General features: G+C 74.7%; 75 protein-coding genes and 1 pseudogene. 42 read left to right on the top strand and 34 right to left on the bottom strand.

The genetic code is table 11. The features are described 5' to 3' along the window. The first annotated feature begins 134 nt into the window (after positions 1-134). Positions 135-929 carry an enoyl-CoA hydratase/isomerase family protein gene (locus ACFPZN_RS29190; RefSeq protein ID WP_378285444.1) on the top strand — a complete coding sequence of 265 codons (795 nt, stop codon included), beginning with the start codon at positions 135-137 and terminating at the stop codon, positions 927-929. A 42-nt stretch (positions 930-971) separates the two neighbouring features. Here ACFPZN_RS29190 and ACFPZN_RS29185 read toward each other — a convergent pair whose 3' ends face one another. After that, on the bottom strand, positions 972-2876 hold the full coding sequence (locus ACFPZN_RS29185; protein WP_378285436.1) for a Xaa-Pro dipeptidyl-peptidase: 1905 nt from the start codon (positions 2874-2876) through the stop codon (positions 972-974). 267 nt (positions 2877-3143) lie between these two features. On the opposite strand from ACFPZN_RS29185, the gene ACFPZN_RS29180 reads away from it, so the two are divergent. Both ACFPZN_RS29180 and ACFPZN_RS29175 read left to right on the top strand, forming a co-directional pair. Beyond that, positions 3144-5264 carry an ABC transporter ATP-binding protein gene (locus ACFPZN_RS29180; RefSeq protein ID WP_378285443.1) on the top strand — a complete coding sequence of 707 codons (2121 nt, stop codon included), beginning with the start codon at positions 3144-3146 and terminating at the stop codon, positions 5262-5264. A 244-nt stretch (positions 5265-5508) separates the two neighbouring features. Beyond that, complete coding sequence (locus ACFPZN_RS29175) at positions 5509-5673, top strand: hypothetical protein (protein ID WP_378285435.1); 165 nt, start codon at positions 5509-5511, stop codon at positions 5671-5673. Here ACFPZN_RS29175 and ACFPZN_RS29170 read toward each other — a convergent pair. After that, complete coding sequence (locus tag ACFPZN_RS29170) at positions 5636-6778, bottom strand: sulfotransferase family protein (RefSeq protein WP_378285434.1); 1143 nt, start codon at positions 6776-6778, stop codon at positions 5636-5638. The two genes, ACFPZN_RS29175 and ACFPZN_RS29170, sit on opposite strands and share 38 nt — an antisense overlap. 117 nt (positions 6779-6895) lie before the next feature. Between ACFPZN_RS29170 and ACFPZN_RS29165 the strand changes: the two genes are divergently transcribed. The 4 genes from ACFPZN_RS29165 (at position 6896) to ACFPZN_RS29150 (ending at position 11060) form a co-directional block, all read left to right on the top strand. Further along, entirely contained in the window at positions 6896-7660 is a 765-nt protein-coding gene (locus tag ACFPZN_RS29165) for an SIR2 family NAD-dependent protein deacylase (RefSeq protein ID WP_378285433.1), read from the top strand. Between the two features lie 145 nt (positions 7661-7805). Continuing rightward, complete coding sequence (locus ACFPZN_RS29160) at positions 7806-9008, top strand: S66 peptidase family protein (protein WP_378285432.1); 1203 nt, start codon at positions 7806-7808, stop codon at positions 9006-9008. Then, complete coding sequence (locus ACFPZN_RS29155) at positions 9005-9895, top strand: hypothetical protein (protein WP_378285431.1); 891 nt, start codon at positions 9005-9007, stop codon at positions 9893-9895. The genes ACFPZN_RS29160 and ACFPZN_RS29155 overlap by 4 nt, the downstream gene beginning before the upstream one ends. Before the next feature lie 16 nt (positions 9896-9911). Continuing rightward, positions 9912-11060 (top strand): glycerate kinase, encoded by a 1149-nt coding sequence (locus ACFPZN_RS29150; RefSeq protein ID WP_378285430.1) that lies wholly within the window; start codon positions 9912-9914, stop codon positions 11058-11060. A 19-nt stretch (positions 11061-11079) separates the two neighbouring features. On the opposite strand, the gene yczE is transcribed toward ACFPZN_RS29150, so the two are convergent. Then, positions 11080-11751 carry a membrane protein YczE gene (yczE, locus tag ACFPZN_RS29145; protein WP_378285429.1) on the bottom strand — a complete coding sequence of 224 codons (672 nt, stop codon included), beginning with the start codon at positions 11749-11751 and terminating at the stop codon, positions 11080-11082. 94 nt (positions 11752-11845) lie between these two features. On the opposite strand from yczE, the gene yczR reads away from it, so the two are divergent. After that, on the top strand, positions 11846-13327 hold the full coding sequence (gene yczR / locus ACFPZN_RS29140; protein ID WP_378285428.1) for a MocR-like transcription factor YczR: 1482 nt from the start codon (positions 11846-11848) through the stop codon (positions 13325-13327). A 55-nt stretch (positions 13328-13382) separates the two neighbouring features. Here the strand turns inward: yczR and ACFPZN_RS29135 are convergent, their stop codons facing one another. The 8 genes from ACFPZN_RS29135 to ACFPZN_RS29100 all read right to left on the bottom strand — a co-directional run bounded on the left by ACFPZN_RS29135 (position 13383) and on the right by ACFPZN_RS29100 (position 21662). Then, a complete protein-coding gene (locus tag ACFPZN_RS29135) occupies positions 13383-13817 on the bottom strand; it encodes a CBS domain-containing protein (RefSeq protein WP_378285427.1) in 435 nt (144 codons plus the stop codon). A 134-nt stretch (positions 13818-13951) separates the two neighbouring features. Beyond that, entirely contained in the window at positions 13952-15736 is a 1785-nt protein-coding gene (locus ACFPZN_RS29130; protein ID WP_378285442.1) for an SDR family oxidoreductase, read from the bottom strand. A gap of 56 nt (positions 15737-15792) precedes the next feature. After that, entirely contained in the window at positions 15793-16638 is an 846-nt protein-coding gene (locus ACFPZN_RS29125) for a M24 family metallopeptidase (protein WP_378285426.1), read from the bottom strand. 76 nt (positions 16639-16714) lie between these two features. Next, the gene (locus ACFPZN_RS29120) at positions 16715-17653 is read right to left on the bottom strand and encodes a metal-dependent hydrolase (protein WP_378285425.1); all 939 of its coding nucleotides are present in this window, start codon (positions 17651-17653) and stop codon (positions 16715-16717) included. Between the two features lie 195 nt (positions 17654-17848). Next, a complete protein-coding gene (fdhD, locus tag ACFPZN_RS29115) occupies positions 17849-18679 on the bottom strand; it encodes a formate dehydrogenase accessory sulfurtransferase FdhD (protein WP_378285424.1) in 831 nt (276 codons plus the stop codon). 57 nt (positions 18680-18736) lie between these two features. Further along, positions 18737-19396: a trimeric intracellular cation channel family protein gene (locus tag ACFPZN_RS29110; protein WP_378285423.1), complete on the bottom strand. Its 660-nt coding sequence runs from the start codon at positions 19394-19396 to the stop codon at positions 18737-18739. Positions 19397-19456: 60 nt separating this feature from the next. Next, the gene (locus ACFPZN_RS29105; protein ID WP_378285422.1) at positions 19457-19639 is read right to left on the bottom strand and encodes a DUF3099 domain-containing protein; all 183 of its coding nucleotides are present in this window, start codon (positions 19637-19639) and stop codon (positions 19457-19459) included. Between the two features lie 151 nt (positions 19640-19790). Then, positions 19791-21662: an AMP-dependent synthetase/ligase gene (locus ACFPZN_RS29100; RefSeq protein ID WP_378285421.1), complete on the bottom strand. Its 1872-nt coding sequence runs from the start codon at positions 21660-21662 to the stop codon at positions 19791-19793. A 254-nt stretch (positions 21663-21916) separates the two neighbouring features. Between ACFPZN_RS29100 and selD the strand changes: the two genes are divergently transcribed. Next, positions 21917-22912 (top strand): selenide, water dikinase SelD, encoded by a 996-nt coding sequence (selD, locus tag ACFPZN_RS29095; RefSeq protein WP_378285441.1) that lies wholly within the window; start codon positions 21917-21919, stop codon positions 22910-22912. Between the two features lie 125 nt (positions 22913-23037). Continuing rightward, a complete protein-coding gene (locus tag ACFPZN_RS29090; RefSeq protein ID WP_378285420.1) occupies positions 23038-23313 on the top strand; it encodes a GlsB/YeaQ/YmgE family stress response membrane protein in 276 nt (91 codons plus the stop codon). Between the two features lie 10 nt (positions 23314-23323). Here the strand turns inward: ACFPZN_RS29090 and ACFPZN_RS29085 are convergent, their stop codons facing one another. Beyond that, positions 23324-25216 (bottom strand): propionyl-CoA synthetase, encoded by a 1893-nt coding sequence (locus tag ACFPZN_RS29085; protein ID WP_378285419.1) that lies wholly within the window; start codon positions 25214-25216, stop codon positions 23324-23326. A gap of 255 nt (positions 25217-25471) precedes the next feature. Continuing rightward, positions 25472-26902, bottom strand: a complete 1431-nt coding sequence (locus tag ACFPZN_RS29080; RefSeq protein WP_378285418.1) for an MFS transporter — start codon at positions 26900-26902, stop codon at positions 25472-25474. A gap of 137 nt (positions 26903-27039) precedes the next feature. Here ACFPZN_RS29080 and ACFPZN_RS29075 point away from each other — a divergent pair, with 137 nt between their 5' ends. The 4 genes from ACFPZN_RS29075 to ACFPZN_RS29060 all read left to right on the top strand — a co-directional run bounded on the left by ACFPZN_RS29075 (position 27040) and on the right by ACFPZN_RS29060 (position 31457). Then, positions 27040-27597, top strand: coding sequence for a MarR family winged helix-turn-helix transcriptional regulator (locus ACFPZN_RS29075; protein WP_378285417.1), 558 nt, complete (start codon positions 27040-27042; stop codon positions 27595-27597). Between the two features lie 11 nt (positions 27598-27608). Beyond that, positions 27609-29099 (top strand): selenocysteine-specific translation elongation factor, encoded by a 1491-nt coding sequence (gene selB / locus ACFPZN_RS29070; protein ID WP_378285416.1) that lies wholly within the window; start codon positions 27609-27611, stop codon positions 29097-29099. Positions 29100-29259: 160 nt separating this feature from the next. Next, the gene (locus ACFPZN_RS29065; RefSeq protein ID WP_378285440.1) at positions 29260-30411 is read left to right on the top strand and encodes an RtcB family protein; all 1152 of its coding nucleotides are present in this window, start codon (positions 29260-29262) and stop codon (positions 30409-30411) included. Continuing rightward, positions 30408-31457: a TfoX/Sxy family DNA transformation protein gene (locus ACFPZN_RS29060; protein WP_378285415.1), complete on the top strand. Its 1050-nt coding sequence runs from the start codon at positions 30408-30410 to the stop codon at positions 31455-31457. The genes ACFPZN_RS29065 and ACFPZN_RS29060 overlap by 4 nt, the downstream gene beginning before the upstream one ends. Positions 31458-31475: 18 nt before the next feature. Here ACFPZN_RS29060 and ACFPZN_RS29055 read toward each other — a convergent pair whose 3' ends face one another. Next, positions 31476-32285: an alpha/beta hydrolase gene (locus ACFPZN_RS29055; RefSeq protein WP_378285414.1), complete on the bottom strand. Its 810-nt coding sequence runs from the start codon at positions 32283-32285 to the stop codon at positions 31476-31478. A gap of 163 nt (positions 32286-32448) precedes the next feature. Here ACFPZN_RS29055 and moaA point away from each other — a divergent pair, with 163 nt between their 5' ends. Genes moaA through ACFPZN_RS29040 form a run of 3 tightly spaced genes read left to right on the top strand, consistent with a single transcriptional unit; the run spans position 32449 to position 34346 of the window. Continuing rightward, the gene (gene moaA, locus ACFPZN_RS29050; RefSeq protein ID WP_378285413.1) at positions 32449-33438 is read left to right on the top strand and encodes a GTP 3',8-cyclase MoaA; all 990 of its coding nucleotides are present in this window, start codon (positions 32449-32451) and stop codon (positions 33436-33438) included. 5 nt (positions 33439-33443) lie between these two features. Then, positions 33444-34064, top strand: a complete 621-nt coding sequence (mobA, locus tag ACFPZN_RS29045) for a molybdenum cofactor guanylyltransferase (protein ID WP_378285412.1) — start codon at positions 33444-33446, stop codon at positions 34062-34064. Positions 34065-34097: 33 nt separating this feature from the next. Further along, positions 34098-34346 carry a DUF6457 domain-containing protein gene (locus tag ACFPZN_RS29040; RefSeq protein WP_378285411.1) on the top strand — a complete coding sequence of 83 codons (249 nt, stop codon included), beginning with the start codon at positions 34098-34100 and terminating at the stop codon, positions 34344-34346. 16 nt (positions 34347-34362) lie between these two features. Here the strand turns inward: ACFPZN_RS29040 and ACFPZN_RS29035 are convergent, their stop codons facing one another. Beyond that, positions 34363-34608, bottom strand: coding sequence for a hypothetical protein (locus ACFPZN_RS29035; protein ID WP_378285410.1), 246 nt, complete (start codon positions 34606-34608; stop codon positions 34363-34365). A gap of 83 nt (positions 34609-34691) precedes the next feature. Between ACFPZN_RS29035 and ACFPZN_RS29030 the strand changes: the two genes are divergently transcribed. Continuing rightward, a complete protein-coding gene (locus tag ACFPZN_RS29030; RefSeq protein WP_378285409.1) occupies positions 34692-36170 on the top strand; it encodes an MFS transporter in 1479 nt (492 codons plus the stop codon). Here ACFPZN_RS29030 and ACFPZN_RS29025 read toward each other — a convergent pair. From ACFPZN_RS29025 to ACFPZN_RS29015, 3 genes are read right to left on the bottom strand one after another with little or no spacing between them, the layout of a single operon-like run. Then, the gene (locus ACFPZN_RS29025; protein ID WP_378285408.1) at positions 36115-37440 is read right to left on the bottom strand and encodes an FAD-dependent oxidoreductase; all 1326 of its coding nucleotides are present in this window, start codon (positions 37438-37440) and stop codon (positions 36115-36117) included. The genes ACFPZN_RS29030 and ACFPZN_RS29025 overlap by 56 nt on opposite strands. Continuing rightward, on the bottom strand, positions 37430-38254 hold the full coding sequence (locus ACFPZN_RS29020; protein ID WP_378285407.1) for a tryptophan 2,3-dioxygenase: 825 nt from the start codon (positions 38252-38254) through the stop codon (positions 37430-37432). The genes ACFPZN_RS29025 and ACFPZN_RS29020 overlap by 11 nt, the downstream gene beginning before the upstream one ends. A 58-nt stretch (positions 38255-38312) precedes the next feature. Then, entirely contained in the window at positions 38313-39128 is an 816-nt protein-coding gene (locus ACFPZN_RS29015; protein ID WP_378285406.1) for a thioesterase family protein, read from the bottom strand. A gap of 109 nt (positions 39129-39237) precedes the next feature. On the opposite strand from ACFPZN_RS29015, the gene ACFPZN_RS29010 reads away from it, so the two are divergent. Beyond that, entirely contained in the window at positions 39238-40344 is a 1107-nt protein-coding gene (locus tag ACFPZN_RS29010; protein ID WP_378285405.1) for an alpha/beta hydrolase, read from the top strand. 34 nt (positions 40345-40378) lie between these two features. Here the strand turns inward: ACFPZN_RS29010 and ACFPZN_RS29005 are convergent, their stop codons facing one another. Continuing rightward, entirely contained in the window at positions 40379-40906 is a 528-nt protein-coding gene (locus tag ACFPZN_RS29005; RefSeq protein ID WP_378285439.1) for a MarR family transcriptional regulator, read from the bottom strand. A 78-nt stretch (positions 40907-40984) separates the two neighbouring features. On the opposite strand from ACFPZN_RS29005, the gene icmF reads away from it, so the two are divergent. Beyond that, a complete protein-coding gene (gene icmF / locus ACFPZN_RS29000; protein ID WP_378285404.1) occupies positions 40985-44197 on the top strand; it encodes a fused isobutyryl-CoA mutase/GTPase IcmF in 3213 nt (1070 codons plus the stop codon). Next, positions 44197-45027 (top strand): helical backbone metal receptor, encoded by an 831-nt coding sequence (locus ACFPZN_RS28995; protein WP_378285438.1) that lies wholly within the window; start codon positions 44197-44199, stop codon positions 45025-45027. The genes icmF and ACFPZN_RS28995 overlap by 1 nt, the downstream gene beginning before the upstream one ends. A 42-nt stretch (positions 45028-45069) precedes the next feature. Here the strand turns inward: ACFPZN_RS28995 and fabG are convergent, their stop codons facing one another. The 5 genes from fabG to ACFPZN_RS28970 all read right to left on the bottom strand — a co-directional run bounded on the left by fabG (position 45070) and on the right by ACFPZN_RS28970 (position 51521). Next, entirely contained in the window at positions 45070-45825 is a 756-nt protein-coding gene (gene fabG / locus ACFPZN_RS28990; protein ID WP_378285403.1) for a 3-oxoacyl-ACP reductase FabG, read from the bottom strand. A 28-nt stretch (positions 45826-45853) separates the two neighbouring features. After that, the gene (locus ACFPZN_RS28985) at positions 45854-47005 is read right to left on the bottom strand and encodes an acyl-CoA dehydrogenase family protein (RefSeq protein WP_378285402.1); all 1152 of its coding nucleotides are present in this window, start codon (positions 47003-47005) and stop codon (positions 45854-45856) included. 139 nt (positions 47006-47144) lie between these two features. After that, entirely contained in the window at positions 47145-49109 is a 1965-nt protein-coding gene (locus ACFPZN_RS28980; protein ID WP_378285401.1) for a substrate-binding domain-containing protein, read from the bottom strand. 160 nt (positions 49110-49269) lie between these two features. Beyond that, complete coding sequence (locus ACFPZN_RS28975; RefSeq protein WP_378285400.1) at positions 49270-50649, bottom strand: protein kinase domain-containing protein; 1380 nt, start codon at positions 50647-50649, stop codon at positions 49270-49272. 542 nt (positions 50650-51191) lie between these two features. Beyond that, positions 51192-51521, bottom strand: a complete 330-nt coding sequence (locus ACFPZN_RS28970) for a DUF3099 domain-containing protein (RefSeq protein WP_378285399.1) — start codon at positions 51519-51521, stop codon at positions 51192-51194. 50 nt (positions 51522-51571) lie between these two features. Here ACFPZN_RS28970 and ACFPZN_RS28965 point away from each other — a divergent pair, with 50 nt between their 5' ends. After that, entirely contained in the window at positions 51572-51784 is a 213-nt protein-coding gene (locus ACFPZN_RS28965) for a dodecin (RefSeq protein WP_378285398.1), read from the top strand. Between the two features lie 141 nt (positions 51785-51925). On the opposite strand, the gene ACFPZN_RS28960 is transcribed toward ACFPZN_RS28965, so the two are convergent. Both ACFPZN_RS28960 and ACFPZN_RS28955 read right to left on the bottom strand, forming a co-directional pair. Then, the gene (locus ACFPZN_RS28960; RefSeq protein ID WP_378285437.1) at positions 51926-53308 is read right to left on the bottom strand and encodes a metallopeptidase TldD-related protein; all 1383 of its coding nucleotides are present in this window, start codon (positions 53306-53308) and stop codon (positions 51926-51928) included. 5 nt (positions 53309-53313) lie between these two features. Further along, on the bottom strand, positions 53314-54813 hold the full coding sequence (locus tag ACFPZN_RS28955) for a TldD/PmbA family protein (RefSeq protein WP_378285397.1): 1500 nt from the start codon (positions 54811-54813) through the stop codon (positions 53314-53316). 313 nt (positions 54814-55126) lie between these two features. Between ACFPZN_RS28955 and ACFPZN_RS28950 the strand changes: the two genes are divergently transcribed. Then, on the top strand, positions 55127-55831 hold the full coding sequence (locus ACFPZN_RS28950; protein ID WP_378285396.1) for a beta-ketoacyl-ACP reductase: 705 nt from the start codon (positions 55127-55129) through the stop codon (positions 55829-55831). Positions 55832-55922: 91 nt separating this feature from the next. Further along, positions 55923-56729 carry an enoyl-ACP reductase FabI gene (fabI, locus tag ACFPZN_RS28945; RefSeq protein WP_378285395.1) on the top strand — a complete coding sequence of 269 codons (807 nt, stop codon included), beginning with the start codon at positions 55923-55925 and terminating at the stop codon, positions 56727-56729. 123 nt (positions 56730-56852) lie between these two features. On the opposite strand, the gene ACFPZN_RS28940 is transcribed toward fabI, so the two are convergent. From ACFPZN_RS28940 to ACFPZN_RS28930, 3 genes are all read right to left on the bottom strand, one after another. Continuing rightward, complete coding sequence (locus ACFPZN_RS28940; protein ID WP_378285394.1) at positions 56853-57503, bottom strand: hypothetical protein; 651 nt, start codon at positions 57501-57503, stop codon at positions 56853-56855. A 150-nt stretch (positions 57504-57653) separates the two neighbouring features. Continuing rightward, on the bottom strand, positions 57654-59600 hold the full coding sequence (locus tag ACFPZN_RS28935; protein ID WP_378285393.1) for a helix-hairpin-helix domain-containing protein: 1947 nt from the start codon (positions 59598-59600) through the stop codon (positions 57654-57656). 52 nt (positions 59601-59652) lie between these two features. Then, on the bottom strand, positions 59653-60606 hold the full coding sequence (locus tag ACFPZN_RS28930) for an aldo/keto reductase (protein ID WP_378285392.1): 954 nt from the start codon (positions 60604-60606) through the stop codon (positions 59653-59655). 218 nt (positions 60607-60824) lie between these two features. Here ACFPZN_RS28930 and ACFPZN_RS28925 point away from each other — a divergent pair, with 218 nt between their 5' ends. Beyond that, positions 60825-61643: an undecaprenyl-diphosphate phosphatase gene (locus ACFPZN_RS28925; RefSeq protein WP_378285391.1), complete on the top strand. Its 819-nt coding sequence runs from the start codon at positions 60825-60827 to the stop codon at positions 61641-61643. A 58-nt stretch (positions 61644-61701) separates the two neighbouring features. Next, complete coding sequence (locus tag ACFPZN_RS28920) at positions 61702-62370, top strand: hypothetical protein (protein WP_378285390.1); 669 nt, start codon at positions 61702-61704, stop codon at positions 62368-62370. Between the two features lie 172 nt (positions 62371-62542). Here ACFPZN_RS28920 and corA read toward each other — a convergent pair whose 3' ends face one another. Next, positions 62543-63544, bottom strand: a complete 1002-nt coding sequence (corA, locus tag ACFPZN_RS28915; protein WP_378285389.1) for a magnesium/cobalt transporter CorA — start codon at positions 63542-63544, stop codon at positions 62543-62545. Positions 63545-63628: 84 nt separating this feature from the next. Here corA and ACFPZN_RS28910 point away from each other — a divergent pair, with 84 nt between their 5' ends. From ACFPZN_RS28910 to ACFPZN_RS28895, 4 genes are all read left to right on the top strand, one after another. Then, positions 63629-64357: a histidine phosphatase family protein gene (locus ACFPZN_RS28910; RefSeq protein ID WP_378285388.1), complete on the top strand. Its 729-nt coding sequence runs from the start codon at positions 63629-63631 to the stop codon at positions 64355-64357. Positions 64358-64367: 10 nt separating this feature from the next. Then, positions 64368-64919 (top strand): DUF3090 domain-containing protein, encoded by a 552-nt coding sequence (locus ACFPZN_RS28905; RefSeq protein ID WP_378285387.1) that lies wholly within the window; start codon positions 64368-64370, stop codon positions 64917-64919. Positions 64920-65040: 121 nt separating this feature from the next. Continuing rightward, positions 65041-65814: an SCO1664 family protein gene (locus ACFPZN_RS28900; protein WP_378285386.1), complete on the top strand. Its 774-nt coding sequence runs from the start codon at positions 65041-65043 to the stop codon at positions 65812-65814. Between the two features lie 65 nt (positions 65815-65879). After that, positions 65880-66674 (top strand): NRDE family protein, encoded by a 795-nt coding sequence (locus ACFPZN_RS28895; protein ID WP_378285385.1) that lies wholly within the window; start codon positions 65880-65882, stop codon positions 66672-66674. Positions 66675-66730: 56 nt separating this feature from the next. Here the strand turns inward: ACFPZN_RS28895 and ACFPZN_RS28890 are convergent, their stop codons facing one another. Then, positions 66731-68281: an AMP-binding protein gene (locus ACFPZN_RS28890; protein ID WP_378285384.1), complete on the bottom strand. Its 1551-nt coding sequence runs from the start codon at positions 68279-68281 to the stop codon at positions 66731-66733. Positions 68282-68443: 162 nt separating this feature from the next. On the opposite strand from ACFPZN_RS28890, the gene ACFPZN_RS28885 reads away from it, so the two are divergent. Genes ACFPZN_RS28885 through ACFPZN_RS28860 form a run of 6 tightly spaced genes read left to right on the top strand, consistent with a single transcriptional unit; the run spans position 68444 to position 75899 of the window. Next, the gene (locus ACFPZN_RS28885) at positions 68444-69946 is read left to right on the top strand and encodes an ABC transporter substrate-binding protein (RefSeq protein ID WP_378285383.1); all 1503 of its coding nucleotides are present in this window, start codon (positions 68444-68446) and stop codon (positions 69944-69946) included. 19 nt (positions 69947-69965) lie between these two features. Beyond that, complete coding sequence (locus ACFPZN_RS28880; RefSeq protein ID WP_378285382.1) at positions 69966-70910, top strand: ABC transporter permease; 945 nt, start codon at positions 69966-69968, stop codon at positions 70908-70910. After that, the gene (locus ACFPZN_RS28875) at positions 70907-72853 is read left to right on the top strand and encodes a dipeptide/oligopeptide/nickel ABC transporter permease/ATP-binding protein (protein WP_378285381.1); all 1947 of its coding nucleotides are present in this window, start codon (positions 70907-70909) and stop codon (positions 72851-72853) included. Before ACFPZN_RS28880 ends, ACFPZN_RS28875 begins: the two co-directional genes overlap by 4 nt. Continuing rightward, entirely contained in the window at positions 72850-73746 is an 897-nt protein-coding gene (locus ACFPZN_RS28870) for an ATP-binding cassette domain-containing protein (RefSeq protein WP_378285380.1), read from the top strand. The genes ACFPZN_RS28875 and ACFPZN_RS28870 overlap by 4 nt, the downstream gene beginning before the upstream one ends. Position 73747: 1 nt before the next feature. Further along, positions 73748-75325 carry a sulfatase family protein gene (locus ACFPZN_RS28865; protein ID WP_378285379.1) on the top strand — a complete coding sequence of 526 codons (1578 nt, stop codon included), beginning with the start codon at positions 73748-73750 and terminating at the stop codon, positions 75323-75325. Between the two features lie 16 nt (positions 75326-75341). Beyond that, positions 75342-75899 (top strand): TetR/AcrR family transcriptional regulator, encoded by a 558-nt coding sequence (locus tag ACFPZN_RS28860; RefSeq protein ID WP_378285378.1) that lies wholly within the window; start codon positions 75342-75344, stop codon positions 75897-75899. A gap of 38 nt (positions 75900-75937) precedes the next feature. Here the strand turns inward: ACFPZN_RS28860 and ACFPZN_RS28855 are convergent, their stop codons facing one another. Further along, entirely contained in the window at positions 75938-76558 is a 621-nt protein-coding gene (locus tag ACFPZN_RS28855) for a TetR/AcrR family transcriptional regulator (RefSeq protein ID WP_378285377.1), read from the bottom strand. A 192-nt stretch (positions 76559-76750) separates the two neighbouring features. Here ACFPZN_RS28855 and ACFPZN_RS28850 point away from each other — a divergent pair, with 192 nt between their 5' ends. The 6 genes from ACFPZN_RS28850 to mshC all read left to right on the top strand — a co-directional run bounded on the left by ACFPZN_RS28850 (position 76751) and on the right by mshC (position 83971). Next, positions 76751-78133 carry a 4-hydroxyphenylacetate 3-hydroxylase N-terminal domain-containing protein gene (locus ACFPZN_RS28850; RefSeq protein ID WP_378285376.1) on the top strand — a complete coding sequence of 461 codons (1383 nt, stop codon included), beginning with the start codon at positions 76751-76753 and terminating at the stop codon, positions 78131-78133. A gap of 6 nt (positions 78134-78139) precedes the next feature. Continuing rightward, the gene (locus ACFPZN_RS28845; RefSeq protein ID WP_378285375.1) at positions 78140-79402 is read left to right on the top strand and encodes an acyl-CoA dehydrogenase family protein; all 1263 of its coding nucleotides are present in this window, start codon (positions 78140-78142) and stop codon (positions 79400-79402) included. 20 nt (positions 79403-79422) lie between these two features. After that, positions 79423-80523, top strand: coding sequence for an acyl-CoA dehydrogenase family protein (locus tag ACFPZN_RS28840; protein WP_378285374.1), 1101 nt, complete (start codon positions 79423-79425; stop codon positions 80521-80523). Between the two features lie 163 nt (positions 80524-80686). Continuing rightward, positions 80687-81736: an ABC transporter permease gene (locus ACFPZN_RS28835; protein ID WP_378285373.1), complete on the top strand. Its 1050-nt coding sequence runs from the start codon at positions 80687-80689 to the stop codon at positions 81734-81736. A gap of 6 nt (positions 81737-81742) precedes the next feature. Next, positions 81743-82687, top strand: coding sequence for an ABC transporter permease (locus ACFPZN_RS28830; protein ID WP_378285372.1), 945 nt, complete (start codon positions 81743-81745; stop codon positions 82685-82687). Positions 82688-82741: 54 nt separating this feature from the next. Continuing rightward, positions 82742-83971 (top strand): cysteine--1-D-myo-inosityl 2-amino-2-deoxy-alpha-D-glucopyranoside ligase, encoded by a 1230-nt coding sequence (gene mshC / locus ACFPZN_RS28825; RefSeq protein WP_378285371.1) that lies wholly within the window; start codon positions 82742-82744, stop codon positions 83969-83971. Positions 83972-84024: 53 nt separating this feature from the next. Here mshC and ACFPZN_RS28820 read toward each other — a convergent pair whose 3' ends face one another. Together ACFPZN_RS28820 and ACFPZN_RS28815 are read right to left on the bottom strand one after the other, a co-directional pair. After that, on the bottom strand, positions 84025-84882 hold the full coding sequence (locus tag ACFPZN_RS28820) for an oxygenase MpaB family protein (protein WP_378285370.1): 858 nt from the start codon (positions 84880-84882) through the stop codon (positions 84025-84027). Positions 84883-84988: 106 nt separating this feature from the next. Further along, positions 84989-85596 (bottom strand): annotated as a pseudogene (locus ACFPZN_RS28815) (hypothetical protein); the annotation flags it as partial.

Raw genomic sequence — 85596 nt, 5'->3', positions numbered from 1 at the left:
AGGTGGCGCCCGCCGCGGTCGGGGTGCCGTACGGGTTCCACTTCCAGACCAGCCGGCTCCCGCAGCCGCTGGCCTACAGTCCGGGCGGGTCGGTCCTGGCGGTCGGGGGCGAGGACGGCGTCTCCGGCGAAGGCGTGCCCGGCCGGGGCACGGAGGCCGGGCCCGGCCTGGAGGAGGCGGGGCTCCGCCTCGACGTCGAAGGCCCGGTCGCCACGCTCACGCTGAACCGCCCGGAGCGCCGCAACGCGATGACGTTCGCGATGTGGCACGCGATGGCGGCGGTGGGCCGGAGCCTGCCCGAGGACGTCCGGGTGGTCGTGGTCCGCGGCGCGGGGCCGTCCTTCTCGGCCGGGATCGACCTGGGCATGTTCGCCCCCGGCGGCGAGGGGGAGCGGCGCTTCTCCGGCGGCGCCGACCCGGCCGAGGCCGACCGGTTCATCGCCGGGCTGCAGGAGGGCTTCACCTGGCTGCGCCGTCCCGGCGTCGTGTCGGTCGCGGCGGTGCACGGCCACGCGATCGGCGCCGGGTTCCAGCTGGCGCTGTCCTGCGACATCAGGGTGATCGCCGACGACACGTCGTTCTGCATGAAGGAGCCGGCGCTCGGGCTGGTGCCCGACCTGACCGGCACCAAGCCGCTGGTGGAGATCGTGGGCGTGCCGCGCGCCCTGGAGCTGTGCCTGACCGCCCGCACCGTCGGGGCCGAGGAGGCCGCCCGGCTCGGCCTGGCCGAGATCGTGACGCCCCGCGACGGCCTGGACGCCGCCGTGCGGGGCCTGGTCGACTCCCTGCTGGCGGTGAACGCCGGGGCCGCCGCGGCCACCAAGCGGCTGCTGTGGCAGGCCCCGGAGCGCACGCTGGAGGAGCAGGCGGCGGCCGAACGCCATGAGCAGATCGGCCGCCTCCGCGAGCTCTTCGCCTCCCGGCCCTGAGGCCGACGGATCCCCGTCAGCGGGGCCCGTCGGCCGGGGCCGTCAGCCGAGGGCCTCGCGGCCGCCGGGGGCGAGCGGCAGCCACACCTTGCTGGCGCCCGGCCGGAGGGCGAGCTCCGTCCCGGCCGGGTGGCGGAGCGTGTAGTCGTGGTCGGTGGACAGGACGATCACGCCGAGCCGGTGGCCGGGCTTGACCACGTAGTCGGTGGGCTCGAAGTCCCAGCGGAAGTCGTAGGTCTGCCCGGCCCGGATCGGCTCGGTGCGGGCGGGGCTGTGCCGGTTGCGGGCGTCCAGCCACCCCCGCGTGATGATCTTGAAGGGGGCGGTCTCGGTCCGGTGCCCCAGCCGGGTCGTGCAGCCGTCGTCGCCGGGCACGCCCTGGCCGTAGCAGACCCGCTCACCGGTGTCGTAGCGGGCCCCGGTCGGCCGGGTGTCGGTGCCGTAGTCGACCAGCAGCGCCGTCAGGTACGGCGAGCGGCCGTCCAGGGACGCCCTGACGTCGGCCTTCGGGATGCCGTTGATCCGGACGGGCGCCTTGAGCGGCGGGGTGAGGTAGGCCAGCCGGTTGGGGTCGGCCTGGTCCTGGTTCACCAGGAGCTGCTCGGCGGTACGGGTCCGCCCGGCGTCCACCAGCGACTGCGCGGCGCCGGGGCGCGGGAGGGGCGACAGGGAACCCGGCTGGGCGGCGCCCGCGCCGGCGTTCAGGCTGAGCGGCACGCTGCGGGTGCCGGGGACGGGCCAGTCGCGCGCGGTCTCCCACTGGCCGGGGGCGCGTTCGATGTCGACGCGCGGTTCCCGGGTGACGCCGTTGTCGATGTCGTACAGCCACCGGTCGAACCAGTGGTGCGTCTGCCGCAGCCACTCCTCCAGCCGCCAGCGGAAGGGGGTGGCGTGGTCGGCCTGGTGCAGCCACAGCTTGCGCGGCACGCCCGACTGCTTGAGGGCGTTCCACCACTGCACGGAGTTCTTGACCTTGACGTTCCAGTCGTTGAGGCCGTGCACGACCATGACGGCGGCGCGGACCTTGCGGGCGTCGCCGACGTAGTCGCGCTCGGCCCACACCCTGCTGTAGTCGCCGGTCTCCCGGTCCTGGGTGGCGGTCAGCTCGTCGATCACCGTCCGGCAGACCTCGGGGTCCTTCCGGGTGAGGACGACCTTGGCCAGGATGTCCAGGTCCTCGCCCTGGAAGCCGCCGGGCGCGACGACGCCGCCGTTGGCGCGGTAGTAGTCGTACCAGCTGGAGATGGCGGCGATCGGCACGATCGCCTTCAGCCCCTCGACGCCGCTGGCCGCCGCCATGTTGGGCAGGGTGCCGTTGTAGGACTGCCCGATCATGCCGACGTTCCCGGTGGACCAGCCGGCCGTGACCGGGGTGCCGTCGGGCGCCCAGCCGCGGGCCCGGCCGTTCAGCCAGTCGACGGCGGCCTTGGTGCCGGCCTGCTCGGCGCGGTCGCCGGAGGTCGGGCAGCCGGTGGAGCCGCCGGTGCCGATGCTGTCGAGGTTGGCGACGGCGTAGCCGCGCGGCAGGAAGTAGTTGTCGTAGTAGCCGGGGAAGATCTCGGCGAGATTCCGCTTCGGCGCCGCGCTCTTGCGGGTCTGGGCGCCGTCGACGTCCACGGGGTAGAGCGGGATGTCGTGGGTGCCGGCCCAGTACGGGCTGGGCTCCAGGATGGTCGGCACCTTGAGGCCCCGGTCGGTCTCCTTCGGCCGCATGACGCGCAGCTGGACCCGGTCGCGGACGCCGTCCCGGTCGCTGTCGACGGTGGTCTCGATGCTGACGGTCTGGGTGACCGCCTCGGCGCGGGAGAAGACCGGCTGGGTCTGGCCGTTCTCGACCTTGATCCGCGGCGGCGCGGGGGCCGCCCCGGCGGGCGGCGCGGCGGTGGCGAGCAGCGCGGCGACGAGGGTGATCACGCCGGCGCCGCCTCGTGTGAGACGTCGTGTCACGGGGGCTCCAGGGGGTGATGAGCCTGACGATGTCGATCACTTGTAACCCGCCGGACCGCGGGCGTCCAGCCGGTGGCCCGATATCGACCTTCTTGAGCCGAACGCGTGACCCGGGCGTTACGCCGTGAGCGGAGCGGGGAAGCCCCGGCGGTCGCGGGGCGTTCTGGTCGGCGGACACTGAGATGCTTACTTGATTACGTGCCCCCGGCCGGGGCGCGCGTGTCGATGTGGGCGGTGCCGCAGAGATCTCGGAGGCTGCAAGTGGGGATGCCGGGAATGCCGGGCAACGGCTGGCAGGTGATGGCCTCGTTCCGCCGCGACGGGTCGGTCACGCAGCAGCGGCTGAAGCCCGGGACCGTCAAGCGGATCGCGGGCTACGCCCGCCCGTACGTGCGCGAGCTGGTGCTGTTCCTGGCGCTGAACTCGCTCGGCGCGCTGATCGTGGTCGCCAACCCGCTGCTGCTCAAGGCGATCATCGACCGCGGCATCGTGCCCCAGCGGCACGACCTGGTGGTCTGGCTGGCCGTGGCGGTGGCCGGGCTGGCGCTGCTGGAGGCCGTGCTCGGGCTGGCCCAGCGCTGGTACTCGGCGCGCGTCGGCGAGGGACTGATCTACGACCTGCGCACCCAGGTGTTCGGGCACGTGCAGCGGCAGCCGGTCGCCTTCTTCATGCGGGCGCAGACGGGCTCGCTGGTCAGCCGGCTCAACAACGACGTGATCGGCGCCCAGCGCGCCCTCACCACCACCCTGTCCTCGGTGGTCTCCAACGTGATCAGCCTGGTGCTGGTGCTGATCACGATGATGATCCTGTCCTGGCAGGTCACGCTGATCGCCCTGCTGCTCCTGCCGGTGTTCATCTTCCCGGCCAAGTGGGTCGGCAAGCGGCTGTCGGGCATCAGCCGCGAGCAGATGAAGCTGGACGCGGAGATGAGCTCGCTGATGACCGAGCGCTTCAACGTGGCCGGGGCGATGCTCGCCAAGCTGTACGGCCGCCCCGCCGAGGAGGAGGAGAACTTCTCCCAGCGCGCCGCCCGGGTGCGCGACATCGGCGTGGTCGCCGCGATGTACGGCCGGGTGTTCTTCACCGCGCTCACCCTCGTCGCCGCGCTCGCCACGGCCATGGTGTACGGCGTCGGCGGCTTCCTGGTCGTGGACGGGAACTTCCAGCTCGGCACCCTGGTGGCGCTGGCCACCCTGCTGACCCGGATGTACGGCCCGCTGACCGCGCTGTCCAACGTCCACGTCGACGTGATGACCGCGCTGGTGAGCTTCGACCGGGTGTTCGAGGTCCTCGACCTGAAGCCGCTGATCGCCGACAAGAAGGACGCCCGCGTCCTGGGCGGCCGCGACGGCGCCGCCTCGCCCGGCGGCGACCTGGACGCCCTGGACGGCCGGGGCCGCGCGGACGGCCCGGAGAGCCCGGCGAGCCCGGACGGGCGGTCCGCCTCCGGGACGGGTGGGGCTCCCCACGTCCTCGACGTCGGCGGCGGCGTCGACCTGGGCAAGGGCCACGCGCGCGCGGCCGGGCCCGGGCAGGTGCCGGCGGAGGCCCCCTCGGTGGAGTTCGACGACGTCCAGTTCGCCTACCCCTCCGCCGAGGAGGTGTCGCTGGCCTCGCTGGAGTCGATCGCCCGCACCGACACCGCGCCCGGCCGCGAGGTGCTGCACGGGGTGTCGTTCACGGCCGCGCCGGGGCAGCTGGTCGCGCTGGTCGGGCCGTCCGGCGCGGGCAAGTCGACCATCACCCACCTGGTCTCCCGCCTGTACGACGTGTCGGACGGCGCGGTCCGGATCGGCGGGCAGGACGTCCGCGACGTCACGCTGGAGTCGCTGCGGGCGCAGGTCGGCGTGGTCAGCCAGGACGCCCACCTGTTCCACGACTCGATCCGCGTCAACATGCGCTACGCCCGTCCCGACGCGACCGACGAGGAGATCCTGGCCGCGCTGGAGGCCGCGCAGGTCGGCGAGCTGATCGCGGACATGTCCGAGGGGCTCGACACGGTCGTGGGGGACCGCGGCTACCGGTTGTCGGGCGGCGAGAAGCAGCGGCTGGCGATCGCCCGGCTGCTGCTGAAGGCCCCGTCGGTGGTGGTCCTGGACGAGGCCACCGCGCATCTGGACTCCGAGTCCGAGGCGGCCGTGCAGCGGGCGCTGCGCACCGCGCTGGCGGGCCGCACCTCGCTGGTGATCGCGCACCGGCTGTCGACGATCCGGGAGGCCGACCAGATCCTGGTGATCTCCGGCGGCCGGGTGGCAGAGCGCGGCCGGCACGAGGAACTGCTGCTGGAGGGCGGCCTGTACGCCGAGCTCTACCGGACCCAGTTCGCCCGCCAGGCGGGCGACGGGGACGGCGGCGGGCGGGCCGCGTCCCTGCTTTCCCAGGAGTAACCCCCGGTTTCCGGGGAATCACCCGTGTCCGCGCTTCGGATGCGGTTTCCTTGTCTTTCTTTCGCCGCGCCGGGACGGCAACCCGGCGGCCATCCGCGCGCGTCAGAGTTCAGCACAGAGTGTCAGCGCGGCGCCGGCGTCCGCACGGAGCGTCCCGGCGCGGCGGTCGCCGGTGCGCGCCGCCGTCACCCGCGCGCGGTGGACGACAGGCGGGATCGACATGGAGATGAAGAGGAGCGGCAAAGTGCGTCTGACGATCGGCCCGGTGCCCAGCGCGGCACAGGTGGCCAAGAACGGTCCGGCCCGTTACACGGTCATGCTGGTGGGGCTGGGCGCGGCGGGGGTGGCCATCGGGTGGCTCGGCCCGCGGCTCACGGCCGCTCCGTCCGGGCTGCTGCGCCGGCGCTGAGCGGGTAGCCCAGGCGGCTCAGCTCGGTACCGGCGATCCGTTCGACCTGGGCGAGCTGGCGCGGCGTGAGACGCTCGCGCCAGCCCCCGGCGCCGGCCGGGTCGCGGTCGCCCTTGCGGCCCTCGCCCTTGCGCAGGTCCGCCTTGCGCAGGTCCGTCTTGCGCGGGTCGGCCTTGCGGAGGTCGGGGCGCAGGAAGTCGCCGAGGCGCGCCTCGGGCCTGCGCAGCTCGGCCCGGCGCGGTTCGGCCCGGCGCGGTTCGGCCCGGCGCGGTTCGCCGCCGCGGGCCCCGGCCTCGCGGGCCAGGTTGGTCAGGGCGAGCTTGGAGATCTGCGAGCCCAGGTACTCCGACACCTCGTCGGAGACCTGGCCCGGCCGCCGCACCAGGTCCTCGTACCGGACGGTCAGCAGCTGCTCCTCGGGCGTCTGGGCCCGCAGCCTGGCGCTGAGCCGCACCGAGCCGCGCCAGCGCAGCGCGCACTTGACCGCGGCGGCCGCGCGGGGCCAGCGGGCGCGCTCCATGACCTCCTCCACGCCCAGGAACGGGTTGGGGAACACCTCGTCGAGGTTGGTCAGGCCGGGCTTGAACCAGGCCATGCAGCGCTCGTCGTCGAGCATGTCGGCGACCACGTCCCGGCCGTCGCGGATCACCTGGACCAGCTGGGCGTCGGGGAAGGCGTCCAGCAGCACGTCCGCGCTGTAGATCAGGTCGGGGGAGGCGTCGGCGAAGCGGTCGACGCCGCGCGGCTCCGCGCACGGGCCGGACTCGGGGTCGCCGCCCTCCGGCAGCGGGCGCAGCCCGGCCGCCTCCCAGCATTCGGCCGGGCACTCGGCGCAGCCGCGCCCGGAGATCTGCCAGGCCTCGGCGTAGGCATCGCGCAGGACCCGGGCGGCGCCGCGGCCGCGGTCGGAGGCGATCGACGGCCGCCGCGCGAACGCGTAGGTCACCCGGAGCACGCCGGGCCGCCCGACCGTCAGATGGAAGCCGGCGGAGCGCTTCACGGCGCGGGCCAGCAGATCGGCACCGGAGTGCGGCGAGCCCAGCACGAACACCGGGCGCCGGACCTTGGTCCCGTTGATCACCAGGATGTGCGGCGTTGCCTTCATACCACCGCCCAGTCTCTCACTTCGGCGCGGGCCCGGGTTCCGGGCGTCTCCTGTCCTCCCCGTAGCCTGCCAGGATAATCAGTCCAGAATGGGGCGTTCCGGTCCTAGCCTGTGACCATGAGCGCAACCACCCTGGCCGGCTGGCTGCCGGAGTCGGGCATGATCACCGTACTCACCGGAGCCGGAATCAGCACCGACAGCGGGATACCCGACTTCCGCGGGCCCCAGGGCGTCTGGACCAAGGACCCCACCGCCGAGGCCATGTCCACGATCGGCACGTACCTGGCCGACCCCGAGGTCAGGCGGCGCGCCTGGCGGTCCCGCCGCGACCACGCCGCCTGGGACGCCGAGCCCAACGCCGCGCACGCCGCGCTGGTCGACCTGGAGCGCGCCGGCCGGCTGCGCGCCCTGATCACCCAGAACATCGACGGGCTGCACCAGCGCGCCGGATCGGGCGAGTCGGCGGTGATCGAGATCCACGGCACCATGCGCGAGGCCGAGTGCCTGTCCTGCGGGCTGCGCACCCCGATGCCCGAGGTGCTGGCCCGGGTGGACGCGGGCGAGGAGGACCCGCCCTGCCCCGACTGCGGCGGCATCCAGAAGTCGGCGACGATCTCGTTCGGGCAGGCGCTGAAGGAGGACGTGCTGGACGCGGCGCTGCGGGCCGCCCGCTCCTGCGGGCTGTTCCTGGCCGTGGGCACCTCGCTGACCGTCCAGCCGGCGGCGGGGCTGTGCCTGGAGGCGGTGGAGACCGGCGCCCGGCTGGTGATCGTCAACGCCGAGCCCACGCCCTACGACGAGCTGGCCGACGCGGTGCTGCGCAGGCCGATCGGCGAGACGCTGCCGCGGCTGGTCGCCCTCGCCCTCGGCTCCGCGCCGTGACGGTCCGTGCCGCGACGGCGACCGGAGGCCGCCCCGGCGTGGGGAGGGCCACGCTTTGTCGCCGGGTCGTGACCGGCGCCCTCTTCCCCTCGGGGCTCAATCCTGACAAGCTCTATCCGTTGCGGAGCGAGGAGGGATCGGGTTGGTGAGCGGGGTCGCCCGCGCGGGGGCAGAGGACGACCGCCGGAGCGTGTCCGACCGGCCACTTGACCGTACCTCCGATCGCCTGTCCGGATCGGACGGCGACGGGGAGCGCGATCCGGGCCTCGATCCCGGCGACGAACCGGGCCGGGCGCCCGCCTCCGGGCCCCGGCGCTTCGCCCGGCTCCGCCCGGGTGACCGAGTGGTCGTGATCGCTCCCAGCGGACCCGTGGACCCCGATCGGCTCGAGGCCGGCCGCGCGGTGCTGTCCGGGCTCGGCCTGGAGGTGACGGTGGCCCCGCACGCGCTCGACCGCACCGGCCTGGCCGGACCGGCGCGCGAGGGCTGGCAGCGGCTGGCCGGCGGCGACGCCGACCGGGCCGCCGACCTGCGGGCCGCCTGGTGCGACCCCGGCGTGCGCGCCGTGCTGTGCGCCCGCGGCGGCTACGGCGCGACCCGCCTCCTGGGCCTGCTGGACTGGGACGCGATGGCGGCGGCGGGCCGAGGGACCGCTCCAAAGATCCTGCACGGCTCCAGCGACGTCACCGCGCTGCACGTGGCCTTCGGGGCGCGGCTGGGCGTCACCACCTCCTTTGGGCCGATGCCCGCGGGCGAGGTGTTCGCGGGCGGCCGCGGCGAGGACCGCGACCGCTCCCTGGAGCACTTCCGGAAGGTCCTGTTCGCCCCGGACGCCGGCGACGCCCCCCAGACCTCCGGCGGTGCCGCGCACGGCGCCGAAGAGGGGCCCAGGCGCCCCGCGGCGGGCCGGGGGAGCGGCGAGGTGACCGGCACCCGCGCCCTGCGGCCCGGACGCGCCGAGGGCCTCCTCACGGGCGGCACCCTGTCGCTGCTCACCGCGCTCCTGGGCACCCCCGACCACCCGCCGCCCGCCGCCGGCCGGATCGTCTTCCTGGAGGACGTCTCCGAGGCCCCCTACCGCATCGACCGGATGCTCACCCAGCTGCTGCGGTCGGGCTGGCTGGACGGCGCGGCCGGGATCGCGCTGGGCACCTGGACCGGCTGCGGCGACCCCGCCGAGGTCGAGGCCGTCCTGGCCGGGCGGCTGGCGCCGCTCGGCGTGCCGATCCTGGCCGGGCTCCCCGCGGGGCACGGGCCGTGCCAGCTGACCCTGGAGCTGGGCGCCCCCCACCGGCTCGACACCGGCGCGCTGACCCTGGCCGCCGCGCCTCAGGGAGGTGTGCGATGAGCGGGCGGCACGCCCGTCCCGACCCCTCGGACGACGGCACCCTGGACTCCCTCCTGGTGCTGGTCGCCGAGAGCCTGGGCTACGCGTCCCGGCGGGTCCCCGGGGACGTCATGCTGCTGGAGGGCGCCAACCGCCTGCACGTCAGCATGCGCAACCTGCGCCAGCTGGCCCGGCTGGTGCCCCGCGACGACTGGCCGGCGCTGGTCTCCGACCACGTCACCACGATCGTGACCGCGATCGAGGAGCCCCTCGACCTCAGCGACTTCGACCTGGCCCAGCACCTGCTGCGCACCCGCATCTACCCGGCCGAGGCCGACAACGGCGTGCTCGCCGCACGGCCGTTCGCGCCCGGGCTGATCGAGGTGGTGGTCGTCGACACGCCCACCACCGTCCGCACCGTCACCACCGACGAGATGGAGGGCTGGCCGGTCTCGGGCGACGCGCTGTTCATGCTGGGCCGCGCCAACGTCCGCGCCGACGGGCCGCTGCAGCTGGAGGAGCAGGACGTGGGCGGCGTCCGGGTGGCGGCCCTGCACGGCTGGACGTTCTACGCCGTCACCCATCTGGCCTGGCTGGAGGAGTACCTGCCGATCGGCCCGTACGGCGCGCTGGTGATCGCCCCCAACCGCAGCCTCATCGTCGCCCACCCCATCCAGCCCGCCGAGGGCGGCCCCCGCGCCCGCTACCGCGCGGCCGTCGCCGCGGCCAAGGAGCTGCAGAGCCAGGCCCACACCGCCTACGAGGAGGGGCCCGGGTCGCTGAGCCCGCACCTGTACTGGTGGCGGGCGGGCGAGATGACCCTGCTGGAGACCAGGTACGAGGACGACGCGCTGGTGCTGCCCGCCGACTTCGCCTCGGTCCTCACCACGCTGACCGCCGAGCCGTGACCGGATGGAGCCTTCGTTGAACCGGGAGTCCCGTCCGCCGCGGATCGTCGTGGCGCCCGACTCGTTCAAGGGCAGCCTCGGCGCCGTCGAGGTGTGCGCCGCCGTGGAGGCGGGCGTGCGCCGCGCCTACCCCGACGCCGACGTGACGTCCGTGCCGATGGCCGACGGCGGCGAGGGCACCCTGGACTGCTTCCTCAGCGTCCTGGGCGGCCAGGAGCTGGTGCTGACCGCCCAAGATCCGCTGGGCCGCCCGGTCCGGGCCCGCTACGCCCTGTCCGCGCACGGCGACGCGGCGGTGGTGGAGCTGGCCTCGGCGTCCGGGCTGCCGCTGCTCGCCGACTCGGGCCTGGACGCGCTGCGCGCCGACACCGCCGGGACCGGCGAGCTGATCGCCGACGCGGTCGGGCACGGCGCCCGGGAGATCCTGGTCTGCATCGGCGGCAGCGCCAGCACCGACGGCGGCACCGGACTGCTGCGCGCCCTCGGGGTGCGCTTCCTGGACTCGGCCGGCAAGGAGCTGCCGCCGGGCGGCGGAGCCCTCGCCCGGCTCGCCGCGATCGACGACAGCGGCCTGTCCAAGGAGGTCCGGGAGACCCGGTTCCGGGTGGCCTGCGACGTGACCAACCCGTTCGTCGGGCCGCGCGGCGCGGCCGAGGTCTTCGGCCCGCAGAAGGGCGCCACGCCCGAGCAGGTCGCCGCGCTGGACGCCGCGCTGACCCGGCTCGCCGACGTCCTCGCCGAGCACACCGGCGTCCGGGTGCACGACCTGCCCGGCGCGGGCGCGGCCGGGGGCACCTGCGGCGGGCTGGTGGCGCTGCTCGGGGCCGAGCCCGCCCGCGGCGCCGACCTGGTGGCCGACACCGTGGGCCTGCCCGCCGCGCTGGACGGCGCCGACCTGGTGATCACCGGTGAGGGCCGGGTGGACGGCCAGAGCGCCGGCGGCAAGGCGGTCTCCGTGGTGGCCGCGCTGTCCCGCGAGCGGGGCGTGCCGGCGGTGGCGCTGGCCGGGAGCGTCGCCGGGCCCTTCGACGAACTGCACGCGCTCGGCCTCACCGCCGCCTTCAGCCTGGCCGACGGGGCCCGCACCCTGGACGAGCTGACCGGCTCCGCCGACCGGCTGCTGGCCGACCTGGCCGAGCAGGTCGTCCGGCTCCGCCTGGCCTGACCGGCGGAGCGGCCGGCCGTCAGGGGCGGGCGGCCTCCGGCTCGGGACGGGGCTCGGATCGGGGGCCGGGCCCGGGTTCGGCGTCCGGCTCGCCCGCGGGCGCCGCCTTCGGGTCCTTGATCTCCAGCATCGGCAGGAACACGTGCGACAGCGGGCCGATCGCGACCGCGTACAGCAGCGTCCCGATCCCGACCGTGCCGCCCAGCAGCCAGCCGGCGGCCAGGACGGTCAGCTCGATGGCGGTGCGGACGACCCGGACCGAGCGCCCGCGCGCGGCCAGCCCGGTCATCAGGCCGTCCCGCGGTCCCGGGCCCAGCCCGGCGCCGATGTAGCAGCCGGTGGCGACGCCGCCCGCCAGGATCCCGGCGGCCAGGTACGCCCAGCGCGCGGCCGCCGCCCCCGGGTCGGGGAGCAGCCACAGGAACAGGTCGGCGAACAGGCCGACCAGCACGACGTTGCTGATCGTGCCCAGGCCGGGGCGCTGCCGCAGCGGGATCCAGAACAGCATCACCAGCGCGCCCACGATGATGATCCACGCGCCGATGGACAGCCCGAACCGCCGGGACAGGCCCTGGTGGAACACGTCCCACGGGTCGTTGCCCAGCGTGGAGGCCACCTGCAGCGCGATGCCGAGCCCGTACAGGGCCAATCCCGCGTACAGCTGCACCAGCCTGCGTGCCATCAGGGCCATTTTCGCGAACCCTCCCAAGATCCACCGATGATGATGGCCAGTCTCGCCGCCGGTGGCCTGGTGATTGAAGGGCCAATGTGGAAAAGTGGCCTTTATGGGGACGCGTTACGTGGGCGGGTCGCAGCTGGCCCGGATGCTGGGGGACGTGCCGCAGGAGCGGCCGTACTACGCCGCGCTGGCCCGGGCGGTGCGCGCGCTGGTGCTGGACGGGCGGCTGGCGCTGCGCACCCGCCTGCCCGCCGAGCGCGACCTGGCCGCGGCCCTCGGGGTCAGCCGCACGACGGTGACGGCGGCCTACGACCGGCTGCGCGAGGAAGGGTACGTCGAGAGCCGGCAGGGCGCGGGCAGCTGGACGGCGCTGCCGCCCACCACCATGTCCGCGCTCGCCCCCCGCCCGGCGCCGGTGCGGACCGGCGCGGCGGACGGGCGGTTCGGGATGGCGCACGCGCCCGCCGACGTGCCCGGCTTCATCGACCTGGGCTGCGCGACCCCGGGCGCGCCGGCGATCTTCGAGGAGGCCGTCGCCGCCGCGGTCGCCGAACTGCCGCGCTACAGCTCCGGCCCCGGGTACGAGCCCGCCGGGCTGGCCGGCCTGCGCGAGGTCATCGCGGCCCGCTACGCCGAGCACGGCGTCCCGACCCGGCCCGACCAGATCGTGGTCACCACCGGCGCGCAGCACGCGTTCACCCTCCTCACCCAGACCATGGTCGAGGCGGGCGCGCCGGTCATGGTCGAGCGTCCCACCTACCCGCACGCGCTGGGCGCGCTGCGCAGGCTCGGCGCCCGGCTGGTGCCGGTCGGGGTGAACGAGGGCTGGGACGTGGAGCTCATCGCCGGGAGCATGCGGCAGGCGGCGGTGGGCCTGGCCTACACCGTCCCCGACTTCCACAACCCCACCGGCCTGCTGATGGGGGCGGAGGACCGGGCCGCGCTCGTCGGCGCGGCGCGCCGCGCCGACACGCTGCTGGTCGCCGACGAGACCTTCGCCGAGGTGGCGCTGGACCCGGCCGCGCCCCGGACGCCGCCGATGGCCGCGTTCGACACCGGCGGGCGGGTGGTCAGCATCGGCTCGGCGTCCAAGCTGATGTGGGGCGGGCTGCGGGTCGGGTGGATCCGGACGACGGCGCCGCTGGCCCGCCGGCTGACCGTGGCGCGGGAGCCGATGGACCTCGCCGGCCCGGTCATCGACCAGCTGATCGTGCGGGAACTGCTGCTGCGGGTGGAGGAGGTCCGCGCGGAACGGGCGGCCGGCCTGGCGCTCCGCCGGGACGCGCTGGCCGCGGCGCTGCGCGACCGGCTGCCCGGCTGGGAGTTCGGGCTGCCCGAGGGCGGCATGTCGCTGTGGGCACGGATGGACGCCCCGGTGGCGACGGCGCTCGCCGAGGCGGCCGAGCGGCTGGGCGTGCGGGTGGTGCCCGGGCCGGTGTTCGGCGCCGACGGCGTCCTGGAGGACCGCGTGCGGCTGCCCTACGTCCTGCCTCCGGACACGCTGCGGGAGGCCGTCGACCGCCTGGCGGTGGCCTACCGGGAGGTCCGGTCGGCCCCGCCGGCGCGCCCGCTGCCCGCCTACGTCTGACCCCGGCCCCCTCGGCGGGGGCCGGGGTCAGCGCCGAGGGCGGCGTACGCGCCGGTCAGGGGGCGCGCTGGATGTAGTCGACCAGGTACTCGCGCTCGCTCTCCAGCTCGTCGATCGCGCTCTTGACCACGTCGCCGATGCTGACGATCCCGGCCAGCCGCCCGTCCTCCACCACGGGCAGGTGCCGGATCCGGTGCTCGGTCATGGTGCGGCGCAGATCGTCCACGTCGGCGCCCGGTTCGCAGGTCCGCACCTGCGCGGTCATGATCGTCGAGACCGGGCGGCCGAGCAGGTCGGCGCCGTGCTCGTGCAGCCGGCGGACCACGTCCCGCTCGGAGGCGATGCCGGCGATGGTGGCGCCGTCGGGGGAGACGACGACGGCGCCGATGTTGTGCTCGGCCAGGGCGGCCAGCAGGTCTCGTACGGTGGCGTCGGGACGCACGGTGGCCACCGTCGTCCCCTTTCTGCGTAGAAGGTCGCGGATCCGCATGTGCTCACGCTCCGGTGCCGGTTCGGACGCCAGCCCGGGTGGGGACCGCGGTGGGCCGTGCGCCGGGCTCCTGTTGCCAAAATGGCACGTTCGGCCGGGCGGGAAAACCCCTTCGCGGTAAACGACCTCGCCGATCAGCCGAGGTCGAGCCGCGCGAACAGCCGCATCAGCCCCGGTGACAGCCGCGCGCCGGCCCGTCCGAGCCAGGCCTCGGCGGTGACCGGGACGACCGCCCGGTCGTCGCGCACCGCGGCGACGATCCGCTCCGCGACGCCCTCGGGGCCGAAGCCGCGCAGCGCGTACGCGCGGGCCGCCCGCCGCCGGCTCGCGGCCTGCTCCTCCTCGCCGAGGCCCACGAACGCCGACGTGCGGGTGATGTCGGTGTCGACCACCCCCGGGCAGATCGCGCTGACGCCGATGCCCTTGCCCGCCAGCTCCGCCCGCAGGCACTCCGACAGCATCAGCACCGCCGCCTTGGTGGTGGCGTAGGCGGGCAGGGTGCGCGAGGGCGTGTACGCGGCGGCCGAGGCGGTGTTGACGATGTGGCCCCCCTGCCCCCGCTCGGCCATCTGCGCGGCGAACAGCCGGGAGCCGTGGATGACGCCCCACAGGTTGACGTCCAGGACGCGCTTCCAGTCCTCCACCGAGTGGTCGAGGAAGGACCCGGCCATGCCGATCCCGGCGTTGTTGACCACCACCTCGGGGACGCCGTGCTCGTGCAGGACGGACTTGGCGAAGTCCTCCATCGCCTCGCCGTCGGCCACGTCGATCCGGTACGCGTGCCCGGCCGGGCCGACCAGCGCGGCCAGTTCGGCGGTGCGCTGGGCGGTGGCCGGGTCCAGGTCGGCGGCGACGACCTCGGCGCCGCGCTCGGCGAACGCCAGCGCGGTGGCCCGGCCGATGCCGCTGCCCGCGCCGGTGACGACCACCAGGGCGCCCTCGAACGGCCGCCGGCCCCGGCGGACCCGGGCGCGGCGCAGCGCGCGCTCCTCGGCGGCGGTGAGCGGCCCGCCGGCGACCCCGGTGATGTGCTCGGTGATCCAGGCGGCGACGGCGCGGGGGCGGGAGCGCGGTACCCAGTGCCCGGCGGCGACGGTCCGCAGCGACAGGTTCGGGACGCGCTCGCCCAGCCCGCGCACCAGGTGCGGGGAGACGAACAGGTCCCGCGTCGGCACGATCACCTGCGTCGGCACGTCGGTGCGGCGGTCGCGGGGGCGGCGCAGCCGGCCCGGCATGTTGGCCCGGTAGAGGCCGACGCCGGCCGCGCCGTCGCGCGGCAGCGTGCGGGCCGGATGCCCGGGACGGGGCGCGATCCCCTCGCCGATCTCCAGCGCGCGGGCGAACGCCCGGGTCATGCCCGTCCGCCACAGCGCCTCGGGCAGCAGCGGGGTCTGGAAGAAGTAGATGTACCAGGACCGCAGGCCCTGCCCGGCGGCCTGCCGGACGCTGCGCGGCGTGGGCCTGGTCAGGTTGCGGCGGGTCAGGTGGCCCACGTGGTCCAGGCAGGGGCCGGAGATCGAGGTGAAGGAGGCGAACCGGTCCGGCATCGTGCAGACCGCCTCCCAGCCCTGGATGGAGCCCCAGTCGTGGCCGACCAGGTGGACCGGAGCCGGCCCGCGGGCGGTCGCCTCCAGGACCGCCCGCAGGTCGGCCATCAGGTGCTCGAAGGCGTAGTGCCGGCGGCCGAACGGGCGGGACGACGCCCCGGCGCCGCGCACGTCGTACCGGACCACGTGGAAGCGCCCGGCGAGTTCGGCGGCCACCTCGTCCCAGACGGCGTGGGTGTCGGGGTAGCCGTGCAGCAGCAGCACGGTCGGCCGGGACGGGTCGCCCTGCTCGTAGACCGCGAGATCGACCCCGTCGCCGCGGACCCGCCGCCGGGTGACCCCGGTCCCGCCCGTGCCCGGCTCTCCGCCCATGCCCATGCCCTCTTCCTCGCTCGTGCCCTGTCCTGCGCCCATGCCCCGCCGCCCGCTCACGCCTCCGCCGTCCCGGCGGCCCACCGGTGGACGTGCGGGAGGTCGTCGTCGAGCCAGTACGCGTCGTCCTCGGTGACCACGAGGATCTCCTCGAACTTCACGCCCACGCCGCGGAAGCCGATGTGCGGCTCCACCGCCCACAGGCCCGGCGTCGGAGGGTGCCGGGACCGGGCGGACCCGTTCCACAGCGGGGAGCGCCCCTCCAGCCGCTCCCTGACCAGCTCGCGGCCGATGGTCTGCAGGAAGCGCACCCCGAAGGGGAACGCCACGCGCCTGGGCAGGGGACCGCCGAGGACGCCGACCTGGTGGCCGATGACGCGGCCGGGGTACTCGCGGTGCCGGTTCCGGTACCCCTGGCGCTCGATGAGGGCGTCCACCTCGGCGTAGATGTCGGCGAAGGCGCGCCGTTCCCGGACCAGCCGGAGGATGAGGGAGCGGTAGCCGGCCAGGTCGGCGTCGAGCCGCTCCCAGATCCGGTTGGTGCCCAGGACGCCCGCGTATCCGATGTCGGCGGAGTAGCCGTCCTTCACCGGCGCCATGTCGAGAATGTACGGCATGCCCTCCCGGAGGCGGGCGCCGCTCGGCAGGAACTGCGTCGGGACCCGGAAGCCGCGGAAGGCGCTCCGGTCGCCGAACCAGGCGAACGGGGTGTGCAGCCAGTCGTCCACGCCGCGCTCGCGCAGCCAGCGCCGCATGCGGCGGCACACCTCGCGCTCGGTGACGCCGGGTTCCAGCGTGCCGGCGATCTCGGCGGCGCACCGGTAGCTGAGCCGCTGGACCTCCCGGAACCGCTCGAGCTCCGCGGGGTCGTGGGGGCGGGCGAGCGCGACTTTATTGGACACGCTGTTAATTAATCGCCCGCATCCCTTCCGGTCAAGTCGCCCCTCCCGTGAATCTCGCCACGCCGGTGCGGGACGGTCAGTACGGGTCGTAGCCGGCGGCGCGCGCGGCGGGGGAGCGCATCAGGTAGTCCAGCGCCTGCGGCGTGGAGCAGATCTTGGACGGGTGGTGCCCGGGCCGCAGGTACACCGGGGCCTCGCCCAGCAGCAGCCGGAAGACGCCCGGGACGTGGCCCCTGCGGACCGAGCGCCGGTACGCCCGCAGGAAGCGCGGCAGCGTCACCCTGCCCTTGACCAGCGGGTCCTGCCTGAGCAGGAACAGCGAGCCGCCGATCAGGGCCCAGTACAGGAAGAACAGCGAGACCACCCAGGCCGCGACGCGCATCAGGTAGCCGCCGCCCATCGCCTTGTAGACGTCGAAGACGACCGAGCGGTGCTCCACCTCCTCGGCGCCGTGCCAGCGCAGCAGGTCCAGCATGGTCGGGTCGACCCCGGCCTCGTCCAGCCGGCGGTTGTCCATGATCCACTGGCCGAGCACGGCGGTGTAGTGCTCGATCGAGGCGACGGCCGCCAGCTCGAACCGCAGCCGCCGCCGCCACCGGCGCGGCGAGCGTTCCTTCAGCGCGGCCATCCGCGCGGGCCGCTCGGTGTTGCCCTGCCCGGCCGGTCCGGTGATCCTGGTGACGTCGATCCCGCCGGCCTCCAGGAGCCGGTCCAGCACGCCCTGGTGGGAGCGGGCGTGCACCATCTCCTGGCCGATGAACCCCTTGATCTCCGCCAGCAGGCGCTCGTCCCGGATGTGCGGGCGGGCGTCCTTGACGCACTGGATGAACCACTTCTCGCCCTCGGGCAGGACGATGTGGAAGCTGTTGATGATGTGGGTGGCGACCGGGTCGCCGGGCACCCAGTGCAGCGGCGTCTTCGACCAGTCGAACGCCACCCGGCGGGTCCTGATGGGCGGGTGCCGTTCGTCGAGCCCGGGCGCCGCGGTCGTGCCCGGCGCCGATGGCGTGGCCATGCCCTCTCCTCGCGTTGTCGTCGGGGTCCACTGCGCTTGGGGAAGCAGTGAACCCGCGTGGGAGAGGGTTTTCTTGAGATCCGGGCGATAAGTTACCGGCTGGTTTTCGTCACTGTGTGAGTGCCCGGCGCCACGACCTGGCACGCCGTGCGCGCCGCGGCCGGACGCGCGGGACGGGCCGGATCACGGGCCGGATCACGGGCCGGAGGTGCCGGAGGTGTCGATGCGGTGCGCGCCGGTGTAGACGTTCATGGTCTCGCCGCGCAGGAAGCCGACCAGCGTCATGCCCGCGTCCTCGGCCAGCTCCACCGCCAGCGACGAGGGCGCCGACACCGCGGCCAGCACCGGGATGCCCGCCTGCATCGCCTTCTGCGTCAGCTCGAACGACGCGCGCCCGCTCACCATCAGCACCCGGCCGGTCAGCGGCAGCAGCCCCTTGTTGAGCGCCCAGCCCACCACCTTGTCGACGGCGTTGTGCCGCCCCACGTCCTCGCGCAGCACCAGCAGCTCGCCGTTCCCGTCGAACAGGCCCGCCGCGTGCAGCCCGCCGGTGCGGTCGAAGACCCGCTGGGCCTCGCGCAGCCGGTCGGGCAGCGCGGCGAGCGTGCCGGGGGTCAGTACGAGGCCGTCGGCGGCGACGTCGTAGGGCCGCCGCACCCGCAGGGCCTCGATGCTGGACTTGCCGCACACCCCGCAGGCGCTGGTGGTGGTGAACGCCCGCGTCATCGACTCGCCGGGCGGTTCGACCCCCTCGGCCAGCACCACGTCGAGGGTGTTCTGCTCGGTGGTGTCGGCGCAGTAGCGCATCGCGAGCAGGTCGTCGGCGCGCCCGATGACGCCCTCGGCCGTCAGGAACCCGGCGACCAGGTCGAAGTCGTCGCCCGGCGTGCGCATCGTGATCGTCAGCGGCCGCCCGGCGACCCGGATCTCCAGCGGCTCCTCGACCGCCAGCGTGTCGGGCCTGCGCCCCCGCACGCCCGCCGTGCTCAACCGCAGGACCGGCCTGCGTACGGTGATCCGCCCCATACCGTGACGGTACCTCCGAACGGCCCGCCGCGCGAAGGACCGTCCCGCCGGGTCCCGCTAGTCCCGCAGGTCCCGGGGGTCGGGCGGCGGCGGGCCGGTGACGCCGCGGGGGAGCGGGGCCCGCCAGCGGTACCGCATCGCCAGCACCCGCAGCACGAAGGCGAGCACGGCGGCGCCGGCGATCACGCCCGCCCCGTGCAGCCCGGCCGCGGTGGCGACCGCGACCACGGCCGCGCCCAGCATCGCCGGCACCGCGTACAGCTCCCGGTCGTACAGCACGGCCGGGATCTGGCCGCTCATCATGTCCCGCAGGATTCCGCCGCCGATCGCGGTGATCACGCCGAGCAGCGCCGCGTGCAGCGGCGACAGCCCGTACTCCAGCGCCTTGAGCGTGCCGGTCGCGCAGAACAGGCCCAGCCCGGCCGCGTCGAACAGCAGCACCGCCGGCATGATCCGGGCCACCTGGGGATGCCAGAAGAACACCAGCGCCGCGGCGGCCGGCGGGACCAGCACGTACCCCAGGCTGGTGAACGCCGCGGGCGGGACGGCACCGATGACCAGGTCGCGCACGATCCCGCCGCCCAGCGCGGTCATCTCCGCCAGCACCACCACGCCGACCACGTCCAGGCGCTGCCGCACCGCCGCCAGCGCGCCCGACACCGCGAACACGAAGATGCCCGCCAGGTCCAGCAGCCCGGCGATGTCCGTACCCGTCATGGGACGGCACTCTGGCAGGTCCGCGCGGGCGCGCGGGCGCGGCGCGCGGTGGCGGGGCTCTCAGTCGCGGCGGTCGACGCCCCAGTTCGCGACCACGGCGGCGAACGGCGGGATGACCATCGCCACCACCGACATCGCGATCGCCAGCGGCGGCGAGAACAGCCGCACCACCGCCCAGGCCAGCACGAACAGCGTCAGGCACGTGCCCATCATGATCCCGTACGCCAGCTTCCGGCGTCGCATGCCTCCAGGCTACGCCGCCGGCGCGGTCCGTGCGGTCCGCGCGGCGCCCGATCGCACGCCTCCGGGGGGTGGGCCGGGCCCACCCGCCGGAGGCGCCGCCGCCGTCCGGGGGCGGCCTGATTCCGGACGGCGCCGTCGTGGGAGGCGGGCGCTACGCCTCGTAGAGCGAGTCGATGGCGTCGGTGTACTTGGTGTGCACGATCCGCCGCTTGAGCTTGAGCGTCGGGGTGAGCTCCTCGCTCTCGGCGGTCCACTCGGCGGGCAGCAGCCGCCACTTCTTGATCTGCTGGACGCGGGCCAGGCGGGCGTTGGCGTCCTCGACGGCCTGCGTGACCTCCTCCAGGACCAGCGGGTGCGCGGCCAGGGCGGCCAGGTCGGTCGTGTCGATCCCGTGCGCGGCGGCCCAGACCGGGGCCACCTCCCCGTCCAGGGTGATCAGCGCGACCACGTAGGGGCGGCGGTCGCCGTAGGCCAGCGCCTGGCCGACCAGCGGGTGCTCCTTGAGGTGGTTCTCGATGAGGGACGGCGCGATGTTCTCGCCCCCGGCGGTGATGATCAGCTCCTTCTTGCGGTCCACCACGCGCAGGAAGCCGTCCTGGTCGAGCACGCCGACATCGCCGGTGCGGACCCAGCCGTCCGGGTCGATCAGGCCGGCGGTGGCCTCCGGCCGGTTGAGGTAGCCGGGCGTGCAGGTGGCGCCGCGGACCAGGATCTCGCCGTCCTCGGCCAGCCGCAGCTCCACGCCGTGGAGGGCGCGCCCGACCGTGCCGAGCTTGAACGAGTCGGCCAGGTTGGCGGTGATCGCGCCGGTGGTCTCGGTCATCCCGTACGCGTCGAAGATCTTCAGGCCCAGCCCGGCGAAGAACCGCGCGACCTCCTCGGGCAGCGGCGCGGCGGCGCTGGAGGCCTGCCCCACGCGGTCCAGGCCGAGCAGCGCCCGCATCGGGGTGAGCACGGCGGCGTCGGCCCGCTCGAACGCCTCGGCGGCGCCGGGATCGGCGGTGTTGCCGTACTCCTGGCCGGCGACGTACCGGCGCCCGGCCTCCAGGGCCTGCTCGACCGCGGCCTTCTTCGCCTGGTCCTGCTCGCCGGCCAGCACCGCCTGGATGCCCGCCATGATCTTCTCCCAGACCCGGGGCACCCCGAAGAACGAGTGCGGCCGCACCTCGCGCAGGACGGTCGTCAGCTGCGCGGGGTCGGGGCAGAAGTGCACGTGCGAGGCCAGCCTGATCGGCAGGTAGTAGCTGAGCACGCGGTCGGCGATGTGCGCGAAGGGCAGGTAGGAGATTCCGGCGGGGTGCTCGGGTAGGACCGAGCTGTCCTCGACCAGCGCGGCCTCGTGCAGCACCATCGAGTGGGTGATCCGCACGCCCTTGGGGTCGCCGGTGGTCCCGGAGGTGTAGAGCAGGGTGACGTCGTCGGAGGGGGCGATCGCCCGCCACCGCCGGTCGATCTCGGCGGCGTGGCCGGCGTCGGCCAGCCGCTCGCGGCCGAGCTCGGTGAAGGCGTCCCAGGTGAGGAAGCGGCCGTCGGGGTCGTCGTCCCCGGACGGGCACGCGGCGGGGTCGAGCACGATGATCCTGCGCAGGTCCGGGAGCCGGTCCAGCGCGGGCAGCCAGCGGTCGAGCTGGTCGCGGCCGTCCAGCACGGCGTAGCGGGCGGCGCAGTCGCCGGCGACGAAGGCGATCTGGTCGGCGGCGAGCGTCGCGTACACCGTGGTGGGGGTGCCGCCCGCGTGCACGGCGCCCAGGTCGGCGAGCACGTGCTCGGAGCGGTTGGGCATCATCAGCGCCACGACCTCGCCGGGGCGCAGCCCGAGCGCGGCGAACCCGGCGGCCGTCTCCAGCGCCCGCCGGCGCAGGTCGGCCCAGGTCAGGGTGCGCCATTCGCCGTCGACCCGGTCGGAGTAGGCGGGGCGGCCGCCGTGCCGTTCGGCGGTGCCGGCCAGTTCCGCGGGGACGGTCCGGCCCGCCAGTCTCCGTTCCAGCTCGGCCCGCCGCCGCTGGATCTCCGCCTGCTCCATTCGCGCCCCTCGTCGTCAACGTCCTGCCTGGGAGTGCCCGCACGCGGATGTAAGTGCGTACTTGCACGGCCGTATCGCACCATGCCGGACGGTGCCGCGGCAAGGTCCCGAAGCGGATTCGGCCGGGATTCGGCCCGGAGCGGACCGCGCGGCGGGCGGATGTGGCCGTTCGGTGATGCGACGCGTACGGTCCGTTTCTTGATCGTTTGGGGTGGCTCTGGGATAGATTTCCCAAGGTGAACCCCTTGCCCGCTTTGCCCGCCAACGTGCGGCTGACCCAGTACGCCCACGGCGGCGGCAGCGCCTGCAAGCTCCCGCCGGGCGAGCTCGAACGCGTGGTCGCCGGGCTCACCGGAACCCCGGACGGCGCCGGCGGCGGGCTGCTCCTCGGCGCCGAGGACGGCGACGACGCCGCGGTGCTGCGGATCGAGGGCGGCCGCGCCGTCGTCTCCACCGTCGACTTCTCCACCCCCGTCGTGGACGACGCCTACGACTGGGGCCGGATCGCCGCGGCCCACGCCCTCTCCGACGTCTACGCCGTCGGCGGCGAGCCCCTGCTCGCCCTCAACCTGCTCGGCTGGCCGCGCGACGCGCTCCCCGCCGAACTGGCCCGCGAGGTGCTGCGCGGCGGCCGGGACGCGGCCGCCGAGGCCGGCTGCCCCATCGCCGGCGGGCACAGCATCGACGACCCCGAACCCAAGTACGGCCTGGCCGTCACCGGGACCGCCGACCCCGGCCGGCTGCTGCGCCTGGACGGCGCCCGCCCCGGGCTCCCGCTCTCGCTGACCAAGCCGCTCGGGCTCGGCGTCCTCAACGCCCGCCACAAGGCCACCGGGGAGGTGTTCGCGCAGGCGGTCGCCACGATGACGGAACTGAACGCGGCGGCGTCACGGCAGGCCCTGGAGGCCGGGGCCCGCTGCGCCACCGACGTCACCGGCTTCGGCCTGCTCGGCCACCTCTACAAGCTGGCCCGGGCCGGCGGCGTCACCGCGGTCGTCGACTCCGCCGCCGTCCCGTACCTGGACGGCGCGCGCCGCGCCGTCCGCGAGGGGTTCGTGCCGGGCGGCACCCGGCGCAACCTGTCCTGGGTCGCCCCGCACAGCGACTTCGGCCGCATCGCCGAGGAGGAGCGGCTGCTGCTCGCCGACGCGCAGACCTCCGGCGGGCTGCTGGTGGCCGGGGAGGTCCCCGGAGCCCCCGTCATCGGCGAGCTGGTCCCGCGCGGGCGCCGCGTCCTCGTCGTCCGCTGACGCCGAATTTGGGGTGTTTTTCCAGTTCGCGTTATAGATCCGCACCCTGGGTATCCCGTCGGTGACGGGTCCGCGGCACCGGCCGCCGATCCCATCACCCGCACTCCAAGACCCAAGGAGCGGACATGACCATCGGGGGGATCTTCACCGCCATCATCTTCGGCGCGATCATCGGGGCGGTGGGACGGCTCATCGTCCCGGGCAAGCAGAACATGTCGATCTGGCTGACCATCCTGGTGGGGATCGTGGCCGCCTTCATCGGCACGTGGCTCGCCAACCTGTTCGGCCTGCAGACCAGAGGCTGGAACTTCTGGGAGACCATCTTCCAGATCGCCGCGGCGGTGATCGGCGTCTACCTGGTGTCCGCGTTCTGGCCCAAGAGGACCGGCACCCGCCAGTAGCGCCCCGCCCCTACGGCGACGCCGTCGGCGAGCGCAGGATCGGCCGCAGCTCCTCCAGCACGGCCGGGTCCTCGATCGTCGACGGCACCGGCACGTCGGCGCCGTCGGCGATGCCCCGCATCGCGCCCCGCAGGATCTTGCCCGACCGGGTCTTCGGCAGCCCGGGCACCACCGAGATCGACTTCAGCGCCGCGACCGGCCCGATCTGCTCGCGCACCATCGCCACCAGCTCGTCCCGCAGCGCGTCCGGATCCGCGCCGGCGCCGCTCTTGAGCACCACGAACCCGCGCGGCACCTGCCCCTTGAGCGGATCGGCGACCCCGATCACCGCGCACTCGGCCACCGCCGGATGCGCCGCGATCACCTCCTCCATCGTCCCGGTCGACAGGCGGTGCCCGGCCACGTTGATGACGTCGTCGGTCCGGCCCATCACCCACACGTAGCCGTCCTCGTCGACGTGGCCGCCGTCCCCGGTGAGGTAGTGGCCCGGATGGCGGCTCAGGTAGGACTCCACGAATCGCTCGTCGTCCTGCCACAGCGTGGACAGCGCGCCCGGCGGCAGCGGCAGCCGCACCACGATGTCCCCGTCGGTCCCCGGACTCGCCGCGGCGCCGTCCGGCGCGAGCACCCGCACGTCGTAGCCCGGCACCGGCACCGTCGGCGAACCCGCCTTGACCGGCATCGGCTCCAGGCCGCGCGGATTCGCCACGATGGGCCAGCCCGTCTCGGTCTGCCACCAGTGGTCGATGACCGGCCGGTCCAGCACCCGCGACGCCCACCGGTAGGTGTCGGGGTCGAGCCGCTCACCGGCCAGGAACAGCGTGTCCAGCGCCGACAGGTCGTGGTCCGCCAGGAGCGCCCCGTCCGGGTCCTCCTTCTTGATCGCGCGAATCGCGGTGGGGGCGGCGAACAGCGCCTTCACCCGGTGCTGCGCCGCCACCCGCCAGAACGCCCCCGCGTCCGGCGTCCCCACCGGCTTGCCCTCGTACAGGACGGTCGTGCAGCCGGTGAGCAGCGGCGCGTACACGATGTAGGAGTGGCCGACGACCCACCCGACGTCGGACGCCGCCCAGAACACGTCCCCGGGACCCACCCCGTACACGTTCTCCATCGACCAGCGCAGCGCCACCGCGTGCCCGCCGTTGTCGCGGACCACGCCCTTGGGGCGCCCCGTGGTCCCCGAGGTGTAGAGGATGTACAGCGGATCGGTCGCCGCCACCGGGACGCACTCGGCCGGCGTCGCGTCCGCCACGGCCTCGTCCCACTCGACGTCGCGCGGCCGGACCAGGTCGGCGTGCAGCTGCGGCCGCTGCCGGATCACGCACCGGTCCACCTTGTGCGAGGCCAGCTCCAGCGCCTGGTCCAGCAGCGGCTTGTACGGCACCACCCGCGACCCCTCGATGCCGCACGACGCCGACACCACGGCCTTGGGCCGCGCGTCGTCGATCCGCACCGCCAGCTCCTTGGCCGCGAACCCGCCGAACACCACCGAGTGCACCGCCCCCAGCCGGGCGCACGCCAGCATCGCCACCACCGCCTCGGGGATCATCGGCAGGTAGATGACCACACGGTCGCCCCGGTCCACGCCCAGCCTCCGCAACGCCCCCGCGAACCGCGCCACCAGCTCGGTCAGCTCGCGGAACGTGTACGTCCGGACGGTGCGGGTGACCGGACTGTCGTAGATCAGCGCCGCCTGCTCGCCGCGCCCTTCCTCCACATGACGGTCCAGGGCGTTGTCGCAGGTGTTCAGCTCACCGCCGGTGAACCAGCGGTAGAACGGCGGCGCGCCGTCGTCCAGCACCCGGTCCGGCGGCACCATCCACCGCACGTCCCGCGCGGCGAGCCCCCAGAAACGCGTCGGGTCGGCGATGCTGCGTTCGTACGCGGCGGCGTAGGCGCCCATGTCAGACCTCCGGAACGGCGGTTCGCTGGCCCCAATACCCATTTCGGGGCGCCTCCCTATAGGGCACGCCGATGACACCAGAAGTCAAGTGAGGAAGGCCAACCCCACCAAGCGGCAAGGCCCGAACCCCCAGGGGGCGAGGGGGGCGAAGCCCCCCAGGAACCTGGGGGGCTAGGGGAGGCGAAGCCCCCCAGCGGGGGGTGCGGGGGGGCGGAGCCCCCTGCGTGGGGGTCTGAGGGGTCGCCCCCCAGATGATTACGCGTGGCGGTGGCGTACGCCGTTGGCGAGGGCCACGCCGGCGGCCAGGAGGGCGCCGACGGCGCCGATCCAGAAGCACATGACGTACGCGCCCAGGGTGGGCATTCCGGTGCCCGCGATGGTGAAGGCGGCGAGGACGGCGGCGGTGGCGGCGCCCGCGATGCTGCCGCCGGTGGTGCGGACGAGCGCGTTGATGCCGCTGGCGATGCCGCTCTGGTCCATGGGGACGTGCCGGACGGCGAGGGTGCCCAGGGCGGCGTAGGCGATGCCGAACCCGGCGCCCTGGACGGCGCTGAACACGAGCATGTCGTGGGGGTGGGCGTTGGAGAGCGCGATCCACACGTAGCTCAGCGCGGCGACGAGCGAGCCGATGGCGAGGGTGAAGGCGGGGCCGATGCGGGCGGAGACGCGGCCTGCGAGTGTCGAGGCGACGAGCATGGTGACGGTGCTGGGGAGCATGTAGAGGCCCACGTCCATGACGGAGCCGCTCAGGCCGTATCCGAGGCGTTCCCTGGGGGCCTGGATGAAGCCGGCGATGAGGGTGAACATCGCGTACATGGCGAAGCCCAGCAGCAGCGAGGCGAGGTTGGCCGACAGGGACTGGCTGCCGATCAGGAGGTTCAGCCGCACCAGCGGTTCGCGCACCCGCAGTTCGACGACGACCCAGATCGCGGAGAGCGCGACGGCGGCGCCGAAGAGGGCGAGCACGCCGGGGGAGGCCCAGCCCCAGCGGTTGCCCTGGCTGATGGCCATGAGCAGGCACACCAGGCAGGCGGCGAGCAGCAGCGTGCCGGGGACGTCGGGGCGGCCGCCCGCGCGCTCGCCGACCTCGGGAGCGCTCCAGGCGATGAGGACGAGTCCGGCGACGGCCAGCCCGGCGCTGATCCAGAAGACCGGGCGGTGGCTGGAGGTGAGGTCGGCGATCACCCCGGTCACGATCATGCCGATGGTGCCGCCGACGCCCATGGTGGCGCTGATGACGCCGATCGCGGTGGTGACGCGTTCGGCGGGGAAGGCGTCCCGGACCGAGCCGATGGCCAGCGGGATCATGGCGACCGAGACGCCCTGCAGCGCGCGGCCCGCGATCAGGACGGCGAGGGTGTTCGAGAGCGCGCAGACCACCGAGCCGGCGAACAGCGTCCCGAGGCACAGCAGGATCATCCGCTTCTTGCCGTACATGTCGCCGAACCGCGTGAGCAGCGGGGTGGCGACCGCGCCGGCCAGCAGCGAGGCGGTGAACACCCAGGTCACCGCGGTCATCGAGACGTCGAACCGGGTCATCAGGCTGGGCAGCAGCGGGATCACCATCGACTGCTGGACCGCGACGACCAGGCCCGCGGTCGCCAGCGCCATCAGGATCAGCGCGCCGGGCTCGGGGCGGACGGACGGTTCGAGCCGTCCGGGCGCCTGGGTGATAGCGCCGGACACGTGACCTCCAGGGCCGCGGACATGCGGCGGTCGGGGGGATGGGGAGGGACTGCGGACCGGGCCTGCAACGTTCCCGATCTTGATAGTCCAGGATTGTACTTACTTAAGTTAAGTAACTGCACGGGTAGGGTGCCGTCATGCCGCCCACCCCGCCGCCGCGCGCCGCCGACGTGCCCGAACCGCCCGCCGGCATCGTGGAGATCGAGCGGGCGCTCACCCGCGTCTCCCACCTGCTGACCCGCGCGAGCCTGCACGACCGGGCGGTCGCGGAGGCGGGCGTCCCCGTCGACCGGGCCGCGGTCCCGCTGCTGCGGGTGCTGGCGGAGGCGGGCGAGCCGCTGCGGCCGGGCGAGCTGGCCGCGCGGCTGGCGGTGGAGGCGCCGCACGTGACCCGGCTCGTGCATCGCCTGGAGAAGGCCGGCTACGTGGAGCGGGTGCCCGATCCCTGCGACGGCCGGGCGCACCGGGTGCGGCTGCGCGAGGCCGGCCGGGACGCCGTCGACTGCATCTGCGCGGTCGGCCGCCGCTGGATGGCCGAGGCGCTGGCCGGCTGGTCGCCGGAGGACCGCCGGAGCCTGGCGGGGCTGGTGGGGCGGATGGCCGACGACATCGCCGGCGTCCAGCCGCGCGCGACGAGACGCGGATCTCACTCTGTGGGCGGGATCGGCTTTCGCGAGCGGGCCCGCCGTCCCTAGGCTTGCTCAGCGTGGAGCCCGCACGCCGCGGGGAGGCCGTCACCGGCCGTCCTGGAAGGGAACTGATGCAGGTCGTCGCCACCGCCGGGCATGGGGACCACGGCAAGTCCGCGCTGGTCCGCGCGCTCACCGGCACCGATCCCGACCGGCCGGCCGGGGAGCGCCGCCGCGGGCTCACCCTCGACCTCGGGTTCGCCTGGACCGCGCTGCCCTCGGGGGAGCGGCTGGCGTTCGTGGACGTCCCCGGCCACGAGAAGTTCGTGACCACCATGCTCGCCGGGGTCGGGTCCGTGCCCGCGGTGCTGCTGGCGGTCGCCGCGGACGAGGGCTGGATGCCGCAGACCGGGGAGCACCTGGCGGCGATCGACGCGCTCGGCGTGCGGCACGGCGTGCTCGCGGTGACCCGTTCGGATCTGGCCGATCCGACGCTGGCGCTGCGCCAGGCCCGGGAGCGGGTCGCCGGGACGAGCCTGGGCGGCGTCGAGGCCGTCGCGGTCAGCGCCACCACCGGGCGGGGGCTGGACGAGCTCACCGCCGCGCTGGACCGCCTCGCCGCCCGCCTGCCCGTCCCGGACGAGACCGCGCCGGTCCGGCTGTGGGTGGACCGCGCGTTCACCGGGGCGGGCAACGGCACCGTGGTCACCGGGACGCTGGCCGCCGGCACCGTGGCGGTCGGCGACGAGCTGCTGCTCACGCCCTCGGGGGAGCGGGTGCGGGTGGGCGGCGTCGAGGCGGCCGGGGAGCCGCTCGACCGGGTCAGCGGCGTCGCCCGTGTCGCGCTCGTCCTGCGCGGCGTGCCCCGGGGCCGGCACGGCCGCGGGACGGCGCTGGTCAGCCCCGGCCGCTGGTCCCACACCACCTCGGTCGACGTGCGCACCCGGTTCGGTGAGGCGTCCGGGCGGCTGGCCCGGCAGATGATCCTGCACATCGGGTCGGCGGCCGTGCCCGTCGGCCTGCGACCGCTGGGGCCCGACACGGCCCGGCTCACCCTCAACGTGCGGCTGCCCCTGCACATCGGCGACAGCGCCCTGCTGCGCGACCCCGCGCGGCGCGCGGTGGCGGGGGTGAGCGTCCTGGACGTCCGGCCGCCCACCCTGGTGCGGCGCGGCGCGGCGGCCGCCCGGGCCCGGGAGCTGGCGTCCTGGCCCGACCGCCCGGACGGCGCGCAGGTGCTGCGCCGGCACGGCGTGCTGCACCGCTCGGACCTGGCGGTCATGGGCTGCGCGGCGCCGCCGTCGGCGCTGGCGATCGACGAGGAGTGGCTCGCCGACCCCGGGCACTGGGACGGCCTGCACCGCCGCCTGGCCGACGAGCTCACCGAGCACGGCCGGGCCAATCCGCTGGCGCCGGGGCTGCCGCTGGAGTCGGCGCGGCTGCGCCTGGGCCTGCCGAACCGCCGCCTGGTCACCGCCCTCGCGCGCCCGCCGCTGCGGCTGAGGGACGGGCGCGTGTACGCCCCGGCGGAAGAATCCGGAGAAACCGGAGAAATCGGAGAGGACTGAGTACGGCAATTCCTCCCGCAGAAAATGGATTGAACCGGATCGCCCCTATCTGGCGTCATAGATCCCGTCAGAGATCACGGTTCGGAACACATGTCCATTGGATGGAGAGGAGCAGGTGGTGCCGTACCAGACGCTCAAGGGCGGCCGCGTTCCCATCCGGATGTGGACCGACCCGGCCACCGTCGAGGACGCCGCGCTGGACCAGCTGCGCAACGTCTCGAGCCTGCCGTGGGTGGAGGGGCTCGCGGTGATGCCCGACGTGCACTACGGCAAGGGCGCCACCGTCGGCTCGGTGATCGCGATGCGCGACGCGGTGTCCCCGGCCGCGGTCGGCGTCGACATCGGCTGCGGGATGACCGCGGTCAGGTCATCCCTCACCGTCGAGGACATGCCCGACGACCTGGGGCTGCTGCGCTCCCGCCTGGAGCGGGCGATCCCGGTCGGCCACCACTCCCACAAGCAGCCGGTCGACCCCGACGCGCTGCCCGGCCTCAAGGAACGCGGCTGGTACGCGTTCTGGAAGCGGTTCGACGAGCTGCACCCGGCGGTGCGCGGACGGTTCGGCCGGGCCCGCGGCCAGCTCGGCACGCTCGGCGGCGGCAACCACTTCATCGAGCTGTGCGCCGACGACGACGGCGCGATCTGGGTGGTGCTGCACTCCGGGTCGCGCAACATCGGCAAGGAACTGGCCGAGCACCACGTCGAGGCGGCCCGCAGGCTGCCGCACAACCAGGACCTGCCGGACAAGGACCTGGCGGTCTTCCTGGCCGGCACCGCCAAGATGGACGAATACCGCCGCGACCTCTTCTGGGCGCAGGAGTACGCGCGGCGCAACCGCGCCGTCATGCTCGCGCTCGCGCAGGAGGTGGTGACGAAGTACTTCGGCGCCAAGCGCTGCGCGTGGGGCGAGCTGATCTCCTGCCACCACAACTACGTGGCCGAGGAGGTCTACGACGGGGTCGAGCTCCTGGTGACCCGCAAGGGCGCGATCCGGGCCGGCGCGGGCGACCTGGGCATCATCCCGGGGTCGATGGCGACCGGCACCTACATCGTGCGCGGCCTGGGCAACGAGTCCGCCTTCAACTCCGCCTCCCACGGGGCGGGGCGGAGGATGAGCCGCAACAAGGCGCGCAAGTCGTTCACGCTGGAGGACCTCGCCGAGCAGACCAGGGGCGTGGAGTGCCGCAAGGACGGCGGGGTGCTCGACGAGATCCCCGGCGCGTACAAGGACCTGGAGACGGTCATCGAGGCGCAGTCGGACCTGGTCGAGGTCGTGGCGCACCTCCGGCAGCTGGTGTGCGTGAAGGGATGACGCGCACCGGTGCGAGGCAGCGGCCCGCCAACGCGCGGGCCGCCGCCGACGGCATGAAGCTGCACCGGCGCACGGTGCGGCTGGCCGGCCGCGCGCACACGGTCATCGGGCTGCGCCCGGGCACCCGCGCGCGGTTCAGCACCAACCTGTTCCACGGCACCTGGCACCTGCTGTCGGACCGGCACGGCGCGCGGACGCTGGCCCGGCTCCTGTGGGGGCTGGCCTACCAGTCGCGGCCGGGGACGCTGCTGGTGATCGACCGGCCGTTCCTCGCGCCGACGCCGTTCGAGGCGGACCCGGCCGACCCGATCGTGATCGTCCCGGACTGGCACACCCCGTTCGGGCCGCCGCAGGCCCGCGCGCTGTCCAGGGCGCTGCCGCTGCGCGGCGCCCCGGACGGCACGGTGCGCTGGCGCACCCACGGCCTGGACTCCGCGCTCACCGACCCCCGCGCCTGGTTCCGGGAGACCTTCCCGTACCGGCACGAGGACCGGGGGCGGGTCGAGCGCGTCAAGGGCCTGATCGTGCTGCGGCCCCGCGGCGTCGACGAGATGCGCGGCTGGGCCGTTCACGCCGGGTGGCTCGATCCGGGCGGCCGGTTCGGGACGGACTACGTCTACCTGGGCCCCTGGGACCACGGGCACAGCGGCGAGATCCAGGTCTTCCGCGACTTCCGCCGGGACGTCGGCGTGGCCCGGCGGGCGCGGGCGCGCGTGCTCGCCGATCCCGCCGCGCCGGAGGCGGACGACGCGCTGCGCACGCGGATCTGGGACCGCTGCGGCGCGATCAAGCGGGGCAGGGACCTGCTGATCAGGAACTGCCGCAACCTCGGCCCGCGGGCGGCGGAGCGCCTCGCCATGATCGACGTGCACACCCTGGACGATCTGGACCGGCTGGGCGCGGCCGAGGCCTACCGGAGGCTGGCCGACCTGGAGGCCCCCGGGCCGTCCCGGACGATGCTGTGGGCGATGGAGGGCGCCCTCACCGACACCCACTGGCGGCGCATCCCTCCCGACCGGAAGGCCGAGCTCCTCCGCGACCTGTGACGCCTGGGGGCGGCGGTTTCAGCGCAGGACCCGGTCGATGAAGGCGGTCACGTCGCCCAGCACCTCGTCGCGGTTGGTCTCGTTGAAGACCTCGTGCCGGGCGTCCGGGTAGATCCGCTCGGTGAGGTCGTCGCCGCGGACGGCCTCGATGCCGGTGCGCGTGCCCTCCAGCGGGACGAGCCGGTCGTCGGAGCCGTGCACCCAGAGCGTGGGCAGCGCGCCCAGCGGGCCGTGCGCGTTGATCCGGTCGATGCAGTCCTGGAGCGCCTGGACGGTCGTCCGCTTGAACGGCCCGTGCCACACCAGCGGGTCGGCGGTGTAGGCCCTCCCGACGTCCGGGTCGCGCGACAGCGTGGCGGTGTCGATCGGCGCGTCGGGGATCTCCTCCAGCGCCAGCAGCTCGCTCAGGGCGTCCCAGCGGCCCAGGACCGGGCCCGACAGCACCAGCGCGGCCAGCCCCGCGCCGTGCAGCTGGGCGTACCGGGCGGCGATCAGTCCGCCCATGGAATGGCCGATCAGGACCACCGGCAGCCCGGGATGGTCGGAGCGGGCCGACTCCACCACGGTGTGCAGGTCGGCGACGACGTCCTCGACGTCCTCGATCAGGACGCGCTCGCCCGCCGACCTGCCGTGGCCCATGTGGTCGGGCCCGCAGACGGTCGCGCCGTGCCGCACGAGCGCCTCGGCGACGTGCGGGTAGCGGCCCAGGTGCTCGCCGTACCCGTGCGCCAGGACGGCGATGTAGCGCGGATCCGGACGCGCCCAGATCCGGGCGCTGACCGCGCCGCGCGATCCGGCGAACTCCCACTCGCGTACCGTCGTCGTCACGCGCACCTCCTGGGGGCCGGGGCCTCCGCCCCGATGATCGATCCGGCCGATACCGTCTCCTGTGACGCGACGGAACGTCAACCGCGCGAATAGGGTGGAGGTTCCGGGGGAAAGGCCGCCGGGCGTGGACCGCCCGGCCCCGACGACGAGGAGAGGGGCACCCGTGCTGGTCGACACCTTCGGCCGTACCGCGACCGACCTGCGGGTCTCCCTGACGGACCGCTGCAACCTGCGCTGCGCGTACTGCATGCCCCCCGAGGGGCTGGAGTGGCTGCCCAAGCCGGAGCTGCTCACCGACGACGAGGTGGTGCGGCTGGTCCGGCTGGGCGTGGAGCAGCTGGGCATCACCGAGGTCCGCTACACCGGGGGCGAGCCGCTGCTGCGCCGCGGCATCGCCGACATCGTGCGCCGCACCGCGGAGCTGGCCCCGCGGCCGCAGATCTCCCTGACCACCAACGGCATCGGCCTGGAACGGCTGGCGGGTCCGCTGGCCGAGGCCGGGCTGGACCGCGTCAACGTGTCGCTGGACACCCTCGACCAGGAGGTGTTCAAGCGGCTGGCGCACCGCGACCGGCTGGCGGACGTCCTGGCCGGACTGGCCGCCGCCCGCGACGCGGGGCTGCTGCCGGTCAAGGTCAACACCGTGCTGATGCGCGGCGTCAACGACCACGAGGCGGTGCCGCTGCTGCGCTACTGCCTCGACCGGGGCTACCACCTGCGGTTCATCGAGCAGATGCCGCTGGACGCCCAGCACGGCTGGACCCGCAAGGACATGATCACCGCGGACGAGATCCTGGCGCGGCTGGGCGAGGCGTTCGCGCTGGAGCCGGAGGGCGCCGCCGAGCGGGGCAGCGCGCCCGCCGAGACGTTCACGGTGGACGGCGGCCCGGCCCGGGTGGGGGTGATCGGGTCGGTGACCCGCCCGTTCTGCGGGGCCTGCGACCGGGTCCGGCTGACGGCCGACGGGCAGGTGCGCAACTGCCTGTTCGCCACCGAGGAGTCCAACCTGCGCGACGCCGCCCGCGCCGGGGCGTCCGACGACGAGCTGGCCGACCGCTGGCGCAAGGCGGTCTGGGCCAAGCGCCCGGGGCACGGCATCGACGACCCCGCGTTCCTGCAGCCGGCCCGCCCGATGTCGGCGATCGGCGGCTGAGCCGCGTGGCCCCGCCCGGAGGAGGCCCCGCCGACCGCTCCTTCGACGCGGTCGTGCTGGCCGGCGGGCGGGCGCGGCGGCTGGGCGGCTCCGACAAGCCGGGCACCCCGGTCGGCGGGCGGCCGCTGATCGGCTGGGTCGCCGGCGCCGCCGCCGGTGCCGGGCGCCTGGTCGTCGTGGGCCCGCCGCGGCCGGGGCTGCCGGACGCCGTCGTCGTCCGGGAGGACCCGCCCGGCTCCGGGCCGGTCCCCGCGCTGCGCGCCGGGCTGCCCGAGGTGCGCGCCCCGTGGACGGTGCTGCTGGCCGCCGACCTGCCGTTCCTGCGCGCGTCGCACGTCGCCGCGCTGCTGGACGCCGCGGCCGGTGCCGGTGCTGGGGGCGGGGGTGCCGGGGCCGTGCTGGTCGACCAGGACGGGCGGGAGCAGTGGCTGGCCGGCTGCTGGCCGACCGGCCCGCTGCGCGCCGCGCTGGCCGCCTACGAGGGCGGTTCGCTGCGCGGGCTGCTCGGACCGCTGCGCCCGGTCCCGGTGGCCCTGGCGGCGGGGGAGCGCCCGCCCTGGTACGACTGCGACACCCCGGACGCCCTGGTCCACGCCGAGCGGCTGGCCGCCCCGTACGATCCGTGAAGATCGGACGCCCGCGACCGAGGGGAGTGCCTGGTGCTGGAGGAATGGATGGAGGCGGTCTGCCTGGAGCTGGGCCTGGAACGCCGGGACGTCGACCGCGACCTGGTGCTCGACCTGGCCCGGGACGTCGCGCACGGGGTGGCCCGTCCCGGCGCCCCGCTGACCGCGTACCTGCTGGGCCTGGCGGTGGGGCGGGGCACGCCCGCGCGTGACGCCGCCGCCCGCATCACCGAGATGGCCGAGGGCTGGAAGGACGGCCGCAAGGACGAGGCCCCGGCCTGACCCGGGACCCGCGCTCTCAGGGGGAGCCGGGGGCGTCGCGTTCGGCGACCGGCACCACGTCGCGCAGGAAGTCGCGGCGGTCCAGGAACGCCGACAGGCTCGCGCGGTGCTCGTCGCAGGCCAGCCAGATCTTCCGCCGCTCCGGGGTGTGGATCTTGGGGTTGTTCCAGCGGAGCGCCCAGACGGCGTCGGCCCGGCACCCCTTGGCCGAGCACTGGAGTTCTTCGGTGATCTCGCCGGTGTCCTCGCGCTGTTCCCTCACCCTGCACAGCCTGGCACAGTGCGGCGGCCCGCGCGGCGGGCCGGGCGGGTTTCGGGGTCGCCGCGGCGGACATGATCCGTTCCGTGCCTACCCAGGTCACCGGCGGCTCCGGGAGCGCGTCCGGGGACCGGCACCGCTGGCAGGCGCTGTCGGTGTGCCTGGTCGCCGCGTTCATGACGCTGCTGGACATCAGCATCGTCAACGTCGCGCTGCCCTCGATCCGGGCGGGCCTGAACGCCTCCGAGGGGGCGCTGCAGTGGACGCTGTCGGGGTACGCGCTCGCCTTCGGGCTGGTGCTCGTCCCGGCCGGGCGGCTGGGGGACGCGCGCAGCCGCCGCGCGGTGTTCATGATCGGCCTGGGCCTGTTCACCTTCTCCTCCGCGCTGGCCGGGATGGCGCAGGCGATGTGGTGGCTGGTCGCCGCCCGCCTGCTGCAGGGCGTCGCGGGCGGCGTGCTCAACCCGCAGGTGGCCGGGTTCATCCAGCAGCTGTTCCGGGGCGCCGAGCGCGGCCGGGCGTTCGGGGCGCTGGGCGCGACCATCGGGATCGCCACCGCGGTCGGCCCGCTGCTGGGCGGCACGCTGATCGCGCTGGCCGGTCCCCAGGAGGGCTGGCGCTGGATCTTCTACGTCAACATCCCGGTGGGCCTGGTCGCGCTGCCGCTGGCCCTGCGGCTGCTGCCGCCGCCGATGCGCGGCGAGCGGCGCGGCCTCGACCCGTTCGGCGTGGTGCTGCTCGGCGCCGGGGTAGTGGCGATCATGCTGCCGTTCCTGCAGGAGCGGCAGTGGCCGGGCGCCGCCAAGTGGCTGCTGATCCCGCTGGGCGCCCTGGTGCTGGCGGGGTTCGTGGTCTGGGAGCGGCGGCACCGGTCCCCGCTGGCCGACCTGGGCCTGTTCCGGCGGCGCTCGTACGCGCTGGGCGCGGCGATCGCGCTGCTGTACTTCGCCGGGTTCACCGCGATCTTCTTCATCTACACCCTCTACCTGCAGAACGGCCTGGGCTACAGCGCGCTGGGCGCCGGGCTGGCGATCACGCCGTTCGCGGTCGGGTCCGCGGTGGCCGCCGCGATCGGCGGGCGGCTGGTGTCGCGGTTCGGGCGGCCGCTGGTCGCCTTCGGCCTGGTCCTGGTGGCGATCGGCCTGGTGTCCACCTGGATCGGGGTGGAGGTGCACCCCGGCTCCGGGGTCGCCTGGGTCACCGCGCTGCCGCTGCTGCTGGCGGGGGTGGGCAGCGGGCTGGTGATCGCGCCCAACCAGACCATCACGCTGTCGGAGGTGCCGTTCACCGAGGGCGGCAGCGCGGCCGGGGTGCTGCAGACCGGGCAGCGGGTCGGCACCGCCGCCGGGATCGCGGCCGTCGGCGCGGTGTTCTTCGCCACCGTGGCGGGCGCCGGCGGCGGCTGGGCGGCGGCCTTCCGGAACGGCCTGGTGGTGATCCTGGGGTTCGTGCTGGCGGCGCTGGCCACGGCGCTGGCCGACCTGGCCGCGGGACGGCGCGCCCGCCGGATCAGGGCCGGCGGCGGCGAGACAGCGCGCGCGCCGTCAGCCCGGCCGCCAGCGTGAGGCCCGCCGCGGCCCCGGCCGCCGCGCCCAGGGCGAGGTTCTGCCGGCGGAGCCGCGCGGGGATCCGCGCGTAGGGCACGGTGGTGAACGACACCAGTTCGTACCGGGAGACGTACCGCCCGGCGAGCCGCCGCTCCAGGGCGTGCTGGGCGGCCTGCTTCACGCGGAACACCGGCGAGGCCACCCGGTCGCGCATCTCCACGAAGTTGTCCAGGGCCATCTCGGCGATCGCGTCGGTGTTGGGCTTGCGCCGCTCCTGGTAGAGGGCCAGGGCGCGGTCCCACCGGCCGCCGGTCTCGGTCAGGCACCGGTCGATCTCGATGCAGTCCTCGAAGGCGCAGTTGGCGCCCTGGCCGAAGAACGGCACGATCGCGTGCGCGGCGTCGCCGAGCAGCGCCACCAGCGTGCCGCCCTCGTCCCGCACCCACGGCAGGCAGCGGACGGTGACCAGCGACCCGACCGGGTTGCGCGCGAAGTCCTCGGTGAGGCCGGGCATCAGCCCGGCCACGTCGGGATAGTGGGCGCGGAAGTGGGCGAGCACCTGCTCCGGGGTGCCGAGCGCGGTGAAGTCGCCCTTCGGCCAGAACAGCGTGCAGGTGAACGAGCGGTCCAGGTTCGGCAGCGCGATCATCATCGAGGTGCCGCGCGGCCAGATGTGCAGGGCGTCGGGGTCGAGGGCGAAGTCCCCGTCGCGCGGCGGGACGGTCAGCTCCTTGTAGCCGTGCTCCAGGAAGTCCTGGTCGCAGGCGATCCCGTCGAGCGAGCCGCGGACCGCGCTGTAGGCGCCGTCCCCGGCCAGGACGACGTCGGCGGGGTCGCCGGGCAGGCCGTCCACCAGCAGCCGGCCGTCCGCCACCCCGGTCACCCGCCGGGAGAAGCGCAGCCGCACGCCCGGCGTGGACTCGGCGGCGTCCAGCAGCGCCCGGTTGAGCTCGGCCCGGCTGATCGAGTTGATCGCGCGGCGGCCGTCGGCGCTGTACGGCTGGAAGTTGGGCGCGGCGTGCCGGCCGCGGGCGGCGGGGTGGACCATCCGCCCGTGCATGGGGAGGGCGCGTTCGAGGGCCTGCTTGCGCAGGCCGACCTGCTCCAGCGCCGCCAGCCCGCGCGCCGAGACCGCCAGGTTGATGGAGCGGCCGCGCTCGGCCCCGGCGATCCGGGGGTCGGGGCGCCGCTCGTAGACGGTGACCTCCAGGCCGCGGCGGCCCAGCAGCGTGGCCAGCAGGCACCCGGCCAGCCCGGCCCCGACGATAGCGACCCGCTCATCGGTCATGGCCGGCCGTCTCCTCGATCTGCGACCGGACCTCCCACAGGTCCGGGAAGGCGGGGGTGAACAGCGTCGAGCGCAGGTAGTCGGCGCCGGCCGAGCCGCCGGTGCCGAGCTTGGCGCCGATCGTGCGCTCCACCATCTTGACGTGCCGGTAGCGCCACTCCTGCACGCCCTCGTCGACGTCGACCAGGCCCTCGCAGACCTCGGCGGCGGGGCCGTTCTCGTCGGCGTACACCGCCAGCAGCGCCCGCTGCACCTCGGGATCGGGCGTCCACGGGCCGGCGGGGTCGCGGTCGAGGGCGGCGCGGGGGACGGCGTAGCCGTGGTCGTCCAGGTAGCGCAGCAGCGAGTCGAACAGCGACCGGCGCGCCACCGCGGCGCGCAGCCGCGGGTCGGCGCGCAGGTCGGAGGCGGGGAAGGAGCGGCGGCCCAGCACCGCCTCGATCTCGCGGAACTGCGCGGACTGGAAGCCGCTGGAGGTGCCCAGCGCGTCGCGGAAGGAGGCGAACTGGCGCGGGGTCATCGTCTCCAGGACGTCCAGCTGGCCCACCACCGTCTTGAGGATCTTGGCGATCCGGCGGGCGGTGTGCAGCGAGGCGGCGCTGCGGCCCTCCTCCAGCCGGCGCTGCAGCAGCTCGGCCTCGTGCAGGATCTGCTTGAACCACAGCTCGTACACCTGATGGATGATCACGAACAGCAGTTCGTCGTGCGCCCCGGTCCGGGGCTCCTGGCAGTCCAGCAACCGGTCCAGCCGCAGGTAGCCCCCGTAGGTGAGGGGGTCCTGCGGAGGCTGCGGATCGCTGTCCGGCATCGTCATCGACGCTCCCGCGGGGCCGCCGCCGGCACCACGCCGTGCCGGTCGATCTTCGGCGAGACTATCCCGCGGGGAGTCCGTCCACCAGAAGGGTCTGCAGCGCCCGGCCGAAACCCCCGGAGGAATCGGAGAGGACGGCCTCGGCCAGCGCGCTGCCGAGCGGATCGGTGTTGATCCGGGCGCGCATCAGGATCCACTCCCCGGCGGGGTCGCGGTGCAGCGCGACGGTGAGGTCGGTGTTGATGATCAGCCATTTGGCGAAGTCGATCTGGCTGCCCAGTCCGGAGGCGCTGTCGGCCAGCGTCAGCGTGCGCACCAGCGGGGAGTCGGCCTCCCCGGCGACCAGCGGGATCCGGGCGCGGGCCCAGGCCGCGGCCGGGCCGGGCCGGGCGAACGAGCCCTCGGTCGGCCGCCACTCCATCGCCGACAGGTAGCCGTCCATGTACGCGCCGGCCCAGCCTCCGAGGGGACGGGACGCGGCGGGCAGCGGGGGCGGGGCGGGGGTGTGGTCGGTCCGCTCGAGTCGTCCGGGGGCGGCGGCGATCCGCCAGGCGGTGGCGCGGACGATCGGGCGGTCGCCGGCGCGCAGCTCGCCCTCCAGGAGCGCGACCCGGCGGCCGGGCCGCACGGTGCGCACGGCGACCTGGAGCGGCGCCACCGGGACCGGGCCGAGGATCTCCGCGGTGACCCGGGCGATCCGGGTGCCGGGGGCCGGCTCGTGCCGCTCGAACGCCCGCCCCAGCAGGGCCGAGACGGGCCCGGCGTGCTGGAAGTCCGGCGACCAGGGGCCGGCGGTGGCGGGGGTGCTGGCGAAGCGGTCGTCGCCGAGCGGCTCGTAGAAGGCCGCCGCGGGCAAGGCCGGCCCGTCTGCGCTCATTTGGTGTGTCTCCCCTCGGTTCGGGCGGGACCAGGCTACGGCACCCGCGCTACCCTTCCCGAACCGCGTTCGGTGCAGCCGTCCGCCGCGGGAGAAGGGGAGGGCGACGATGACCGGGATCGCCAGGGAGTTCGTCGGGCTGCCGTCGCCGCTGGTCGGCAGGGCGGGCGCGGGCGGCCATCCGTGCCAGGGGATCTACCACCGGCCGGCCGCCGGGCCGCCGCCGCGGACCGCGTTCGTCGCCGCGCACTACAACGTCGACTTCTCCGAGCACTACCTCGCGCCCTACCTCGCCGAACGCGGCCACGGCTTCCTCGGCTGGAACACCCGCTTCCGGGGCAACGAGGCCTACTTCCTGCTCGACCACGCCCTCGCCGAGATCGGGGCCGGGGTCCGCTGGCTGCGCGAGCGGGCCGGGGTGGAACGGGTGGTGCTGCTGGGCAACTCCGGCGGCGGCTCGCTGATGGCCGCCTACCAGTCGCAGGCCGTGGAGCCCAACGTCGTCCCGGTCGCCGGGATGCGGCCGGTGGAGGCGATCGAGGACCTGCCCGCGGGCGACCTGTTCGTGGCGCTCGCCGCGCACGCGGGCCGCCCGGAGGTGATGACCGCCTGGATGGACCCCTCGGTGACCGACGAGACCGACCCGCTGTCGGCCGACCCGGACCTCGACCCGTTCGACCCGCGGAACGGGCCGCCCTTCGACGCCGCGTTCCAGGAGCGCTACCGGGCCGCGCAGCGCGCCCGCAACGAGCGGATCACCGACCGGGCGCTGGCCGGGCTGGAGGCGCTGAAGGGCTCCCGCGCCCGCGACCGGCTGTTCACCGTGCCCCGGACGTGGGCCGACCTGCGGATGATCGACCCGGCGATCGAGCCGTCCGACCGCGCCCCCGGCCGCTGCTACCTGGGCGATCCGGCCGCGGCCAACTACGGCGTGTTCGGCATCGGGGCGGTGTGCACGCTGCGCACGTGGCTGTCGATGTGGAGCCTGCGCATCTCGCAGTGCGCGGCGGCCCCGCACCTGGCGCGGATCACCGTGCCGTCGCTGGTGGTGCACGCCACCGCCGACGAGGGGGTCTTCGACGGCGACGCGCGGGCGGTGTACGGGGCGCTCGCCGCGGACGACAAGCGGATGGAGTTCATCAGGGACGAGCACTACCTGCGCAACTCCCGGCCCCGTGCGGCCGACCTCATCGACGCCTGGGTCCGCGAACGCTGACGGCGGCGGCGCCCGGACGGTGACGCGGCGCGGCTCAGGCGGGGGACCCGCCGGGGACGTCTCCGGCCGAGACGCGGACGGCGTGCAGGGCCCGGGTGATGTCGGCGGCCTGGTCGCCGGTCAGGTCGGGCAGGCCGAACCCGGCCTCGTGCAGCGCGGCCGTCGCCTCCTCGGCCAGCTCGCGGCCCGCCGGGGTGATGGCGGCCAGCACGACGCGGCGGTCGTCGGGGGAGGGGCGGCGCTCGACCAGCCCGCGCTGCTCCAGCCGTCCGATGACGTTGGTGACCGAGGCCGGATGGACCATCAGGCGGGTGCCGACCTTGCCCATCGGCAGCGTCCCGGTGCGGGTGAAGGCCAGCAGGCGCAGCGCCTCGTAGGCGGCGAAGGTGAGGCCGTGCGGTTTGAGCGCCGCCTCGACCTTGCCGAGCAGCAGCTGCTGGGCCCGCATGACGGAGGTGACGGCGGCCATGTGGTCGGCGTGCTCGGGCCACCGGGCGCTCCACTGGCGGTGCGCCTCGGCGATGGGGTCCAGGGGGTCGGGCACCGCCCCACCGTACGCCATCGGGGGTCGCTTGACGGGCTCACGCACGGAAACTATTTTAGCTTCCAAATATTGGAAGTCCAAGGGGTGGGATCGGACATGCACGTTCCCGAGCATCCGGTGCGGTTCGTGACGGCGGCCGCCCTGTTCGACGGGCACGACGCGGCCATCAACATCATGCGCCGGATCCTGCAGTCGCAGGGCGCCGAGGTGGTCCATCTGGGGCACGACCGCGCGGTCCGCGAGGTCGTCGACGCGGTCCTGGAGGAGGACGCCCAGGGCGTGGCGGTCTCCTCCTACCAGGGCGGGCACGTGGAGTACTTCGAGTACCTCGCGCGCTCGCTGGCCGAGGCCGGGGCCGGGCACGTGAAGGTGTTCGGCGGGGGCGGCGGCGTCATCGTGGCCGAGGAGATCGCGCGGCTGGCCGCCGCCGGGGTGCGGATCTTCTCGCCCGAGGACGGCCAGCGGCTCGGCCTGCCCGGCATGATCAACGAGCTGGTGCGCGACTGCGACGTGGACCTGGCCGCCGAGCCGGCCGAGGTCGAGGCCGTCCTGGCGGGGGAGCGGCCCGCGCTCGCCCGCGCGATCACCTGCCTGCAGGGCGGGCGGCTGCCCGCCGGCGACCGGGCCGCGCTGGCCGAGGCCGCCGCCCGGCGCAGCGTGCCCGTGCTCGGCATCACCGGCACCGGCGGGTCCGGCAAGTCCTCGCTCACCGACGAGCTGGTCCGGCGGCTGCGCGTCGACCAGCAGGACAAGGTGCGCGTGGCGGTGCTGGCCGTGGACCCGACCCGGCGGCGCGGCGGCGGCGCGCTGCTGGGCGACCGGATCCGGATGAACGCCCTGGACGGCGACCACGTCTTCTTCCGCTCGCTGGCCACCCGCGGCGCCCGCGAGCTGCCCGAGAACATCGAGGGCGTGATCGAGGCGTGCAAGGCCGCCGGATACGACCTGGTGATCCTGGAGACGCCCGGCATCGGCCAGGGCGACGCGGCGATCGTCCCGCTGGCCGACGTGTCCCTGTACGTGATGACGCCCGAGTTCGGCGCCGCCTCCCAGCTCGAGAAGATCGACATGCTGGACTTCGCCGACGTGGTGGCGATCAACAAGTTCGAGCGGCGCGGCGCCGCCGACGCGCTGCGCGACGTGTCCCGGCAGCTGGTGCGCAACCGGGAGGCGTTCGGGGCCCGGCCGGAGGACATGCCGGTGTTCGGCACCAGCGCCGCCACGTTCAACGACGACGGCGTCACCGCCCTCTACCAGCACCTGGCCGGGAAGCTGGGCATCGAGCGCGGCGTGCTGCCCGACAGCGGCACGCGGATCTCCACGGGCGCGGCGCAGGTCGTCCCGCCCGGCCGGGTGCGCTACCTGTCGGACATCGCCGAGACGGTCCGCGGCTACCACGCCGAGACGGAGCGGCAGATCGCGGCCGTGCGGCGCGTCCAGCGGCTGGACGAGGTGCGCGCCGAGCTGGCCGAGGGCGGCTCGGACGACGCCGCCGGCGAGGTCGGCGGGCTGCTGGAGAAGGCCCGCCGCGAGATTTCCGCCGAGGCCGCCGGACTGGTCGAGGAGTGGCCGGCCGTCGTCGAGTCCTACTCCGGCGACGAGCAGGTCGTCCGGATCCGCGACCGGGAGCTGCGCACCGCGCTGACCCGCGAGTCGCTGTCGGGCAGCCGGATCCCGCGGGTGGCGCTGCCCCGCTACCAGGACCACGGAGAGCTGCTGCGCTTCCTGCGCGACGAGAACCTGCCGGGCCGCTTCCCCTTCACCGGGGGCGTGTTCCCGTTCAAGCGCGACAACGAGGACCCGGCGCGGATGTTCGCCGGGGAGGGCGATCCGTTCCGCACCAACCGGCGCTTCAAGCTGCTGTCGGAGGGGCAGCCCGCGACCCGGCTGTCGACCGCGTTCGACTCGGTGACCCTGTACGGCCGCGACCCCGACGAGCGGCCCGACGTCTACGGCAAGGTCGGCACCTCCGGCGTCTCCATCGCCACCCTGGACGACATGAAGGCGCTCTACGACGGGTTCGACCTGTCCGCGCCGACGACGTCGGTGTCGATGACCATCAACGGCCCGGCCCCCACCATCCTCGCGTTCTTCCTCAACACCGCCGTCGACCAGGGCCTGGACGCCTTCCGCGCCGAGCACGGCCGCGAGCCCACGGCGGAGGAGGCGGCCGGGGTCAGGGCGCGGGTGCTCGGCACGGTGCGCGGCACCGTCCAGGCCGACATCCTCAAGGAGGACCAGGGGCAGAACACCTGCATCTTCTCCACCGAGTTCTCGCTGCGGATGATGGGCGACATCCAGCAGTGGTTCATCGACAACGGGGTCCGCAACTTCTACTCGGTGTCGATCTCCGGCTACCACATCGCCGAGGCCGGGGCCAACCCGATCAGCCAGCTGGCCTTCACCCTGGCCAACGGGTTCACCTACGTGGAGTCCTACCTGGCCAGGGGCATGGACGTGGACGCGTTCGCGCCCAACCTGTCGTTCTTCTTCTCCAACGGCATGGACCCCGAGTACTCGGTGCTCGGCCGGGTCGCCCGCCGCGTGTGGGCGGTGGCGATGCGCGAGCGGTACGGCGCCAACGAGCGCAGCCAGAAGCTGAAGTACCACGTGCAGACCTCGGGCCGCTCGCTGCACGCCCAGGAGATGAACTTCAACGACATCCGCACCACCCTGCAGGCGCTCATCGCGATCTACGACAACTGCAACAGCCTGCACACCAACGCCTACGACGAGGCCGTCACCACGCCCACCGCCGAGTCGGTGCGCCGCGCCCTGGCCATCCAGATGATCATCAACCGGGAGTGGGGCCTGGCGATGAACGAGAACCCGCTGCAGGGCTCGTTCGTCATCGACGAGCTGACCGACCTGGTGGAGGCGGCGGTGCTCGCCGAGTTCGACCGGATCAGCGAGCGCGGCGGCGTGCTGGGCGCGATGGAGACCGGCTACCAGCGCGGCCGGATCCAGGACGAGTCGATGCTGTACGAGCGGCGCAAGCACGACGGCTCCCTGCCCATCATCGGCGTCAACACCTTCCGCAAGCCCGGCGGCGACGAGGAGCAGGGCGGCGAGCCGCTGGAGCTGGCCCGCGCCACCGAGGTCGAGAAGAAGTCGCAGCTCGACCGCGTCCGCGCCTTCCAGCAGCACAACCGGGGCGAGGCCGAGGCCGCCCTGGACGCGCTGAAGGAGGCGGCCCGCTCGGGCGGCAACGTGTTCGCCGTGCTGATGGACGCGGCGCGGGTGTGCAGCCTCCAGCAGGTCACCGAGGCGTTCTTCGAGGTGGGCGGCCAGTACCGCCGCAACGTGTGATGGTCCCGCCGCGCGACGACACCGGCGCCCCGGTCCCCGTTCCGGACCGGGTGCGCCGGGTCGTCTCCCTGGTGCCCTCGCTGACCGAGACGATCGCCGGGACCGCGCCCGGGCTGCTGGCGGGGGCGACCGACTGGTGCACCCATCCCGCCGGCCTGGACGTCCCGCGGGTGCGCGGCACCAAGAACCCCGACCTGGAACGCGTCGCCGCGCTGCGCCCGGACCTGGTGGTGGGCAACACCGAGGAGAACCGGGCGCCGGACGTGGCGGCGCTGCGCGACGCCGGGATCCCGGTGTGGATGACCGAGATCCGCACGGTCGCGAAGGCCCTGGTCTCGCTGCGCCGCATGCTGGTGGAGGGCTGCGGCGTCCCCGTCCCGGGCTGGCTGGACGAGGCGGCCCGCGCCTGGCCGGAGCCGCGCCCGGACGCGGGCGGGGCGTACGCAGACGGGGAGGACGCGGGCGGCGGAGGCGACCAGGGGGCGCGGCGCCGCGCGATCATCCCGATCTGGCGGCGGCCGTGGATGGTCGTGGGGCGCGCCACCTTCACCGGGGACGTGCTGGCCCGCCTCGGGGTGGACAACCTCTACGCCGCCCACCCCGAGCGCTACCCGAAGATCCCGATCGGGGAGCTCAACGCGGCCGGGGCCGACCTGGTCGTGCTGCCCGACGAGCCGTACCGCTTCACCGCCGGCGACGGCCCGGAGGCCTTCCCGGGGACGGACGCGGCGCTGGTCAGCGGCCGTCACCTGACCTGGTACGGCCCGTCGCTGGTGGAGGCTCCGCGGGTGCTGGCCGGGCAGCTGGCCGATCCCCTGCGCGCGGGCTGAAGCCGCCGCGCCGCCCGGCGGCGCGGCGGCGCCCGCCGCGGCTCACGCCTTCGGGCCGCCGGCGACATAGATGACCTGCCCCGACACGAACGAGGCGTCCTCGCTCACCAGGAACGCCACCGTCCCGGCGATGTCCTCGGGGCGGCCGACCCGGCGCACCGGGATCTGCTTGGCGGCCGCGGCCTTGTACTCCTCGAAGTCGGCGCCGACCCGCGCGGCGGTGGCCGCGGTCATCTCGGTGGCGATGAACCCGGGCGCGATCGCGTTGGCGGTCACGCCGAACCGGCCCAGCTCGATGGCGAGGGTCTTGGTGAAGCCCTGCAGGCCCGCCTTGGCCGCCGAGTAGTTCGCCTGGCCGCGGTTGCCCAGCGCCGAGGTGGACGACAGGTTCACGATCCGGCCCCAGCCCGCCTCGGTCATGTGCGCCTGCACGGCCCGGCTCATCAGGAACGCGCCGCGCAGGTGCACGGCCATCACCGCGTCCCAGTCGTCGTCGGCCATCTTGAACAGCAGGTTGTCGCGGATGATGCCGGCGTTGTTGACCAGCACCAGCGGCGGGCCGAGCTCGGCGGTGATCCGCTCCACCGCGGCCTCCACGCGGTCGCGGTCGGCGACGTCGACGCCCACCGCCAGCGCCCGGCCGCCCTCCTTCCGCGCGGCCTCGACGGTCGCCGCGCAGGCGGCCTCGTCCAGGTCGCAGACCGCCACCGCGAAGCCGTCGCGGGCCAGCCGGACCGCGGTGGCCGCGCCGATCCCGCGCGCCGCCCCGGTGACGACGGCCACCCTGTGCTCGCTCATGGGTTCCCCTCCCGTGCCGCCGGGGCGCTCAGACGCCCAGGTCCTTGGCGATGATGGTCTTCAGCACCTCGCTGGTGCCGCCGTAGATGCGGGTGACGCGGGCGTCGGTGTACAGCCGGGCGATCGGGTACTCCAGGATGTAGCCGTAGCCGCCGTGCAGCTGGAGGCACTTGTCGACCACGCGGGCCTGCACCTCGGTGCAGAACAGCTTGACCTTGGCGGCGTCGGCGGGGGTCAGCTCGCCGGCGTCCAGGGCCTCCGTGCACCGGTCGACCAGCGCCTGGGCCGCCTCCACCTCGGTGGCGCACTCGGCGAGCACGAACTTGGTGTTCTGGAACGACGACACGGTCTTGCCGAAGACGGTGCGCTCCTTGACGTACCTCTTGGCGAACTCGACCGCGCCGGCCGCCGAGGCGTAGGAGGAGGCGGCGATGCCCAGCCGCTCCTCGGCGAGGTTGTGGGTGAGGTACTCGAAGCCGCGGCCCTCCTCGCCCAGCAGGTCGCCCGCCGGCACCCGCACGTCGGTGAACGACAGCTCGGCGGTGTCGGAGCTGCGCAGGCCGATCTTCTCCAGCTTGCGGCCGACCGCGTACCCCTCGCTGGTGGTGTCGACCGCCAGGATCGACAGGCCGGCGCGGCGGTTCTCGGCGGTGGCGGGGGAGGTGCGGGCGACGACCAGGACCCGGTCGGCCAGCACCCCGCCGGTGATGAAGGTCTTGGCGCCGTTCAGGATGTAGTGGTCGCCGTCGCGCTTGGCGGTGGTCTGCATGCCGGCCAGGTCGGACCCGGTCCCGGGCTCGGTCATCGCGATGGCGGTCATCATGTCGCCGGAGACGAAGCCGGGCAGCCAGCGCTTCTTCTGCTCCTCGTTCCCGTACTTCAGCAGGTAGGGCAGGACGAGGTTGACGTGCACGCCGTAGCCGCCGAAGCTCACCCCGGCGCGGGCGCACTCCTCGGAGACCACCAGCTGGTACTTGAAGCTGGTCTCGCCCGCGCCGCCGTACTCCTCGGGCACCTGGATGCCGAAGACGCCGAGCTCGCCCAGCTTGTTGTAGAAGTCGCGCGGCGGGTGCCCGGCCTCCTCCCACTCGGGGTAGACCGGCGCGACCTCGGCGGCGATGAAGTCCCTGATGGTCGCCCGGAAGGCATCATGGTCCTCGTTGAACACGGTACGGCGCACGGCCCCGCCCCTCCCTGGCTCTGTGTCCGTCTGGATCCGGACGGAACCGTCCGGATCTCACGGAACGCTAAGTTACGGTGAATCCAATTCTAGAATCAACCGCGAGCAGCGGGAACGGTGACGGGCCACAACCAGCCCCTCAGCAGGAAGGGGCGCAGACCCGGCGGGAGACGGCCTGCAGGAACAGCTTCTGCACCTCCCCGGGCGTCTGGGCGACCAGCACGTCACCGCGGGTCGCCCGGGCGATCTGCCGCAACTCGTCCACGTCCACGTCCCGGCCGTAGCCGAACATGATCACCTGGATCGGCCGGTCCGGGTCGTAGGCCGCGCGCAGCCGGTCCAGCGTCGCGCGCAGGCCGGGCCCGCCGGGGTCGTCGTCGCGGCCGTCGGTCCACAGCAGCACCGAGTTGACGAACTCCGGCTTGTACGTCCGCTTCATGTGCTCGAACGCGGCCATGATCGTGTCGTACAGCCCGGTGTCGCCGTTGCGCTTGGCCCTGATCCGCGCGAACGCCGACAGGATCAGCTGCCGCCGGGTCGCCGAGCCGAGCCGCTCGCCGAGCGGGCCCACGCTGACCAGCTCCCGCCAGTCCTGGTCGCCCCGCAGCCCGGTGGAGAACACCCACTGCCCGAGCTCGGTGTCGTCGGGCAGCAGCGACAGGCCGCTCTGCGCGGTCCGGACGGTCGACTGCAGCCGGTCGACGCCGGGGGCGACCTCCTCCTCCATCGACCCGGACACGTCGATGACGCTGAGCATCCGGATGCTCAGCGACAGCCGCGCCCACGACTGCATGATCCGCTGGACGTCGGCGGCCGGCGGGGCGGGCAGCGCGCGCGGCGGGCGCGGGTCCACGCCGGTCCGCGCGCCGAAGGCGGCGGGGGCCCTGGCGTCGGGCGCGCGGAACCCCAGGCCCAGCACGTCCGCGCGGGTCTCCTCGCCCGTCAGCTCCCGTTCCAGCTCCCGCGCCGCCCGCGCCCTGGGATCGGCGTCCGCGGCCGCCGCGGCCCCGGCGGCGCCGATCCGGGTGACCTGGTAGTCCATGGCCAGCGTCCCCTCCGAGGGGTACACGGCGACGGCGGGCTCGGCGGGCTTGCGCGCGTTGTACTCGTACACGGCCTGCTCGGGCGCCAGGGCGACCGGGTGGCGGCCCTGCCGGTCGGGCCGGAACGAGGCGAACTCCGCCCTCACCGACGGCGTCACGCTCTCGCGCAGCGTCCGGACCACGCCGGTGAAGTCGGCGTTCCCGTCGCCGGAGGCGTTCAGCAGCAGGTTGGCCAGCACCAGCGAGCCCATCCCGGTCGCGGTCCGGTTCGGGTCGGGCACCTTGAGCCTCACCAGGCCCGGCGGGACGCGGGACGGGCCCGCGCCGGGGCCCGTACTGGGGCCCGTACCGGGGGCGGCGCCCTCCTCGGTGGCGCCCGCCGCGGTGAGCAACTCGCGCCAGGACGGCTGCGCGCCGCCCGGGGCGCCGAGCCGCCGCGCGATCGTGGCCGGCATCGCCACCACGATCGGGCTGGCCGCCATCGACCGGCCGCGCGTGATCGTCCCCGGACCCGGCCCCGTCCCCTGGCCCGCGCCCGGCTCCGGCGCGGCCGCGCGGGCCTGGGCGAGCACGGTCCACAGCGAGGAGTCCGGGACCCACACGTCGGGCCTCTCGGTGACGCCCGCGACGCCCCGTCCCGACAGCAGCGTGGACACCGCCGCCGGATCCGAGCCGGTGACGCGGGCCCGCGCGCAGCGGCCGCCGAACTCGTGCCCGGCGTCGTTGAAGCGGCCCGCCGCCCTGGTCACGGCCGGGGCGATCTCCGGGGCGGCGGCGACGTTCAGCGTGAGGGCGTCCTCGCCGCCGCAGCCCGCGCCGCCGGCCAGCGCGAACACGCCCAGGCCGGCCAGCACGGTCAGGCCGGCCGCTCCGGCCAGCGGGCCCCACAGCAGCCCGCCTCGCCGGCGCGCCGGCGGCGGGGCGATGTGGCGGCCGGGGCCGGTGGAGCCGGGCGCCCGGGGGACGGAGGCGGCGGTCCGCCGGTGCCCGGCCTGGAGGGCTCCGGCTCCGGGGCGGGCGTGCGGGATCCAGTCGGGGACGTCGTCGTCGTGGCCGTTCATCGCCGGCCCTCAGTGATCGTCATGGCAGGCACCTCCGCCGCGCGGCGTCAGACCGATCATGAGACAGATGAATCATGTGTCTCAGCCGGGCTTGTGATGTTCGTCTCCTCCGGTGCGTCCGTCAAGCGGTATGCGGCAGGAATCCGGGCTCATTCCGGGCTCATTCCGGGCCGTCCAGCTCGGCCAGCAGCGCGTGCAGTTCCCCCGCCCGCACCGGGTCGATCTCGCGGGGCCCGCACCTGGCGATCCGGTCGCGCAGCTCGTCCACCCCGCGGTCCAGGTCGACCGGCTCGCCCGCGTCCAGCCGGTTGAGCAGCGTGGTCACCAGCGTGGCCAGCTCGGTCCCCTCCCGCGGGGCGATCTGCCGGGCGGCGATGCCCAGGTCGATCGAGCGCCGCATCCGCGCCAGCGTGTTCACCGCGGCCTCGGAGGACCGCGCGCCGCGCGAGGGGGACCGGCGGCCTTCCGGGGCCGGCGGGGCGGTCCGGCCCGGAGAGGCGCCGCGCTCCATGGTGTCCATGCCGGGCGGTCCGGACGGCCGTCCGGGCACGGGCGGCGGGATCGCCACCCCGCCGGTCGGGCCCGGCGAGGCGAACGACATCACCACCATCAGCAGCGGGACGACCGCCAGCGCGACCCCTGCGGCGGCCATCGCGCCCAGCGCCACCCCCAGCCGCCCCCGCGCCCACTCCCGCAACCCGGCGAGCATCGCCCCCGTCCGGTCCGGCGAATCCCGCTCGGGCACGGCGGCGGGCAGCACGTTCCCCGCCGGGACGGCCGCCTCCAGCGCCTCAGCGAGCTCCCGCGCCGCGGGGCGTTCGGCCGGACGCGCCGAACGGCACCGCGCGCAGATCTCCGCCACCTCCTCCGGCACGACCGCCCCGGGCCCCAGGCAGCGCGCGAGGATCACCCCCAGCGCGTGCACGTCCGCCTCGGGGCCCGCGTCCTGTCCCGCGAGCTGCTCGGGCGCCATGAACGGGGAGGGGGCCGAACGGGTCCCCCCTGGCGCCGCAGGGTCCCGCAGCAGCCCGGCCAGGCCGACGTCGACGACCTTCACCCCGTCGGCGGTGAGGAAGACGCTCGCGGGCTCGAGCGCGCCGTGCACCACCCCGGCGGCGTGGGCGGCCGCGAGCGCGTCCGCGACCCGCGCGCAGACGGCGACGGCCTCACCGGACGCGAACGCCCCCGCCGTCCCGGTGCCGGCCGCCTGGAGGCGCGCCGCCAGGGTCCGGCCGTCCAGGAACTCGGTCACCACGTACGGCAGGGTGAGGCCGGACCCGTCCGGGCCGTCCGCCTCGCCGTAGTCGTAGGTCGTCACGATCCCGGGATGGGCCAGCCCGGCGGCGGCCTGCGCGCCGTCCCTGAACTCCAGGCGCGGCGCCCGGTCCCCACCGGCCCGTTCGAGGGGGATCGTCTTCAGCACCACGCGGCGGGCCAGTAGTACGTCCCTGCCCTCCCACACCTGCGCCCGGCCGCCGGCGTCGCCGCCGAGGCGGCGTTCCAGCCGGTATCTGCCGTCGAGCCGGAAACCAGGGTCCACGCGGCCTCCTCGGGCTCCTCGGTGCGGGGGACGCACCCGTGGATACGCGTCCGGGGGCCGTTCGGCTCGATCGGACGGGGCGGGGCGGGGCGGCCGCTGGAGAGCGTTTCGGGCCGTGGCCGGACAAGGCCAGCGTTGGGTCTTGTCATCAACGCGTTCGCGGCCGGCCCGCCGGAAGATGCCGGCTTCAGACCCGGTCGGCGCGGACCCGGCGAGCGTCTTGGCGATTTCTTGGCCTGGCGCGTGCCGCCGGGCGCCCGGCGCCAAGAGGGGGTGATGATCCGATCAAGCCGGGGTCATGACCGCGCGGGCCGCGCGGACGGTCCGGCGGATGCCGCGGGGGCCGGGTCTTCCCAGGTCGAAGCCCGTACGAGGGGCCGGGAATGTGAAAGCGGCGCCGGGTGGTACGGGGGCAATCCACCCGGCGCCGCATCATCGGTGTTCCGACGGGGGCCCGGAACACCGGCACGGGCGCTCCGACGGGGGACCAGAGCGCCGGTACAAATCGTACACCGAACCCCCCGCCCCTAGTCAAGAGAAAGTCACGACCCGATTTCCGGTCGCTGTCCGGAAATGCCCTTGTGGTGCGGGCTATCAGGGTCGTCGAAGCGGGCGGAGGGCTGCGGCTCGCGCCCGCCGTTGGCGACGATCACGCTGATGTAGGGCAGGAAGACGGCCCCGACCACCAGCAGTCCCACCGCCCACAGCGGCGCCCCGAGCGCGCCGGCGAAGACCGCTCCGAGGAAGCAGCCGGTACGGATGCCCATGGAGATCAGATAGCGGCGCTGCCGGTACCCGATGTCCTCCGACATCGGTTTGGGTGCGTCGGTGACCGTGTAGACCTCGGCGTGCCGACGGGGAATGACCTTCACATATCCACGGTATGCCCTGGGGGGCTGCCAGGCGACACCAGGAGGGCCTAATGACCGATCGCACCTACCGGGTCACCGAGATCGTCGGGACGTCGCCCGTCTCGGTCGACGACGCCGTGCGCAACGGGATCCGGCGCGCGGGGCAGACCCTGCGGCATCTGGACTGGTTCGAGGTGACCGAGGTCCGCGGCCAGATCGTCGACGGGGAGGTGGCGCACTACCAGGTCGGCCTGAAGGTCGGCTTCCGCCTCGAAGACACCTGACGGCGCGCCTGAGGGCGCGCCTGAGAACGCGCCAGAAGGCCCCGAGGGCGCCCAGGGGCGCCCGGCCGGCGTTCACCGGCGGGCACCCCTCGGCGGGCGCCTCAGGGCGGGGCAGGACGCGTCAGGGTGGGGCAGGGTGCGTCAGGACGCCTGCGAGACCGTCGACATGTTGAAGTCGCCGACCCGCACGGGCGGCATCGCGGTCCGCGTGAAGTAGTCCGACCACTCGCGCGGCAGCGTCGGGCCGGTCGCGCCGACCTCCGACAGCCGGCCGAGCAGGTCGACCGGGCTCTCGTTGAACCGGAAGTTGTTGACCGCGCCCACGACCTCCCCGTTCTCCACCAGGTAGACGCCGTCGCGGGTGAGCCCGGTCAGCAGCAGCCGCTGCGGGTCGACCTCGCGGATGTACCACAGGCAGGTCAGCAGCAGCCCGCGCTCGGTGCGGGCCACCATGTCCTCCAGCGACGCGCCCGCGCCCGCGTCCGGCCCGGTCATGATCAGGTTGTCGATCGCCGGGGTGAGCGGCAGCCCGGTGTGGGCGGCCGAGTGCCGGGTCTGGGTCAGCGAGGTCAGCGTGCCGTCGGAGATCCAGTCGGTGCGGTCCAGCGGCAGGCCGTTGTCGAACACCGACGACTCGCGGCTGGAGGCGTGCGCGACCACGAACGGCGCGCACTCCAGCCCGGCGGCGGCCGGGTCGCTGGACAGCGTCACCGGCGGCCCGGCCAGCTTCTCCCCGACGCGGGTGCCGCCGCCGGGGGCGCTGAACACGGTGCGGCCGTCGTGGGCGTCCCGCGCGCCCGCCGACCAGTACAGGTAGATCATCAGGTCGGCCACCGCGGACGGCGGCAGGATCGTCTCGTAGCGGCCCGCGGGCAGGTCGATCCGCCGCTCGCCCCACTCCAGGCGGCGGGCCAGGTCGCCGGTGAGGGCCGGGACGTCCACGTCGGTGAAGTCGCGGGTGCCCACGCCCGCCCAGGCCGAGCCGCCCGCGCCCTTGGCGTTGAGCTCCAGCAGCCCGGTGGGCTGGTCGTGGCGCAGCCGCAGCCCGGCCGAGGTGCCCAGGAAAGTCGAGGTCAGCACGTGGTTGGCGAACCCGTACAGGCGGCGCCCGCCCGCCTCGGCCGCGGCGAACGCCTCGCCGAGGGCGGGCGCGAAGTCGCCGAACACGCCGATGCCGGTCTCGGCGGGCGCCTCGTCCCAGCCGGCGGCCGGGGCCCCGCCGGAGACCAGCGGGGCGGCGTCCTCGGCGGGGTCGTTGCCGGCCGCGTCGGCCTCGGCGGCGCGGACCAGGTCCTCCAGGTCCTCGGCGCCGACCGCGGCCCGCGACACCACGCCCGCGGCCGTCCCGTCGCCGGTGCGGCGCAGCGCGACCACGGTGAGCCGGTTGGAGCGGGTGACGCCGTTGGTGGTGAGGGTGTTGCCCGCCCAGCGCAGGTTGGCGGTGCTGGACTCGTCGGCGATGACGATGCAGTCGTCGGAGCGGGAGAGCTCCAGCGCCCGCTCGACGGCCTCCTGCGGCCTCATGACCGTCACTGGCCGGCCTCCTTCAGCGCGTTGAGGATGTTGACGCCGCGGAACAGCGCCGACGGGCAGCCGTGGCTCACCGGCGCGACCTGCCCGGGCTGGCCCTTGCCGCAGTTGAACGCGCCGCCCAGCACGTAGGTCTGCGGGCCGCCGACGGCCTCCATCGAGTTCCAGAAGTCGGTGGTGGTGGCCTGGTAGGCCACGTCCCGCAGCTGCCCGGCCAGGCGGCCGTTCTCGATGCGGAAGAACCGCTGCCCGGTGAACTGGAAGTTGTGGCGCTGCATGTCGATCGACCAGGACTTGTCGCCGACGATGTAGATGCCGCGCTCCACCCCGGAGATCAGCTCGTCGGTGGACGGCCCGCCCGGCGCCGGCTGCAGCGACACGTTCGCCATCCGCTGCAGCGGCATGCTGGAGGAGGAGTCGGCGAAGGCGCAGCCGTTGGAGCGGTCGGCGCCGGTCAGCCGCGCGATCCGGCGGTCCAGCTGGTAGCCGGTGAACATGCCGGAGGTGACGATCTCGAACGCCTGCGTCCGCACGCCCTCGTCGTCGTAGCCGATGGTGGCCAGGCCGTGCTCGGCGGTGCGGTCGCCGGTCACGTTCATGATCTTCGAGCCGTACTGGAGGGTGCCGAGCTTGTCGGGGGTGGCGAACGAGGTGCCGGCGTAGGCGGCCTCGTAGCCCAGCGCCCGGTCCAGCTCGGTCGCGTGCCCGATGGACTCGTGGATGGTCAGCCACAGGTTGGACGGGTCGATGACGACGTCGTAGGAGCCGGGGTCCACCGACGGCGCGGCCAGCTTCTCGGCCAGCAGCTCGGGGATGCGGGCCAGCTCGCCGTCCCAGTCCCAGTGGTCCCCGGTCAGCCACTCCCAGCCGCGGCCGACGGGCGGGGCGATGGTGCGCATCGTGTCGAACACGCCGTCGCCGATGCCGACGGCGTTGAGCACCGGGTGCAGCCGCACCCGCTGCTGGGTGGTGACGGTGCCGCGCAGGTCGGCGTAGAACTTGTTCTCCTTGACCTGCAGCAGCGTCGCGTCGGCGTGGTCGACCCGGTCGTCGCCCAGCAGCCGGCGGCTCCAGTCGGCCAGCAGCGCGATCTTCTCGGCGGTCGGCACGGTGAACGGGTCGATCTCGTAGGCCGACACCCAGGTGCGCTCGCCGTGCGCGGGCTCGGGCGCCAGCTCGATCGGCTCGCGGTTGACGGCGGCGGCGACCGCGGCCACGTCCACGGCCCGCTCGGCCACCGTGGCGGCGCCGCCCGGGGTCAGGTCGATGCCGGCGGCGAAGCCCCAGGTGCCTTTCTTGACGACGCGGACCGACAGCCCGACGTCGTCGGCGTCCAGCGCGGTCTCCAGGGCGGCGTCGTGCAGGCGCAGGGTCTGGCTGCGGATGCGTTCGAGCCGGAAGTCGGCGTGCTCGGCGCCCAGCTCCCGGGCCCGGGCCAGCGCCGCGTCGGCCAGCGCGCGCAGCGGCAGCGCGGTGAATGCGGGATCGATGTCATGCACCTTCCGCAACCTACCGGCAACCCGGGCCCGCACGCCGCGCGGCGCACGGCGGCCGGCGGGAGCGGCGGGAGCGGTGGGGCGGCCGGGACGGCACGGGGCGGCGGGACGGCACGGGACGTCGCGGAACGCGCGGAGCGCGCCGAAACCGGCGGCCGCGGCGCCCGGAACAAAGCCGGGTCGGCGGATCTTGTCGGAACGGCACATCTCGTTACCGCCGGTAGGCCGCTACGCTCCTCGGCAGTTGGGACCTGACCATGGAAAAGGACGCCGGGGCGGTGCAGGCCGCCGGCGTCGTCGACGAGAGGTACGACGCATGAGTCGCTCTGTCCTCGTGACCGGTGGCAACCGGGGCATCGGCCTGGCCATCGCGCGCGAGCTGTCCGCCGGCGGTGACGCGGTCGCGGTCACCTACCGCTCCGGGGAGCCGCCCGAGGGCCTGTTCGGCGTCCGCTGCGACGTGACCAGCTCCGAGGACGTCGACGCCGCGTTCGGCAAGGTCGAGGCCGAGCAGGGGCCGGTGGAGGTCGTGGTCGCCAACGCCGGCATCAACAAGGACACGCTGCTGGCCATCATGAGCGAGGACGCGTTCACCTCCGTCCTGGACACCAACCTGACCGGTTCCTTCCGGGTCGCCAAGCGCGCCGTGAAGGGCATGATGCGCAAGCGCACCGGGCGGATCATCCTGGTGTCGTCGGTGGTGGGGCTGCTGGGGTCGCCGGGCCAGTCCAACTACGCCGCCTCCAAGGCGGGCATGGTCGGGTTCGCCCGGTCGCTGGCCCGCGAGCTGGCCTCCCGCAACATCACGGTGAACGTGGTCGCGCCCGGGTTCGTCGACACCGACATGACCGCGGCGCTCACCGAGGACCAGCAGAAGGCGATCAAGGGCGCGATCCCGCTGGGCCGCACCGCCCGGCCGGAGGAGGTCGCCAAGGCCGTCGGGTTCCTGGCCAGCGAGCACGCCGCCTACATCACGGGGGCCGTGATCCCGGTGGACGGCGGCCTGGGCATGGGCCACTGACACGCGGTTCGCCGGGGGCGCCGAGCGGGGGCGCCGGGCGGCGGCACAGAGCAACCGAGCACACGAGGGCACTGAGGAGATGGGGAACGCCATGGGCATCCTCGAGGGCAAGCGGATCCTGGTCACCGGCGTTCTCACCGACGCCTCGATCGGGTTCCACGTGGCGCGGATCGCGCAGGAGCAGGGCGCCGAGATCGTCCTGACCGCCTACCCGCGGCCGACGCTGACCGCGCGCACCGCCAAGCGGCTGCCGTCGGGCCCCGACGACCCGCCGCCGGTGGTGGAGCTGGACGTCACCAACGCCGAGCAGCTGGACGCGCTGGCCGACGGCCTGCGCGAGCACGGGTTCGACCGGCTGGACGGGGTGGTGCACGCGATCGGGTTCGCGCCGCAGACCGCCCTGGGCGGCAACTTCCTGGACACGCCGTGGGAGGACGTGGCCACCGCGGTGCACGCCTCGGCGTTCTCGCTGAAGTCGCTGACGATGGCGTGCCTGCCGCTGATGAAGGACGGCGGCTCGGTGGTGGGGCTGGACTTCGACGCCACCAAGGCCTGGCCGGTGTACGACTGGATGGGCGTGGCCAAGGCCGGGCTGGAGTCGTGCGCCCGGTACCTGGCCAAGTACCTGGGCCCGCAGGGCATCCGGGTGAACCTGGTCGCGGCGGGCCCGCTGGCGACGATGGCGGCCAAGAGCATCCCCGGTTTCGAGGGGATCACCGAGGTGTGGACGGAGGCCGCGCCGCTCGGCTGGGACCTCAGGGACAGCGAGCCGACCGCGCGGGCCTGCGCGGCGCTGCTGTCGGACTGGTTCCCGGCGACGACGGGCGAGATCGTCCACGTGGACGGCGGCCTGCACGCGATCGGGGCCCCCACGCCCGCCGCACCAGCGAACGGCTGACGCGCCGGCCCGTCCGAGAACACCTGGCGCCCGACCTGCGCGGCCCGTCCTCCGTTAGGGGGACGGGCCGCCGGGCTTTTCACCCGAGGCCGTCCGGGCTTTCAGGCAGGGCCGCCGGGCGGTTCAGCCGTGGCCGCGGGGGCGGCGCAGGGTGCGGCCCAGGACGCTGAGGTTGAGCGCGCCGACGGCGCCGGCGGCGCCGGCCGCGGCGGCGACCCACAGGGTGGTGGGGTCGTTCTGCCGCTCGGAGGCGGCCACGGGCGCGGTCAGCCGCGTGCGGGTCGCCGGTCCGGCCTCGTTCTGCGGGCCGGTGGCGACCTGGGGCGCGGGCAGCATGCCGGGGATCTCGGGCGCGTCCGCGGTCGTGAGGGGCCGCGACTCCCCGGTCTGGGGGACCGGGCCGGGCGGGACCGGGGGTACGGCCCTGCCGCCGGTGCCGGAACGTCCGCCGGACGACCCGGAGTCGTGTCCGGGCGCTTTGGGCTTGGACTCGCCGGGCTTCTTCTTCTGCGGGGGTTTCGTGCTCTTGGTCGGGGACGGGGAGGGGGTGGGGTCGGGCTGCTTGGGCTGGAGGCCCTCGCGGATGTTGTCCAGCTGGCATTTCCAGTTGTCGATGGTGCTGGCCGGGTCGGTCCCCTTGGGGCAGGGCTTGGGTGCTCCCGCGGCGGCCGCCTGCGGTGCGTTCAGGACCACGAGGGCCATCGCCCCGGTCGAGACCACCGAGACCGCTAGAAGCCTGCGGGGCCGGCCGGGGCGCCGCTGCTGCTGGGGCATCTCACTCCTTACGACTGCCGACGCCAGTTGTTGACGCTCCGTCAATAAGGGTAGGACCCGTGCGCCCCGGTCACAACAGCCGCTTACGGTCAGTTCCTGCCTCACTGGACGCCTGTCTCAAACCTCCGCGACGCCACGAACCTCGCTCGCTCACTGGACGACGAGCCGCGCCAGGCGGGTGCGCCGCGGCGGCGCGGGACGCTCCCGCACGGCCGCCGCCAGCGCGGGACCGGCCGCCTGCACCACCGACAGATGGCGGCGCGCCAGCCCGAACGCGGTCGCCACCAGCGGGCGCGACAGCCCGGCGGTGTCGTCGACGCCGTCGGGCGGCAGCACGGCGACCACGGCGGCGTACCGCGCGCCCCGGCCCAGCGCCACGGTGACCGCCCACCCGGGGCGCAGCCGCGAGGCAAGCGCGGGCGGCACCACCGCGGTGCCCCGGGCGAACCGCACGCGCAGCCCGGCGGCGTCGGCGCCGGTGACGGTCCCGCTCTCGCCCACCGCGGCCTGGGGGAGCGGGGCGGCGACCAGGACGCGGTCGCCGACGTCGAAGCCGCCGAACCTGCCGGGCCCGGGGTTGAGCTCGGCCTTCAGCGCGGTGTTGAGCGCCGCCGCCCCGGCCTCGCCCGGCGCCGCCGGGACGACGACCTGGATCTCCTCGACGGGGATGCCCAGGGCGCGCGGGATGGAGTCGGTGACCAGTTGCACGGTCCGGTGCACCGCCTCGGCCGCGCTCGCCGCCGGGACGATCACGACCTCCCTGCCGGGCGCCTCGACGTTCCTCAGCTCTCCGGCCCGCACTGCGGCGGCCAGCGCGGCCGGCGGATCGGCGGGCCCGCCGGCGGCGGGCTCGAGCTCGACGACGGGGACGGTCTCGGAGCCCTCCAGATCGTCCAGGACGCGGCCGGGCCCGGCGGGCGGGAGCGCCTGCGGCTCGCCGCACAGCACCAGGTGGGTGCCGTCCGCGCACGCCTGGACGAGCACGGCGCCCAGCTCGACGTCCAGTCCGGCGGCGTCGGTGAGGATCACCAGGTCCGCCTCCAGCGGCCGCTGCTCGCCCCGGCCGAACACCACCGCGCCCGGAACGGCGTCCGGGACGCCCTCGGTGCTCTCCAGCGGCTCCAGGAGCGCGTGCAGGCCGCCGATCGCGTAAGCGGGCGCCTGAGCCTCCGCAGGGGCCCCTTCCCCGGCCCCCGCCGCCCCGGTCCCTGCCGCGCCGGTTTCCGCCGCCTCGGCCGCGAGGTCGGCGGCGGCGCGGTCGGTGGGCGTCACCACGGCGGCGCGCACTCCGTGGGCGGCGGCGGCCTCCGCGAGCGCCAGCGCGGTGCCGGTCAGGTCCGCGGCGGTGCCGCGCAGCACGCTCACTCCGGTGCGCAGCGCCGCCGTGAAGGCCAGCGAGCGGTCCTCGGGCAGCCCGGACCGCACCGCCTTGATCGCGGCGTCGTCCAGCAGCGGCACGGCGGTGGCGTTGAGGCGGGCCAGTCCCTCGGCGGCGTCCTCCTCGGCCAGCGCCCACCGTGCCAGCCCCAGCGTCTCCTCCGGTTCGGGGATCTCCTCGAGGTCGCCGTCCTCGAGCGCGGCCTCGTCGAAGTCCGGCTCCTCGGTGAGCGCGATGGCCTCGGCGGCGTCGAGCGCGTCCTCGATCGCCCGCGCCGGCTCGGGGACCCTGAGGCGTTCCAGCGCGGAGGCGACCTCGGCGGGCGGGGTGACGGTGTGGCCGTGCCGGGCCGCGTCCGCCAGCAGGTGCCCGACCAGCGCCCGGCCGCGCCGCCGGTCGCCCGGCGTCGCCTCGTCGCCGAGCACCTGGCGGGCGAAGTGGTCGGCCTGCCGCGGCGCCACCCCCGGCACGCGCAGCAGCCGCCACGGGTCCTCGCGCAGGCGGCCCGCGGCGCCCGGCCCGAGCCGGGCCAGGCCGGGCCCGGCCAGCGCCGCCGGGACGCCCGCCCCGGCGAACAGCTCGGTGAGCGCGGCCCGGTCGGCGGCGGAGGGGACACCGGAAGGCGAGCCGGCGGGAGGGCCGGCGGGAGGGCCGGCGGGAGGGCCGGCGGGAGGGCCGGCGGGAGGGCCGGAAGGAGAGTCGGAGTGGGAGTCGGTCACGGGCTCCGGATCGTAGCCGATCAGGGCGCCCAGGGACGGCCCGCGGCGCGCGTCACGGCGAAGCCGGGGCCATGTCGGACACGTCGTCCAGCGCCGCGCGGATCTCCATCGGCAGGGTGAGCTGCTCGCTCGCCAGCGCCTGTTCGAGCTGCGCCGCCGTGCGGGACCCGACGACCGGCGCGGCCACGCCGGGCCGGTCGCGCACCCACGCCAGCGCCACGCTCAGCGGCGTCACCCCGAGGCCCTCGGCCGCCGTCACCACCGACTCCACGATCCGGCCGCACTCCTCGTCCAGGTAGGGCTGGACGAACTCGGCGAAGTGCGGCGCGGCCGCCCGCGACCCGGCCGGGATGCCGGTGCGGTACTTGCCGGTCAGCACCCCGCGGCCCAGCGGCGACCACGGCAGCAGCCCGGCCCCGGCGTCCAGCGCGGCCGGAACCGCCTCCCGCTCGATGTCGCGGCGCAGCAGCGAGTACTCCAGCTGCGCCGCGATGACCGGCTCGCGGCCCGGCCAGGCGCGCTGCCACGCGGCGGCCTTGGCGATCTGCCAGCCCGCGTAGTTGGACACCCCGACGTAGCGGGTCCGGCCGGACAGCACGGCCTCGTCCAGCGCCGAGAGGGTCTCCTCCAGCGGCGTGAACGGGTCGTAGGCGTGCAGCTGCCACAGGTCGACGTACTCCAGGCCGAGCCGCTCCAGGGAGGCGTCCAGGGAGGCCAGCAGGTGGCGGCGGGAGGCGTCGTAGCGGCCGTTGGAGCGGATGGCGGCCTTGGTGGCGATGACCAGTTCGTCGCGGCCCACCACCTCGCGCAGCAGGTGCCCGAGGATGCGTTCGCTGAGGCCGTCGCTGTAGACGTCGGCGGTGTCCACCAGGGTGCCCCCGGCGTCCACGAACGCCGTCAGCTGCGCGGCCGCCTCGTCGGGGTCGGTGTCCTGCCCCCAGGTCATGGTGCCCAGGCCGAGCCGGGACACCACGAGCCCGCTCCGCCCGAGGTGACGCTCTTCCATGGTCGGAACAGTAGCGGGAGGCGCCGACCGGTCGGTCCGCCGAGCCCGCGCCGGGCCCCCGCCGAGCCCCTGCCGGCACCGGCCGCCGGACGCGGGACCGGGGATGACCGCGGGGTTACCGATCCCTGGCCGGGCGCTGATCCGCGCCGCCGTCACCGCCGGTGACCGCGCGGGTACGCTCGCAGCCTGCCGTCCGTGCCCGAGGGGAGGCGCCGCCCGTGAACGTCGTGGAAGCGACCGTGCTGGGGATCGTCCAGGGACTCACCGAGTTCCTTCCGATCTCCAGCTCGGGGCACATGCTGTTCGTGCCGGAGTTCCTGGGCTGGAAGGACCCGGGGGCGGCGTTCAGCGCGGTCATCCAGATCGGCACGATGGCCGCGGTGGTCCTCTACTTCCGGCGCGACCTGGCCCGCATCGCCGCCGCCTGGACCAGGAGCCTGTGGACGCCCGCGCTGCGGCACCACCAGGACGCGCGGACGGGCTGGTACATCGGCCTGGGGACCGTCCCGATCGCGGTGTGCGGGCTGGCGTTCAAGGACTTCATCGAGGGCCCGTCCCGGAACCTGTGGCTCAACGCCTCCGCGCTGGTGGGGATGGGCCTGCTGCTGATGGCCGCCGACCGGGCGGGCGCCCGCAAGCGCGAGGTCGGCGACCTGAACCTGCGCGACGGCCTGGTCATCGGGGCGTTCCAGGCGCTGGCGCTGATCCCCGGCTCCTCGCGGTCGGGGTCGACGATGACCGGGGCGCTGTTCCTGGGGTACACGCGCGAGGCCTCCGCCCGCTACTCGTTCCTGCTGTCGGTGCCCGCGGTGGTGCTGTCGGGGGTGTTCGAGCTGCGGCACGCGTTCGGCGGCGGGCTGCCCGTCGTCCCGACGGCCGTGGCGACCGCGGTGTCGTTCGCGGTCGGCTACGCGTGCATCGCCTGGCTGCTGAGGTACCTGGCCCGGCACTCGGTGATGGTCTTCGTGTACTACCGGCTGGCGTTGGGCGGGATCATCATGGCGCTGCTCGCCGCCGGTGTCCTCTCAGCGACCTGAGGCCGCGGTCCCGCCGCCGTCTGTCGCCGCCGGGGGCGGCGGGCTAGAGTGCCCAGCCATGGCCTCACCACGGTTCCCCCAGCAGCCGCCCGAGGACGACGTTCCCGGGGGCCCGCTCTTCGGCGCCGGCCGCGACCGGGCGCCCGGCTACCTGGCCTCCCTGCGCTCGGGGACGGTGCTGGGCCAGCTGCGGACGCTGGCGCTGGTGCTGGTCGTGGCGCCGCTGCTGATCCTGGCGATCTCCCCGCTGATCGTGCGCGGGGGCGACGGCGGTGACGGCGTCCTGCCGCTTCTGCTGTGCGTGCCGCTGGTGGCGGGCGCGCTGGTCACGGTGGCGGTGGGGCCGCGCACGCCGCGTCCGCTGCCGCCGGGGCAGGACCGCGAGCGGGCGGCGGCGCTGGCGCTGGTGCAGTTCCGGCAGGCGGTGCTGGTGCGGTACGCGCTGGCGGAGGGCGTCATCCTGCTCGGGCTGCCGCTGGCCATCGCCGCGGAGACCGTGCTGGTGTTCCTGGCCGGGTTCGTGCTGGGCTATCCGCTGCTGCTGTGGCTGGCGCTGCCGACGGCGGGCATGGTGGAGCGGATCCGGCGGCGGCTGGAGGCGCGGGGCGCCCAGTCGCACCTGTGGGCCGCGCTGCTGGCGCCCGCTCTCGCGCGGACGCCCGGCGCCTCCTACCCTCCGCGTCCCGGCGGGCCGGGAACGGGTCCGGGCCCGGTCTCCAAGTCCTGAACACCCTGAACGCCCTGAACGCCCTGAGTGACGGCGCCGGGCGCCGCAGCTGAGGCGGGCCGGCGGGGCAGCCGCGGCCCGTTGTGGATCAGCAGGAAGACCAGCAGGATCCACAGCAGCACCAGCGTGATGACGGTGATCGGCCACAGCTTGTGCGGCCGGTGCGGCCGGGTCACAGCCAGCCGCTCTTCCGCAGCCGGATGTAGACGATCACGCAGACGGTGACCATGACCAGCATCATCGCCGGGTACCCGTACAGCCAGCGCAGCTCGGGCATGTAGTCGAAGTTCATGCCGTAGAACCCGGCGACCATGGTGGGCACCGCGATGACGGCGGCCCACGAGGAGATCTTGCGCATGTCCTCGTTCTGCCGCTTGCCCAGCAGCGCCAGATGCGCGGTGAGGACCGAGTTGAGCAGCTCGTTGTGCGCGTCGACCTGGCCGTCCACGCGCAGCAGGTGGTCCAGGACGTCGCGGAAGTACTCGCGGGTGTGGGCGCACTCGGGGACCCGCCCGCGCGTGATCTCCTGCATCACCGGGATGAGCGGGTCCTGGGCGGTGCGGAACTCCAGGACCTCCCGCTTGAGGGAGTAGATGCTCTCGGTGACGTCGGGCCCGCCGGGGCGGAACACGGCCCGTTCCAGCTCGATGATGTCGACCTCGACCTCGTGCGTCACGTCGCCGTAGTGGTCGACGACCTCGTCGCAGACCGCGTACAGGACGGCGGCGGGCCCGTGTTCGAGGAGGTCGGTGTCCTGCTCGAGGCGCTTGCGGACGGGCCCGAGCGGGTTGCCCGGCCCGTGCCGGACGGTCACCACGAAGTCGGCGCCGAGGAACAGCATGATCTCGCCGACCTCGATGTCGGAGGTGGCGTCCTTGTACACCAGCGTCTTCAGGACGACGAACAGGGTGTCGCCGTAGCGTTCCAGCTTGGGTCTCTGGTGGGCCGAGACCGCGTCCTCGGCGGCCAGCGGGTGCAGCCCGAGCTCGTCGCGGACCAGGTCGAACTCCTCCTCGGTGGGCTCGTGCAGCCCGATCCACAGGAAGACGCCGCCCGCCGCGCCGCCGGGCCCCGAGCGCGCGGACTCGGCGCGGGCGGCGTCGAAGGCGTCGCTGATGTCGCCCTCGATCGTGCGCCGGACGCCGCGCGCGTAGATGGCCTTGTCGACAATCACGGAAACCCATCCTTGCGCATCCGGCCGATCGGGGCCATCCGTGCGATCGGCGCGCATCGGGTGTGATCTCGTAGAGTGCCTGGCGTGACGACGCTTCTGCTTGTGCGGCACGGCCTCACCGCGATGACGGGGCCGCTGCTCGCGGGGTGGACCCCCGGGGTGGCCCTGGACGAGCGGGGCCGCGCCCAGGTCCGCGCCCTGGGCGGGCGGCTGGCCCCGGTCCCGCTGGCCGCCGTGGTGTCCAGCCCGCTGGACCGCTGCCTGGAGACCGCCGACGCGGTCGCCGCCGGCCGCGACGGCATCGAGAAGGTGCGGGTGGACGAGCGGTTCGGGGAGGTCCGCTACGGCGACTGGACCGGCCGGCCGCTGAAGGAGCTGGCCGAGGAGCCGCTGTGGCGGGTGGTGCAGGCGCATCCCAGCGCGGCGCGCTTCCCCGGCGAGGACGGCGAGGCGCTCGCCGACGCCCAGCACCGCGCGGTGACCGCCGTCCGCGACTGGAACGCGCGGATCGCCGGCGAGCACGGTGAGGACGCCGTCTACGCGGTGTGCAGCCACGGCGACATCATCAAGGCGATCGTGGCGGACGCGCTGGGCCTGCACCTGGACCAGTTCCAGCGGATCCAGGCCGCGCCCGCGTCGGTGACCGTGATCCGCTACACCGAGCTGCGCCCCTTCGTGGTCCGCCTGAACGACGTCGGCGGCGACGTCGCCGACCTGCTGCCGCCCCCGCCCCGGTCCGAGGACGAGGAGAACGGCGGGGACGCGGGGGGCGCCGGGGGACGCGGGGACGCGGCGGTGGGCGGCGGCGCGTAGGGTCGTTGTCATGCCGGTCATCTCCTATGAACTGCCGGAAAGGTTCGTCGCCGGGGCCGTGGGCCAGCCGGGCGACCGGGCCTTCTACCTGCAGGCGCGGTCCGGCCGCCGGGTCACCAGCGTGGGGCTGGAGAAGTTCCAGGTGACGCTGCTGGCCGAACGCCTGGAGGAGCTGCTGGACGAGGTGCTGCGCCGCAGCGGCGGCGACGCGCCGGTGCCCGCGGTGACCCCGTCGGAGCTGCGCGACGACGGTCCGCTGGACCAGCCGGTCGAGGAGGAGTTCCGGGTCGGCACGATGGCGCTGGCCTGGGATCCCGAGGACGAGCAGGTGGTCATCGAGGCGCAGGAGGTCACCGAGGGTGAGGACGACGACGCCGAGGTCGGCGAGGACGACCCGGCGATCGCGGTGCTGCGGGTGCGGATCACCGCGGCGCAGGCCCGGGCGTTCGCCGAGCGGGCGCTGAAGGTGGTGGCGTCGGGCCGTCCGCCGTGCCCGCTGTGCGGGCTGCCGCTGGACTCGGCCGGGCACGTGTGCCCGCGGCAGAACGGCTACCTCGGGTGAGCGCGCGGCACGCGGCCGGCGCGGCGCGCGGGGGCACCGCGGCGGGCGCGCGGGGCGATCGGACGCGGCCGGGACGGCGGCTGTGCTGGATCATGGGCGGGGTGGCCGGAAGAATGAACGCATGACGCAGTCCTCCCGGGATCGAACCCCCGCCGGCGACGGCACCGTCTCCCCCCGAGACACCGAGACCGCCGAGCGGCTGCTGAGCCTGGGCCGCCTCTCGGTGGAGGGCCGGCTGGTCCAGGCGTCCAACGCCACGCTGTACTGCGCGATCGAGTGGGAGGGCCTGAGCGCCGCCTGCGTCTACAAGCCGGTGGCGGGCGAGCGCCCGCTGTGGGACTTCCCCGACGGGACGCTGGCCGAGCGCGAGGTGGCGGCGTACGCGGTGTCGGAGACGATGGGGCTGCACGTGGTGCCGCCGACGGTGCACCGCGACGGCCCGTACGGGCCGGGCATGGTGCAGCTGTGGGTGGAGCCCGACCCCGAGGTCGACCTGGTGGCGCTGTCGCGGTCGGAGGACGACGCGGCGATCCGGCGGATGGCGGTGTTCGACGCGGTGGTCAACAACGCCGACCGCAAGATCGGGCATCTGCTGCCGCCGGGCGACGGGCACGTGTACGGCTGCGACCACGGGGTGTGCTTCTCGGTCGACTACAAGCTGCGGACGGTGCTGTGGCAGTGGCGGGGCAAGCCGCTGCCGCGGGAGTCGGTCGAGGCGCTGGCCCGGGTCGAGGCGGGGATGCGCGACGGCGGCCCGCTGGGGCGGCGGCTGGGCGAGCTGCTCACGCCCGAGGAGGTCGACGCGACGCGCCGCCGGGTGGAGCTGATGCTCAAGCACCGCATCCACCCGTACCCGCCGGAGGACTGGCCGGCCATCCCCTGGCCGCCCATGTAGCCGGGTGATCGCGGCCTGCCGCCCCGGTGTCGGGTGCTTTGTCGGCCAATGCTCCAATAGGGGTCATGTGCACGGCGATCGTCAGCTTCGACCCCTCGTCCCCGGTGCCCGTGATCCTCGTCGGTGTGCGCGACGAGTTCCTGGAGCGGTCGTGGCGGCCGCCGGGCCGGCACTGGCGGGACCGGCCCGCCCTCGTCGGCGGGCAGGACCTCCGGGCGGGCGGGACGTGGCTGGCCGCCGATCCGGGGGCGCGGCGGGTGGCGACCGTGCTGAACGCGCGCGGCCCGGCGGCGCCCGAGGACGGCCGCCGGTCGCGCGGCGAGCTGCCCCTGCTGGCGGCGGCCACCGGCGGGCCCGGTCCGCTGGACCTGCCGCGCTTCGACCCGTTCCTGCTGGTGGGCGCGGAGCCCGGCGGCGTGCGGCTGTGGCACTGGGACGGCGCGGACCTGGACGAGCGGGAGCTGGGCCCGGGCCTGCACATGATCCTCAACAGCGGGCTGGAGGGCGAGGGGCCGCACGCGGGCCGGACCGAGGACGCGCACATGGCGGCCCGGCTGGGGCACTTCCGGCCCCGTTTCGCGGCGGCCCGGCGGCCCGAGCCGCGGCCCGTCCCGTCGCTGGACGCGGGCCCGTCGGCGGCCGAGCCGGTGGAGCGGGCGTGGGGGGAGTGGCTGCCGCTGGTGAACGGCGACGGCCTGGCCCGCACCGATCCCGCGTCGCTGCTCCCGCTGGCCGATCTGGGCGAGGGTCGGATCTGGGGCACCAGCTCGATCTCGCTGCTGGCGCTGTCGCCGGAGGGCGTCCGCTACGACTTCAGCGCCTCCCCGGGCGACCCCGGCGCCTGGACCCAGGTGCTCTGAGAGGGTCCCTGAACGAGGCGCTCCGCGGGGTTCGCCCGGTCGACGGCGACGGGGCGTCAGCGGAGGGCGCGGCGGAGCACCTTTCCGGCGGGATTGCGCGGCAGGTCGCCGCGTATCTCGACCCGCCGGGGGCACTTGTAGTGCGCCAGCCTGTCCCGGCAGAAGGCGATCACCTCGGCCGGCTCCACCCGGGCCCCCGGACGGGGCACGACCACCGCCTTGACGCTCTGGCCCCACCTGTCGTCGGGGATTCCGAGGACCGCGGCCTCCCTGATCGACGGGTGGGCGGTCAGGACGTTCTCGACCTCGGCCGGGAAGATGTTCTCGCCGCCCGAAATGATCATGTCGTTGAGCCGGTCGGTCAGGTAGAGGTAGCCGTCGGCGTCGAGGCGGCCGCAGTCACCGGTGCGCAGCCAGTTGTCGGGCGTGAGGGCCGACTCGCCGTCCGGGCGGTTCAGGTAGCCGACCATGGTCTGGGCCGTGCGCACCCAGACCTCGCCGACCTCGCCCGGCGGCAGCGGGCGTCCCGTGTCGGGGTCGGCGATGCGCAGCTCGACGTGGTCGAGGGGGCGGCCGGCGGAGGCGAGCCGCCCGCGGGGGTCGTCGGGGTCGTGGTCGGCCTGGTCCAGGTGGGCGATGGGCGCGGTGGTCTCGGTCATCCCGTACGCCTGGACGAAGCCGCAGTCCAGGGCGCGCAGGGCGCGGGCCAGCAGGGCCGGGGCGATCGGTGAGGCGCCGTAGGCGATGGTGCGCAGCGAGGACAGGTCGGTGCCGGGCAGCGCGGGGTCGTCCAGCAGCTGGTGGATCATCACCGGGACCAGCATGGCGATCTCCACCCGGTGGCGTTCGATCGCGGCCAGGACGGCCCCCGGCTTCGGGTCGGGCAGGAGCACGACGTGGCCGCCGTGGTGGCCGTTCACGTAGATCTGCACGGTGCCCCCGACGTGGAACACCGGCGACACGACCAGGGTGGCGACGCCCGGCCGCACGCTGCGCCAGGCGGGCGGGTGCGCGAGCTGCTCCCTGATGCCGCGGACGCCGAGCATGACGCCCTTCGGCGTGCCGGTCGTGCCCGAGGTGAAGAAGACCAGGGCGATGTCGTCGGGTTCGGGGACCAGTCCCGGGTCGACGGTCCTCTGGGCGTCGCGCCAGGCCGGATAGGACGCGTACCCGTCGGGCGCGGGCCCGCCGCCGGGCGGGACGACGAGGACCTGCGGTGACAGGCCCGCGGCCGTCAGCGCCGTGGCCAGCGTCGGCGCGAACTCGGCGTCCGCGACGACGAGCCGGGGGCGGGCCTCGGCGAGGATCGCGGCCAGCTCGCCGGAGGACAGCCGCCAGTTCAGGGACGCGACCGTGGCGCGGACCTTGCTCGCCCCGTACAGGAACTCGCAGTAGGCCATCGAGTTCCGGCCGAGGTGGGCGACCAGGTCGCCGGGGCGCACCCCGGCGGCGGCCAGGCCCTGCCCGACCCGGCTGGCCGCGGCGTCGAGCTCGCGGAACGTGCGGGTCAGGTCGCCCCCGGGCCCGGTCCCGGGGACGGTGACCGCGGGCTGGTCGGGGGCGGCGACGGCCCAGTGACGGATGATCTCGGCCAGGCATGTGGTCATACGGGTGCGCTCCGCTCGCAGACGATCGGGCTACATACCAGTCCGTATGGCGGCGGATGTCAATAGCCCAGTCTTCCTGGATCTATCGGATCGAAAAGTCTTGTCGCAGGCCATACTCGAAGGTATGGTCCCGGCATTCCCTGTGCTGAGAGGACTGGCCGCATGCACAGCACCCACCCCATCCGCCCCCTGGCCGCCGCCGCCCCCCTGCTCCTGCTGCTCGCAGCCTGCGGGTCGCCCGGCGCCGCGACCGGTGACGCGACACTGAGCCTGGGGGAGATCAGCCATCTCCAGACCTTCGACCCGGCGAAGGCCAACACGCCGCAGATCGCCTACCTGCGGCCGGTGTTCGACACGCTGATCAGCAGCCGCGGGTCCGGCGAGTACGGCCCCGGGCTGGCCACCACGTGGACCTACACGGGCTCCGACCTGGTCCTCACCCTGCGGAAAGGGGTGAAGTTCACCGACGGCACCCCGTTCGACTCCTCGGTGGTCAAGGCCAACATCGAACGCGGCAAGAAGGTCGACGGGCCGCTGGCGGCGGTGTCGTACAACCTCGTCGAGAAGGTCGAGACCCCCGACCCGTACACGGCCGAACTGCGCCTCGCCAGGCCCGGGCCGTCGATCGTCCAGATGCTCAGCGGCGTCCCCGGCATGATGCTCAGCCCCAAGGCGTTCAACGACCCCAAGGTGGACCGGAACCCCGTCGGCACCGGCCCCTGGAAGCTGGACGCGGCCTCGTCCGTCGAGGGCGACTCCTACACCTACGCCAAGAACACCGGGTACTGGGACCCGTCGGTGCAGAAGGCGGACAAGGTGCGGATCCGCGCCTACACCGACGCCGGCGCCATGATCAACGCGCTGCGCGGCGGGCAGGTCCAGGCCGGCCCGGTCTCCGGCGCGCAGGTCAGGTCGGCCGAGCAGAGCGGGCTCACCGTCGAGCGGGACCCCGGGCTGCCGGCCGGACTGCTCGTCCTCGACCGGGACGGCGGCACCGTCCCCGCGCTCAAGGACGTGCGGGTGCGGCAGGCCATGGCGTACGCGATGGACCGCGCCGCGATCAACTCCTCGGTGATGTTCGGCACCGGTGACGCGGACGGCAACCTGTTCGACGACAGGAGCCCGGCGTACGAGCCCGCGCTCAAGTCGTCGTACCCGGCCGACCTCGCCAAGGCCAGGCGCCTGATGGCCGAGGCGGGCCACCCGGACGGGTTCGCGTTCGACCTGCCCACCAATCCCGTCTTCGCCAACCTGGCGGAGGCCGTCGCCGGCGCGCTCGGGAAGATCGGCATCAGGGCCAGGCTCGTCAACCTGCAGGCGGGCAACCTCGCCGTCCAGCTCCGCTCCAGGAAGTACCCGGTCGCGGTGCTCCAGCTCCCCGCGGACGACCCGTACCTGTTCTACCAGCAGACCCTGAGCCCGAAGGGCCCCTACAACCCCTACGGCGCCACCGACCCGCGGATCGAGGCGCTGGCCGCGCGGGCGTCCACCAAGACGATCCGGGACGGCGCGGCCGAGTACCGGGGCCTGTACCGGCGCGCCGCCGAGCAGGGGTACGTGATCACGCTGGTCCGCGGCTACCGGATGCTGGCCGTGCGGAAGGGGGTGTCGGGGGCGATCCCGGTCGGCACCGCCCCCGACCCGCGCAACGTCACCGCCCGATGAGCCGGGGACCGGGTGCGGCATGCTGAGACTGATCATCTCCCGGCTGGCGGCGCTGGCGCCGCTGCTGCTCATCGTGTCACTGGCGACGTTCCTGCTGTCCGCGCTGCTCCCGGAGGAGCCGGCGGCCATCGTCGCGGGCGACAACACCGACCCGGCCAACCTGGCCCGGATCAGCGCGCGGCTCGGCACCGACCGTCCGCTGATCGTGCGGTACGGCGACTGGCTGGCCGGCGCGGTCACCGGTGACCTGGGGACCTCCTACTTCTCCAGCGTCCCGGTGGGCCCGCAGCTGGCCGAACGCGCCGGGACCACGCTGTCGATCGCCGCGGGCGGGCTCGTGCTGGCGACGCTGTTCGGGACGACCGCCGGAATCCTGGCGGCGGTGCTGCGGGGCGGCGCGGTCGACCGCGCGGTGACGCTCCTCACCTCGACCGCGATGGCGGCGCCCCCCTTCTGGGTGGGACTCCTCCTGGTCTCGTTCTTCGCGATCAGGCTGGGCTGGTTCCCGCCCGCCGGATACGTGCCGCCCGCCGGCGGCCTCGGTGCCTGGCTCGGCTCGATCGCGCTGCCGTCGGTGGCGCTCGCCCTTGCCCCCGGCGCCTACCTCGCCCGCCAGACGCGCGGCTCGATGGTGGGCGTGCTGGAACGGGAGTACGTGCGGACCGCGATCGCCCGCGGGTACCGGCCGGGCCGCGTGATCCTGCGGCACGCGGTCCGCAACGGGCTGTCCCCGGTCGTCACGCTCCTCGGCTTCCAGGTCACGATCCTCATCGGCGGGTCGCTGGTCGTGGAGAAGGTCTTCGCCCTCCCCGGGCTCGGATCGCTGGCCATCGAGGCGGTGCTGCGCCAGGACATCCCCGTGGTCCAGGGCCTGGTGGTCACGATCGCGACCGCGGTCGTCCTGGTCAACCTGCTGCTCGATCTGGTGTACGGGTACCTCAATCCGAAGGTGCGGCTGTCATGAGAGCCATCTCCCGGAAGTTCCTGGGCAACCGGCCCGCCGCCGCGGGACTGGCGGTCCTGGTCGTGCTGCTGGCGGCCGCGCTGTGCGCGCCGCTGATCGCCGCCCACCCGCCCGACGCGCAGTCGCTCGGCGAGGCGCTGCGCGGGCCGTCCGGCGCGCACTGGCTCGGCACCGACGACAAGGGGCGCGACCTGTTCGCGCGGCTGCTGTACGGCGCCCGGTCCGCCTTCGTGGTGTGCGGCGCCTCCGCCGGGCTGGCGATGCTGATCGGCGTGCCGATCGGGCTGGTCGTCGGATTCCTCGGCGGCTGGTGGGACCGGGTGGTCATGCGGCTGGTGGACGCGATCGTCGCCGTTCCGGCGCTGGTGCTGGTCTTCGCGCTGGTGGCGCTGCTGGGGCCGGGCCTGTCGAGTACGGTCACGGCGCTGGGCCTGGTGTTCTCGACGGTGTTCGTCCGGCTGGTCCGGGGCGAGGTGCTGGCGGTGCGGGAGGAGCCGTACGTGGCGGCCTCGCGGGTCGGCGGCGCCGGGCCGGTCCGCCTGATGGCCACCGGGGTCCTGCCGGTGATCGCGCCCGCCGTCATCATGCAGGCGAGCCTCACCTGCGGAACGGCGCTGCTGGCCGAGGCGGGCCTGTCGTTCCTCGGGCTGGGGGTGCAGCCGCCCGACGCGAGCTGGGGGTCGATGCTGAACGCCGCGCAGACGGTCGTCGACATCGCGCCCTGGCTGGCGGTGCCGCCGGGCCTGGCGATCCTCGCCATGGTCCTGTGCTTCAACGTCGTCGGTGACGGGCTGCGCGACGCCCTCGCGCGCCAGGCGGCACCGGTCCGCCGCTCCCGGCCGCGCCTCCGGGTGCCGCGGCGTGCGGGCCTGTCCCGCCGCGCCGCCGGCCTGCCCGCGGTCTGGCAGGTCACCGGGCCGGACGCCGGGCCCGGCGCCGAGCTCGGCCGGGAGGCGCTGCTGGTGGTGCGCGACCTCGAGATCAGCCTTTCCCCGCCCCGGACCGGCCCGCCGGTGCCGGTGGTCAGCGGCCTGTCCTTCGAGGTGGCGCCCGCGGAGATCGTCGGCCTGGCCGGCGAATCCGGCTGCGGCAAGACCGTCACCGCGCTCGCGCTGCTCGGGCTCGTCCCGCCGCCCGGACGGATCACCCGGGGGTCGATCCGGCTCGGCGGCACCGAGCTCGCCGGTGCGTCCGCGGCGACGCTGCGCGCGGCGCGCGCCCGCGACCTCGGGGTGGTCTTCCAGGAGCCGCACGCCGCGCTCAACCCCGCGCGCACGGTCGAGGACCAGCTCACCGAGCCGCTCCGGGTGCACCTGGGCATGTCGCGCAGGCGGGCGCGCGAACGCGCGGCCGAACTCCTCGACCGGGTCGGCATCCCCGAACCGGCGGCCAGGCTCGGCGCCTACCCGCACGAGCTGTCCGGCGGGATGGCCCAGCGCGTGATGATCGCCGCGGCCATCGCGTGCGAACCCAGGCTGCTGATCGCCGACGAGCCCACCACCGCCCTGGACGTCACCGTGCAGAGCCAGGTCCTGGACCTGCTCGCCGACCTGCGCGCGGACACCGGGATGTCCGTCCTGCTCATCAGCCACGACCTCGGGGTGGTGGCGGACCTGTGCGACCGGGCGATCGTGCTGTACGCGGGCGAGATCGCCGAGTCCGCCCCCGTGGACACGCTGTACGCCGCGCCGCGGCACCCCTACACCGCCGACCTGCTGCGCGCGGTTCCGCGCAACCGGCCCGGCGGCGACCTGGCGGGCATCCCGGGGAGCGTCCCGCGGCCCGGCGCCTGGCCGGCGGGCTGCCGTTTCGCCCCGCGCTGCGCGAGCGCGCTGCCCGGCTGCTCGGCGGCGCCGGTCCCGCTGCGCCGCACCGGCGACCACCAGGTCCGCTGCGTCCGGGCGGACCTGGTGACGGCGGGCGACGAGCGGAGGACGGGATGAGCGACCTGCTGCGGGTACGGGGCCTGACCGTGCGGTACCCGGGCCGGCGCCCGTGGCCGTGGTCGCCGCACCGTCCCGTGGACGCGGTGACCGGCGTCGACCTCGACCTGGAGAAGGGCCGCACGCTCGGCCTGGTGGGCGAGAGCGGGTCGGGCAAGTCCACGCTCGGCCGGGCCGTGCTGCGGCTGCTCCGCCCGTCCGGCGGCACGATCCGCGTGGGCGAGTTCGACGTGACCGGGTTCGGCCTGCGGGTTCCGCTCGAGTACCGGCGGGCCGTCCAGGTCGTCTGGCAGGACCCGTTCGGCTCCCTCCATCCGGTGCGGACCGTCGGGTCGACGCTGGCCGAGCCGCTGCGCATCCACTTCGGGCTGGACGGCAGGGAACTGCGAGACCGGGTCGGGGAGCTGCTCGAACGCGTCGGCCTGGACGCGGACATGGCCGATCGCCGCGCCCACGAGTTCTCCGGGGGCCAGCGGCAGCGCGTCGCCATCGCCCGCGCGCTCGCCGTCCGGCCGCGGCTGCTCATCCTCGACGAGCCCGTGAGCGCGCTCGACGTGTCCACGCAGAGCCAGGTGATCGCGCTGCTCCGGGAGATCCAGCGCGACACCGGCACCGCCTACCTCTTCATCGCGCACGATCTGGCGGTGGTCCGGCACGTCTCCCACCGGATCGCGGTGATGCGCCGGGGACGCGTGGTGGAGACCGGACCCTCCGACCGCGTCTGCGACGAGCCCGCCCACCCGTACACCAGGGCGCTGATCGAGGCCGTCCCCGAACCCGAGCCGGCCCGGCAGCGCGCCCGTCGCGCCGCCCGCCGCACGGCCCGCGGCACCGCAACCTCCGGCACCCCCGAAACCGCCGACACCCCTGACACCTCCGACACGGAAAGCTGACATGGGACGCAAGATTCTGTTCATCACCACCGACCAGCAGCGTTACGACGCGCTCGGCTGCAACGGCGGCACGGTCGCCCGCACCCCGGTCGCCGACGCGCTCGCCGCCGGAGGAGTCCGTTACGAGCGGGCCTACTGCCAGAACACCGTCTGCATGCCCGCCAGGTCGACGCTGCTGACGGGGCAGTACCCGCGCACGCACGGCGTCGTCGCCAACGGGATCCCGCTGCCGCCGGACGCCCCCAGCGTCGCCCGACACCTGCGCGACTCGGCGGGCTACCGCACGGCGCTGATCGGGAAGGCGCACTTCGAGCCGATCTCCGACCCCGGCCTGCGCTGGGAGGAGAACCGGCTCGGCGCCTCCGGACGGCACGGCCCCTACCGCGGGTTCGAGCACGTCGAGTTCGCCGGGCACGGCCCGTGGGGCAAGACCCACTACGCGCGGTGGCTGAAGAGGGAGCATCCGGGCCGGCGGGACGGGTTCGCCCGGATCTTCGACGGCACCCCGCGCGGCGACACCGGCGCGCCCGAGGTGGCCTACAACCCCGTCCCGCGCGGCCTCTACCACACCGACTGGATCGCCGACCGGGTCATCGCCTGGCTGGACACCCTCGACCCGGACGACGACTGGCTGTGCTGGATGAGCTTCCCCGACCCGCACCACCCGTGGGACCCCCCGGCCGCCGAACGGCACCGCGTCGACTGGCGGGACCTGGACCTGCCCGCCGGGCACCCCGGCTCGGCGGACCGGGCCCGGGAGATCCTGGCCGCCAAGCCCGCCCACTGGCTGGCCTGGTACGAGGGCCGGGTCCCCAACCTGGACGGCGCGCCGGGCGACTTCGTCCCCGCGCGGATGACCGCCGACCAGCTCCGGGAGATCAGCGCGCTCATCCACATCGAGAACGAACTGCTGGACGAGGCGTGCGGCAGGGTCCTGGCCCGGATCGCCGAGCGCGGCTGGGACGCCGACACCGACGTCTTCCTCACCACCGACCACGGCGAGTTCCAGGGGGACTTCGGGCTGCTCTACAAGGGCCCGTACCACGTCGACTCGCTGATGCGGCTGCCGCTGATCTGGCGTCCCGCGCCGGCCACGGGCACGGCGCCCGCGGTGGTGACCGACCCGGTGGGCCAGATCGACCTGGCGCCCACCTTCTGCCGGATCGCGGGGCTGCCGGTGCCGGAGTGGATGCAGGGCCGTCCGCTGCCCGCGGCGCCCGACCCGACCCGCGAGCGCGCGCTGTGCGAGTGGGACAGCCAGCTCGACCACGGCCTGCGCATGCGCTCCATCTACCGGGACGGCTGGCTGCTGACCGCCTACGAGCCGTCGACGCCGGGGGAGGGGATCCCCACGGCCGGGCTGCTCCGGCACTACGGGCTGCCGGCCGTCGAGGTCCCGCGGATCGTGTACGGCGGGGACGAGGGGGAGCTGTACAACCTGCGCGAGGACCCGCACCAGTGGCGCAATCTGTGGGCCGACCCCGGCCATGCGGCGATCCGCCGCGAAATGGTGGAGGATCTGTACGACAACCTGCCGTCGCCGCGGCGGCCGCCGCTGGCGGTCGAGGCGATGGCCTGACGGCGAAGGGAGCCACGTGACCTCTCGCGTCACCCGCGACGAGTGGATCGACACCGCGTTCGACGTCCTGGCCAAGAAGGGCGACAGCGGCCTCAGGGTCGACGAGCTGTGTTCGGCGCTCGGGGTCACCAAGGGAAGCTTCTACTGGCATTTCACCGACCGCGCCGAGCTGGTCGCCGAGATCTGCTCCCGCTGGGCGAACGGACACGCCGACACGCTCGTGGAGCTGGCCCTGGAGACGACAGCCGACCCGCTGGAGCGGCTGCGGCGGCTGCACGATCGCGGCAAGGAGAAGGCGGGCAGCGACCGGGCGATGCGGATGTGGGCGGGGCGGGACGAGCGCATCGCCGCCGCGGTCCGCGCCGCCGACAGGCGCATCTTCGGGTACATGGCCAAGGCGTTCTCCGACCTCGGCTTCCCTCCGGCCGAGGCGGAGCTGCGGGCCAAGCTGCTGCTCTACACGGCGGTCGGCAGCTACAGCGTCGACTCCGGCATCGCTCCCAACGCGGGCCCCGACCAGTTCGAACGCGAACTGCGGATCCTCGCCCGGCCGCTCCCGCCCGGCGAGCGCTGAGCGGGCGGCGCGCGGGCCGGGGGTGAGCCTCCGCCGGGTCAGGCGTCCGGGGCGGGGTCGTGGTAGACGCCGCGGTACCAGAGCGTGGCGAGCGTCTCGATCGCGGCCTCGTCGTCCGGCGGGTCCACGCCGGCGTCGCCGCCCCCGGCCATCCAGACCCAGCAGAACGACTCCAGCATCGAGACGATCGCCGAGGCGAGCAGTCCGTGGTCGACGCCGACCCGGTGGCCCGAGCGCTCCGCGTTGCCGATGCCGGCCTTCACCGCGCGGAGCCCGATGGCGCGGTGGTCCCGCCATCTGCGCGCGAAGACCTCGTCCGTCATGGACATCTGGAACACGCCCACCATCTCGGCGAGGTAGGCGCGGTAGGTGGTCCAGTACGCCCGGACCGCGGCGCGGATGCCCTCCATCGGGTCCTCGCCCCGGGCCTTGAAGGAGTTCTCGAGAACCTCGGTGGAGAACTGCTCCAGCAGGGCCTGGAGCAGTTCCTCCTTGTTCTCGTAGTAGTTGTAGAAGGAGCCGGGGCTCTTGCCGGCGGCCCGCGCGATGTCCGAGATCTTGGCGTTGAAGTAGCCGTGCTCGGCGAAGACCTTGCGCGCGGCGTCGAGGAAGGCGGACTCGGTTCTCCGCCCCTTCGGCGTGGACGGCCTGGCGGGCATCCCCATCCCTTCTGACGGCGGGCTGGTCGCCGTGCACCCGGTGGAGTGCCTGGAGTCTAGAGGATCGGGCGGCGGGGCGGCCCCCTCCGCAGGCCATTGACTAAAACTGAATTCAGTATCAGTATTGCGTTCCGATCCAGTACGCGGCCGTCCCGCCGCCCCCGCGGACGGCCCGACCGAAGGGATGCACCGATGGCGATGAAGACCGGGAAGGAGTACCTCGCCTCGCTCGACGACGGCAGGCGGGTCTTCGCCGAGGGCGAGGAGCTCAAGGACCTCGGCGCCCATCCGCAGTTCGCCACGGCGCTGAAGCTGGTGGCCGAGGGCTACGACCGGCACCACCGGCCGGGGAAGGACGTCAGCGGCCCCTACTTCGCGATCCCGCGCGGACCGGGCGAGCTGAAGGACATCCTGGAACTGCTGCTCGGCTGGGACATGGTGACGGTGACCACCTCCCAGGGCCTGCTGGCGCTGCTCACCGCCGCGGCCCGGGTGCGTCCCCGGCACCCGGGGTACGCGCGGCGCATCGAGGACTACTTCGCCCACTGCAAGGACAACGACCTGCGCTGCGTCCAGGCGATCACCGACGCCAAGGGCGACCGCCGGCTCCCTCCGAGCCGGCAGGAGGATCCGGACGTCTACACCCGCATCGTCGAGCGCCGCCCCGGCGGCATCGTCGTCCGCGGCGCCAAGCTGCACATCTCCTCGGCCGCGGTGAGCCACGAACTGGTGGTGATGCCGACCAAGAACATGAAGCCGGGCGAGGAGGACTGGGCGGTGGCCTGCGCCATCCCCGTGAACGCGCCCGGCGTGTCGATCGTCAACACCAGCTACGCGCCGCGCGAGCGCCAGGCCGACTTCCCGGTCAGCTCCCGGCACAACATGCCCGAGGGCTTCGTCATCCTCGACGACGTCTTCGTCCCGGACGAGCGGGTCTTCCTGGCGGGCGAGATCGAGCACTCGGGGACGTTCGCGCACTCCCTCGGCCTGTGGGAGCGCCTGGGCGGCACCGCGCACCTGGCCGAGTACGGCGACACCCTGGCCGGGCTGGCCCAGCTGGTCGCCGAGGCCAACGGCACCGAGCGGGTCGCGCACGTCCGCGAGAAGATCGCCGAGATGGTCATCTACGCCACGCTGGTGCGCGGCGCGCTGGAGGCGGCCATCGCCAACGCCGAGGCCAGCCCGGAGGGCTGGTACTTCCCCAGCGAGCTGTACACCAACGCGGCCAAGCACCACGGCGCCGCCGAGTTCAGCACGATGATCCGCCACCTGCACGACATCGCGGGCGGCGCCGTGGTCACCGCGCCGTCCGTCGCCGACCTGGAGCACGCGGAGGTCGGCCCCTTCATCCGCAAGTACATGCGGACGAAGGAGGGCGTGGACGGCGAGTACCGCACCCGCCTGTTCCACGCGATCCGCGACTTCACCGCCGACGCCTACGGCGGCTGGCAGCTGGTCACGATGCTGCAGTCCGGAGGCGGCCTGTACGCGCAGCGGCTGGTGGCCCGCAAGCACTACCCCATGGACCGGGCCAAGGCGCTCGCGCTCGCGCTGGCCGGGCTCGCGGAAGGCTGAGCGAGAGTGACGGACGACACGACACCGCGCGGCGAGGTTCCGCGCGACGGATACCCGGGCCCGGAGGCGTTCCGGGACGAGGCGGAGCGGTTCCTGCGGTCGATCGCCGGCGAGTTCGCCGGCGCCGGGACCGCCGGGCGGCGCGGCCCGTCCGACCGCGTCGCCGCCGTCGAGGAACTGGGCGAGGGACACGAGGAGCACGTCGCGAAGGTCAGGGAGCTCCAGGCCCGGCTGTTCGACGCCGGCCTGGCCCGGCCGAGCGCGCCCGCCGGCCGCGGCGGGCGCGGGCTGTCCCGCGAGCACGACCAGATCGTGGACGACCTCCTCGGCGAGCTGGGCTTCCCGTCCCGCGATCTGCTGTTCGTCGGGCTGCACATCGTCGCGCCCGCGATCGAGGCGCACGGCGCGCCGGAGTTGCGCGCGCGGACGGTGCCCGCGCTCCACCGCGGCGACATCATCGGCTGCCAGCTGTTCTCCGAGCCGGGCGCCGGCTCGGACCTGGCGGGCGTCACCACCAGGGCCGTCCGGGACGGGGACGACTGGATCCTCACCGGGCAGAAGGTGTGGACGTCGCTGGGCCACCTGGCGGACGTGGGCGAGGCGCTGGCGCGCACCGACCCCGCGGCCCCCAGGCACAGCGGGCTGACGATGTTCCTGGTGGACATGCGCGCGCCGGGCGTCACCGTCCGCCCCATCCGGCAGATGACCGGCGGGGCCGCCTTCAACGAGGTGTTCCTGGACGGCGTGCGCGTCCCCGACTCGCACCGCATCGGCGAGCCCGGGCAGGGCTGGCGGGTCGCCGCCACCAGCCTGGGCAGCGAGCGCGCCACCATGATCGGGGACGACGGGCCGGTCAGCCCCTACGTCCTGGAACGGCTGGCGGCGCTGGCCGCGCGGCTGGAGGCGGCCGGCGACCCGGTCCACCGGCCGCAGATCGCGCGGACCGTCGCCGCGGTCACCGCGATGCGGGCCGCGGCCGACCTGCCCGAGGGCTCGTGGGGGCACCGGATGGCACCGGTCTCCGGCTCGGTGCTGAAGCTGCTCATGACCCGGGCCGTGGACGAGATCGCGGCGCTGGCGGCCGAGGTCCTCGGCGAGCGCGCCTTCACCGACGCCGGAGAACCGGACACCTTCGCCTGGTCGGAGTTCGTCCTGGGCGCTCCGGCCCTGCACATCGCCGGCGGCACCGACGAGATCCAGCTCAACATCATCGCCCAGCGCGGACTCGGCCTGCCCCGGCCGCCCAAGCCCGCCGCTCCGGCCCGATGACCCGTTCTGAGGACGGCACCATGGAATCCTTCACCCGACCGCCCGAAGAACTCCTGAGCCCCGAGGAGGTCAGGTCGGCGCTGCGCGCCTACTTCGCCGAACACTCCGTTCCGGACGAGGCGCGGCGTCTGCGGGACGACGCCGGCGCCTTCGGGGAGGCGGCCTTCGACCGGGCGCGATGGCGGGCACTGGCCTGCGAGGTCGGGCTGGTCACCATGGCCGTGCCGGAGGCGGCGGGCGGGCTGGGTCTCGGCCTGGCCCACCTGACGCCGGCCCTGGAGGAGGCGGGCGCCTGCCTGTATCCGGGACCGCTGCGCGCCTCCGTGCTGGCCGCGTGGGCGCCCGGCCCCCACGCGGCCGAGGGCCTGCCCGACGACGGCGCCGCGATCGTCGGACTGCCGCAGTCGTTCGCCTCGCGGCGGCCGCACCTGGTGCTGCGCGACGGGCGCGTCTCCGGTGTGGCGGCGGGCGTCACCCACGGGCGGGTCGCGGACCATCTCCTGGCCGTGGCAGACACTCCCGACGGGCCCGTCCCGGCACTGGTCCGGCTGGACGGCGGCGCCGGTGAGGTCACCCGCCACCCGGTCCGGGCCGTCGACCTGACCGCCCGGCCGGCCGACCTGCGCCTGGACGGCGTCCCGGCGACCGTCCTGGCACCGCCCGACGCGACGGCCCGGACGGCCGACGCCGCGCGGCTGCTGCTGGCGGCCGAGCAGGTCGGCGGCGCGCAGGGCTGCCTGGCCCATACGGTCGAGTACGCCAAGATCCGCACCCAGTTCGGGCAGGTGATCGGCGGCTATCAGGCGATCCAGCACCGCTGCGCCGAGGTGGCGGTCGCGATCGCCGCGGCGCGCGCGCTCGTGCACGCGGCGGCCAGGGAGATCGACGAAGGCGACGCCGGGACCGCCCACCGGCTCGTCCTGCTGGCCAAGGCCGAGGCGTCCGAGGCGTTCGGCGCCGCGTCCGACGCGCTGATCCAGGTCCACGGCGGGATCGGATTCACCTGGGAGCACGACGCCCACCTCTATTTCCGGCGGGCGCGGGCGACCTCGGCGCTGGAGGGGCGGCCGTCCCGGCTCCGCGACGAGGCAGTGAGGGCCGGCTGCCTGTCCCTCCTCTGATCCGACGGCACATGCGAGGGCGCGGGTTCGGTGCGCCTTCGCGGTTACGCCCCCTCTTGACTCACCCTGAGTGCTACCTTGACTACCTCGTGCGATCTTTGTGCTGTCCGGAGGGGGGCCGGTCACGGGTGACAGAGGGTGGGCGCAGGGCGGTGGCGGCGCGATGACCCAGGCCGAGCCCGCGGCGGAGTCCGCGCCGGACCGCCCGCCCGACCCGACCGATCCACCCGGCCCTCCCGGCCCGGCCGACCGGTCGGACCCGTCCGACCCGCACAGGGCCGCCGCCCCGCCGCCGGCGGAGGTGGAGGGGGTGCGGCCGTGCTCGCCGTTCCGGCGGGCCTGGCTGCGGTTCCGCCGCGACCGGGTGGCGGTGGCGGCGCTGGCCGCGCTGGCGCTGATCGTGCTGTTCGCGCTGCTGGCGCCGCTGTGGGCGCGCCTGACCGGCCACCCCTACCACGCCACCTTCCCCCGGACCGGCCTCGATCCGGCCGGGCAGCCGGTGGGGCCCTCGGCGGAGTTCTGGCTGGGCGCCGACCAGCTCGGCCGGGACGTGCTGGTCCGCGCCGCCTACGGGGCGCGGGTGTCGCTGCTGGTGGGGGTGTGCTCGGCGACGCTGGCCTCGGCGGCGGGCGTGGCGGCCGGGCTGGCGGCCGGGTTCGCGGGCGGGGCGGCGGACGCGCTGCTGGCCCGGCTGATGGACGTCACGCTGGCGCTGCCCTACCTGCTGGTGGCGATCACGCTGGCGACCGCGTTCCCGATCGCCTCGGCGGGCGGCGGGCTGGCCATGACCGTGCTGGTGATCGCCTTCTTCTCGTTCGCGGCGGTGGGCCGGGTGGTGCGCGGGCAGGTGCTGTCGCTGCGGGAGGAGGGGTTCGTGGAGGCGGCGCGGGCGCTGGGCGCCGGACCGCTGCGGATCATGTTCGCGGAGGTGCTGCCCAACCTGGCCGGGCCGGTCGCGGTGCTGTCCTCGCTGCTGATCCCGGCCGCGATCGTGTTCGAGGCGACGCTGTCGTTCCTGGGCGTGGGGGTGCGGGCGCCGATGCCGAGCTGGGGCGGGATGCTCGGCGAGGGCGGCGAGGTGTTCCAGACGGCCTGGTGGCTGCTGGCGGTGCCGGGCGTCCTGCTGCTGCTGACGACGCTGTCGTTCAACCTGGTGGGCGACGGGGTCCGCGACGCGCTCGCGCCCCGCCGCGCCGCCGGGCGAGGGAGGTGACCGGCGGTGCCGTCCCTGGTCGCGCGGCGGCTGCTGTACTCGCTGCTGGTGCTGTGGCTGGTGTCGACGCTGGTGTTCGTGTTCCTGCACGCCTCGCCGGCGCCGGTGGAGCGGGTGATCGGCGGGCCGCGCGCCACCGCCGAGACGCTGGAGCAGATCCGCCGCAACCTGGGCCTGGACCGGCCGGTGCCGGTGCAGTACGCCGAGTTCCTCGCGCGGCTGCTGCGCGGCGACCTGGGCAGCTCCTACGTCTACGACGCCCCGGTCGCCCGGCTGATCGCCGACCGGCTCCCGACCACGCTGTGGCTGGTCTTCGGCGCCGGGGTGCTGTGGCTGGCGGGCGGGGTGGCGCTCGGGACGCTGGGCGCGGTCCGGGCCCGCGGCCTGGGGGACCGGGCCGCGACGGTGTTCGTGCTGGCCGCGATGTCGGCGCCGGCGTTCGTCATGGCGCTGGTGATGCTGCACCTGTTCTCCACCGTGCCGGCCGGGTGGGGGGTGGGGTTCTTCGAGGCGGGGCCGCCGCTGCGGGAGCACTTCCTGCAGCGGATGACGCTGCCGTGGATCTCGCTGGCGCTGCTGCTGCTGGCCGCCTACGCCCGGCTGACGCGGGCCTCGCTGCTGGAGGTGCTGGAGGCGGACTACGTCCGCACGGCCCGCGCCAAGGGGCTGCGGGAGCGGCGGGTGGTCGTCCGGCACGGGCTGCGGGCGGCGATGGCGCCGGTGCTGACGCAGTCGGGCATCGACCTGGGCATGCTGCTGGGCTCGACGATCGTCACCGAGAAGGTGTTCGGGCTGCAGGGGGTGGGGCAGCTGGTCCACCAGTCGATCGCGGCGGGCGACACCCCGGTGGTCATCGGGGTGACGCTGACGGTGACGGCGTTCGTGATCGCCGCGAATCTGGTGGTGGACGTGGGGTACTCGTTCCTGGACCCGAGGGTCCGGTTCGCCTGATCTTCTGGTGATCTCGGCGTGGGGGCGGGAACGGCGCACGGATAAGCTTTCGGTATGCGATCGTGGTCCGTTCCCCATGTGCCCAGCCTCCCCGCAGCCGGACTGCCCGCGGCGGGAGGCGCGCTGCGACTGCACGACACCGGGACGGGCTCGATACGATCTACCGCCCCGGGCGAGACCGCCCGGATGTACGTGTGCGGCATCACCCCCTACGACGCCACCCACCTCGGCCACGCCAACACCTACCTCGCCTTCGACCTGGTCAACCGCGTGTGGCGGGATCTGGGCCACCGGGTCCACTACGTGCAGAACGCCACCGACGTCGACGATCCGCTGCTGGAGCGCGCCAGGGAGACCGGGGAGGACTGGCGGGAGCTGGCGGAGCGGGAGATCGAGCTGTTCCGCGAGGACATGACGGCGCTGCGGATCCTGCCGCCCGACCAGTACGTGGGCGCGGTCGAGTCGATCGCGCTGATCGTGGAGATGGTGGAGAAGCTGCGGGCCAAGGACGCCACCTACGAGATCGACGGCGACATCTACTTCCCGGTGGCCGCCGACCCGGCGTTCGGCGCGGTGAGCCGGCTGGGCCGGGAGGAGATGGCGCCGCTGTTCGCCGAGCGCGGCGGCGACCCGGACCGCCCGGGCAAGAAGGACCCCCTGGACGCGCTGCTGTGGATGGCGCGGCGGGAGGGGGACCCGGGCTGGGACTCCCCGTTCGGGGTGGGCCGCCCGGGCTGGCACGTGGAGTGCTCGGCGATCTCGATCGAGCATCTGGGGATGGCGTTCGACGTCGAGGGCGGCGGTTCGGACCTGGCGTTCCCGCACCACGAGATGAGCGCCTCGCACGCGCAGGTCGCCACGGGGGAGCGCCCGCACGCCAGGGCCTACGTGCACGCGGGCATGGTGGGGCTGGACGGGGAGAAGATGTCCAAGTCCCGCGGCAACCTGGTATTCGTGTCGAAGCTGCGGCGCTCGGGCGCCGACCCGATGGCGATCCGGCTGGCGCTGCTGGGGCACCACTACCGCTCCGACTGGGAGTGGACCGAAGCCGACCTGGACGGCGCGGCCACCCGGCTGGAGCGGTGGCGGGCGGCGGTGGCGCGCCCGTCCGGCCCGGCCGCGGCGCCGGTGGCCGAGGAGATCCGCCGCCGCCTGGCCGACGACCTGGACGCGCCCGCCGCGCTGGCGGCCGTCGACCGCTGGGCGGCCGGGGACGGCGCCGACACCGCGGCGCCCGCGCAGGTCAGGGATCTGGCCGACGCCCTCCTCGGCGTCGCCCTCTGACCGACCGCCTACCGCCGACCGCCGACCGCCGACCGGGCGGTGTGCGGAGCGGGTCAGGCGTGGGCGGCGGTGCGCTGCGCGGCGTACTGGCGGGCCCGTTTGGCGACCCGGCGCCGCGACGACCACAGCATGACCGGGATGCCCGCCTGGCGCAGCCGCCGGGGGACCCTGCGGTAGAAGAACGTGTGGACGCGCAGGAGCGTCCACAGGGCGCGGTCCTTGCGGTCGCTCCACGGCAGCCCGTACTGCTCGCGGATAGGCTCGGGCAGCAGGCCGGCGGTGACGAACCGGTTGGCCCACAGGGCGGGGGCCATCCAGCGCAGCTTGCGCGACCACAGCACGGCCCGCATGACCTCGCGGCCGGTGTCGGTGACCTCCAGCGAGGAGACCATCTCGTCCATGTAGCGGCGGAAGGCGGCGATGTCGGCGGGCTGCGCGCCGGGCGGGCAGCCCAGCACGTCGGCGACGTGGCGGGCCTGGTCGATGTACTCGGCGGCCAGGTCGCCGCTCGGGGAGCCCAGGACGTGCTCGTAGACGTACAGGGCGGCGTCGATCAGCGTGGCGTTCACCCAGACCTGCAGGTCGGGGTCGTTGCCCGAGTAGCCGGGGCCGGTGATCCGCTCGTGCACGCGGCGGATCGTACGGCCCATCCGCTCGGCCTCCTCGTCGGTGCCGAAGGCGACGATGGTGAGGAAGTCCAGGGTGCCGAGGAGCCGGTCGAGCGGGCGGTGCCGCAGGTCGCTGTGGTCGGCGACGCCCTGGGCGACCTTGGGGTGGGCGACCTGGAGCAGCAGGGCCCGGCCCGCGCCCAGCATGACGGCGGGCTCGGCGGCCACGCGCCGCAGCACCGACAGGTCGCGGGCGGGGCCGGAGGCGGGGGGCGGTGGGGCTACGGGGTCGGGGCGGTCCACGGCGTTCCTTCCGCCGACAATGCGATAAGTGCATACTTGCGCACGGCGGGGCCCGGCTCAACCCCTTCTTGACGAAATGCCAATAAGGTGCCCGGCGCCGTCCCGGTCAGGGGCTCTGCATCACGTAGCAGGCCCAGTCGGAGGGGCTGCCGGCGTCGCCGTCGAGGCGGGCCTCGGCGCCGGGGGCGTACTGCGACCTGCACACCTGCGTCATGGTGATGGAGGAGTCGACGCCGATGCCGCCGTCGGGGGCGCAGTACCAGCGGCCCGAGCGGAAGTCGGCCCGGAACCGGCCCCGGTCCTGGCAGTAGCGCTGCGGGTCGGGGGCGCCGAGCACCACGGGCGAGGGCGGCGGGTCGCTCTGGCCGGGCGTGTCGCCGTCGTCGTCGCCGGTGGGCGCGGGACCGCCGCCTCCGGGCCGGGACGGCCGCGGGCCCGTGCCCTCGGGGGCGGGGTCGGGGTGCCGGGTGCGCGCCGGGTCGCCGGCCGGCCGGCCGCCGTCTCCGCCGGGGGCGGTGGTCACCGAGCCGGCGGGCGAGGCGCCGGAGGGCCCCGCGACGGTCGCGCCCCTGCCGGTGTCGTCGGTGGTGGCGGACATCAGCGCGTAGGTGCCGCCGCCCGCGGCGGCCGCGATCCCCAGCGCCGCGAGCGCGGCGGGGACCTTGGCGGGGATCCGGCGGCGCCTGCGCCTGCGTCCGCGGCCCCGGCCGGGAG

The organism is Actinomadura rugatobispora (assembly GCF_042656285.1).
Lineage (GTDB): Bacteria > Actinomycetota > Actinomycetes > Streptosporangiales > Streptosporangiaceae > Spirillospora > Spirillospora rugatobispora.
This window is presented reverse-complemented; position numbering and strand designations above follow the sequence as displayed.

Coding starts and splice junctions, on each gene's coding strand:
- ACFPZN_RS29005 (WP_378285439.1), bottom strand. CDS start 40,906: ATGGCGTACGGTGGGGCGGTGCCCGACCCCCTGGACCCCATCGCCGAG.
- fabI (WP_378285395.1), top strand. CDS start 55,923: ATGGGCATCCTCGAGGGCAAGCGGATCCTGGTCACCGGCGTTCTCACC.
- ACFPZN_RS29110 (WP_378285423.1), bottom strand. CDS start 19,396: ATGACGGGTACGGACATCGCCGGGCTGCTGGACCTGGCGGGCATCTTC.
- ACFPZN_RS29120 (WP_378285425.1), bottom strand. CDS start 17,653: ATGGCCACGCCATCGGCGCCGGGCACGACCGCGGCGCCCGGGCTCGAC.
- ACFPZN_RS28885 (WP_378285383.1), top strand. CDS start 68,444: ATGCACAGCACCCACCCCATCCGCCCCCTGGCCGCCGCCGCCCCCCTG.
- ACFPZN_RS28900 (WP_378285386.1), top strand. CDS start 65,041: ATGACGCAGTCCTCCCGGGATCGAACCCCCGCCGGCGACGGCACCGTC.
- ACFPZN_RS29060 (WP_378285415.1), top strand. CDS start 30,408: ATGACGCGCACCGGTGCGAGGCAGCGGCCCGCCAACGCGCGGGCCGCC.
- ACFPZN_RS28950 (WP_378285396.1), top strand. CDS start 55,127: ATGAGTCGCTCTGTCCTCGTGACCGGTGGCAACCGGGGCATCGGCCTG.
- ACFPZN_RS28855 (WP_378285377.1), bottom strand. CDS start 76,558: ATGCCCGCCAGGCCGTCCACGCCGAAGGGGCGGAGAACCGAGTCCGCC.
- yczR (WP_378285428.1), top strand. CDS start 11,846: ATGGGGACGCGTTACGTGGGCGGGTCGCAGCTGGCCCGGATGCTGGGG.
- ACFPZN_RS28930 (WP_378285392.1), bottom strand. CDS start 60,606: ATGGAAGAGCGTCACCTCGGGCGGAGCGGGCTCGTGGTGTCCCGGCTC.
- ACFPZN_RS28865 (WP_378285379.1), top strand. CDS start 73,748: ATGGGACGCAAGATTCTGTTCATCACCACCGACCAGCAGCGTTACGAC.
- yczE (WP_378285429.1), bottom strand. CDS start 11,751: ATGGCCCTGATGGCACGCAGGCTGGTGCAGCTGTACGCGGGATTGGCC.
- ACFPZN_RS29155 (WP_378285431.1), top strand. CDS start 9,005: ATGAGCGGGCGGCACGCCCGTCCCGACCCCTCGGACGACGGCACCCTG.
- ACFPZN_RS29100 (WP_378285421.1), bottom strand. CDS start 21,662: ATGGAGCAGGCGGAGATCCAGCGGCGGCGGGCCGAGCTGGAACGGAGA.
- ACFPZN_RS28840 (WP_378285374.1), top strand. CDS start 79,423: ATGGAATCCTTCACCCGACCGCCCGAAGAACTCCTGAGCCCCGAGGAG.
- ACFPZN_RS29165 (WP_378285433.1), top strand. CDS start 6,896: ATGAGCGCAACCACCCTGGCCGGCTGGCTGCCGGAGTCGGGCATGATC.
- ACFPZN_RS29010 (WP_378285405.1), top strand. CDS start 39,238: ATGACCGGGATCGCCAGGGAGTTCGTCGGGCTGCCGTCGCCGCTGGTC.
- ACFPZN_RS28905 (WP_378285387.1), top strand. CDS start 64,368: ATGCCGGTCATCTCCTATGAACTGCCGGAAAGGTTCGTCGCCGGGGCC.
- ACFPZN_RS28965 (WP_378285398.1), top strand. CDS start 51,572: ATGACCGATCGCACCTACCGGGTCACCGAGATCGTCGGGACGTCGCCC.
- ACFPZN_RS29075 (WP_378285417.1), top strand. CDS start 27,040: ATGCCGCCCACCCCGCCGCCGCGCGCCGCCGACGTGCCCGAACCGCCC.
- ACFPZN_RS29015 (WP_378285406.1), bottom strand. CDS start 39,128: ATGAGCGCAGACGGGCCGGCCTTGCCCGCGGCGGCCTTCTACGAGCCG.
- ACFPZN_RS28940 (WP_378285394.1), bottom strand. CDS start 57,503: ATGCCCCAGCAGCAGCGGCGCCCCGGCCGGCCCCGCAGGCTTCTAGCG.
- ACFPZN_RS28875 (WP_378285381.1), top strand. CDS start 70,907: ATGAGAGCCATCTCCCGGAAGTTCCTGGGCAACCGGCCCGCCGCCGCG.
- ACFPZN_RS29135 (WP_378285427.1), bottom strand. CDS start 13,817: ATGCGGATCCGCGACCTTCTACGCAGAAAGGGGACGACGGTGGCCACC.
- ACFPZN_RS29180 (WP_378285443.1), top strand. CDS start 3,144: ATGCCGGGAATGCCGGGCAACGGCTGGCAGGTGATGGCCTCGTTCCGC.
- ACFPZN_RS28895 (WP_378285385.1), top strand. CDS start 65,880: ATGTGCACGGCGATCGTCAGCTTCGACCCCTCGTCCCCGGTGCCCGTG.
- mshC (WP_378285371.1), top strand. CDS start 82,742: ATGCGATCGTGGTCCGTTCCCCATGTGCCCAGCCTCCCCGCAGCCGGA.
- ACFPZN_RS29090 (WP_378285420.1), top strand. CDS start 23,038: ATGACCATCGGGGGGATCTTCACCGCCATCATCTTCGGCGCGATCATC.
- fdhD (WP_378285424.1), bottom strand. CDS start 18,679: ATGGGGCGGATCACCGTACGCAGGCCGGTCCTGCGGTTGAGCACGGCG.
- ACFPZN_RS29170 (WP_378285434.1), bottom strand. CDS start 6,778: ATGAAGGCAACGCCGCACATCCTGGTGATCAACGGGACCAAGGTCCGG.
- ACFPZN_RS28980 (WP_378285401.1), bottom strand. CDS start 49,109: ATGAACGGCCACGACGACGACGTCCCCGACTGGATCCCGCACGCCCGC.
- ACFPZN_RS29065 (WP_378285440.1), top strand. CDS start 29,260: ATGTGGACCGACCCGGCCACCGTCGAGGACGCCGCGCTGGACCAGCTG.
- icmF (WP_378285404.1), top strand. CDS start 40,985: ATGCACGTTCCCGAGCATCCGGTGCGGTTCGTGACGGCGGCCGCCCTG.
- ACFPZN_RS28960 (WP_378285437.1), bottom strand. CDS start 53,308: ATGAGGCCGCAGGAGGCCGTCGAGCGGGCGCTGGAGCTCTCCCGCTCC.
- ACFPZN_RS28870 (WP_378285380.1), top strand. CDS start 72,850: ATGAGCGACCTGCTGCGGGTACGGGGCCTGACCGTGCGGTACCCGGGC.
- ACFPZN_RS29085 (WP_378285419.1), bottom strand. CDS start 25,216: ATGGGCGCCTACGCCGCCGCGTACGAACGCAGCATCGCCGACCCGACG.
- ACFPZN_RS28995 (WP_378285438.1), top strand. CDS start 44,197: ATGGTCCCGCCGCGCGACGACACCGGCGCCCCGGTCCCCGTTCCGGAC.
- ACFPZN_RS28880 (WP_378285382.1), top strand. CDS start 69,966: ATGCTGAGACTGATCATCTCCCGGCTGGCGGCGCTGGCGCCGCTGCTG.
- ACFPZN_RS29130 (WP_378285442.1), bottom strand. CDS start 15,736: ATGGGCGGAGAGCCGGGCACGGGCGGGACCGGGGTCACCCGGCGGCGG.
- ACFPZN_RS28890 (WP_378285384.1), bottom strand. CDS start 68,281: ATGACCACATGCCTGGCCGAGATCATCCGTCACTGGGCCGTCGCCGCC.
- ACFPZN_RS29105 (WP_378285422.1), bottom strand. CDS start 19,639: ATGCGACGCCGGAAGCTGGCGTACGGGATCATGATGGGCACGTGCCTG.
- ACFPZN_RS28920 (WP_378285390.1), top strand. CDS start 61,702: ATGGCCTCACCACGGTTCCCCCAGCAGCCGCCCGAGGACGACGTTCCC.
- ACFPZN_RS29020 (WP_378285407.1), bottom strand. CDS start 38,254: ATGACGATGCCGGACAGCGATCCGCAGCCTCCGCAGGACCCCCTCACC.
- ACFPZN_RS28835 (WP_378285373.1), top strand. CDS start 80,687: ATGACCCAGGCCGAGCCCGCGGCGGAGTCCGCGCCGGACCGCCCGCCC.
- ACFPZN_RS29025 (WP_378285408.1), bottom strand. CDS start 37,440: ATGACCGATGAGCGGGTCGCTATCGTCGGGGCCGGGCTGGCCGGGTGC.
- ACFPZN_RS28850 (WP_378285376.1), top strand. CDS start 76,751: ATGGCGATGAAGACCGGGAAGGAGTACCTCGCCTCGCTCGACGACGGC.
- fabG (WP_378285403.1), bottom strand. CDS start 45,825: ATGAGCGAGCACAGGGTGGCCGTCGTCACCGGGGCGGCGCGCGGGATC.